General features: G+C 71.5%; 89 protein-coding genes (1 of these 89 cut by a window edge). 35 read left to right on the top strand and 54 right to left on the bottom strand.

The window, feature by feature from the left end:
• Positions 1 to 791: the end of an ABC transporter ATP-binding protein gene (locus tag QSK32_RS14875; protein ID WP_285472244.1), read on the top strand. 955 nt of this gene lie to the left of the window's left edge; 791 of the gene's 1,746 nt are visible here — the last part of the coding sequence; its start codon lies beyond the left edge, outside the window; its stop codon occupies positions 789 to 791.
• A gap of 21 nt (positions 792 to 812) precedes the next feature.
• Complete coding sequence (locus tag QSK32_RS14870) at positions 813 to 1,622, top strand: siderophore-interacting protein (RefSeq protein WP_285472243.1); 810 nt, start codon at positions 813 to 815, stop codon at positions 1,620 to 1,622.
• A gap of 488 nt (positions 1,623 to 2,110) precedes the next feature.
• Here QSK32_RS14870 and QSK32_RS14865 read toward each other — a convergent pair whose 3' ends face one another.
• The 14 genes from QSK32_RS14865 to QSK32_RS14800 all read right to left on the bottom strand — a co-directional run bounded on the left by QSK32_RS14865 (position 2,111) and on the right by QSK32_RS14800 (position 13,650).
• Positions 2,111 to 2,248 (bottom strand): hypothetical protein, encoded by a 138-nt coding sequence (locus QSK32_RS14865; protein ID WP_285472242.1) that lies wholly within the window; start codon positions 2,246 to 2,248, stop codon positions 2,111 to 2,113.
• A 101-nt stretch (positions 2,249 to 2,349) separates the two neighbouring features.
• A complete protein-coding gene (locus QSK32_RS14860; protein ID WP_285472241.1) occupies positions 2,350 to 3,663 on the bottom strand; it encodes a sensor histidine kinase in 1,314 nt (437 codons plus the stop codon).
• Between the two features lie 31 nt (positions 3,664 to 3,694).
• Complete coding sequence (locus tag QSK32_RS14855) at positions 3,695 to 4,597, bottom strand: type II secretion system F family protein (protein ID WP_285472240.1); 903 nt, start codon at positions 4,595 to 4,597, stop codon at positions 3,695 to 3,697.
• Positions 4,598 to 4,601: 4 nt separating this feature from the next.
• Positions 4,602 to 5,570, bottom strand: a complete 969-nt coding sequence (locus QSK32_RS14850) for a type II secretion system F family protein (RefSeq protein WP_285472239.1) — start codon at positions 5,568 to 5,570, stop codon at positions 4,602 to 4,604.
• Between the two features lie 6 nt (positions 5,571 to 5,576).
• Positions 5,577 to 7,001 (bottom strand): TadA family conjugal transfer-associated ATPase, encoded by a 1,425-nt coding sequence (locus QSK32_RS14845; protein WP_045739544.1) that lies wholly within the window; start codon positions 6,999 to 7,001, stop codon positions 5,577 to 5,579.
• Positions 6,998 to 8,170 carry a CpaE/TadZ family protein gene (locus QSK32_RS14840; protein ID WP_052720022.1) on the bottom strand — a complete coding sequence of 391 codons (1,173 nt, stop codon included), beginning with the start codon at positions 8,168 to 8,170 and terminating at the stop codon, positions 6,998 to 7,000. The genes QSK32_RS14845 and QSK32_RS14840 overlap by 4 nt, the downstream gene beginning before the upstream one ends.
• The gene (cpaB, locus tag QSK32_RS14835; RefSeq protein ID WP_045739545.1) at positions 8,167 to 8,937 is read right to left on the bottom strand and encodes a Flp pilus assembly protein CpaB; all 771 of its coding nucleotides are present in this window, start codon (positions 8,935 to 8,937) and stop codon (positions 8,167 to 8,169) included. Before cpaB ends, QSK32_RS14840 begins: the two co-directional genes overlap by 4 nt.
• 23 nt (positions 8,938 to 8,960) lie before the next feature.
• Positions 8,961 to 10,169 carry a pilus assembly protein TadG-related protein gene (locus QSK32_RS14830; RefSeq protein ID WP_045739546.1) on the bottom strand — a complete coding sequence of 403 codons (1,209 nt, stop codon included), beginning with the start codon at positions 10,167 to 10,169 and terminating at the stop codon, positions 8,961 to 8,963.
• Complete coding sequence (locus QSK32_RS14825) at positions 10,157 to 10,615, bottom strand: TadE/TadG family type IV pilus assembly protein (RefSeq protein ID WP_052720023.1); 459 nt, start codon at positions 10,613 to 10,615, stop codon at positions 10,157 to 10,159. The genes QSK32_RS14830 and QSK32_RS14825 overlap by 13 nt, the downstream gene beginning before the upstream one ends.
• A 1-nt stretch (position 10,616) precedes the next feature.
• Positions 10,617 to 10,799 carry a Flp family type IVb pilin gene (locus QSK32_RS14820; RefSeq protein WP_045739707.1) on the bottom strand — a complete coding sequence of 61 codons (183 nt, stop codon included), beginning with the start codon at positions 10,797 to 10,799 and terminating at the stop codon, positions 10,617 to 10,619.
• Between the two features lie 53 nt (positions 10,800 to 10,852).
• Positions 10,853 to 11,074, bottom strand: a complete 222-nt coding sequence (locus tag QSK32_RS14815; protein ID WP_045739547.1) for a Flp family type IVb pilin — start codon at positions 11,072 to 11,074, stop codon at positions 10,853 to 10,855.
• Between the two features lie 123 nt (positions 11,075 to 11,197).
• Positions 11,198 to 11,401 (bottom strand): Flp family type IVb pilin, encoded by a 204-nt coding sequence (locus tag QSK32_RS14810; protein ID WP_052720024.1) that lies wholly within the window; start codon positions 11,399 to 11,401, stop codon positions 11,198 to 11,200.
• Between the two features lie 122 nt (positions 11,402 to 11,523).
• A complete protein-coding gene (locus QSK32_RS14805) occupies positions 11,524 to 11,901 on the bottom strand; it encodes a response regulator (RefSeq protein WP_245673752.1) in 378 nt (125 codons plus the stop codon).
• A gap of 75 nt (positions 11,902 to 11,976) precedes the next feature.
• Positions 11,977 to 13,650: an ATP-binding protein gene (locus tag QSK32_RS14800; RefSeq protein WP_285472238.1), complete on the bottom strand. Its 1,674-nt coding sequence runs from the start codon at positions 13,648 to 13,650 to the stop codon at positions 11,977 to 11,979.
• A gap of 138 nt (positions 13,651 to 13,788) precedes the next feature.
• Here QSK32_RS14800 and QSK32_RS14795 point away from each other — a divergent pair, with 138 nt between their 5' ends.
• Positions 13,789 to 14,730 (top strand): NmrA/HSCARG family protein, encoded by a 942-nt coding sequence (locus QSK32_RS14795; protein WP_285472237.1) that lies wholly within the window; start codon positions 13,789 to 13,791, stop codon positions 14,728 to 14,730.
• A 104-nt stretch (positions 14,731 to 14,834) separates the two neighbouring features.
• Entirely contained in the window at positions 14,835 to 15,722 is an 888-nt protein-coding gene (locus tag QSK32_RS14790) for an ion transporter (protein ID WP_052720063.1), read from the top strand.
• A gap of 1,102 nt (positions 15,723 to 16,824) precedes the next feature.
• Here the strand turns inward: QSK32_RS14790 and QSK32_RS14785 are convergent.
• The 4 genes from QSK32_RS14785 to QSK32_RS14770 form a co-directional block, all read right to left on the bottom strand.
• Positions 16,825 to 18,135: a DUF4832 domain-containing protein gene (locus QSK32_RS14785; protein ID WP_285472236.1), complete on the bottom strand. Its 1,311-nt coding sequence runs from the start codon at positions 18,133 to 18,135 to the stop codon at positions 16,825 to 16,827.
• Between the two features lie 140 nt (positions 18,136 to 18,275).
• Positions 18,276 to 21,350 carry an efflux RND transporter permease subunit gene (locus QSK32_RS14780; protein ID WP_285472235.1) on the bottom strand — a complete coding sequence of 1,025 codons (3,075 nt, stop codon included), beginning with the start codon at positions 21,348 to 21,350 and terminating at the stop codon, positions 18,276 to 18,278.
• Between the two features lie 76 nt (positions 21,351 to 21,426).
• Positions 21,427 to 22,104, bottom strand: a complete 678-nt coding sequence (locus QSK32_RS14775) for a response regulator (RefSeq protein ID WP_045739551.1) — start codon at positions 22,102 to 22,104, stop codon at positions 21,427 to 21,429.
• Entirely contained in the window at positions 22,101 to 23,261 is a 1,161-nt protein-coding gene (locus tag QSK32_RS14770) for a sensor histidine kinase (RefSeq protein ID WP_045739552.1), read from the bottom strand. The genes QSK32_RS14775 and QSK32_RS14770 overlap by 4 nt, the downstream gene beginning before the upstream one ends.
• A gap of 176 nt (positions 23,262 to 23,437) precedes the next feature.
• Between QSK32_RS14770 and QSK32_RS14765 the strand changes: the two genes are divergently transcribed.
• The 3 genes from QSK32_RS14765 to QSK32_RS14755 are packed head-to-tail and all read left to right on the top strand — an operon-like array spanning position 23,438 to position 26,770.
• The gene (locus tag QSK32_RS14765; RefSeq protein ID WP_285472234.1) at positions 23,438 to 24,313 is read left to right on the top strand and encodes a polyphosphate polymerase domain-containing protein; all 876 of its coding nucleotides are present in this window, start codon (positions 23,438 to 23,440) and stop codon (positions 24,311 to 24,313) included.
• Positions 24,314 to 24,316: 3 nt separating this feature from the next.
• Entirely contained in the window at positions 24,317 to 24,994 is a 678-nt protein-coding gene (locus tag QSK32_RS14760; RefSeq protein ID WP_045739553.1) for a DUF4956 domain-containing protein, read from the top strand.
• Positions 24,995 to 26,770, top strand: coding sequence for a CotH kinase family protein (locus QSK32_RS14755; RefSeq protein ID WP_285472233.1), 1,776 nt, complete (start codon positions 24,995 to 24,997; stop codon positions 26,768 to 26,770).
• A 45-nt stretch (positions 26,771 to 26,815) separates the two neighbouring features.
• Here the strand turns inward: QSK32_RS14755 and QSK32_RS14750 are convergent, their stop codons facing one another.
• Positions 26,816 to 29,311 (bottom strand): HAD-IC family P-type ATPase, encoded by a 2,496-nt coding sequence (locus tag QSK32_RS14750; RefSeq protein WP_285472232.1) that lies wholly within the window; start codon positions 29,309 to 29,311, stop codon positions 26,816 to 26,818.
• Positions 29,312 to 29,595: 284 nt separating this feature from the next.
• Between QSK32_RS14750 and QSK32_RS14745 the strand changes: the two genes are divergently transcribed.
• Both QSK32_RS14745 and QSK32_RS14740 read left to right on the top strand, forming a co-directional pair.
• Positions 29,596 to 30,639 (top strand): glycosyltransferase family 2 protein, encoded by a 1,044-nt coding sequence (locus QSK32_RS14745; RefSeq protein WP_285472231.1) that lies wholly within the window; start codon positions 29,596 to 29,598, stop codon positions 30,637 to 30,639.
• Positions 30,629 to 31,750: a glycosyltransferase gene (locus QSK32_RS14740; protein WP_285472230.1), complete on the top strand. Its 1,122-nt coding sequence runs from the start codon at positions 30,629 to 30,631 to the stop codon at positions 31,748 to 31,750. Before QSK32_RS14745 ends, QSK32_RS14740 begins: the two co-directional genes overlap by 11 nt.
• 853 nt (positions 31,751 to 32,603) lie before the next feature.
• Here QSK32_RS14740 and QSK32_RS14735 read toward each other — a convergent pair.
• The 3 genes from QSK32_RS14735 to QSK32_RS14725 all read right to left on the bottom strand — a co-directional run bounded on the left by QSK32_RS14735 (position 32,604) and on the right by QSK32_RS14725 (position 35,863).
• The gene (locus tag QSK32_RS14735) at positions 32,604 to 34,124 is read right to left on the bottom strand and encodes a class I SAM-dependent methyltransferase (RefSeq protein WP_285472229.1); all 1,521 of its coding nucleotides are present in this window, start codon (positions 34,122 to 34,124) and stop codon (positions 32,604 to 32,606) included.
• A complete protein-coding gene (locus tag QSK32_RS14730; protein ID WP_285472228.1) occupies positions 34,115 to 34,924 on the bottom strand; it encodes a hypothetical protein in 810 nt (269 codons plus the stop codon). Before QSK32_RS14730 ends, QSK32_RS14735 begins: the two co-directional genes overlap by 10 nt.
• A gap of 66 nt (positions 34,925 to 34,990) precedes the next feature.
• Complete coding sequence (locus QSK32_RS14725; RefSeq protein ID WP_083448673.1) at positions 34,991 to 35,863, bottom strand: SGNH/GDSL hydrolase family protein; 873 nt, start codon at positions 35,861 to 35,863, stop codon at positions 34,991 to 34,993.
• Between the two features lie 10 nt (positions 35,864 to 35,873).
• Between QSK32_RS14725 and QSK32_RS14720 the strand changes: the two genes are divergently transcribed.
• Together QSK32_RS14720 and QSK32_RS14715 are read left to right on the top strand one after the other, a co-directional pair.
• A complete protein-coding gene (locus QSK32_RS14720) occupies positions 35,874 to 36,170 on the top strand; it encodes an Rdx family protein (RefSeq protein WP_245673754.1) in 297 nt (98 codons plus the stop codon).
• Positions 36,171 to 36,196: 26 nt separating this feature from the next.
• The gene (locus QSK32_RS14715; protein WP_157410651.1) at positions 36,197 to 37,291 is read left to right on the top strand and encodes a calcium:cation antiporter; all 1,095 of its coding nucleotides are present in this window, start codon (positions 36,197 to 36,199) and stop codon (positions 37,289 to 37,291) included.
• A 99-nt stretch (positions 37,292 to 37,390) separates the two neighbouring features.
• Here the strand turns inward: QSK32_RS14715 and QSK32_RS14710 are convergent, their stop codons facing one another.
• The 7 genes from QSK32_RS14710 to QSK32_RS14680 all read right to left on the bottom strand — a co-directional run bounded on the left by QSK32_RS14710 (position 37,391) and on the right by QSK32_RS14680 (position 44,989).
• Positions 37,391 to 38,137, bottom strand: coding sequence for a class I SAM-dependent methyltransferase (locus QSK32_RS14710; RefSeq protein WP_285472227.1), 747 nt, complete (start codon positions 38,135 to 38,137; stop codon positions 37,391 to 37,393).
• A gap of 156 nt (positions 38,138 to 38,293) precedes the next feature.
• The gene (locus QSK32_RS14705; protein WP_285472255.1) at positions 38,294 to 39,445 is read right to left on the bottom strand and encodes an aminotransferase class V-fold PLP-dependent enzyme; all 1,152 of its coding nucleotides are present in this window, start codon (positions 39,443 to 39,445) and stop codon (positions 38,294 to 38,296) included.
• 1 nt (position 39,446) lies between these two features.
• Positions 39,447 to 40,760, bottom strand: coding sequence for a pyridoxal-phosphate dependent enzyme (locus QSK32_RS14700; RefSeq protein ID WP_045739561.1), 1,314 nt, complete (start codon positions 40,758 to 40,760; stop codon positions 39,447 to 39,449).
• A complete protein-coding gene (locus tag QSK32_RS14695) occupies positions 40,757 to 42,172 on the bottom strand; it encodes a type III PLP-dependent enzyme domain-containing protein (RefSeq protein WP_285472226.1) in 1,416 nt (471 codons plus the stop codon). The genes QSK32_RS14700 and QSK32_RS14695 overlap by 4 nt, the downstream gene beginning before the upstream one ends.
• Before the next feature lie 89 nt (positions 42,173 to 42,261).
• Positions 42,262 to 43,320, bottom strand: a complete 1,059-nt coding sequence (locus tag QSK32_RS14690; protein ID WP_045739563.1) for a hypothetical protein — start codon at positions 43,318 to 43,320, stop codon at positions 42,262 to 42,264.
• On the bottom strand, positions 43,317 to 44,006 hold the full coding sequence (locus QSK32_RS14685; RefSeq protein WP_285472225.1) for a TIGR03943 family putative permease subunit: 690 nt from the start codon (positions 44,004 to 44,006) through the stop codon (positions 43,317 to 43,319). The genes QSK32_RS14690 and QSK32_RS14685 overlap by 4 nt, the downstream gene beginning before the upstream one ends.
• The gene (locus QSK32_RS14680; protein WP_245673755.1) at positions 44,003 to 44,989 is read right to left on the bottom strand and encodes a permease; all 987 of its coding nucleotides are present in this window, start codon (positions 44,987 to 44,989) and stop codon (positions 44,003 to 44,005) included. Before QSK32_RS14680 ends, QSK32_RS14685 begins: the two co-directional genes overlap by 4 nt.
• Positions 44,990 to 45,230: 241 nt before the next feature.
• Here QSK32_RS14680 and QSK32_RS14675 point away from each other — a divergent pair, with 241 nt between their 5' ends.
• From QSK32_RS14675 to QSK32_RS14660, 4 genes are read left to right on the top strand one after another with little or no spacing between them, the layout of a single operon-like run.
• On the top strand, positions 45,231 to 45,812 hold the full coding sequence (locus QSK32_RS14675; RefSeq protein ID WP_285472224.1) for a copper chaperone PCu(A)C: 582 nt from the start codon (positions 45,231 to 45,233) through the stop codon (positions 45,810 to 45,812).
• Positions 45,813 to 45,814: 2 nt separating this feature from the next.
• On the top strand, positions 45,815 to 46,993 hold the full coding sequence (locus QSK32_RS14670) for a Dyp-type peroxidase (protein ID WP_083448698.1): 1,179 nt from the start codon (positions 45,815 to 45,817) through the stop codon (positions 46,991 to 46,993).
• Positions 46,906 to 47,580 (top strand): copper resistance CopC family protein, encoded by a 675-nt coding sequence (locus QSK32_RS14665; RefSeq protein ID WP_285472223.1) that lies wholly within the window; start codon positions 46,906 to 46,908, stop codon positions 47,578 to 47,580. The genes QSK32_RS14670 and QSK32_RS14665 overlap by 88 nt, the downstream gene beginning before the upstream one ends.
• An 18-nt stretch (positions 47,581 to 47,598) precedes the next feature.
• The gene (locus tag QSK32_RS14660; protein WP_045739719.1) at positions 47,599 to 48,354 is read left to right on the top strand and encodes a YcnI family copper-binding membrane protein; all 756 of its coding nucleotides are present in this window, start codon (positions 47,599 to 47,601) and stop codon (positions 48,352 to 48,354) included.
• A gap of 163 nt (positions 48,355 to 48,517) precedes the next feature.
• Here QSK32_RS14660 and QSK32_RS14655 read toward each other — a convergent pair whose 3' ends face one another.
• Positions 48,518 to 49,060: a class I SAM-dependent methyltransferase gene (locus QSK32_RS14655; RefSeq protein ID WP_285472222.1), complete on the bottom strand. Its 543-nt coding sequence runs from the start codon at positions 49,058 to 49,060 to the stop codon at positions 48,518 to 48,520.
• A 51-nt stretch (positions 49,061 to 49,111) separates the two neighbouring features.
• Here QSK32_RS14655 and QSK32_RS14650 point away from each other — a divergent pair, with 51 nt between their 5' ends.
• On the top strand, positions 49,112 to 49,513 hold the full coding sequence (locus QSK32_RS14650; RefSeq protein WP_045739568.1) for a MerR family transcriptional regulator: 402 nt from the start codon (positions 49,112 to 49,114) through the stop codon (positions 49,511 to 49,513).
• Here QSK32_RS14650 and QSK32_RS14645 read toward each other — a convergent pair.
• Entirely contained in the window at positions 49,479 to 49,820 is a 342-nt protein-coding gene (locus QSK32_RS14645) for an MmcQ/YjbR family DNA-binding protein (protein ID WP_285472221.1), read from the bottom strand. The two genes, QSK32_RS14650 and QSK32_RS14645, sit on opposite strands and share 35 nt — an antisense overlap.
• A gap of 82 nt (positions 49,821 to 49,902) precedes the next feature.
• Here QSK32_RS14645 and QSK32_RS14640 point away from each other — a divergent pair, with 82 nt between their 5' ends.
• The 3 genes from QSK32_RS14640 (at position 49,903) to QSK32_RS14630 (ending at position 53,006) form a co-directional block, all read left to right on the top strand.
• A complete protein-coding gene (locus QSK32_RS14640; protein WP_045739570.1) occupies positions 49,903 to 50,673 on the top strand; it encodes a hypothetical protein in 771 nt (256 codons plus the stop codon).
• A gap of 207 nt (positions 50,674 to 50,880) precedes the next feature.
• The gene (locus QSK32_RS14635; RefSeq protein WP_045739571.1) at positions 50,881 to 51,843 is read left to right on the top strand and encodes a sulfite exporter TauE/SafE family protein; all 963 of its coding nucleotides are present in this window, start codon (positions 50,881 to 50,883) and stop codon (positions 51,841 to 51,843) included.
• A gap of 89 nt (positions 51,844 to 51,932) precedes the next feature.
• Positions 51,933 to 53,006 carry a hypothetical protein gene (locus QSK32_RS14630; RefSeq protein ID WP_285472220.1) on the top strand — a complete coding sequence of 358 codons (1,074 nt, stop codon included), beginning with the start codon at positions 51,933 to 51,935 and terminating at the stop codon, positions 53,004 to 53,006.
• A 74-nt stretch (positions 53,007 to 53,080) separates the two neighbouring features.
• Here the strand turns inward: QSK32_RS14630 and QSK32_RS14625 are convergent, their stop codons facing one another.
• Positions 53,081 to 53,377: a hypothetical protein gene (locus QSK32_RS14625; protein WP_285472219.1), complete on the bottom strand. Its 297-nt coding sequence runs from the start codon at positions 53,375 to 53,377 to the stop codon at positions 53,081 to 53,083.
• A gap of 374 nt (positions 53,378 to 53,751) precedes the next feature.
• Between QSK32_RS14625 and QSK32_RS14620 the strand changes: the two genes are divergently transcribed.
• On the top strand, positions 53,752 to 54,879 hold the full coding sequence (locus QSK32_RS14620) for a helix-turn-helix domain-containing protein (protein ID WP_285472218.1): 1,128 nt from the start codon (positions 53,752 to 53,754) through the stop codon (positions 54,877 to 54,879).
• On the top strand, positions 54,876 to 56,057 hold the full coding sequence (locus QSK32_RS14615; RefSeq protein WP_157410653.1) for a glycosyltransferase family 2 protein: 1,182 nt from the start codon (positions 54,876 to 54,878) through the stop codon (positions 56,055 to 56,057). The genes QSK32_RS14620 and QSK32_RS14615 overlap by 4 nt, the downstream gene beginning before the upstream one ends.
• Here QSK32_RS14615 and QSK32_RS14610 read toward each other — a convergent pair.
• From QSK32_RS14610 to QSK32_RS14590, 5 genes are all read right to left on the bottom strand, one after another.
• On the bottom strand, positions 55,978 to 57,108 hold the full coding sequence (locus QSK32_RS14610; RefSeq protein ID WP_285472217.1) for an MFS transporter: 1,131 nt from the start codon (positions 57,106 to 57,108) through the stop codon (positions 55,978 to 55,980). The genes QSK32_RS14615 and QSK32_RS14610 overlap by 80 nt on opposite strands.
• A 135-nt stretch (positions 57,109 to 57,243) precedes the next feature.
• A complete protein-coding gene (locus QSK32_RS14605) occupies positions 57,244 to 58,167 on the bottom strand; it encodes a diacylglycerol/lipid kinase family protein (protein WP_045739575.1) in 924 nt (307 codons plus the stop codon).
• Between the two features lie 25 nt (positions 58,168 to 58,192).
• Entirely contained in the window at positions 58,193 to 59,326 is a 1,134-nt protein-coding gene (locus tag QSK32_RS14600; RefSeq protein ID WP_285472216.1) for a cytochrome P450, read from the bottom strand.
• Positions 59,327 to 59,358: 32 nt separating this feature from the next.
• A complete protein-coding gene (locus QSK32_RS14595; RefSeq protein WP_285472215.1) occupies positions 59,359 to 59,577 on the bottom strand; it encodes a hypothetical protein in 219 nt (72 codons plus the stop codon).
• 1,236 nt (positions 59,578 to 60,813) lie between these two features.
• Positions 60,814 to 62,844 (bottom strand): ATP-binding response regulator, encoded by a 2,031-nt coding sequence (locus tag QSK32_RS14590; RefSeq protein WP_285472214.1) that lies wholly within the window; start codon positions 62,842 to 62,844, stop codon positions 60,814 to 60,816.
• Positions 62,845 to 62,918: 74 nt separating this feature from the next.
• On the opposite strand from QSK32_RS14590, the gene QSK32_RS14585 reads away from it, so the two are divergent.
• The gene (locus tag QSK32_RS14585; RefSeq protein WP_285472213.1) at positions 62,919 to 66,008 is read left to right on the top strand and encodes a PAS domain S-box protein; all 3,090 of its coding nucleotides are present in this window, start codon (positions 62,919 to 62,921) and stop codon (positions 66,006 to 66,008) included.
• Here the strand turns inward: QSK32_RS14585 and QSK32_RS14580 are convergent.
• The 5 genes from QSK32_RS14580 to QSK32_RS14560 form a co-directional block, all read right to left on the bottom strand.
• On the bottom strand, positions 65,950 to 66,942 hold the full coding sequence (locus QSK32_RS14580) for a TerC/Alx family metal homeostasis membrane protein (RefSeq protein WP_245673757.1): 993 nt from the start codon (positions 66,940 to 66,942) through the stop codon (positions 65,950 to 65,952). The two genes, QSK32_RS14585 and QSK32_RS14580, sit on opposite strands and share 59 nt — an antisense overlap.
• Positions 66,943 to 67,185: 243 nt before the next feature.
• Complete coding sequence (locus QSK32_RS14575) at positions 67,186 to 67,809, bottom strand: alpha/beta hydrolase (protein WP_052720034.1); 624 nt, start codon at positions 67,807 to 67,809, stop codon at positions 67,186 to 67,188.
• Positions 67,810 to 68,005: 196 nt separating this feature from the next.
• Entirely contained in the window at positions 68,006 to 70,735 is a 2,730-nt protein-coding gene (locus tag QSK32_RS14570) for a helix-turn-helix transcriptional regulator (protein ID WP_285472212.1), read from the bottom strand.
• A gap of 152 nt (positions 70,736 to 70,887) precedes the next feature.
• Positions 70,888 to 71,835, bottom strand: coding sequence for a helix-turn-helix domain-containing protein (locus QSK32_RS14565; RefSeq protein ID WP_045739580.1), 948 nt, complete (start codon positions 71,833 to 71,835; stop codon positions 70,888 to 70,890).
• Positions 71,836 to 72,070: 235 nt separating this feature from the next.
• Complete coding sequence (locus QSK32_RS14560; RefSeq protein WP_157410654.1) at positions 72,071 to 72,826, bottom strand: hypothetical protein; 756 nt, start codon at positions 72,824 to 72,826, stop codon at positions 72,071 to 72,073.
• Positions 72,827 to 73,259: 433 nt separating this feature from the next.
• On the opposite strand from QSK32_RS14560, the gene QSK32_RS14555 reads away from it, so the two are divergent.
• Positions 73,260 to 73,862, top strand: coding sequence for a TetR/AcrR family transcriptional regulator (locus tag QSK32_RS14555; protein WP_045739582.1), 603 nt, complete (start codon positions 73,260 to 73,262; stop codon positions 73,860 to 73,862).
• Here the strand turns inward: QSK32_RS14555 and QSK32_RS14550 are convergent.
• A complete protein-coding gene (locus QSK32_RS14550; RefSeq protein ID WP_285472211.1) occupies positions 73,859 to 74,851 on the bottom strand; it encodes an aldo/keto reductase in 993 nt (330 codons plus the stop codon). The two genes, QSK32_RS14555 and QSK32_RS14550, sit on opposite strands and share 4 nt — an antisense overlap.
• 35 nt (positions 74,852 to 74,886) lie before the next feature.
• Between QSK32_RS14550 and QSK32_RS14545 the strand changes: the two genes are divergently transcribed.
• The 3 genes from QSK32_RS14545 to QSK32_RS14535 all read left to right on the top strand — a co-directional run bounded on the left by QSK32_RS14545 (position 74,887) and on the right by QSK32_RS14535 (position 83,297).
• Entirely contained in the window at positions 74,887 to 75,606 is a 720-nt protein-coding gene (locus QSK32_RS14545; RefSeq protein ID WP_285472210.1) for an MBL fold metallo-hydrolase, read from the top strand.
• A 191-nt stretch (positions 75,607 to 75,797) separates the two neighbouring features.
• Positions 75,798 to 78,098 carry a putative bifunctional diguanylate cyclase/phosphodiesterase gene (locus tag QSK32_RS14540; RefSeq protein ID WP_052720036.1) on the top strand — a complete coding sequence of 767 codons (2,301 nt, stop codon included), beginning with the start codon at positions 75,798 to 75,800 and terminating at the stop codon, positions 78,096 to 78,098.
• A gap of 78 nt (positions 78,099 to 78,176) precedes the next feature.
• Complete coding sequence (locus tag QSK32_RS14535; RefSeq protein WP_285472209.1) at positions 78,177 to 83,297, top strand: diguanylate cyclase; 5,121 nt, start codon at positions 78,177 to 78,179, stop codon at positions 83,295 to 83,297.
• A gap of 181 nt (positions 83,298 to 83,478) precedes the next feature.
• On the opposite strand, the gene QSK32_RS14530 is transcribed toward QSK32_RS14535, so the two are convergent.
• Positions 83,479 to 84,300 carry a M15 family metallopeptidase gene (locus tag QSK32_RS14530; RefSeq protein ID WP_285472208.1) on the bottom strand — a complete coding sequence of 274 codons (822 nt, stop codon included), beginning with the start codon at positions 84,298 to 84,300 and terminating at the stop codon, positions 83,479 to 83,481.
• Between the two features lie 119 nt (positions 84,301 to 84,419).
• Here QSK32_RS14530 and QSK32_RS14525 point away from each other — a divergent pair, with 119 nt between their 5' ends.
• Positions 84,420 to 84,602, top strand: coding sequence for a hypothetical protein (locus tag QSK32_RS14525; protein ID WP_045739586.1), 183 nt, complete (start codon positions 84,420 to 84,422; stop codon positions 84,600 to 84,602).
• Positions 84,603 to 84,660: 58 nt separating this feature from the next.
• Here QSK32_RS14525 and QSK32_RS14520 read toward each other — a convergent pair whose 3' ends face one another.
• A complete protein-coding gene (locus tag QSK32_RS14520; protein ID WP_045739587.1) occupies positions 84,661 to 85,809 on the bottom strand; it encodes an AI-2E family transporter in 1,149 nt (382 codons plus the stop codon).
• A 90-nt stretch (positions 85,810 to 85,899) separates the two neighbouring features.
• Here QSK32_RS14520 and QSK32_RS14515 point away from each other — a divergent pair, with 90 nt between their 5' ends.
• Positions 85,900 to 86,667: an SAM-dependent methyltransferase gene (locus QSK32_RS14515; protein WP_045739588.1), complete on the top strand. Its 768-nt coding sequence runs from the start codon at positions 85,900 to 85,902 to the stop codon at positions 86,665 to 86,667.
• Between the two features lie 403 nt (positions 86,668 to 87,070).
• Here QSK32_RS14515 and QSK32_RS14510 read toward each other — a convergent pair whose 3' ends face one another.
• The 5 genes from QSK32_RS14510 to QSK32_RS14490 form a co-directional block, all read right to left on the bottom strand.
• Positions 87,071 to 87,265, bottom strand: coding sequence for a hypothetical protein (locus tag QSK32_RS14510; protein WP_045739589.1), 195 nt, complete (start codon positions 87,263 to 87,265; stop codon positions 87,071 to 87,073).
• A 113-nt stretch (positions 87,266 to 87,378) separates the two neighbouring features.
• Positions 87,379 to 88,566: a polysaccharide biosynthesis protein gene (locus QSK32_RS14505; RefSeq protein ID WP_285472207.1), complete on the bottom strand. Its 1,188-nt coding sequence runs from the start codon at positions 88,564 to 88,566 to the stop codon at positions 87,379 to 87,381.
• Positions 88,530 to 89,555 carry an NAD-dependent epimerase/dehydratase family protein gene (locus QSK32_RS14500; protein WP_285472206.1) on the bottom strand — a complete coding sequence of 342 codons (1,026 nt, stop codon included), beginning with the start codon at positions 89,553 to 89,555 and terminating at the stop codon, positions 88,530 to 88,532. The genes QSK32_RS14505 and QSK32_RS14500 overlap by 37 nt, the downstream gene beginning before the upstream one ends.
• Positions 89,552 to 90,343, bottom strand: coding sequence for a glycosyltransferase family 2 protein (locus QSK32_RS14495; protein ID WP_045739592.1), 792 nt, complete (start codon positions 90,341 to 90,343; stop codon positions 89,552 to 89,554). The genes QSK32_RS14500 and QSK32_RS14495 overlap by 4 nt, the downstream gene beginning before the upstream one ends.
• Entirely contained in the window at positions 90,340 to 91,539 is a 1,200-nt protein-coding gene (locus QSK32_RS14490; RefSeq protein ID WP_285472205.1) for a nucleotide sugar dehydrogenase, read from the bottom strand. Before QSK32_RS14490 ends, QSK32_RS14495 begins: the two co-directional genes overlap by 4 nt.
• Positions 91,540 to 91,652: 113 nt before the next feature.
• On the opposite strand from QSK32_RS14490, the gene QSK32_RS14485 reads away from it, so the two are divergent.
• Both QSK32_RS14485 and QSK32_RS14480 read left to right on the top strand, forming a co-directional pair.
• Positions 91,653 to 93,401 carry a hypothetical protein gene (locus QSK32_RS14485; RefSeq protein ID WP_285472204.1) on the top strand — a complete coding sequence of 583 codons (1,749 nt, stop codon included), beginning with the start codon at positions 91,653 to 91,655 and terminating at the stop codon, positions 93,399 to 93,401.
• Positions 93,402 to 93,403: 2 nt separating this feature from the next.
• Positions 93,404 to 95,140, top strand: a complete 1,737-nt coding sequence (locus QSK32_RS14480) for an MmpA family trehalose lipid delivery protein (protein WP_502872529.1) — start codon at positions 93,404 to 93,406, stop codon at positions 95,138 to 95,140.
• Positions 95,141 to 95,195: 55 nt separating this feature from the next.
• On the opposite strand, the gene QSK32_RS14475 is transcribed toward QSK32_RS14480, so the two are convergent.
• On the bottom strand, positions 95,196 to 96,377 hold the full coding sequence (locus QSK32_RS14475) for a glycosyltransferase family 4 protein (protein ID WP_285472203.1): 1,182 nt from the start codon (positions 96,375 to 96,377) through the stop codon (positions 95,196 to 95,198).
• A gap of 258 nt (positions 96,378 to 96,635) precedes the next feature.
• On the opposite strand from QSK32_RS14475, the gene QSK32_RS14470 reads away from it, so the two are divergent.
• The 4 genes from QSK32_RS14470 to QSK32_RS14455 all read left to right on the top strand — a co-directional run bounded on the left by QSK32_RS14470 (position 96,636) and on the right by QSK32_RS14455 (position 104,636).
• Positions 96,636 to 98,033 (top strand): substrate-binding and VWA domain-containing protein, encoded by a 1,398-nt coding sequence (locus tag QSK32_RS14470; protein WP_052720038.1) that lies wholly within the window; start codon positions 96,636 to 96,638, stop codon positions 98,031 to 98,033.
• Complete coding sequence (locus QSK32_RS14465; protein WP_285472202.1) at positions 98,030 to 102,748, top strand: alpha-(1->3)-arabinofuranosyltransferase domain-containing protein; 4,719 nt, start codon at positions 98,030 to 98,032, stop codon at positions 102,746 to 102,748. The genes QSK32_RS14470 and QSK32_RS14465 overlap by 4 nt, the downstream gene beginning before the upstream one ends.
• A 77-nt stretch (positions 102,749 to 102,825) precedes the next feature.
• Complete coding sequence (gene pgfA / locus QSK32_RS14460) at positions 102,826 to 103,848, top strand: cell envelope lipid trafficking protein PgfA (protein ID WP_285472201.1); 1,023 nt, start codon at positions 102,826 to 102,828, stop codon at positions 103,846 to 103,848.
• Between the two features lie 152 nt (positions 103,849 to 104,000).
• On the top strand, positions 104,001 to 104,636 hold the full coding sequence (locus tag QSK32_RS14455) for a hypothetical protein (protein WP_353050972.1): 636 nt from the start codon (positions 104,001 to 104,003) through the stop codon (positions 104,634 to 104,636).
• Positions 104,637 to 104,639: 3 nt separating this feature from the next.
• On the opposite strand, the gene QSK32_RS14450 is transcribed toward QSK32_RS14455, so the two are convergent.
• The 3 genes from QSK32_RS14450 to QSK32_RS14440 all read right to left on the bottom strand — a co-directional run bounded on the left by QSK32_RS14450 (position 104,640) and on the right by QSK32_RS14440 (position 113,717).
• Positions 104,640 to 106,271 (bottom strand): amidohydrolase, encoded by a 1,632-nt coding sequence (locus tag QSK32_RS14450; protein ID WP_285472200.1) that lies wholly within the window; start codon positions 106,269 to 106,271, stop codon positions 104,640 to 104,642.
• A 50-nt stretch (positions 106,272 to 106,321) separates the two neighbouring features.
• Positions 106,322 to 110,251, bottom strand: a complete 3,930-nt coding sequence (locus tag QSK32_RS14445; RefSeq protein ID WP_285472199.1) for a bifunctional nitrate reductase/sulfite reductase flavoprotein subunit alpha — start codon at positions 110,249 to 110,251, stop codon at positions 106,322 to 106,324.
• A gap of 262 nt (positions 110,252 to 110,513) precedes the next feature.
• A complete protein-coding gene (locus QSK32_RS14440; protein ID WP_285472198.1) occupies positions 110,514 to 113,717 on the bottom strand; it encodes an SCO7613 C-terminal domain-containing membrane protein in 3,204 nt (1,067 codons plus the stop codon).
• Positions 113,718 to 114,177: 460 nt separating this feature from the next.
• Here QSK32_RS14440 and QSK32_RS14435 point away from each other — a divergent pair, with 460 nt between their 5' ends.
• Positions 114,178 to 115,131, top strand: coding sequence for a lysylphosphatidylglycerol synthase transmembrane domain-containing protein (locus tag QSK32_RS14435; RefSeq protein WP_169792389.1), 954 nt, complete (start codon positions 114,178 to 114,180; stop codon positions 115,129 to 115,131).
• Positions 115,132 to 115,343 lie beyond the last annotated feature (212 nt).

Below are 115,343 nucleotides of genomic sequence, written 5' to 3'. Positions count from 1 at the left end.
GGCTGGTCGGGGTGGCGTCGCTGCCGCCGGTGCCGGAAGCCGCCGCGGACGTGCCGGAACCGGACGGGACGCTGGAGGTGCTGGTCGCCGAACACCGGTACGAGGACGGGCCGGTGGTGCTCGCCGAGGTCACACTCCGCATCGAACCGGGGGAGCGGGTCGCGCTGGTCGGGGCCTCCGGGGCGGGCAAGAGCACCCTGGCGCTCATCGCGGCGGGAGTGATCATGCCTAGCGACGGCAAAGTGGCGCTTGGCGGCGTACCCCTGAACGATCTTGGCGAGGCACGGACCCGGCGGCGCATCGCCCTGATCAGCCAAGAGGTGCATGTTTTTGCGGGTCCGCTGGCGGAGGATCTGCGGCTGGCGCGGCCCGGGGCGACCGAGCGGGAGCTGCATCTGGCGCTGGACCGGGCCGGGGCGACGGGGTGGTTGCGGGCGCTGCCGGACGGCCTGGACACGCATGTCGGCGAGGGTGGTCACCGGTTGACGGCGGCGCAGGCTCAGCAGTTGGCTCTGGCCCGGCTGATTCTGGCTGATCCGGATGTCGCTGTTCTGGACGAGGCGACGGCGGAGGCGGGCAGTGCGGGGGCCCGTGACCTGGACCGGGCTGCGACTGCGGCGTTGGAGGGGCGGACCGCGCTGATCGTCGCGCATCGGTTGAGTCAGGCGGCCGGGGCCGACCGGATTCTGGTGCTCGAGCAGGGGCGGGTCGCCGAGGAGGGCAGCCACGAGGAGTTGCTCCGATCCGGCGGTCGGTATCGGCACCTGTGGGATGTGTGGAATGTCGGATAAATCGAATATTTAGGAAATAGCGTGGCTAATTTTAAGATCCGTAAAGCGGTGGATCCGCATGTGCTGCTGCTGGACGTGGTCCGCAGTGCGCGGGTGTCACCGAACGTGATGCGGGTGACGCTCGGTGGCGAAGGGCTGTCGCGGTTCACGCCGCTCGGCTTCGACCAATGGTTCCGGCTGTTCCTGCCGCGGCCCGGCCAGGACGCGTTGAAGCTGCCGACCCGTACGTCCGGACTCTGGTACGCGCAGTACCTGGCCACGGCGAAGCCGAAACGACCGTTCGTGCGCAACTACACGGTCCGGTCCCATCGCCCGGGGGAATTGGACGTGGACTTCATCGTGCACCTGGAGGAGGACGGCAGCTGCGGGCCGGCGACGTCGTTCGCGCTGAACGCCGCCGCGGGCGACCAGGTCGGACTGCTGGACCAGGGCATCGGCTACAACCCCCGGCACGACCATGCGTGGACCTTGCTGGTCGCCGACGAGACGGGGCTGCCGGCCGTGGCGGGGATCTGCGAGTCGCTGCCGGACGACGCGCAGGGCGTGGCGGTCGTGGAGATCCCGGCCGACGAGGACCGGCAGGACTTCCGCATCCCGGCGGGCGTCCGCATCCTGTGGGTGCCGCGGGGCGACAAGGGTGGCGTACCCGGAGAATTGGCGTTGGCGGCGTTGCGGGAGCTGTCGTTCCCGGACGGTCCCGTCTACGCCTACCTGGTGGGGGAGTCTGCCCTGGTCACCGGCGGCCGGCGGCACCTGGTCACCGACCGCGCCGTCCCGAAGACGAACGTCGACTTCATCGGCTACTGGCGCCACGGCCACGCCGCCATGTGATCCCTCCAGACCGGATCTCGCCGGGCCGTCGTCGGGGGTCAGACCCCAGCCGTCGTCCATGGTTCTCCCGCGCAGCCAGTCGGCCACCAGCGACGGCTCGGGTTGCCCGGCCGTCGTCCACGGTCGTTATCGGCTCATCGAGGGACCGTGGCCGACGGCCCGAGTGGCCGAGCCGTCGGCCACGGTTCATTTTTGGCTGCTGAGGAGCCGTGGCGGACGGCTGGGCGCTCCGAGCCGTCGTCCAGGGTTGGGTTGCGGTGTCGAGGGAGCCGTGAGTGACGGCTGGGTTGCTCGGGCCGTGGTCCAGGGTTCGCATCGGCTGGTCGAGGAGCCATGTGCGACGGCTGCCAGCTCCGAGCCGTCGTTCACGGCTGCCGCACGGAAACCGAGCCGCTGACGGTCGCCACCCACCACTCTCCCCGGGCTTGCCGGTCGACCACCAACGACGGCTCGGGAGCACCAGCCGTCGTCCGTGGTCGCCTTTTCGCTCACGACGGGATCCTGTTGAGGAACGCGGTGGTTTCGATGTCGGCCGCCTCCGACCTGGCGGCGACGACGTTCACCACGGCGGTCGTCGCGAGCACCAACACCGGAACACTCAGAAGAGCGCCGACGATTTTCAGCATTCTGCGCATGATGCCCGTTCCCCGCGACGGCCCGTCCTCCGCGGCCGTTCCAGTGCATCAGGAGCGCCGTTCTGCGCCCATTCGCCGATGTCACCGGTCCGTCATGACACCTGTCCTGACGTGGGGCGGGGCAGGTGCAGGTGGAAGGCGGCGCCGCCGCCGGGGGCGTCCGTGATGCCGATGCTGCCGTGATGGCCGCGCATGATCCGCTGACACGTCGACAGGCCGATGCCGTGGCCCTTGCCCGCGGCCGGATCCACCTGGGCGAACATCGCGAACACCCGGTCGCGGTGTTCCGCCGGGATGCCGACGCCGTTGTCGGCGACCGTGACCGTCCAGCCGTCGGCGTCGAACGCGCAGGTCACCTCGACCTGTGGCATACGGTTCGGGTGGTGGTACTTCACCGCGTTGTCGATCAGGTTCTGCAGCAGCTGGCGCAGCATCGTCGGGTCGCCGGTGACCTCCGGCAGCCGGTCGCGGACCAGGATCGTCGCGCCGGCGTCGGAGATCGCCGTCCGCAGGTCGGTGGTGACGCTGGACATGATGTCGTTCAGGTCGACCGGCACCATCTCGTAGGTGGCGTGCCCGGCCCGGGCGTAGTCCAGCAGCGAGGTGACCAGTTGTTGCATGCGGTCCAGGGACCGGACCGCGCCGTCGATCCACCGGACGGCCTGCGGGTCGAGGTCGTCGCCGTACCGGTCGGTGATCATGTCGAGGTAGCCGTGGGCGCCGGACAGTGGGCGTACCAGATCGTGGCTCGCCGCGGCGGCGAAGCCTTCCAGTTCGTCGTTGCTGCGCCGTAGGTCCGCCACGACGGTGGCCAGCTGGGCCTGACGCTGGGTGAGCTCGCCGTGGATGATCTCCAGGCGGAGGCGCTGGCGTTCGGTCTCGGCGGCCAGGGCGGCGTTGAGGCGGGCCTGGCGGCGGCGTTCGAAGAGGCCGATCAGGACGACGGCGAGGTCTTCGAGGCGGTGCTGCTGGCCGGGGGTGAGGGTCCGGACCGCGGTGTCGAACAGGCAGAGGGTGCCGAGGGCGAATCCGGCCGGGGTGACCAGCGGCGCGGAGGTGTAGAAGCGGACCTGGGCGCGCCGGCCGTCGACCCACGGGCTGGTGGCGTAGTCGGGGTGCAGCCGCGCGTCCGGCACGTGCACCAGCAGGCCGTCGCGGAAGTGCAGGTCGCACATCGACTCGCTGCGGTCGATGTCGCGTCCGGGGAAGCCGACCGTGGTGAGCTGGCACTGCCGGGTGGCGTCGATGAGGTTGAGGGAGGCGGTCGGGACGCCGGCGAGTTCGGCGGCGATCCGGACCACGGCGGTGAGCTCGTCGTCGGCGGGGGTGTCCAGCAGGGCGTACTCGTGCAGGGCGGCGAGCCGTTCCTGCTCGAGGTCGGGAAGGTCGACCAGGAGGGAGGTCACGGACCCTACATCGGTAACCGGCGCCGTCGGCTTAGAGCACCTTGGCGAGCTGCAGCACCGCCGGCCCGATGATCACCACGAAGATCGCCGGGAACATGCAGGCGAGCACCGGGAAGAGCAGCTTCACCGGGATCTTCTGGGCGGTCTCCTCGGCCCGCTGGCGGCGCCGGGTGCGCTGGTCGTTGGCGTGCTCGCGCAGGATGGTGGCCACCGAGATGCCCAGCTCGCCGGCCTGGACCAGGGCGGTGACCAGGCGTTTGAGGTCGCGGACCGTGGTGCGTTCGGTGAGGTCGCGCAGCGCGTCGGCGCGGGAGACGCCGAGCCGCATCTCCTGCAGGACCCGGCGCAGTTCGTCGGACATCGGGCCTTTCATGGCCCGGGTGACCTGGTCCATCGCCGAGTCCAGGCCGAGGCCGGCCTCCACCCCGATGACCAGGGCGTCCATCGTGTCGGGCAGGGCGCGTAGCAGTGCCTCCTGCCGTTTCACCCCGGCGTTGTAGATGAGGATCTGGGGCAGGAAGTATCCGATGGCGACGCCGGCCACCAGGCCGAGAAGGATGCGGAAGCCGCCGCCCAGGTTGTTGCCGAGGACCAGGCCGAAGACGCCGAGGGCGAGGACCGCGACCGGACGGGTCCGGATCACCCGGGCGATCGGCCAGTCCGCCGGGTTGCCGGCGATGTCCAGGCCGTGGCTGAGCCGTTCCCTGTCGCCGGGCAGGGTGATCAGCTCGCCGATCCGGTCCAGCGCTCCGGCCGCGGAGGCCTCCGGCGCGGTGGTGATCACGGCGATGTCCGCGCCACCGTTGCTGCGGCTGGTGTAGAGCGCGAGGGACTTGAGCAGTTGTTCCCAGCGGGGCGGGGGCAGGGACACCGCGACCGCGGCCAGCATGATCGAGGCGAACACTCCGACGACCCCGACGGCGAGGAGTATCACGCTGTCACACCTCCACCCGGACGATGGCCCGCAGCCAGAAGGAGCCGACGATCATCATGAAGATGGCGACGGCGAGCATCACGATGCCGAGCGGCTCGGTGAACAGCGGTTTCAGATACCCCGGGTTGCTCACGTAGATCATGACGGCGGCGAAGACCGGAAGAGCGGTCAGCACGTACGCCGAGATGCGCCCCTCGCCGGAGAGCGCCCGCACCTGGCGGAACAGGTAGGCGCGTTCCTTCATGGTGTCGGCGGTGGTCTCCATGACCTCGACGACGCTGCCGCCCACCTCCTTCTGCAGGCGCAGCGCCATCACCAGCCAGGTCATCTCGGTGCTGTTCATCCGCTCGCCGATGCGTTCCAGGGCGTCCTCGAAGTCGCCGCTGATCCGGGTCTCGGCCAGCGCCCGGCGCAGTTCGACCGCGACCGGCCCGTCGTCGTCGCGGACCGCGGCCTCGACCGACTGCTGGAGGGTGAAGCCGGAGCGCAGCGAACTCATCAGCAGTTGCAGGGCGCCGGGCAGTTCGTCGTTGAAGGTACGTTCCCGGCGGGTGATCTTGGAACGCAGCGCGAGCCGGGCGCCGAGGAAACCGGCCAGGAACCCGATCAGGAAACCGGCCGGGCGCATCAGGAACGGCAGCGGGAGGAAGAACGCCAGCACGGCGCCGAGGATCGCCCCGACGATGGCCCGCACGACCAGCCATTCGCCGGGGCGCAGCACGCCGCCGAGGCGGTCCAGCATCGGGATGTCCTGCTCGGCGATCTTCAGCAGGGCCGGCTGGTCCTCCACCCAGCGCCCGGCGCGGGCCAGTTCCCGGCGTATCAGCGGGGGTTCGGCGTCGTCGCGGCGTACCGAGAACTGGCGCAGCACGGCGAGGCGCCGCTGCATCGGCGTCTTGCCGAAGAACTGCATCAGGATCACGTACGCGATCATGAAAGAGGCCGAGAATCCGGCGAGCAGGCCGATCAGCATCGGGTCTCACCTCCGCCGGGAGGAGAACATCGTCTGGGGGATGTTCACGCCGTACATCGCGAGGGCGTCGGTGAAGAACGGCCGGATCCCGGTCGGCCGCAGGCCGCCGACCCCGCCGGGCATGTCGCTGCCGGACTCGAACAGGAACAGGTCCTGCAGGGTGATCACGTCGGACTCCATGCCGACCACCTCGGTGATGTACGTGATCCGGCGGCTGCCGTCCTTCATCCGGCTCACCTGGATGACCAGGTCGACGGCGGAGGCGATCTGGTCGCGGATGGCCCGGGCCGGCAGGTCCATGCCGGCCATCAGCACCATCGTCTCCAACCGGGCCAGCGCGTCCCGCGGCGTGTTGGCGTGCAGCGTGGTCAGCGAGCCGTCGTGGCCGGTGTTCATCGCCTGCAGCATGTCCAGGGCGGCGCTGTCACGGACCTCACCGACCACGATCCGGTCCGGGCGCATCCGCAGCGAGTTCTTCACCAGGTCGCGGGTGGTGATGGTGCCGCGGCCCTCGGAGTTGGCCGGCCGGGACTCCAGGCGTACCACGTGATCCTGGGCGAGTTGCAGCTCGGCGGCGTCCTCGATGGTCACGATGCGCTCGTCCGACGGCACGAAACTGGACAGGATGTTCAGCAGGGTGGTCTTGCCGGAGCCGGTACCGCCACTGACCACCACGTTGCGGCGCCCGCGCACACAGGCGTCCAGGAACTCGGCGGCCGGGCGGGTCAACGTCCCGTACGAGATGAGGTCCCCGACGGTCAGCGGGACCGACGAGAACTTGCGGATCGTCAGGGTCGAGCCGTCCAGGGCGATCGGCGGCACGATGGCGTTGACACGGCTGCCGTCCGGGAGGCGGGCGTCCACCATCGGGCTGGCCTCGTCGACGCGCCGGCCGACCCGGGAGCAGATCCGGTCGATGATGCGCCGCAGGTGCGACTCGTCGTCGAACTCGGCGGCGACCCGTTCGATCCGGCCGAACCGCTCGATGAAGATCAGGTGGGGGCCGTTGACCATGACCTCGGTGACCGACTGGTCGCGCAGCAGCGACTCGATCGGACCGTGGCCGAGCACCTCGTCGATCACCTCACGGGTGATCCGGGCCCGGTCGGCGCCGGACAGCGGGGTCTCCTCGCGGGCCAGCAGGCTGTTGAGCACCTCGCGGACCTGTATGTCCAGGTCCTCGGCCTGGGGGCGGTCGCCGGCGTACAACGTGGGCCCGAGTTCGTCGGCGAGCCGGCGCTGGATGCGCAACCGGACCTCGTTGATGTGGTCCGGCGCCTGATGCGGCCCGCCGCGCGCACCCGGTGCGGCCCGTCTCTCACCGACGTGGGTGGCCCGGTCGACCAGCGAACCCGCCGGCTGCTGTTGCTGTTGTTGCTGCTGGGGCTGCGCGGTGTTCTGGGCGGCGGCGAGGCGTTCGAAGAGACTCATGCTTTGGTCTTCCTGCCGAAGAACCGCCGTTGCTTGACCGGGGGCGACTGGACCCCGGTGCACCGGTCGGCGAGGTCGCTCATCGCGCGACTGACCGGGTGCAACGGGTCGGTGATGGTGATCGGCTCGCCCTGGTTGACCGAGACGATCACGTCGCGGCTGGACGGGACGAGCACGGCGAACGGCATGCCGACCGCCTCCTCCACCTCGGCCGGGCTCAGGCCGACCTGGGTGTTGGCCCGGTTGAAGACGAGCAGGCGGCGGTCCTGCGGATAGTCCAGGAGGTCGAACATCTCCTTGGTGAGGCGGACCGACTTGAGGGTGGGCAGGTCGGGGGTGACGATCGGGACGAAGAAGTCGGACATGTCCAGGGCGGCCAGGACCTGGTCGGTGACCACGGCCGGGGTGTCCACCACGATGAAGTCGTAGAGCGGGCGGGCCACGTCGAGCAACTCCACCACGAACTCCCGGCGCACCTGCTCGCCCTCGGCCGGGCTGGACGGGGCGAGCAGCGTGTCCAGGCCGGGCCGGTACGGCGTGACCAGCGACCGCAGACCCTGTTCGTCGAGCCGGCCGGCCATCGCGAGGCCACCGGCGATGCTGCGTTCCGGGGACAACTTCATCATGATCGCGACGTCGCCGAACTGCAGGTCGAGGTCGATCACCAGGACACGGCGGCCGGCGCTGGCCAGGGCCACCGCCAGGTTCACCGCGATCATCGTGCGGCCGCAGCCGCCCTTGCCCGCGAAGACGGTGACCACCCGGGCATACGGGGCGGCCTCGGTCACGCTGCGCATCGTGGTGCCCAGGGCGCGGGAGAGGTCGACGGAGCGTACGGTCGCCGCCCGCAGGCCTTCGCTGTCCGCCTCCTCGACGACCTCACGGACACCCGAGCGCAGGCACTGCACCACCACGCCGGGATCGAGGGTGTAGCGGATCAGCACCACACCGATCAGCGGCCGTTGCAGCCGCTGGTACGCCGTGAACATCAGCGCCTCGTCCAGGTCCACCTGCGCGCCGAGGATCACCAGCAGCGTCTCGGGGTAGCGCGGCAGGTGCGCCTCGAGCTCCGCCATCGTGGTGAGCATCGTGCAGCCCACCTCACGGAACGCGGGTCCCAGCTCCTCGCGGCGGCGCTGATCAGGCTCGACGTACACGTACAGCGTCATTTGAAGAGGTCCTTGAGGTTGACCTGGGGGCCGGGTGTGACGGTGGCGGAGGGACCGAGGAGCGCCAGGTAGAGCAGGCAGGTGCGAGCGGCCATGATCAGCCGCGGCGCGTCCTTCTGGTCGGCGGCGAGGGTGACGACGTACCGGTCGCCGCTGGCGGCGGTGGTCGCCTCGGCCGTGGGCTGCGCCGATCCGGTAGCGGACGGGGTCGTCGGGGCGACCAGCGAGGCCTCGCCGATGGTGATCACCTGGACGCTGGGCATCAGCATCTGGGTGTACTGGTCGTCCAGGGAGGCGGCCGCGGCCGGGCAGGTGCCGTAGACGGTGACCCGGTCGCCGGGCTCGACGTTGCCGGCGACCTGCGGGGCGACGGCCAGCGAGACGGTGACCGCGAGCTGCCCGGCCGGGATGTCGATGCGGCTGGTCTTGGCGGTGGTGTCGGCGGCCGCGAAGAAGGGGCGGAGCAGGAGTTGCTTGGGCTCGACCGCCGCGATCAGGCTCATCGCGTCGAGGGCGGTGTCGAGTTCGGTGAGCGCGCCCTCCGGGACGGTCTCGGCCGGGACCAGGATCCGGTCGCTGAGGTTGCGTGACCGGATGTCCGCGCCGGTGGTGCCGTCCGGGATGCGTTCCTTGGCCACCACCACCCAGATGCCGGCCTTGCCGCTGAGAGCTCGTTTGTCCGCCGAGCGGGCGTAGGAGAGGACAGCGCCTCCGCTGATCACAGCCAGCAGGAAGGCGGCGGCCAGGATAACGATGCGCCGTCGCATGCCACTACTTTCTCAGCTCAGACTCACCCTGTACGGCCGATCACCATTGCTCCGAAATTCTGACTTGTACCGAAAGCCGTGGGCATATGTTCCGGCACCAGCGATTTCGTGAAATATCCATAAATGCACGTTTGCAAGCCGCACAGCAGCGTGGCCACCGCCGGTACCAGGTTGCCGAGTGTGGACAACGCTCCCACCAGCCCGCTGAGCAGCCCGGTGTACCCGGTGACCACGAACGGCGCGAAGCCCACCACGTGATAACGGGCGGGCAGTAGGGCCAGCGCCCCGACCACCTTGTCGAAGATCGGCACCAGGACGGGCTGTTTGCTGGCCCGCGCGACGGCCAGCGCGTTCTGGCAGTTGATCGCGGCGGCGAGATTGAAGGCGTTCAGATCCATCCAGACGCCGGCGGCGGGCGGCGCGATGGTGATCTTGCAGTTGGCGTCCACGCCGTCCAGGAAGGCGTAGCCCGCCGACGACGTCTTGTCCCAGGAGTTCTTGCAGAACGTCAGGATCGGCTGGTTGACCACGACCGCGTTGTCGATCGGCGGTTGCAGGCCCAGCAGGCTGTAGAGGCCGGTCTGCTGCAGCAGCGGATCCAGGCCCGGCAGTGCGTAGAACGTGCTGCCGTTGCCGGTGATCCGTTCCCAGTCGCACTTCGAGATGGCCAGTCCCAGCACGTTCGCGGAGGCGGGCACGCCCCAGGCGACGCGGGAGCAGGCGCCGATCTTCGAACCCTTGTAGCTGCTGTTCCCGGCCAGGCCCTTGGCGAAGACCGGCGGCATCAGCGTGGTGTTGTCCGCGTTGCGGGTCGAGGTCCGGACCTCGGCGTAGTCGTAGTTGCCCGTGGTGACCGGAGCCGGGGGACAGGCCGACGTGGTGTTCCAGGTGGGGCATGCCGTTCCGTTGATGCAGACCTGCGCATCCGCGTAGGTGTCCGCGGCGTTCTTCTGCGCGTACGCCGTGGCGTTGGCACTCTGCAGGGCGTTGCTGCACTTGGTGGTGTCCGCGACGCAGGCCTGGCCGACTTTCCACACCGCGGTGTCGGCGCCGCTCTGCAGCTGTTCCTTCTCGTTGTAGAGCAGCCCGATGTCGATGACGACCGCGCCCATGCCGAGCAGGATGCCGGTGGTCGCGAAGAGGGCCACCATGACCGAGATGGCGCCGTGTTCGCCGTCGGTGCCGGGGCGCCGCCACCGGATCAGGCGCTGGAGTCGGGTCAGCCGACGCACGACATCACCCCCGTGGCCTTGAGCGTGACCGTGCCGGGCGAGCTGGAGCCGCCGTACATCTGCATCATCTTCCACAGCGGTGTCACCGGTGCGAAGGTGCGGGTCACCACCACTGTCGAATCCTGGCCGACGATCGATGCGGCCAGGCAGACCGCGGGCTGCCCGGTGGGGTAGGTGAGGGTGACGTCGGTGCCGACGATGCCGGAGACCTTCGTCTTGACCTGCGCGGCGCTGCCGTTCAGGGCGCCGAGGCGGGCACCCTCACGGGCCGCCTCGGTGAGCTGGATCTGTTGTTGCATGAGACGTCCCATGTCGATGATCCCGAACAGGATCAGCAACAGGAGCGGCAGAACGATGGCCATCTCGACGGCGGCAGCGCCCTCGTCGCTCCGGGCCGGCTCGCGGGCCGGCCCGGGGGCGAGGACGATGCGGTGGCGCGTGTGCATGTCAGCTGATGGCCGTCACCAGGTTGTTGAACATGGTGGTGATCCGCCCGCCGAGTGCGGTGACGGCGACGACGATCACGCCGGCGATGAGTGCGGCGAGCAGTGAGTACTCCACGGCGGTGGCGCCCTCGTCGTTGTCGTGGCGCGCGCGCAGGTAGGTGGCGAGGAACGTGAAGATGTTCATGGGGTGGTCCTCCCTCTCGGCGACGGTGTTCTGCCTCAGTGGTGCCGGCAAGATCACGGTGTGCCGCCCAGCGCGGTGATCAGGGTGTTGAACAGGGTGCGGATGCGTCCGCCGAGTGCGGTGACGGCGACGACGATCACGCCGGCGATGAGTGCCGCGAGCAGTGAGTACTCGACGGCGGTGGCGCCCTCGTCGTTCTTGGCGTTCTCGTTGCAGGTGCGCAGGAACGCGATGACGAGCTTGAACGGGTCCAGCGCGCCTTTGAGCTGCTCCACGGTGATGCCTCCCTCTCGGCGATTACCTTCAGTGCTTACCTGGTTGCTATCCGTATCGGCCGAGGCGCGCAGCGCTTGAGTGCGGCGCGGGAAGCCGTCCGGAGCGGTTCGGGTGCGGACCGGTTAGACCGCTGAGCCGCCCATGGCGACGATGATGGCGTTGATCATGGTGCGGATGCGTCCGCCGAGTGCGGTGACGGCCAGGACGATGACGCCGGCGATGAGTGCGGCGAGCAGTGAGTACTCGACGGCGGTGGCGCCCTCGTCGTTCTTGACCTTCTCGTTGCAGGAGCGGATGAAGGCGATGACGAGCTGGAACTGCTCCACGGGTTGTCCTCCCCTGTTGTCGGTCGTCGCGGTCGGCGGCCGTTGCCCTACCTATCGGGCGCCCGTGGGAGGGGCCTGAGTTGCGCTCGGGTGCACTGCGGTGGCAGAAAGTGACGACCCGATTACCGACGGGAGCCGGAGTTCTGGGCCAGCACCGAGCGCAGCATCCCGGCCAGCACATCCGCCGAGTACGGCTTCGCGATGAACGACGACCCCGCCTTGATCAGGCCCCGCTTGATCGCGATGTCCTCCGGCACGCCGGACACGTACACGACCTTCATCGTGGGCCGCAGTGCGGCCGCCGAGCGGGACAGCTCACCGCCGGAGACCCCCGGCAGTGCCAGGTCGGTCAGCAGCACGTCGATCGGCCCGTCGTGCACCCGGCACGTCATCATCGCGCTCACCGGGTCGCGCGCCGAGAGGACCACGAACCCCCGCGACTCGAGCATCTGGGCGGTGAGCTCGCGCAGGTCCTCGTCGTCCTCCACGAGGAGGATCACCGGCCCTTGTCCTTGCCGGTCTGTGGCCTTCCACATCGTTCCTCTCCCGCCCCGCGGTAAACGGCAGTACCCACGCTATCCAGGCATTTCGCCGCGCGGCCCGGAATCGCCGAATCGCGGCAGGGCCACGTTGAACCGGGTGCCGCCCGCCGGCCCCGGCTCGGCCGTGATCGTCCCGCCGTGGGCCTCGACGATCGCCTTGGTGACCGCCAGCCCCAGACCGGTGCCCTTGATCTTGCGACTGGTCGCCGTGCTGGCCCGGAAGAACCGGGTGAACAACTGGGCGTACTGCTCGGCCGGGATCCCGATGCCGGTGTCCGCCACGCTGATCACCACCGCCTCGCCGGTCGCGTACGCCGACGCCGTCACCGCCCCACCCGGCGGCGTGTACTTGATCGCGTTGGACAGCAGGTTGTCCAGCACCTGACGCAACCGGGCCGCATCCCCGGGCACCATCGGCAGCGCGCCCATCTCCACGGTCAACGTGACCGGCCGCGCCTCCGCGTGCCGCCGGTGATCCTCCACCGCCTGCCGGATCAGCCGCAGCGGGCGCAGGTCGACCGCGGTCCGCCCGTTGTCGAACCGCGCCAGGTCCAGCAGGTCCTCCACCAGGTGCACCAGATGCGCGCTGGTCCGGGCGATCACGGCCAGCTCCTCGCGGCCGCCCAGCTCCGGCTCCTCCATCAGCTCCGCCGTGTACGCCTCGATGATCGCGATCGGATTGCGCAGCTCGTGGCTGACCACGGCGACCAGCTCGTCCTTCATCCGGTCCAGTTCGCGCAGGCGGCGTACCTGCTGCTGCTCTTGGGCCAGCAACTCCTCCCGCTTGTCCGCCAACTCCCGGCGCTCGGTCACGTTCGTGGTGATCCCGTCGAAGAACAGCCGGCCGTCCTCCCGCCGCGGCGCGGCCCGCGTCCACACCCAGCGCACCACCTGGTCGTACCCGAGGACCCGGCACTCGAACTGGGCCGGCTGCCCGGACCGGGCCGTCTCGTGGAAGCGCTGGAACTGTTCCCGGTCCTCCGGCAGGATCCGCTCGGCCAGCAGCGAGCCCATGTCCGTGTCGGTCGGCAGCGTCCCGCCGAAGACACCGCCGCCGCCGGGGCTCGCGTACACCGACCGCACCGACCCGTCCGGGCAGATCTCCACACTCCAGAAACAGTCGTTGACCTGCTCGATCACCCGGTCGAAGTCGCGTCGCGCGGCGGCCAGCGCCCGGGTCAGCTCCTCCACCCGGCGGCGTTCCAGGAGCCGGCCGATCTGCCCCGCCGTGTCGTGCAGCATCGCCAGCACGTCGTCGTCGCGGTCCGCCGTGCCGTCGGCGAACAGGGCCAGCACCCCGGCCACCCGGTCCTCGTCGTGCACCGGCGTCCCGACCGCGGTCCGCAGCCCCAGTGTGTGCCCGTGCCGCAGCCGTCCCGGATCGATCAGGTCCCGCAGCAGGTCCGTGCACCAGACGTCGCTGCCGCGTTGCCACACCGCACCGGGGATGCCCTGCCCGCGCCCGAAGCTCATCGGTTCGGCCCCGGTGAACGACGCCAGCGGCGTTCCGGCCCGCGTCCACGAGCTCACCCGGCTGATCCGCACCCCGTCCGGGTCCACCTCCCAGTACTCCGCGCACGCCCAGCCCAGCGCGGAGGCCAGCGCCTCCGTCGCCCGGACCGCCGCCTCCCGCGCCGACGACGCCCCCGACACCGCGTCCGTCACCGCGTGCCGGCACTGCCGTAACAGCTCCGACCCGTACGCCACAGAGATTTCATCGACTGCCCCGAGGCGTCGCTGAGCGGGGTGACCACCGTCTCATTCCATGGGGAATGACCGATGCCTCGGCGAGGTTGTGCGGGTCAGAACTTACAAATTTGAAAGAACGGCGAAAGGGTGAGTGTCATGACGAAGACCATCGCGGTTGTCGGGGCCACCGGAGCGCAGGGCGGCGGACTGGTCCGGGCGATCCTCGCCGACCCGGCCGGCGGCTACGCGGTCCGCGCGATCACCCGCGACGCCACCTCGGAACGCGCCCAGGAACTCGTCAAACTAGGCGCCGATGTCGTCGAGGCCGACAACTACGACGAGGAGAGCCTGGTCCGCGCCTTCCAGGGCGCGTACGGAGCCTTCCTGGTCACCAACTTCTGGGCGCACATGTCCGCCGACAAGGAGTTGGAGGAGGCCGCCAACCTCGCCAATGCCGCCAAGCGGGCCGGCCTGGAACACGTGGTCTGGTCCACCCTGGAGGACACCCGCGACCACATCCCGGTGACCGACGACCGGATGCCGACCCTCCAGGGCCGGTACAAGGTCCCGCACTTCGACGCCAAGGCCGAAGCGGACCGGCTGTTCACCGAGGCGGGCGTGCCCACCACGTTCCTGCGGACCACCTTCTACTGGGAGAACCTCGCCACCGGCTGGGGCGCCACCCGCGACGCCTCCTCGGGGACGCTGACCCTGTCCCTGCCGATGGGGGAGTCCAGGCTGGCCGGCATCGCGGTCGGTGACATCGGCAAGGTGGCGTACTCGCTTTTGAAAGACCGGGCTCAGATCGGCCGGACCGTCCACATCGCCGGCGACCACCTGACCGGCGAACAGATCGCCGCCGCCCTCACCCGGGCACTCGGCGAGCCCGTCGTCTACCGCCCGCTGACCCACGACGCCTACCGTGAGCTGGGCTTCCCCGGCGCCGACGAGGCGGGCAACATGCTCCAGTACTACACGGAGTTCGAGGACTACTTCACCGGTGTCCGCGACCTGAACGAGGTCCGTAAGCTCAACCCCGAGCTGCAGACCCTCGAGGCCTGGCTCGACGCCAACGGACACACCCTGCCGCGCGACTAGTCCACCGCCGGGGTCGTCATCGGTGGGATGACGACCCCGCAGGGTCGCGGTATGTCATAGGATGTGGCCATTTGCGGGGAAATGGCCAAGGAGACATGCCGCTCATGCTCGTTCGGAAGATCGCCGATCACTGCCTGGTGGTGGTGGGCGCGCCGTGGTTCAACATCACCGGCTTCCTGGTCATCGTCATCAACGCCATGGCCCTCGGCCTGGAGACCTACGACCGCGTCGAGCAGTCCGTCGGCCCCGCCCTCAAAGCCGTCGAAGCCGCCTGCGTCGCCTACTTCGTGATGGAACTCCTCATCCGCTTCGGCGCCAACCTGCACCACCCCAGCGGCTTCTTCCGCGACAAGTGGAACCTCTTCGACATCGCCGTGGTGGCCGCACCCCTGATCCCCGGCATCCGCGAGAACGTCACCCTCCTACGCCTGTTCCGCCTGGCCCGGATCGTCCGCGCGTTCCGCCTCTTCCCCAGCCTGCGCATCATCGTCGTCGGCATCAAACGCAGCCTCCCCGGCCTGGGCAGCTTCCTGCTCATCACCGGCCTGCTCATCTACGGCTACGCCATGCTCGGCTGGATGATGTTCGGCGAGGCCTACCCCGAGAAATACGGCACCGTCGGCCAGGCCATGCTGACGCTCTTCCTGCTGCTCTCACTGGACGGCATCACCGACACCCTGGAAGCCGGCCGCGACGTCACCGGCTGGGCCATCCTCTACTACATCTCCTACATGGTCGGCGCCTGCCTGCTCCTGACCAACATGCTCATCGGCGTCGTCCTCACCGCCCTCCAAGAGGCCGCCGACGCCGAACACGAGGCCAACCAGGGCAAGAAATCCGGCCCGCCCACCCCGATCGAACTCTCACCCGAGGTGCAGATCGCCCGCCTGCGCGCGGCCCTCGACGTCCTCGAGGCCTACGTGGTCCAGCCCGCCACCAAACCCGCTGCTCCTGCCGAGATCGAGGCGACCCGCGAGGCCTCACACCATTGAGGCCCGGGGGTACGCCCACACCTCCAGGCCTTCCGCTACCCGTCCCCACCGGACCCAGGCTTCCACGCGCTCACCACCTGTTCCCGCGAAGCCGCCCACCCGCCGAAAGTTGCTCCCCTTCCGACCCGTCCCACCTCCAGCCCGTGACGGCCCACATCCCGTCGCGGTCCCCGCACAGGGCCCCGCCCCGGCCACGTCGTCGCGCAGTTCCAGGTCCCGATGGAGCCCCGCCTGTCGCCCGTGCAGCCCGTCGCCCGTGGCCTGTCCAGCCCGTGGCCTGTCCGGCCCGTCGCCCGTCGCCTGTCCGGCCCGTCGCCCGTGCAGCCCGTCGCCCGTGCAGCCCGTCGCCCGTGCAGCCCGTCGCCCGTGCAGCCCGTCGCCCGTGCAGCCCGTCGTCCGTTCGGCCCCGGCCGTCGTAGGCGGTCACTTTCGGATCCTGACCAAGCCTCGTATGACGGCTGGCTGGCTCCGGCCGTTGTTGGTGGTTGGTGTCAGGGTTGGGTTGAGCCTTGTTGGACGGCTGGCGGGGTCGGGCCGTTGTTGGTGGTTCGTTTCGGGGTTGAGTTGAGCCTTGTTCGACGGCTGGCGGACCCCGGCCGTCGTTGGGGGTTCGTTTGAGGGATCAGCTCCGCTCTCACGGACGGCTGGCGAACTCGAGCCGTCGTCCAAGGCTTGCCTCGGGGGCCACGGGACGCCGATGGCTGTTCTCGACGGGCTGATCGGCCGGCCAACTGACCGACCGGCCAACTGACCGGCCGGCCAACTGACCGACCGGCCAACTGACCGACCGGCCGGCTGACCGTGGTCGGCTGGCAGCGACTGTGACCGACTGCCAGCCGACCGTCCTAGGTGCTCACTCGCTTGGCCTAGCCTCCTAGGACGACCAGTGCGCTGTGACTGGCATCCTGCGCAGAACGTCACGCCCCACGGGAGGCGGCGACCGATGCCAGTTCCCGTGTTGGATGTGGCGGAAGCTTCGGGGAGTGGGGGGTACGGACATGGTGTGGGACGTCGAGTACAAGCCGACGATCAAGGCCAGCTCGCCGAGGTCGCTCGGGCAGAAGCGGGAAAGCTGGAACCGGCGGAAGCGATCAGAAGCGGATCAGCGGGCGACAGTCAGCGTCGCTCCCAGCGTATTCCGGCCGGTGGTCGGGTTCCATACCCCGGGGTTCGCGAGCTGAACCGCATATGCCGGAGTGGACGCAAGCTTCACCGACGGGTCGGGCAGGATTAGCGACAACCCCCACGCCCCGGTCTGTGACGGCGCCTTGAACGTCACGCTCAGAGTCACCGGCTTGCCCGGCGCCCACGTGCGGACGTCACTCTTCACCGTCGTGACGATGCGACGGTTCCCGCTGGTCAGCACGAGTTGTACGGGCCGGTTGCGGGCCGGCGGAGCGTACCCCTCATTGAGGAGCGTGAGCGACGCGGTGACCGTGCCCGACGGTTTGCTCCTGGTGGGCAGGGTCGCGCGGACCAGGCGGATGCGGTACCCGAGCTTCCGTGCCGCGACGGCTCTCCCGGCGGTGCCCCAGGAGTCGAGGACGTCCTGGTTGAAGGTCGGGTTGAGGTAGGTCCAGTGGTAGGCGGCCATCTCCTTGCTCGCGGTGGCCCAGCCGGATCGGGTCGACACCTGGCACGTCTCGCCGCCTAACAGGGCTGATGCCGGCTGGGCGGCGAGCCAGGTGCGGTCGTCCGGTGCGGTGTAGGTGCCGAAGTCGTCGTCGGAGGCGAGGAAGCAGTCGTTGTGGATGCCGATGCGGGCGTCGTTCGGGAAGATCTTTCGCTTGTACGCCGGAGTCCGCACCTGGATCGGCACCGAGGCGGGTGCGGCTGCCAGGAGGGCGGCGACGACCTGTTTGCGGTCGGACCAGTCGGTGGCGGTGAAGTTCTGCGTGTAGTACCACTCGCCCCACCGTCCGATGAAGCCTGCCTGCAGGGCCGTGATCACGTCCGCGTTGGCGACCAGGATCGGCTTGAGCTGCGCGATGTGCTTGAGGACGCGGCTCAGCGGAGCGTCGGCGTCCGATGCCGAGGTGTAGGCGAAGCGCATCACGAGGGTGACGCCGGCGGTGCGGGCGGCCGCAAGATCGGCGGAGATCAGACCCAGGTCTGACGCGGTGATGGTGTCCCGCCCGGAATACTCATCCAGGTAGAAGTTCCGGAAAACGAGGCTGTGACTCTCCTTCACCCGGGCGTCGGAGAGCTCGGCCGCTGACAGTGGTTCGTGCTGGGAGAGGTATGTCTCGGTGTATGTGAAGAAGCCCCGCCCCGGGTTGGCGAAGATCGCGTCGGACGCGGCATAGACCTTCGTGACCTTGGTGGGTGCTGTGACCGCGGCTGTGGCCGTGCCCGGCATGAGCAGGGCGAGGGCGGTGGCTGCGGCGACGGCTTTGGCGGGGTACGGGACCACATGCCGATTATCGGCACGGGGACCGGCCGTCTGAGACGACCGGCCCCGTGCGTCGACAACCGAGAAACGATCATCGAAAGCTGATCACCGAGGACTGATCAACGAAGTTGGTCAGCCAAGGCGGGTCACCCAAAATTTGATCATTGAATAGTGACGAGTTCCTTCTCCGCGGGCTGCGGGGGAGCGGCCGGCGCCGGGCCGGACGAGCGGGTGAACATCGTGTAGAGGACCGGGATCAGCACGAGGGTGAGGACCGTCGAGCTGAGCAGTCCGCCGATCACGACGACCGCGAGCGGCTGGGAGATGAACCCGCCCGCTCCGGTGATGCCGAGCGCCATCGGCAGCAGGGCGAAGATGGTGGCCAGTGCGGTCATCAGGATGGGTCGGAGCCGGCGCAGGCCGCCTTCGACGACGGCTTCGGTGACGGTCATGCCGCGGTCGCGGTACTGGTTGATCAGGTCGACGAGCACGATGGCGTTGGTGACCACGATGCCGATCAGCATGAGGATGCCGATCAGGGCGGCGACGCCCATCGGGGTGCCGGTGACCAGGAGCAGGAAGACCGCTCCGACGAAGGCGAACGGGATCGACACCAGCAGGATCAGGGTCTGCCGGATGCTGCGGAACACCGCGACGAGGATCAGGAAGACCAGGGCGATCGCCACCGCGATGGCGAGGAAGAGCTGGGAGAACGCTTCGTCCTGCTGCGAGGCGACGCCGCCCATCTCCCACGAGGCGCCGGCCGGGAGGGTGACGCCGTCGAGGGCGGCCTGCACGGCGGTGCTGGCTGCTCCGGTGTCGTCGCCGACCGGGGTGGCGGTGACGGTGTTGGTGCGGTCGCCGTCGCTGCGGGTGCGCTGGACCGGGCCGTCCGTCTCGGTGACGGTGGCGACCTCGCTGAGTTCGACCGGGCCGGCGGCGGTGGTGATGGTGGTCGCCTTGAGGTCGGCGACACTGTCCGGGGCGGTGGCGCCGGTGGTGACGACGACGTCGTGCTGGGTGCCGTCGAGGGTGACGCGGGTGGCGGTGGCGCCCTGGACGGCCTGGCGGAGGGCGCCGACGATCTGCTGGTCGGTGAGGCCGTACCGGGCGGCGGCCTCGCCCTTGGTGACGATGCTGATCTGCGGGGCGCTCTCGGACAGGTCGCTGGTGACGTCGGTGACCTCGGTGACGCCGGCCAGGGCGGTGGTGATCTGGGTGGTGGCGGCGGTCAGGGCGGCGTCGTCGTCGGCGCTGACCGAGACCTCGATGCCGCTGCTGGAGAAGCCGCCGCCGCTGCCGAAGGCGAGTTCCCCGGCGCCGGTGAGCGTGTCGAGGCGGGTGCGCAGGTCGTCCTGCACGGTGGTGGCGTCGGCGTCCTCGGCCAGGTTGATCGTGTAGTTGACGGTGTTGCCGCCGCCTCCGCCGCCGAGGAAGTTGCCGGACGAGCCGATAACCACCTGGTAGGAGTCGACCCCGTCGAGGGCGGCCACCTCCTTCTCGACCTTCTGGGCGGCCGTGTCGGTGGTGGTCAGGTCGGTGCCGGCCGGCAGGGTCTGGGTGACGCTGAGGCTGGTCTGGGCGCCTTCGTCGATGAAGCTGGTCTTGAGTCCGGTGGCCATCGCGACGGTGGCGACGAGCAGCAGGGCGGCGGCGCCGAGGACGGTCTTGCGGCGGCGGACCGCGAAGGCGATCACCGGGAGGTAGAGCCGTTGCAGCAGGCCCTGGCGTTCCTCGGCTTCGACCCGTTCCCGGTAGACGTCGGCCGGGACCCCGGCGGCGTCCTGAGGGGTCTTGAGGAACCAGTAGGCGAGGACCGGGATCACGGTCAGCGAGACGAGCAGCGAGGCGAGCATCGCGGCGGTGACGGTGATCGAGAAGCTGCCGAACAGTTCGCCGACCATGCCGCTGACGAAGGCGATCGGCAGGAACACCGCGACGGTGGTCAGGGTGGAGGAGATGACCGCGGAGGACACCTCCCGGACGGCCGTGGTGATCGCGGTACGGCGCTCTTCGCCGTACCCGAGATGGCGTTTGATGTTCTCCAGGACGACGATGGAGTCGTCAACGACCCGGCCGACCGCGATGGTGAGGCCGCCCAGGGTGAGGATGTTCAGGGAGTAGTCCTGGATCCACAGGACGATCAGCGCGATGAGCAGTGACAGCGGGATCGAGACCGCGGTGACCAGGGTGGAGCGGGCGGACCGCAGGAACAGGACGATCACCGCGACGGCCATCAGCAGGCCGAGGGCGCCTTCTTCGAGCAGGCCGTTGACGGATTCCCGCACGGACGGCCCGTTGTCCGCGACGACGGTCAGGGTCGCGCCGGCGCCGAGGGCGGTCTCCAGGTCGGGGAGTTGGTCGCGGACGGCGTCGGAGATCGTCGAGGAGCTGCCGCCGTGGTCCATGGTGAGGGAGACGCCGAGGCTGGGTTTGCCGTCGGTGCGGGTGATCGAGGTGGCCGGTGCGTCGGTGAGGGTGACGTCGGCGAGGTCGCCGAGCTGGGCGGGTTTGCCGCTGCCGGTGCTGACCCACAGGTCCTTGACCTGGTCGAGGGAGGTGACCGAGGTGCCGACGGCGAGGCTGAGGTCCTTGCCGTTGTTGGTGATCGCCCCGGCGGAGGAGGTGCCGCCGAGGTTGCCGAGGGCGGCGACGATCGCCTGGGTGGTGGCCGGGGATTCCGGGGTGACGCTGACGATCTTGTCGCGGGTGCCGGAGACGGACACGTCGTTGACGCCGTCGACGCCGCGCAGCGCGGGCACGACCTTGTCGTTGAGGGCGGTGGCGAGCGCGGGAAGGGAGCCGTCGGAGGTGGCGGCCAGCACCATGGTGGGCATGTCGCCGGTGCTGCCGGTGAGCACCTGGGGTTCGGCGTCCTGCGGCAGGCGGGCGCTGAGTTTGGACACGGCCTGTTCGACCTCGCCGGCGGCGTCGTCGATGTCGGTGTCGTAGTCGAACATGAGCAGGACGGTGGCGCTGCCCTGGGCGGAGGTGGAGGTCATGCTCTCCACGCCGGACAGGTTCGCCACGGCGTCCTCGATCGGCATGGTGACCTGCTGTTCGACGACCTCGGGGCCGGCGCCGGGATAGCTGGTGACCACGGTGACGGCCGGGAACGACAGGTCGGGCAGCAGTTGCTGCTTCAGCGAGGTCGCGGCGTACCAGCCGAGCCCGGCGATCAGGACGGCGATGAGGGCCACGAGTTTGCGGTTGGCGATACTGATCCTTGACAGCACGCCAGAAGTGTCGGCCGCCCGGTGGGGGTGGCGCGTCGTCCAGCGGCGGTCCGCGGGGCTACTACGGATGGGGTAGTCAGCCGCGGTGGCTACTCCCGCCGCGGACCAGGCCGCTCTGGTAGGCGACCACGACGAGTTGGGCGCGGTCGCGGACGCCGAGTTTGCCCATCGCCCGGTTGATGTGGGTCTTGGCGGTCAGCGGGGAGAGGAACAGTTTCTCGCCGATCTCCTCGTTGGTGTACCCGTGGGCGACCAGGATCAGCACTTCGCGTTCCCGGTGGGTGAGGTCGTCGAGGGGCACGGCGGTGACGGCCGGGCCGGGTCCGGGCTGGCTGTGCAGGTGGTCGAGCAGGCCGCGGGTGGCCCGGGGTGAGAGCAGGGCGTCGCCGGCGGCCACCACTCGCACGGCGTGGATGAGTTCGTCGGCGCCGACGCCCTTGCCGAGGAAGCCGCTGGCGCCGGCGCGGACGGCGAGCATCACGTTGTCGTCGTTCTCGAACGTGGTGAGGACCAGGATGCGGACTCCGGCGAGGTCGTCGTCGGCGGCGATCCGGCGGGTGGCCTCGATGCCGTCCATGGCGGGCATCCGGATGTCCATCAGGATGACGTCGGCGCGCAGGGTGCGGGCCATCTCGACGGCTTCGCGCCCGTCGATGGCCTCGCCGACGATCTCGATGTCCGGTTCGGAGTCGAGGATGAGCCGGTATCCGGCCCGGATGAGGGCCTGGTCGTCGGCGAGCAGTACACGGATCACGGGCTGTCCTCGGCTGGTAGTTCGGCGGTCACGGTGAAGTTGTCCGCGTCGTGGCGGGTGTCGAGGCGCCCGCCGGCGGCGGCCGCTCGTTCCCGCATGCCCACGATGCCGTATCCGGATCCGGTTCTGCCGCCGGTTGCGACAGTGTTGGTCACGTCGATGCCGAGCCGGTGGGAACCCCAGGTCAGGGTGAGGGTGGCGGTGCCGGTGCCGTACTTGTGGGCGTTGGTGAGGGCTTCCTGGACGATCCGGAAGGCGGCCAGGTCGGCGAGGGCGGGCAGTGGGCGTTCCTCGCCGGTGGTGTGCAGGGTGACGTCGAGTCCGGCCATGGTCAGCAGTTCGGGCAGGCGGGCCAGTCCGGGGGTGGGTTCGGTGCTGGTGTCCGGGTCGTCGGACTGGCGCAGTACGCCGACGATCGAGCCGAGTTCCTTGAGGACCGCGTCGCCGGCCAGCCGGATGTGGTCGAGGGCCGGCCGGACGTGTTCGGGGCGGCGGTCCAGCAGGTGGCTGGCGGCGGCCGCCTGCACGTTGATCACCGCGATGTGGTGGGCGACGACGTCGTGCAGTTCGCGGGCGATGCGCAGCCGTTCCTGGATGACGCGGCGCTGGGCTTCTTCTTCGCGGGTCTGTTCGGCGCGGCGGGCGCGTTCCTCGACCGCGGCCAGGTAGGCGCGGCGGCTGCGGGTGGCGTCGCCGAATGCCGTGGCCATGCCCATCCAGAGCAGCAGCGGGAGGGATTCGGGCGCCCACAGGTGGGTGTGGATCGCCACGTTGCCGACGTAGATGGTGATGCCGCAGCCCAGGGCCAGTTGCAGGGTGGTCCGCCGGTCGGTGCCGGCGGCGACGGTGTAGGCGACGATCGCCGCCGCCATCACCAGCAGCGGATGCCCGTGGCCGGTGATGGTGTGGTACCAGACGAGGGTGGCGGTGACCCCGATCAGCAGGGCGCGGGGCCAGCGGCGGCGCCCGGCGACGGCGAGGAACGCCAGGACTCCGGCGCCGTAGTCGATCGCGGTCAGGGCCGGTGCGGCGAATCTGTTGGCGTTCTCGACGTACCCGGCGGCGGTGAGCCCGGTCAGGACGGCCGCCAGGATGGTGTCGACCACGGTGGGATATCGGGTGAGCAGCGCCCGGAAACGGCGATAAAGAATGACCATGGCGTGATCCACGGTAGTGCCGGGTGCGTGGGTGGGGAGTCGTCCGTTCGCGGTAGGGCGGACTACGACGGCAGGAGTACCGTTGACGCGTACATCTGGAGTTCATTCGGCGTTTTGATCTGATTCACAGGAAGCGCCGAGCTTGCATCGATCTGGACCCCTTCTGATGGGGACCCATGATGCGACTGCCTTTCCTGCGCCGCCGTGATGAACCGCCAGAGCCCGCCGCGACGCCTGCGGTCCCGGAGCATCTCAGTGACGACCAGGCGGGGCATGCCCTGCGGGCGCCGAGCAAGCTGCACTCCTTCAACCGGTACGAGATCAAGTATCTGCTTCCGAGTGACCAGGTCACGGTGTTGCGTGAGCACCTGGTGCGCCGCCTCGACTTCGACAGTCACGGCGCGAACGGCGGGTACGGCGTGTGGAGCACCTACTACGACACGCGTGACCTGCGGTTCTACTGGGAGAAGATCGAGGGGCTGAAGTTCCGGCGCAAGCTGCGGGTGCGTCACTACGGCGACCGGTTCAACGTCGGCGACGACACCACCGTGCACATCGAGATCAAGCAGCGGGTCAACCGGGTCACCCAGAAACGGCGGGTCGCCCTGCCGTATCACCTGGCCCGCCAGTTGTGCGACGGGCGGCAGATGGTGGAACACGACCGGTCGCAGCGGGTGTTCCTCGAGGAGGTCCTCGAGCTGATCCACACGCTTGATCTGCGGCCGGTGGCGATGACCGGCTATCAGCGGGAGGCGTTCGTCGGCCGGGCCGAGGACGTCGGGCTGCGGGTCACCATGGACCACCGCATCCGCGGCCGGGACCGGGACTTCGACTTCGCCGCGGACGCCGACAACCGGCTGATCGTGCCCGCCCGGATGTCGGTCATCGAGTTCAAGGCCAATGAGCGGGTTCCGTACTGGCTCACCGACCTGGCGGCCGAACTGAACATGTCGGTCGTCCGGGTCTCCAAGTACTGCCAGAGCGTCGAGGCGTTCGGTCGCGTCCCGCGTTCGATCTTCCACATTCCCGATCACGAAATCAGTGAGGCCTGAGGCATGCCCTTCGAAGTCCAAGACCTGTCCGGCACGTTCAGCGTCGGCGACATCGCCATCGCGTTGTCGTTGTCCTTCCTGCTCAGCGCGTTCATCGCCTGGGTGTACCGGTTCACGCACCGCAACGTGTCCTACAGTCAGTCGTACGTGCAGACGCTGGTCATCCTCGGCATGCTGATCGCCCTGATCATGTTGGTCGTCGGTTCCAACATCGCCCGGGCGTTCGCCCTGGTCGGCGCGCTGAGCGTGGTCCGCTTCCGGAACGCGATCAAGGAGACCCGTGACGTCGGGTTCATCTTCCTGGTGATGGGCGTCGGCATGGCCGCCGGTACCCGCTTCTACACCCTGGCGATCGTGGCCGCCGTGTCGATCAGCCTGATCATCCTGGTGATGTACCGGTTCAACTGGTTCGCCGCGAACGTCCAGCGTCAGGTCGTGAAGGTGCAGGTCCCGCCGGACGGCAACTACACGCAGAACATCCAGGACGTGCTGATCGCGCACACCAGCGAGTTCGAGCTGGTCAGCATCGAGAGCATCCGGGGTGGGGCGCTGACCGAGCTGATGTACACGGTCCGGTTGAAGAAGGGCACCGAACCCGGTCAGCTGATCGCCGCGCTCGGCGAGCGTACCGGCGGCCAGCGGGTGACGGTCCTGACCGGGTACGACCAGACGGACCTGTAGATGCTGCCCCGCTCGATCGCGCACCGCATCCCGGTCCGGGTGCGGCACTACTGGAAGTTGCTCGCCACCTGCGCCGCCACGCTGCTGGCGTTCGCGGTGGTGTTCAGCACGGTCCGTGTCGCCCCGCTGGTGACCAGCACCAGTGACGAGAACGGCGACGAGGTGACCGTCGACATCGCCGGCACCACCGACCTGTTCGACGCCACGCAGGCGCACACCATTCAGTTGACGTTCCGTGACGAGAACTATCAGGAGATCCTGGACGCGTTCTTCGACGACAACGAGAAGGAGTACCTGGAGGCGGATCTGACGGTCGACGGGACGACGATCCCGAGCGTGGGGATCCGGCTCAAGGGCAACTCGACGTTGCAGAGCCTGAGCCGCAACGGCGAGACCCGTCAGGGCGGCAACCGCGGTGGTGGCGGCGGCCCGGGCGGTGGCGGCTTCCCCGGCGGCGGTCAGGGCCGGCCGGGCGGGCAGCAGGCCCCGCAGGCCCAGGCCAGCGGTGCCCCGTCGACGCAGGCCAGTGGTGCCCCGTCCGCCGAGGCCAGTGGTGCCCCGTCGACACAGGCCAGTGGTGCCCCCTCGGCTCAGGCCGGCGGTGCTCCGGCACAGGGTGGTGCTGAGCAGCAGGGTGGTCAGCAGGGCGGCCGGATGGGTGGCGGCATGGGCGGTTCCAGCCTCAAGGCCGAGGAACCCGAGGACCTGCCCTGGCTGATCCGTTTCGACGAGTTCGTCGAGGGCCGCCGCTACCAGGGGCACCGGGAGATCTCGGTGCGGGTCGGCGGCAACATGGGCGGCGGCGCGAACGTCCTCAACGAGGCGGTCACGCTCAACGTCCTGGCCGCCGCCGGCCAGGTGGCCCAGCGGTACGCGTACACCAGTTTCACGGTGAACGACCGTCCCGCCGCCGCCCGCCTCATCGTCGAGCACCCCGACGAGAACTTCGCCGACACGATCGGCACGAACGGTGTGCTCTACAAGAGCATGGCGAGCAGCCAGTTCACCGATCAGGGCGACGACCAGACGGAGTACGCCGACGACTTCAAACAGATCAACAAGAAGGGCAGTCAGGATCTTCAGCCGGTCATCGAACTGATCCGGTGGGTGAACAGCGCCTCCGACGCCGAGTTCGACGCGGGCCTGGCCGATCACGTCGACGTCGAGTCGTTCGCGCGGTACGTCGCCACCCAGAACCTGCTGGTCAACTTCGACGACATGGCCGGCCCGGGCCGCAACTACTACCTCTGGTACGACCTGACCACCAAGAAGTTCTCGGTGGTCGGCTGGGACTACAACCTGACCCTGTCCGGCAGCGCCACCCAGGACCCGAAGGAATCGGTCAGCATGGGCGGCGGTATGCGGGGCGGCCAGCAGGGTCAGCAGGGTGGTGGCTTCCAGCTGCCGGAGGGCATGGAACTCCCCGAGGGCATGGAACTCCCCGAGGGTTTCGAGATGCCCGAAGGCGGCCAGATGCCCGGCGGCGGCGCGGGTCCCGGCGGCGGTGGCGGCGGCTTCGGCAGCGGCCACAAGCTGAAGGAGCGTTTCCTGGCCAGTGCGGCGTTCGCCGACGTCTACCAGAAGGCGTACCAGGAGCTGTACAGCAAGATCTACGGCAACGCGTCCGCGCTGAACATCCTGAACGCCATCACCGAGGTGGTCGCCACGGTCGACGGCGCCGACAAGGACGCCCTGGCCACCGAGGCCGAAACGCTGCGCACCTTCCTGCGTGAACGCACCCAGTTCCTCGCCACCAACGAGTTCATCACCGGCTGAGCGCAGGCAGCGGCCGGCTCCGGAGTCCGGGGCCGGCCGTCCCGCTCAGCGCGGTGGGCGCAGGCCGAGCAGGCGGTCGAACAGGCGCAGGCGGAAGACGACGGTCAGTGTCGCGTACCAGAGGACCAGCGCCGGCAGCACGATCGTGAAGACCGGCCGGGACGGGCCGACCAGGCCGAAATAGTCCCAGAGCGCCGGCACGCACACCACCGCGCAGAACGTCACCGTCAAGGCCAGGACCAGGATCGACGGCCGGCGGTCACCGGTCGGTTTCGTCCACGCGGCGAAGAAACGGGACCGCGGGGCCAAAAACAGGATCAGCATGAACGACGCGAAGCAGAAGAACGTCGACAGGCCGGTCTGGGCCAGGATCGTCGCCGACGCCGTGGTGAAGTCGGCGTCCACCCCGTACTGCAGGCCGGTGTACTGCTCGAAGTCGTCGATCACCTCCGCCGGAGTGCGCCGGCCCGACGTCAGGCCGCGGACCAGCATCTCGTACAGCGCGGTGTAGATCGCCGTGCCGAACGTGGCCGTCACCACCGCGGCGGGCACCACGAACCGCACCAGGTTGCGCAGCAGGTGCGGGTCCGGGCGGGTCGGCTGCGCCCAGAACGTCAGGAACACCGTCGGCAGCCCGACCGTGAACATGGTCAGGCCCACCTGCGTCGGCGAGTACGGGAAGTTCAGCCCGAGCATCGTCACCGCCAGGATGACCAGGCCCTGGCTCGCCACCCGGGCCAGGAAGACGTACAGCGAGATCGCGATCCCGTTGATGATCCGCCGGCCTTCGTGCTGGGCCGGGGGCAGTGCGGCGAAACTGTCGTCGACGAGCACGATGTCGGCCACGTCGCGGGTGACCGCGCTGCCCGAGCGCATCGCCACCCCGACCTGCGCCTGTTTGAGCGCGCGGGCGTCGTTCACCCCGTCGCCGATCATCGCCACGTAGTGGCCCTGCCGGCGTAGCGAGGCGACGATGCGTTCCTTGTGTTCCGGCGCGACCCGGCCGAACACCGCGGTGCGGGCGACCAGCCGGTCGAGCGCCGGATCGTCCAGGTCGTCCAGGTCGGCCCCCGGGACCGCCGTGGCCGCGTCCAGCCCGGCCCGGACGGCGATCGCGGCCACCGTCCGCGGGTCGTCGCCGGACAGGACTTTGACGCGTACCCCCTCGTCGCGCAGGCGCACGACGGTCCGGACCACCTCGTCGCGCAGCTCGTCGGCGAGCGCGACCAGGCCGACCGGTTCGAGCATCGGCAGGTCCGGCCGCCCGGACGGATCCCGCAGGCGCGCGTCGCGGCCCGGCGTGTGCGCGAGCAGCAGCACCCGCAGTCCCTGACCGGTCCGTTCGCTGATCTCCGCGGCCGGCGGGTCCCGCAGCAGGCGCGGGCCGAGCACGTCGGGTGCCCCCAGCACCCACACACCCTGCTCGGTCGCCAGCCCGGACCAGCGCAGCGACGACGAGAACGGCACCTCGTCGTGCACCTCCCACGGCTCGCCGGGCAGGGCCGCGGCCAGCGCCAGCGCGGTCAGGTTCGGCGTGGACACGTGGTGGGCGACACTGCCGAGCGCCGCCGCCACCTCGGCGTATTCATACGCGCCGAGCGGGACGATCGCGTCGACGGTCAGCCGGCCGGTGGTCAGCGTGCCGGTCTTGTCGGTGCACACCACGTCCACGTTGCTGACCGATTCGACGGCGTTGACCTGCTGCACGAGCGCGCCGTGCCGGGCGATCCGGACCGCCCCCGCGGTGTAGGCGAGCGCGATCAGGAAGAACAGCCCGTAGGGCACCAGACCGGACAGCACCGCGGTGATCTGCACGACCCGCAGCAGGGTGAACCCCTCCAGGAACGCCTGCCCGAGGATGGCACTGCTCATCAGCACCGTCAGCGCCATCACCAGCCGCACGATGAAATCGATGCTGCGCTGCAGCGGCGTGCGGTCGGTGCTGTCGCGGCGGGCCTCCGCGGTCAGCCGGCCCGCGTAGCTGCGCGCCCCGACGTCGCGGGCCAGCTGGTGTCCGTCGCCGGCCACGCACACGCTGCCCGAGCGCAGGTCGTCGCCGGGATGTTTGACCACCGGGTCGCTCTCCCCGGTCAGCAACGACTCGTCGGCCTCCAGCCGGCCGCCGTCCAGCAGCGGGCCGTCCACCACGATCTGGTCGCCGGGCCGGACCCGCAGCACGTCGCCGCGCACCACCAGCGCCGGCGCGACCTCGGCCTCCCGGCCGTCCCGGACCACCAGCACGTTCGTCTTCTCCAGCAGCTGCAGCCGGTCCAGTTTGCGTTTGGCCCGGATCTCCTGCGCCGCGCTGATCACCGCGTTGATCAGGCCCAGTCCGACACTGATCAGCGCGTCGCTGTAGCGCCCGAGGATCAGCAGCGCCGCCCCGATCGCGAACAGGATCAGGTTGAAGAACGAGAAGACGTTGGTCCGCAGGATCTCCGCGTAGCTGCGCGACCCGCCCTGCACGGCGGTGTTGGCCTCCCCGCGCCGCCGGCGGGCGTCGGCCTCAGCCCCGGTCAAACCGTCGGCCGGAGCGAGCATCAGGCATTCCGTTCCGTAGAACCCGTCAAGACCTCCATTTCACACGGCCCGGGCGTCCGGTTACGCGTTTTTCTGGTACGCGTGACCGGGAGTCCCGGGGCTACCACCGCGAGGCGCTGCCCGCGCACGGCCGCAGCGCGGGCGCCGGGGCATGCGCGCGCGGGGAGATGCCTACCGGCTGGCCGCCCACCGGTCGCCCGGCATTAACGGGGCGTCCGCCCGGTCCCTTTATCGTCGGGTCTCGATCGCGCCCGGCCCGCCTCCTCCCGCGAAGAAGAGCGACCATGTCTGCAGAACCGGACGTCAGCGTCATCATCCCGACCCGTGACCGCCCGCACCTCGCCCTGCGTGCCGTGCGCAGCGTGCTGGCGCAGACCCACGCCGCGCTGGAGTGCATCGTGGTGGTCGACGGCCCCGACGCGGCGACCGTCGCCGCCCTCGCCGCGGTCGGGGACCCGCGGCTGCGGGTGGTCGAGCTGCCGCAGCGGGGCAAGGCGCCGCACGCCCGTAACGTCGGCGCCCACGAGGCGCGGGCCCGGTGGACCGCGCTGCTCGACGACGACGACGAGTGGCTGCCCACGAAGATCGCCGCCCAGCTGGAGTTGGCGCTGGCCTCGTCGAAGCCGTCGCCGGTGGTGGCCTGCCGGCTGATCAACCGGACGCCGCGGGCCGACTCGGTGATGCCCCGCCGGCTGCCGTCGCCGGGGGAGCCGCTGAGCGAATACCTGACCGTGCGCCGCGGACTGTTCTACGGCGACGGCTTCATCCAGACGTCGGCGATCCTGGCGCCGACCGAACTGCTGCGCCGGGTGCCGTTCACCGTCGGGCTGCGCCGCCAGCAGGAACTCGACTGGACCCTGCGGGCCGTGCGGGAGGACGACGTCGAGTTGATCTACGCCCCGGAGCCTCTCGTGCTCTGGCACCAGGACGAGAACCGGCACCGGATCAGCCTGGAGATGCCGTACGAGCAGCAGCTCACCTGGCTGCGCAACAGCCGGGAACTGTTCACGCCCCGCGCGTACGCGGCCTTCACCCTCAGCGTGATCAGCTCGATGGCCGCGCCGACCCGCCGGGGCCGGCACTTCCGGGAACTGCTCGCCGAGGCCCGGACGCACGGCCGTCCGGGGCTGCTCGACTACCTGACCCACGTGCAGATCTGGGCGCTGCCCGCCGGGGTCCGCAAACGCCTGCGCGACCTGATCGTCGGCCGTCGCGCCGCGCCCGCGCCGTCCGGTCCCGTCCCGTCTCCGGGGGCCGTCCCCTCAGCCCCCGGCTCGCCGGTTCCGCGCCCGCCCACCCCCGCCGCCGTGCCACGCGATGCCGGCTGAGCGCCGCGTCGCGATCTGGCGCAGCGCGATGCTGCCCGGATCGGAGACGTTCGTCCGCGCCCAGGGCGACGCGCTGCGCCGCTGGCAGCCGGTCTACGTCGGCGCCACCCGGATCGACTCCGCCCTGTCGCGCCCGGACGACGTGATCACCTTCCCGGACGGCGGCGCCGACCTCCTGCGGCTGCGCCTGACCGGCACGTCACCGCGGCTGCGCGACACCCTCACCGGGCTGCGGCCCGGCCTGGTGCACGCCCACTTCGGCGGCGACGGCTGGCTGGTCAGCGCCGCCGCCCGGCAGGCCGGCATTCCGCTGGTCGTGACGGTCCACGGCCACGACGTGACCCGCCAGCCGTCGGCGCCCGGACTGCACGGCATCCGGTACCGCCGCAACCTGCGGACCGTCTTCCAGCGCGCGGCCCTGGTCCTCGCCGTCTCCGGCGTGATCCGCGACCGGGCCCTGGCCTGCGGCGTCGGCCCGGACACCGTCCGCGTGCACCACACCGGCGTGCCCGTCCCGGCCGTCCCGCCGGTCCTGCCGAAACGCTGGGACGTCGTCTTCGTCGGCCGTCTCGTCGCCAAGAAGGGCGTCGACGACCTGCTCACCGCCCTGGCCGGCCTGCACACCCCGCGCCCGCGCACGGTCGTGATCGGCGACGGCCCGCTGCTCGCCGAGATGCGCGCCCGCGCCGAGACCCTGCGCCTGGACGTCACGTTCGTCGGCGCCCAGCCACCCGACGTGGTCCAGCGGTACCTGGCCGAGTCGCGGATGCTGGCCGCCCCGTCGAAGACCGCCCCCGACGGCGACACCGAGGGCCTGCCGACCACGATCCTGGAGGCCGGCGCGCTGGCCCTGCCGGTGGTGGCGACCCACCACAGCGGCATCCCCGAAGCGGTCGTCGACGGCGACACCGGCCTGCTCGGACCGGAGTCCGACCCGGTGGCCCTGGCCGCGAGCATCGCCCGCCTGCTGGGCGACGCGGACCTGCGCCGCCGGATGGGCACCCGGGCGCACGCCCACGTGGCCGCCCACTTCGACCTGCACACCCAGACCGGACGTCTCGAGCAGCTCTACGACGAGCTGGCGGGGGCCTCCGCGCCCGTTCCCACCTGACCCATCCCGCCGGTTCTCGACCTGTCCCACTCCAGCCCACCTTGATTTCGTCAGCAGTGTGGGGAGGCCGCGAGTGACGGAACGGTGCTGCCGCGCGAAGAGACCGGAAGTGCCGCTCGGCAAGCGCGATGTCAGTCGGTACAAGCCCCGGTCAGACTCTTGATCAACTCGTGCCGAGTGGTATCGGGACCGGCCCAGCCGTCGTTTGCGGTTGTCCTGCAGAGATCGGCAGCCGAGCAGGTCGTAGTTGATCGATCGCCCGCCGCGTATCTGCTGTTTCCGGCGCCCGAAACCTCGGAAACACGGCGGGCGATTGATCAACACCGCGCCGTGGGCGACAAGTCAGCATGGGGGCTGCCCCGTAGAGCGGCCAGCCGTCGTTCATGGCTGGCGCGCGGAAGCCGAGCCGTGGCCGGCCGTCACCCACAGCTCTCCCTGCGACGCCGGCCGACCGTCGACGACGGCTCGGAACCCGCCGGCCGTCGCCAGCGGTCGTTTTCGGCTGGTGAACGGACCGCAGTCGACGGCAGAGCCGGTCGGGCCGTTGTCCACGGTCGTTGTCGGCTCATCGATGGACCACGGCTGACGGCTCGGTCGGCTGAGCCGTCGTCCACGGTTCGTTTCGGCTGGTGAGGAGCCGTGGAGGACGGCTGAGTGTTCCGAGCCGTTGTCCACGGCTGGGTTGCGGCCTCGAAGGGGACCACGGGCGACGGCTGGGTTGCTCGGGCCGTGGTCCACGGTTCGCGGCGGCTGGTCGAAGAACCGTGCGCGATGGCGGGGTGACTGCAGCCGTGCGCGGCGGCTGGGTGACGGCGGCTGGTGCGAGGGCTGGGCCGGCCACGACGCGGCGGGGTCAGGGCTGGCGGATCCGGCGCAGGGCGGCCCGGGCGAACGACGTGCCGGTGCGCAGGCCGCCCCGTACGGCGGTCGCGGCCCGGCCGGGCACCGTGCCCTTGAGCAGGGCGATGATCCGGTACGCGCGGGCCAGCTCGGCATCGCGGGACGCGGCCTGTCGCTCGTACCAGATGGTCTGGGTGATCGCCTCGCGCAGCTCCCGCGCCAGACGGTCCCGTTCCGCGGTGAGCTCGCGCAGGGCCGCACCGCCGGGGCGGATCCGCCGGCCGGTCATCACCCCGAAGATCTCGGCGATCTCGGCGGGCAGGCCCTCGTCGCGCACCGCGTCGGCGAACCGGCGCAGCGCCTCCGCCGGTTCGCCCGGGGCGGCCAGTGGCTGGTAGCGGCCGTCCGGGGCGACCAGCACCGCGTCGGCGGGCACCCCGGCGGCCGGGCCGTCCCGCCAGCCGGTCACCAGCGACCGCAGGGCGGGCAGGTCGTGGCCGCGCCCGGCGACCATCAGCAGGTCGTGCAGGCATTCGCCGGCCGGCAGTTCCCGCGGCACCGGCAGCAGGTCCTCGGCCAGGTCCTCGTGCACCCAGCCGCGGCCGGGCGCGGGGGAGAGGCGCCGCAGCACCGGCCCGTCGGCGATCAGCGTCTCCGGCAGGCCGGCGACGGCGACGGCGCTGGCGACGGAGCTGGCGGCGGTGCCGCCACCGGTGGTGGCGTTCGACGGCCGCGCGGGCGGGAGCGGGGAGTCGCCGGTCTTGGTGGCGACGACGACCCACCCGGGGGCCATCGCCCCGGCCAGGCCGTGGCGCAGCAGGCGGGCGGCGACCGGCCGCGGATCGGCCAGCAGCGGGCCGGGCGGCGGGGCGGTGCGGCGCAGCGCCGACGACAGGAAACCGGTCAGAGCCGGATCGGCCAGTGCGGCCGTCCCCAGCAGCACGGTCGGGTGGCGGGGGGACGGGAAGACCGCGTACTCCCGCAACGGGTCGAGACCCACCGACCGCAACCGTTCCCGCAGCGCGGCCGCCCCCACCGGCCTGGTCGGATCGTCGCCGGGCGGGCCGGACCACTGCGCGTCGCCGGGGTCCGCCGCCCCGGCCAGCAGGTCGTGGACACCGACCGGGTTGGCCAGCCCGAGCAGCAGCCGCCCGCCGGGGCGCAGCACCGCGAGCAGCTGGGCGAGCCCGTCCGCCCAGCTCGGGCCGGGACTCTCGGTGCTGCCGGTACGCTCCAGCCCGTCCAGTGCCACGACGGTGTCGTAGGCGGGGACCGCCGCCAGCTTCTCCAGGCTTCCGCAGCAGACCTCGAGCCCGGGGCGCCCGGGCAGCGCCTCACCGTCCGGGACGCCGCGCAGCAGCACCGTCACGTGCCGGGCGGTGATCGCCGCGATCAGTTCCGGGCTGTGCGGGCCGACCACCAGGGTGTCGCCGTGTGCGCCCGCGGCCAGGGCCCGCAGCACCGCGCCGCCGGCCGGTTCCGGGTCGGACCAGTGTGGCATCTCGCCGCCGAGCAGCAGGGGGGTCACGACCATCGGAACAGCTCCCGCATCTCGGCGGCCGGCATCAGCCGGTCCGCGCCCAGTTCGGCCACCGCGATCTGCCGCGCCACCCGGTTGTCGACCGACGCCCCGTGCAGTTCCGGCCATTGGCGGCGGATCCGGGACCGCCCGCCGAACAGGTCCTTCTCGTCGCGCAGCTGCATCGGGTCGCCGTAGACGGCAGGCTCGCACCCGGCGAGGATGCCGTAGAGCAGGGCGCTGCACAGCCGGTTGGACGCCACCCGGGCGTGCCGGCGCTGCTCGGCGAGCTGCCGGTCGAGGAACCCCGGGTCCAGGTCCCGCCACCGGCCGCCGCGGTACCCGTGGCAGATCACCCGGAAACCGGCCCGCTGGTAACGGCGGCGCAGCCGCACCGACCGGTACTCCTGCCAGTACAGGCAGACGGTGACCGGGCCGGGTTCGGTGGCGCGGATCTCGGCGATCAGGCGGTCGTGGTCACCGTGAACGTGCTGGCCCTCCCAGCCGTGGAAGGGATACCAGATGGTGCCTTCCCTCGGCTGATCAAGATCGGGCGCCGCCGCGACCAGATAGGCCCACGGCGCGCCGGTCACGTACACCCCACGATGCCCCATCGACCAGGCGCGGCGGCGGGTCGTCTCGCTCCACACGAACGACGGGATGCCGGGCACGTACTCGTGGTCGGGGGCGAGGCCGTCACCGATGTTCCAGCCGTGCTGCAGGTACCCGCGGATCCGCGGCGGGCCGGCGCCGTCGAATCCGGCGTACCGGGCCAGCACATGCGAGTGGCCGTAGTAGTGGTTGGCGTGGTGCACGGCCCATCGAAGCGCGCCGAGACGTCCACCACGCGAACACGAGACGTCGCTCAGACGTCGGGTGGGTCAGCCGGTGACCTTCGCGAGGGCGTCGGCGTACGCCTGGTAGCCCTTCGTGTCGGGGTGGAACGACTCGGACACGTTGTCGGCGAGCGCGTTGATCCACGGCTCGTCCGCGCACGCCTCGTGCCCCTCGAACGCCTTCCGCACGTCCACGAAGGTGAACCCGTCGTGTTTGCCGGTCTGTGTCTCGATCGCCTCGTCGAGAGTGTCCGCGGCCGCGTTGAGCACCTCCCGCCGGGTCGCCGACAGCGCGTCACACCTGGTCTCGGCGCCGACCACCAGGTGGGGGTAGCCCAGCACGTACACCTTCGCGTTCGGCGCCCTGTCCCGGATCGTGGTGAACAGGTCACCCAGTTCGTCCGGCATCGTCGCCAGCCCGGTGACCGCCTTCTTCACCGACGACGTGCAGGTCTTCTCGTCGCCGAGCAGGCACTGCTGCAGGGTGGTGGTGAACCCGGCGTCGTTGCCGCCGACGGTCACCGTCACCCAGCCGGTCTTCTTGTCCAGGGCGGACAGCTGTTTCTCGGCCACGTCCGCGATCCGGGCGCCGCTGCACGCGTTGTTGACGACCTCGCCGACCGTGTCGCCGGTGCGCCCGGCCGCCCACAACGCCGGGTACGACCCCGCCGTGCTCACCAGGCAGGAACCCGGGGCGTACCCGCCGCCGCCCAGGCCCGCCGCGTACGAGTCACCGAGCGCGACATAGTCCGTCGCGGCCGGCACCGCCGTCTTCTCGGCGGCGGCGGGGGCGTCGGCGGTCGTGGACGAGCAGGCGGCGGTGAGCAGAACCGCCGTGACGGCCAGGATCGGGTGCGGTTTCAACGAGAACAACTCCTGACGACGGGTGGCGACTGCCCCGATGGTTGCACGCGGCATACTCGTCGGCGTGACCACTGCGCGCACCCCACGTCTCGAGATCGAGTACTGCACCCAGTGCCGCTGGCTGCTGCGGGCCGGCTGGACCGCGCAGGAGCTGCTCACCACGTTCGCCACCGACCTCGGCGAGGTGGCCCTGGTGCCCGGCGTCGGCGGTGTCTTCGAGGTCCGCCTCGACGGCGAGCTGCTCTGGTCGCGCAAGGCCGAGGGCGGCTTCCCGGAGCTGCCGCACCTCAAACGCCTGGTCCGGGACCGGATCGCCCCGGACCGCGACCTGGGCCATTCGGACCGGAAGACCGGCACCTGAGCGCGCCCTTTGGCAGAGTCGGACGGGTGACGGTCAAGAGCGCCCTGTCGAACTGGACGGCGTACACCCCGGTCCTGGCGATCGTGGCGCTGCTCCTCAGCTACGGACGCGTCCTGCCACCGGCCGCGGTGGTGGTCATCTCGCTGTTCCTGGCCGCCGCGGTGCTGGCCGCCGTGCACCACGCCGAGGTGGTCGCCCACAAGGTCGGCGAACCGTACGGCTCGCTGATCCTGGCGGTGGCGGTCACCGTGATCGAGGTGGCCCTGATCGTCACCCTCATGATCAGCGGCGGGGAGAGTTCGCAGTCGCTGGCCCGGGACACCGTCTTCGCCGCCGTCATGATCACCTGCAACGGCATTCTCGGCATCTCGCTGCTGGTCGGAGCGCTGCGCCGCCGGATAGCCGTGTTCAACCCGGAGGGCACGGGCGCGGCCTTCGCCACCGTCACCGCGATCGCCACCCTCAGCCTGGTGCTGCCCGCCTTCACCACCAGCAGCCCCGGCCCGCAGTTCACCCCCGCCCAGCTGGGCTTCGCCGCGGTCGTCTCGCTCGGCCTGTACCTGCTCTTCGTCGGTGTCCAGACCCGCCGCCACCGCTACTACTTCCTGCCGATCACCACCTCCGGCGAGGTGATTGACGCCGAGGAGCACCTCGACGCGCCGTCGCGCCGGACCGCCCTGACCAGTCTCGGACTGCTGCTGGTGGCGCTGATCGCGGTGGTGGGCCTGGCCAAGGGCGTCTCCCCGGCGGTCGAGTCCGGCGTCCAGAACGCCGGCCTGCCCCAGTCGGTGGTCGGCGTGGTGATCGCCCTGCTGGTCCTGCTCCCGGAGACCATCGCCGCGGTCCGGGCCGCGTCCCGGGACCGCATGCAGACCAGCATCAACCTGGCGCTGGGTTCGGCGATGGCCAGCATCGGCCTGACCATTCCGGCGATCGCCGCCGCGATGATCTGGCTGCCCGGGCCGCTGCTGCTGGGACTGGGCGGCACCCAGATGGTGCTGCTCGGCCTCACCGTCGTGATCGGCACGCTGACCGTGGTCCCCGGTCGCGCCAACATCCTTCAGGGCGGCCTGCACCTGAGCCTGCTGGCCGTCTTCCTCTTCCTCGCCGCGAGCCCCTGACCCCCGCGTCGGTCCGGCCGGGTCCGCCACGCACTCTTTCCACACATCGGGTACGCCCGGACGGCGCCCGTCTGCGTCCTCGTCCTTATGCTCCGCGGGTCAGGTGCGGCGGCAGGCCAGGGCGGCATGGCGGCCGTCGCGCCACAGCAGGCCGGACTCGGCGAAACCGGCGGCGCGGGCGGCCTGCGCGTGCCAGGCCGGGCCGCCCGCGAACTCGGCGGTCGGACGGTCCCGGAACACCTCGGACCGGGCCGCCAGCAGCGGCGCGAACTCGGCTGCCGCGGTCAGCTCGCCCCACCACTGGGTCCAGGCCAGTTCGGCGGTGGCCTCGCCCGGGACCGGGTCCAGCGCGCGCATCACCGTCGGGGCGTGGTCGTCGGGCATCAGGTCGGCGACCACCAGCAGGCCGCCGGGGGCCAGGATGCGGCGGATCGCGCGGTACAGGGTGCGGATCGGCGCCGGATCCAGGTAGTGGACCGTCATCACCGCCGTGACCAGGTCGTACCCGCCGCCCGCCGCGGCGGTCCAGGCCGGCGCGGTCAGGTCGGCGTCGATCACGTCCACCGCGCCGGGCAGGGCGGTCCGGGCCAGGGCCAGCAGCACCGGGTCGATGTCGACGAGACCGACCCGGGCGCCCGGCCAGCGGGCGGCCATCCGTTCGGCGAGCAGGCCGGGGCCGCCGCCGAGGTCGAGCACGCGGGTGGGCGGCCCCCCGTGCAGGCCTTCGGTGACCGTGCCGATGACGCGTTCCAGGGCGGGCAGGCCGGGGACGAAACCGGTCATGACGGTGTCCCAGGCGGCGCGGCGGCCGGCCACGCCGACGGGGTCGAGAGCGGTGGACGGCATGGGCCTACCTCGGTGCGAAAAGACTAGAAACGACAATCGTTTCTAACCGGGCGCCCTAACCGGAGGACACGCGGGGTGGGTGATCGTCGCGACGGCCGCGCGCGAACCGGCCCGCGGACCCGTGCGGTGCCGGCCGGGCGAGCATGCGGGCGACGGTCACCGGTCGAGGGCGGCCAGCGCGTCCAGGAGACGGTCGATCTCCTCCCGCGTGGTGTAGACGTGCACGCTCACGCGTACCGAAGCGGTCTTCTCGCCCTGGGCGCCCTGGCAGTGACCGTCGGCACGGACCAGCAGCCCGTCCGCGGCCAGGATGAACCCCAGGTCGTTGGAGCCGATCGCCCGGTGCCGGAAGGCCACGATCCCGTGCCGCTGCTGGACCGCCGAGTCCGCTGTCAGGCTGCGCTGGCAGCCCAGGATCTCGTAGGCGGCCATCTTGCTCAGCCCCTCGGTCAGCCGTACGCCGAGCGCCTGGTTCCACTGGGCGATCCGCTCCAGGCCCGCCTCGTCGAGCCAGTCCATCGCGGCGGCGAGGCTGATGATGCCGCTGGTGTTGGGGGAGCCGTTCCAGCCGGCCGGCTGGAAGACCGGGCCGCGCCGGTTGCGGGCCCAGACGGCGCCGGTACCGGGCAGCGCCATCGCCTTGTGGCCGGAGAAGACGACGAAGTCCACGTCGAGGGCGCCGACCGAGATCGGGAGATGGCCGAAGCTCTGCGCGGCGTCGAGGCAGATCGGGATGTCGGGGCCGGCGAGGGCGCGCAGGCGGTGCACGTTCATGTCGTTGCCGTAGACGTGGTGCACGTGGGTGGCGGCGATCATCCGGGTCCGCGGGGTGATCATCTCGGCGACGCGACCGGTGGCGTAGTCGTGCGCCGCGTCGTAGGGGATCGCCCGCACGGTGGCGCCGGTCAGGGCGGCGGCCTCCTGCCAGGGCAGGATGTTCGCGCTGTGGTCGGCGAACGGGACCAGGATCTCGTCGCCGGGGTGCAGTTGCGGGGCGAGCCAGTCGCGGGCGACGGTACGCAGACCCTCGGTGGTGCCGCTGACGAAGTGCACACCGGATTCGCCGGGTGCCGGGTCGGCGAGGAAACGGCGGAGCCGGTCGCGGGCGTGTTCGATGCGGGCGGTGGTGCGGTTCGCCCACGGGTACGTGCCCCGGGCGGCGTTGGCGTTGCCACTGGTCAGGTAGGTCATGACGGCGTCCAGGACGGGTTGCGGCTTCTGCGAGGTGGCCGCGCTGTCCAGATACGCCGTCTCCGGGTTCGATGTGATCTGGGGGAACTGTCCGCGCAGGGTGGACTGCCAGGTCATCTCAGTCACGCACCAGGGGGAGATCGGCGTCCCGCCAGGCGATGACGCCACCGGCGAGCGAATGAACCGCCGGATGTCCCATCTTCTGCAACAAGGCGGCGTAGGAGGCCGATTTCTCTCCCACCGGGCATACCAGGAGGACCGGCTGTCGGCGGCTGAACGGTAACCCCGCCGCCAGCATCTCCCCGAACGCCTCATCCACGATGTTGATCGACCCGTCGATGTGCAGCGCCTGGTAGGCGTAGGGACTCCGCAAGTCGATCACCAGCGCGTCCCGGGCATAGGCCTCGGCGGCCTCGACCGCCACCACCGGGGCCGCGGCGACCTCCGCCGGCGACAGCGACCCCACCGAGTGCGGCCGCGCCGGCTGCCCGAACAGGGCCGGGCGGCGTTCCCGCAGGTAACTCAGGTACGACTCGACGCGGTCGCAGATGATGAAGACCGCGGACCGTCGCTCGGTCAAGGACGCGTCCACCGTACGCAGAAACCGCACCGCCCCCTGATAGGCGCCCCCGCCGGTGGGCCCGGCCAGCATCCCGCACCGCCGGACCAGGGTGAGCAGCCCGTCGATGGCCTCGTCCGCACTGACCGGCTCCACGGTGTCGTAGACGCCCGGGTCGAACAGGCCCACCTCGTGCACCTCGTCGATGGTCCGGATCCCCGGGATGAAGTCGTTCTTCGCCGAGACCAGCCCGATCACCCGGGTGTCCGGGTCGTGCTGCCGCAGCGCCCGGGCCACCCCGGTCGACGACCCCGCCGTGCCCACACACGCGATGAAGTAGTCCGGGGCGTTGCCGTCCAGATCCTTGACGATCTCCGGCCCGGTGCCGTTGAGGTGCGCCTCCACGTTGAGCTCGTTGAAGTACTGGTCGGTGTGCACGAAACCACCGCCGGACTCGGTGAGCCGCCGGTACATCCGGGTCAGCGGGTCGTCGGTGTCCGTCGGGTCGAGGCACTCGGACTGGCCGGGCAACTCGTCGATCTCCGCGCCGAGCAGCAGCAGCAGGTCCTTGATCTCGGGGACCTTCATCCGGTTGGTGACGCTGCGGAACGGCAGGCCGTGCATCCCGGCGATCAGCGCGAGAGCCTTGGCGGTGTTGCCGCTGGACAGCTCGACCACCGTGTCACCGCGTTCCGCCGCGCCCGCCAGCATCGGGCGGACCATGCTCCAGGCGGCCCGGTCCTTCACCGACCCGAACGGGTTGAGCAACTCCATCTTGGCGTACAGGTCGATGTTGCGCAGGCCGTGCACGGCCGGGTCGATGCGCACCAGGGGCGTGTTGCCGATCGCCTCGGTGATGTCGTCGAATCTCATGGAGCCCCCTCGGGCCAGTAGTTCTCGTCGAGGCACCAGCGCCATCGACCGTCCCGCCGGTACAGCGCGACCATGGGCGTGACCGGCCGGCGCACCGCGGTGGTGGCGACGAAGTCCATGAAGTAACCGGCCGTGTTGACGAACACCAGCAGGTCGCCGGTCCGGGGCGTGCGGGGCAGCCGGACCTGCCGGCGGGTGATCAGGTCCGACTCGAGGCAGAGGTTGCCGAGCAGGTACGCCCCTCTTTCCTCGCCTTCGCCGTCGTTGTCGCCTTCGCCTTCGTCTTTGCCGAGGAGCACCGGATCCATCAGCACGCCGTGCTCCTCGGTGCTCACGTCCCGGGCGTTGGCGTCGACGCGCACCAGCAGGTCGCCGTCCTGCCGGCGGACCTCGACGACCCGGGTCAGGACCAGGCCGCACTGGTCGAGCAGGGCGCGGCCGGGTTCGACGTCCAGGTCGTACATGTGGTCCAGCAGCAGGTCGCCGAGGGGCCGCCGCTGTCCGGGCGCGGGCGTGTCCAGCAACTGGTCGAGGTAGTCGGCGCCGGCCGCCCCGCGGTGCGCCGGATAGACGGTGAGGCTGCCGCGCAGGGTGCCGTTCTCGGCGCGCAGGCCGTACCCGTGACCGTTCCAGGTCATCGGCGGCCGGTTGCCGAGGACCGCCTGCGCGAGGGCCGAGGTGTAGCGCTCCCACTGCGCGCCGTCGGCCAGGTAGTTGACGCCGTAGCCGCCGCCGATGTCGAGCGTCCACGGGCGCAGTCCCCGGGCCCGGCACTTGTCCAGGGCGGCCAGGGCGCCTTCGAACGCCACCGCCTTCTCGGCGACCGCGACGGTGTCCAGGTGGTAGGCGAGGCCGACGAGTTCGGCGCGGCCGTCGATCAGGTCGAGGGCGGTGTCGAGGTCACCGACCGGGATGCCGAACCGGCTGCGCCGGCTGACCATCTGCACGCCGTGCGACACGAATCCGGAGAGCCGGATCATGATCTTGGCGTTCCGGCCGGGGATGTCGGAGATCTCGGCCAGGGAGTCCACGGCCACCGTCACCCCGGTCTGGGCGGCCAGCCAGAGGAACGCCCGGTCCTTGGGGCCGGTGGCGAGGATCCGGTCCGGCGGGAAGCCCGACGACAGTGCGTGCTGCAACTCCTCCAGCGACGACACGTCCACCCCGGCGTCGGTCGTGCTCAGCTGCCGCAGCAGCGCACTGGACCGGTTGGCCTTGTGGGCGAAGTGGATCCGCCCGCGCAGCCGCCGCCGGCGGTAGACGTCGAGGAACCGGGCCACGTTGGCCCCGGCGCTCTGTGGCAGGACCACGTTGACCGGTGATCCGAACCCCTCTACCAGCTGTTCGAGGAGTTCCCCCTCATCCAGGACGGATCGAGTGATCGGCGCGATGCGAGGTGTCAAGGGCAGCATGGTGTCGACTCCCGGCGGGTCTCCGGCGCGCCCCCAACGTAACCGACCCCACCACCCTCCGCAAAGGAGTGATTACCGTGAGGAGTGACTCAAGCGGTCCGCAGATCCAGCGTGTGCCAGATCGCCGTCTCCTGATCCCCGGTCGACCACCAGAGCATCCCGTCCCTGGTCGCCGCCAGATCCGCCGCCGCCGACAACGCCACCGTCCGGCCGGTGTCGAGATCGTGCACGATCAACCCGGCCACCCCGGTCAGGTCCGCGTTCGGCCCCGGCTCGGAGAGGATCTCGAACCGGTCCAGCACCGCCACGTCGGTCACCGCGGCCTGCGCCTGCGGACCGGCCACCCGCCGCCGGTCCGAGCCGTCCGGGCGCATCGCGTCGATCCGGACCGGCCCGGACGAGTCCATCACCATCACCCGGCACCACGACGGGCTGCACATGCTCCACTCGGACGCGGCCACCGGCACGGCGACCCGGGAACCGGTCTCCAGGTTGCGCATCGTGATCGCCCCGGTCTGCCCACCGGCCGCGTCGTCGGTCAGCCACGGCCAGGCGGTCAGCGCCCACTGGCCGGCCTCGGTCCGCACCTGCACCGCACCGCCGGTCAGCGCCACCGACCGGATCTGGGTGCTGCCACTGCCTTCGCCGGCCGTCCAGTGCACCCGGCCGTCCGCGACGACCAGGTCGTACTGCGTGCCGTAGAACAGCACGTTGCCGGTGTCCGCGGTGATCATCCGGGGCGACTCGTCGGCGTGCGCCCGCGCGGTCCAGATCTCGGTCGGCCGGTCACCGGTCGACTCCGTCCACAACAGATCCTCGCCGGACGCGGTCACCGTGTCGAACCGGGCGTCGCCGCCGGCCGGCAGACGCCGCAACTCGCGCTGCCGCCCGTCCGCCACGATCACCAGCCGCAGCGCATCCCGGTCGCTGACCGTGCCGACCGCGGTGGTCGCGTCCAGGAACAGCAGCGGCTCGATCCCCAGATCCGGCAGGTCGGCCCGGGACGCCGACGGCCACGCCTGCGCGGCGGTGAGCCGCTCATCACCGGCCGCGACCGGTGCCGGCTCCCGGTCCGGGACCGTCCCGGCGAGCAGCGCCCCGGCCGCCAGCAGCGCGGTGGCCAGGCTGATCCGGTTGCGGAGGGTCATTCGTACTGCTGCTTCGGTGGGGTGACCGGCTGCCACTGCTCGACCTTCAGATACGCGATATCGGCCTGATTGACCGGGTCCTTGCCCGATGTCGTGCTGTACACGCCGGTGATCTGCACCCAGGCGCCGGCCGGTGCGTCGATCACCGGACCGCCCTCCAGCCCCACCTTGATCGGCCGGCCGTCGGCGGCGCAACAGCTCACCACGATCCGGGCGATCATCGGGGCGCCGTTCTCGGCGGTGGTGACGAAACCGGTCAGCTTGAGCCGGCGCCCGGCCAGGCTGCGGCCCTCGTCGTAGACCACCCGCGACGCGTAGTCGAGCAGCCCCACCGCGACCGGGTCGCCCTCGGGCAGCGGCGGGTAATCCGACCCGGCGTCGCTGATCGGCAGCGTGCCGGACCGGTCCGCGGTGTACGACCCCAGCGCCGGTGGGGCGACCAGCAACAATCCGAGCACCGGCAGGATGAGCAGCCAGCCCACCCGGGGTTCGTGGTGATGGTCGTCGGAGTTCCGCCAGGAGTACCACAGGGTCATCACGGCGGCGGCCACCAGCACCGCACCCGCCACGATCAGCAACGGGCGCAGGCCCTCCTTGACGTACCGCAGATAGAGATCGGTCAGCGACACCTTGAGGATCGCCCCACCGAAGAGAAGCAGCACCACCGCCTGCGCCTGCCGGTTCACAGCAGCACCACCCCGAAGATCGTGCCGACCAGGACCGCCAGCAGGAACGTGGCCGGGGCGAACCGGACCGCGAACCGGCGACCGAACACCCCCGCCTGCATGGAGATCAGTTTCAGGTCGACCATCGGCCCGACCACCAGGAACACCAGCCGCGAGGTCAGCGAGAACTGGGACAGCGACGCGGCCACGAACGCGTCCGCCTCACTGCAGATCGACAGCAGCACCGCCAGCACCGCCAGCGCCAGCACGGAGAGCACCGGCTGGGCCGCCACACTCTGCAGCCAGGCCTCCGGCACCAGCACGTTGATCGTCGCGGCGGCCGCGGCACCCAGCACCAGGAAACCACCGGCGTGCGCCACGTCGTGCCGGACCGCCGACCAGAACGCCTGGCCGCGCGGCATGCCGTCGAGGTCGGGCCGGTGCGGCAGCCGGATCCAGTCGGCCTTGCCGAGACGCAGCCACAGCCAGCCCATCACCACCGCGACGATCAGGCCGGCCAGGAACCGGGCCAGCACCATCTCCGGATCTCCCGGGAACGCCACCGCGGTCGCGGTCAGCACGATCGGGTTGATCGCCGGCGCGGCCAGCAGGAAGGCCAGCGCGGCGGCCGGTGTCACCCCGCGGCGGATCAGCGAACCGGCGATCGGCACGCTGCCGCACTCGCAGCCGGGCAGCACCACCCCGGCCAGCCCGGCGGCCGGCACCGCCAGCGCCGGACGTCTCGGCAGCGCCCGTGCCCAGAAGTCACGCGGCACGAACACCGCGATCACCGCCGACAGCAGCACCCCGAACACCAGGAACGGCACCGCCTGCACCAGCACCGACACGAAGACCGTCGTCCAGGTCTGCATCCGCGCCCCGGACACCAGCCCGGACAGCGGCCCCCGGAAGATCACCAGCAGGACGAGCAGCCCGGCCAGAACCTCGACCGATCCGATGCCTCCGACACCGCGGCGGTCCAGCGCGCGAGCCTCCGTCGTCACCCCTTCACTCCCCAAGCCGTCCGTAGTCCCGTCGTCGCAGGCTAGGAATCTACCGGCTGACCCCCGCCGGACAAGCTCTCCGGATGCGCCCGTCCGGGTGACAGATTTTTCGGCGTACGCGGGAAAAGGTCCCCAGTGGAGCGACGACCGTCACGACTTCTCCGGAATTCCGGGGAACTCCCGAGCGCCCCGTGGCGACTAACGGGCGTTCCCCGAAGACGAGGAACCGAAGCAAAGGAAGATGATGCAGACAGTCGCGTTCGCCCGCCGTACCCGTCTCGTGGCAGTCCCGGCCCTCTGTGCCGCGCTCGCCCTCACCGGCTGCGGCGGTACCGAGGCCGCGTCCCCGACCGCCGGTGAGCCCGCCGCGAGCGCGAGCGCCGTGACCGCCACCGCCCTGACCGTGCGCGACCCCTGGGTGAAGGCCGCCGACAGCGGCATGACCGCGGCGTTCGCCACCCTGGTCAACAACACCGGCGCGGACGTCACCATCGAGTCGGCCACCTCCCCGGCCTCGCCGCTGGAACTGCACACCATGGTCATGAAGGACGGCGCGATGGTGATGCAGCCCAAGGAGGGCGGCTTCGTGATCAAGGCCGGTGGCACGCACGAGCTGTCCCCGGGCGGCGACCACCTGATGCTGATGCAGCCCACCGCGGCGATCAAGGCGGGTGACGAGGTCACGTTCACCCTCAACCTGGCCGGTGGCGGCACGGTCGACTTCACCGCCGTCGCGAAGCCGTTCGTGGGCGCGCAGGAGAGCTACGACCCGGGCATGGAGATGGGCGGCATGCCGTCGGCGTCGTCGGGCGCACACTCGTGACGATCGGTCGCCGGGCACTGCTCACCGGCGGCGCGGCGGCCGGCCTCGGTGCCGCCGCCGCGGCCGGTGCCGCCCTGTCCCGACGCTCGGACGGCCCGGTCGTCCCGGTGGCCGCGACCACCACCGGCACCGGAACCGACACCGGCACCCGCACCATCGCGTTCCACGGCCCGCGCCAGGCCGGCGTCACCGACGAGCCGCAGGCACACGGCGCGTTCGTCGCGTTCACCCTGGCCAAGGACGTCGACCGGGCCGCCCTGGGCCGGATGCTGCGGCTGCTCACCGACGACGCGTCCCGGCTGACCCGGGGCGAGCCGGCGCTCGCCGACACCGAGGCCGACCTGGCCGTGCTGCCGGCCGGCCTGACCGTGACGTTCGGGTTCGGTCCCGGCCTCTACCGGGCGGCCGGCCTGCCCTCGCCGGTCACCGACCTGCCGAGCTTCACCATCGACCGGCTCCAGGACCGCTGGTCCGGCGGCGACCTGCTGCTGCAGATCTGCGCCGACGACGCACTGACCGTCACGCACGCCCAGCGCATGATGATCAAGGATGCCCGGCCGTTCGGATCGGTGCGCTGGGTGCAGCGCGGATTCCGGCGCAGCCCCGGCGTGCAGGCCGCCGAGTTCACCCAGCGCAACGTGCTGGGCCAACTGGACGGCACGGCCAACCCGAAGGACGCCGCCCGGGACACCGCGGTCTGGAACGCCGACCACAGCACCCAGCTGGTGGTCCGCCGGATCCGGGCCGAGATCGAGACCTGGGACCTGCTCAGCGTCGGCGACAAGGAGAACTCGGTGGGCCGCCGGATGACCTCCGGCGCGCCGTTCACCGGCGTCGCGGAACACGACGAGCCGGACTTCACCGCGGTCGACGAGGGCGGACTGCCCGTGATGCCGGACTTCGCGCACGTCACACGGGCACATGTCACCGACCCGCAACTGAAGATCCTGCGCCGGCCGTACAACTACGACGAGGCGCCGGACTCGTCCGGCCGACCCGACAGCGGGCTGGTTTTCGCCTCGTACCAAGCTGATACCGCCCGTCAGTTCCTGCCCATCCAGCGGCGTCTCGCCGAGAAGGACCTGTTGAACGAATGGACGACACCGATCGGATCCGCCGTGTTCGCCGTTCCACCCGGTTGCTCGGAGGGCGGCTGGATCGGGGAGCACCTGCTCTCCTGACCCGCCTGCTGCTCGGCCTGACCGCCCTGGCCGCGGTGCTGCTGCCCGGTGCGCCGGCCTGGGCGCACAACGCGCTCGCCGAGGCCAGCCCGGCCAAGGAAGCGACCCTGAAGAAGGCGCCCACCGAGGTGAAGCTGCGGTTCCTGCAGAAACTGGACCCGGACTACACGATCATCTCGGTCAGCGACGCCGACAAGCAGAAGGTCGCCACCGACGGCCCGGAGGTGGACGGCGCGACCGGCGTGGTCACCTTCTCCGAGCCGCTCACCAACGGCGTCTACACCGTGGCCTACCAGGTGGTCTCCACCGACGGGCACACCGTGAAGGGCTCCTACAGGTTCACCCTGAACGACCCGTCCGCCACCGAGGCGCCCGCTGCCGCTGAGCCCAGCGCGGCGCCGGCCACCTCCGCCGCCGCGGTGCCCACCTCGTCGATCGCCGAGGCCACCGCCGGCCCGGACTTGACCGCCGCATCCGACAGCGAGGAGAGCGGCGACACCGGCATGATCGTCGGAGTCGCCGTCGCCGCCGTCGTGATCCTGGCCGGGCTGGCCGGCCTCCTGTTCGCCCGCAAACGCAACTCCTGATCCCCCATGAAGGAAGCCATGAAGCTGATGAAGCGTGCGGCCGCCGTCTCCGCCGTCGCGGCCGCGTTCGTCCTCGGAGTGGCCGGCCCGGCCGCCGCGCACGTCACGGTCAACCCGGACAGCGCGACCCAGGGCGGGTACGCCAAGGTGACGTTCCGCGTGCCGAACGAGAGTGACAGCGCCTCCACCACCAAGCTGGAGATCAACCTGCCGACCGACTCGCCGGTCGGTTCGGTGTCGCTCAAGCCGCTGCAGGGCTGGACCGCGGTCGCCGAGAAGACCAAGCTGGCCACCCCGGTCGAGGTGCACGGCAGCCCGATCACCGAGGCGGTCACGAAGATCACCTGGACGGCGGCGGCCGGTTCCGAGGTCAAGCCCGGTTTCTTCCAGGAGTTCGACGTCTCACTGGGCCCGCTGCCCACCGCCGACCAGATGGTCTTCAAGGCGCTGCAGACCTACTCGGACGGCACGATCGTGCGCTGGATCGACGAGCCGAACGCCGACGGCACCGAGCCGGAGAGCCCGGCCCCGGTCCTGAAGCTGACCGCGGCCGGCGCCGAGCCCGCCGGTGACACGGCCGAGGGCGCCACCGCTGAGGCCGTGGCCGAGGAGCCCGCCGAGTCGTCCGGCAGCAACACCTGGGGTATCGCGGGTCTCGCCGCCGGCCTGGTCGGCCTGGTCGCCGGACTGCTGGCCTACCGTAAGGCCGCCACGGCCACCCCGCTCACGGTGGCCCCCGCCGCCGCAAAGCCCGCGGCCACCGACGACAAGTAGGAGCCATGGTGACCCCGGCCGTCGCTCACGGCGGTCGTGGTCCCGGCACATCGCCGGCGTGGTGACCCCGGCCGTCGTTCACGGCGGTCGCGGGCACGCACGTCGACAGCAGCGTGGTGACACCGGCCGTTCAGCGCGGCCGGAGTCACCACGCTGCTTCGTGTCAGACCGGGCGGCGGGCGGTCACACGCGTGAACGGGGAGAGTGGGTGCGGTGCTTTTCGGCGTACCCCACAAAGAGCCGCAAGCGCACCGACCAGCGCGCCCACCCGCGCGAAGCGGAAGTCCCACACCAGGAGCAGGCCACCCGGGCGCAGCACCCGGACCAGCTCCGCGGCCGCCCGGCGCTGATCCGGCCACTCGTGCGCGCTCAGCGTCGAGGTGACCACGTCGAACGTGCCGTCCGGCCAGGGCAGATCACCCACGTCGGCGACCCGCAGATCGGCGGGCCGCAGTGCGGTGGACGGCCAGGCCCGGCGGGCGAGGGCCACCATGTCCGGGGACAGGTCGGCGCCGCTGAGCCGCAGGTCGGGCCGGAGCGTCGCGACCGCGTGCAGCAGGCGGCCCGGACCGGTGCCGATGTCCAGCACCGCACCGTCGCGGGGCGCGGCGGCCGCGATCCCGGACGCCGCCCGCCGGTGGAAACCGCCGAGCAGCCGGCCGGCCCGCCGGTCGTAGGCGACACTCCGCGCTTGATCGAAGACCATCGGTTCCTCCCGTGGTTGACAACTCCGTCGACCGTGCCTCTTCATGTCGACATGAGGTCAAGCCCCGGGATGTCCATCGGTGACCTGGCGGCGAGCTTCGGGCTCGCCCCGCACGTGCTGCGCCACTGGGAGGACCGCGGTCTGCTCCAACCGGAGCGGACCGCCGCCGGCCGGCGGGTCTACACCGAGCAGGACCGGGTCCGGATCGGGTTGATCCTGCTCGGCAAGGAGGCCGGGCTCAGCCTGGAGCAGACCCGGATGCTGTTCACCGGTGGCATGGACCGCCGCCGGCTCTACCGCGAGCACGGCGCCGAACTACGCCGCCGGATCGCCGTGGCGCAGGCGGCACTGGCGATCGTCGAGCACGCCGCCGAGTGCCGGGAGGATCACGTGCTGGTCTGCCCCGAGCTGCTGCGGATCACTGGTCCGCTCGCATCCGGTACGCGTCGGTGAGCAGCTCGGTGAGGCGGCCGACGTTCACCGCGGGCAGGCGCAGCATGACCAGCGGCAGACCGTCGTAGCCCGGTGTGGTGAAGAACAGGTCCGGTTCGCCGAGCAGCAGTGCCTGCTTCTCCGCCTCGTCGCCGACGAACAGCACCGCCACGTCGGTGCGGATCACCCGCGGCCTGCCGGGCACGCGTTCCGGATAGGACCAGACGAAGCCCTTGTTCGCGACCCGGAAGTCGAAGCCGTCGCTGTCGATCTCCACCACGTCGGGCAGGCCCAGTGCCAGCCGTCTGACGTCGTCCGCGTCAGCCATCGAGATCCCCCGTTCGAGTGCCGTCGTTCATACCGATGACAGGCTACGGTTCCCGGGTATCGACCGGCGCTAGGATCCGGCGGTGGGCGCGGACGCGGAGATCATCGTCTTCGACTACGACCGGTACCGATCTCAGGTCGTGCCGGCTCTGGTCGAGATGATCCGTGGCCGGGGCGTCGAGCCGTGGCTGGCCGAGGTGTTCCGCAGCGCCGGTGGTTACGAGGCCGGCTGGCGGCGTCTCGCCGAGGAGCTTCGGACCCGGTCCACCGATCTGGCGCGATATTGCACCTGGCTCGCCGACGACCTGCGCTACATCGGCGCCGACCCGGTCGACCGGGAGGCCGGCAAACAGGTCTTCTGTCACGCGCTCAGCTGCCCGGAGCGTCTGCGCTGCCGGTTCCATGCGGACAACGACCGGTTCGCACTGGAAGAACTGAATGCGCTCCACGAGGCGTTGGTGGCGACGCTGTGCCTGGGGCAGTCCCGGTTTTTGGGCCGCAGTGTCACGCCCGGTCTCTATCTGCCGGTCTTCCGCCGGTGCGGTGTCCCGGAGGGCGACCCGCTGTGGGATCTGCTCGGCGCGCTGGCCACCCGCGGTGCGGCGTTCGGCTACCAGTACACGATGGGGACCGACGGCATCCACGGATGGCTGACCCCGGCCGAGGCCGGCGAGATGGCGCGCAGGCTGGGCGAACTGCCGTTGACCGGTGCGGACTGGCCGGAGGAGAGCCTGTCGCGGATCCGGGTGATGGCGGCGAAGGCGTCGGCCGCCGGGTTCGGTGTGCTCTGGGGCAACGACGTGATGCCCGACATGTGGGCGCAGACGTTCGGCATGGTGCCGCCGGTTCAGTGAGCCGCTCCCGGTGTGAGCTGGGCTTATCACCGGCGCAAAGAGTTCGCAACAAGAGGTTGATCACTGGCCGTGAATGGGTTCTTGCCCTGCGGTGCTCCAGGCACTAATCTCCGATCCAATAAATAGGAAATACAGGCTTGGCATAGCAGGTCGGCTTAGCTCCCGCCGGCACGAAAACCACCCCATTCACCCCTGGCGGTATGACGCATGCGAAAACTCATCCTCCTCGCCCTCGTGGGGCTCGGTGCTCAGCTCGTCGACGGCAGCCTGGGCATGGCCTACGGTGTCACCTCCACCACCCTCCTCCTGGCGATCGGCACCAACCCGGCTGCCGCCTCCGCCACCGTGCACCTCGCCGAGATCGGCACCACGCTGGTCTCCGGCTTCTCGCACTGGAAGTTCGGCAACGTCGACTGGAAGGTCGTCGCCAAGATCGGTGTGCCCGGCGCGATCGGCGCCTTCCTCGGCGCGACGGTGCTGAGCAACCTGTCCACCGAGACCGCGGCGCCGCTGATGGCGATCATCCTGCTGCTGCTCGGCCTGTACGTCTTCGTCCGCTTCACCTTCCAGGGCCTGCCCAAGGGCAACCTCGGCAAGCCGCTGCGCAAGCGGTTCCTCGGACCGCTCGGCCTGGTCGCCGGGTTCGTCGACGCCACCGGCGGCGGTGGCTGGGGCCCGGTCGGCACCCCCGCGATCCTGGCCAGCGGCCGCCTCGAGCCGCGCAAGACGATCGGCTCCATCGACACCAGCGAGTTCCTGGTGTCGGTCGCCGCCAGCCTCGGTTTCATCATCGGCCTGGCCGGCGGCACCGAGTCCGTCGACTTCGGCTGGGTCGCCGCGCTGCTCATCGGTGGTGTGATCGCCGCGCCGATCGCCGCCTGGCTGGTCCGGCACATCCCGCCGCGGGTGCTGGGCGCCGCCGTCGGTGGTCTGATCATCCTGACCAACACCCGGTCCCTGCTGCGCAGCGACTGGATCGACGCCTCCGACCCGGTCCGCTACACCTTCTACGCGGTCATCTACGCCGCCTGGGCCGCGGCGCTGGTCTACTCGATCAAGCAGTACCGCGCCAACCGTGCCGAGGACGCCGCGATCATCGCCGAGGCGGAGACGGCTGCCGTGTCCGGCGACCTGCCCGAGGACAAGGACAAGGCCAGCACGTCCGTCTGACCGCGACGAACCAGGAGAAGCCGGCCCGATCCGCTCGGGCCGGCTTCCGCCGTTTCCGGCGTACCCCGGATGATCTTTATGATCTGGCGATGCGATTCCCGGATCTGTGTACGGACCTGAGCAACGGCGTCATCGAACTGGATGCGGAGGAGTCGACGACCGCGCTGCGGGCCATCATCGGCGCGATCGGCGAGGTGAGCCCGGACGAGCTGACCGAGGGCGCCCGGCGGCTGCTCCCGGCGGTCCGGCAGGTGTCGCTGGGCAACGGCGGCCAGCTGGCCCAGGTGACCGCCGGCCTGGTGGAGGCCGGCGCCGACCCGTTCGTCCTGTTTGATGCGCTCGTCGACCGGGTCACCGCGGGACTCGAGCAGGCCGCCCGGTTCCCGGCCCTGGCCGAGAAGTCCGGCGCGCTGTCCGAGCCGGAGAGCCAGGAGGAGGTCGACGACCTGCTCCGGCAGGTGGCCCGGGTCGCCGTCGAGGCGGGCCTGTCCGCGGACGAGGCCGGTGGCGTGGTGCAGGCCTGGTTCACCGTCGAGGACTGGATCCCGGCGCTGCTCCTGCCGTTGCAGCAGAAACGGGTCCGGCAGTCCTTCGCCGACGACCCGGCCCGCCGCGACCGGCTCGTGGTGGCGGCGCTGGCCATGTCCGAGTACGCCGAATCCGCCCCGTGGCTGCTCGGCCTGCTCCAGGTGATCGACGACGTGCCGGTCCTGGTCGTGCACCGCGACTCCGGCCGCGCCTACCGCCTGACCGTCAGCGGGGTCGCCGAGAACTTCCAGCTGAACACCCTGCTGGCCGCCACCCTGATCGGCGACCCGGCGGACGGCCTGATCCCGGGGGAGCGTCCCGAACAGGAGTGGGTCGACGCCGCCACCGACGGCGAGGAACTGCAGCCGGAGGGCGGCATCGTCGCCCGGTTCGACCTGGTCTCCGCCGACGGCGCCCCGACCTGGCCGGAGGGGCAGCTGGCCGACATCCCGGTCGTCGACGGGTACCGGGTGCTGGTGCTCGACACGCCGCGTTTCGAGCGCAGCTGGAACACCGGGCGGGTGTACCCGCTGATGCGCCCGGAGGTGGTGCTGGAGCGGATCCTCCCGGAGTCCGAGGCCGCCGCGTGGATGCAGCGGATCAAGCCGGCCAAGCGTGACCTGTTGGGCGGCTGAACCCCGGCTGAACCCGGCTGAACCCCGGGACGGCCCTGCGGCGACGGATCACCGCAGGGCCGTCGTCGCTCTCGTCAGCCGGTGAGGCCGACGATGCCGATGAGCGACTTCAGGGCGGCGTAGACCAGTCCGGCGAACGCCAGGACGGCCAGCGCCTGCAGGATCATCCAGCGGAGCTTGACGATGATCCGGACAGCGAGATAGAGCGTGAGGGCACTGCCCAACGAGTACGCCATGAGTTCGTAGCGGGAGCTCTCGTCGGTGACCGCGGCGCCGGCGCCGGTGAGCACGACCACCGTCCCGGCCGCGATCACCCCGCAGCGCCGCAGAGACTGGTTTACGGAGATCTTCAGGGGCGGTACTTTCTGCATTACGGACTCCGAGAGTTCGTAGGAGCGGGTGCCCCTCGAGTCGCGCTGGGAATCGGGATCTCGGGGGTGCCTGTCAGCAGAGGTGAGGCACGCGAGCTCGGATCCGTGCGGTGACGCGGCGGGGCACGTGGTGGCCGGGCGGCACCGCGCCAGACTCGTTCCACCGCCATCTCCGCCTCCCTGTAACTTCAGGGAACTTCAATGAAATTCAGGCTAGGTGGGCCGAAGAGACGAAGGCAAGCTGACATTTCGTGAACGCCGTCTTCAGTCACGTTCACTCACGCTCTTGAGGACGGCCTCAGGCGATACTGCTCGTACGGAAGCGACAGACCGGCAGATTGAAGTTGTCTGAAGTTCGGTGAAGGATTCATCTCATGCAGTCGGGAGAGTCCAGCGGCGTGCGCCTGGCCCGCCGTCTGCGGGAACTGCGCGCCGCGCACTGGCCGGGGCTGAAGGTCACCCAGCGCCAGGTCGCCGAGGCGCTCGGCGGCGAGAGTCCCCTGAGCATGTCGTTGATCTCCGCGTGGGAGTCGGTCCGCGACCCGCAGCTGCCACCGGCGCACCGGCTGGCGGCCTACGCGACCTTCTTCGCCAGCCGCCGGTCGGTGGGCGCCGAACCGGCCCGGCTGCTCGGCGAGAACGAGCTGACCGAGGACGAGCGGCGGATGCGCGACGAGTTGCACACCGAGCTGCTCAGCCTGCGGTTGTTCGGGGCCGAGCATCGTGAGGCCGGCGAGCCGGCGTCCTTCGAGCCGCTGCCGCTGCCGCTGGTCGGGCCGACCACCGACACGATCGGCGGCGGGACCTGGTTCTTCCCGGACCAGCGGCCGATCATCATCGTCAGCGGCAGTCTGCCGCGGCGGTTCCGGGAGCGGATGCCGTACACCGATGCCAAGGATCCCGACTACGTCCGGGCGTACAGCCTGGCCGACCTGGACGCGGTGCTCGAGGTGCACGGGCACATCCGGGCGGTGAACCCGGCGGCCGAGGTGCGGATCCGGCGGTCGGAGGAGATGGTCGAGGACGACTTCACCTCGCACCTGGTGCTGATCGGCGGTGTCGACTGGAACCCGGTGAACCGGGACATCACCCGGCGGCTCGCTCTGCCGATCAGCCAGCAGATGCGGTCCAGCGACGACGACTTCGGCTGTTTCTCGCACCGGGACGGTGAAACGTTCCAGCCGGTGGTCGACGAGGGCAACGGGTCACTTCTGGAGGACGTGGCCCACTTCTTTCGGGGGAAAAGCCCGTACAACGCCCGGCGAACGGTGACACTGTGTAACGGAATGTTCGGTCGCGGAACGTACGGCGCTGTTCGGGCGTTGACCGACGCGAAGTTCCGCGATCGCAACGAAACCTACATCCGGCAACGCTTCCAAGATCCGTCGACGTTCAGCATATTGATGCGCGTCCGGATCAATCCGAACGGAGCCGTGGTGACACCCGACTGGACCCAGGACGAAGCCCGGCTGCACGAGTGGCCGGCAGTGAGTGAGGCATGAGCAGCGCCAGCCACCATCGCTCGCACCGTGGCCTCATCCAGCGCTCGGCCTCCGGCCCGGAGCGGGCGACTGTGGACGCGGTCATCGTCCCCAGTGTGCGGTCCCCGCTGATCCTCGACGAGGCCGGCCGGATCGCCGGCGAACTGGGCTGCGCGCTGCTGGTGCTGTGCAGCATGGGCTCGTACGCCGCACGGGTGGTCGAACACCTCGCCGGGCGACCGTCGCTGCGGGTGGTGGCGGTCGACTTCCCGCCGGACGGGGTGTCCCGGCTGCCGGTCCTGGAGACGTCGACGGTGCTCGGCCGGTCGCGCCTGCAACGCCGCGCCGACACCAGCGCCAAGCGCAATCTGGGGCTGGCACTGGCCCGGACGGCCGGCTGGCGCAACGTGGTCTTCCTGGACGACGACATCATCATCCCGGACGCCGCCGACCTGGAACGGGCCGCCGCGATGCTGACCACCCACGACGTCGTCGGGCTGCGGGTCGGCGGGTTCCCGGACAACTCGGTGGTCTGCCACGCCAACCGGGAGACCGGCGCCGAGCAGGACACCTTCATCGGTGGCGGCGCCCTGGTGGTGCCGGCACACCGGACCGAGTCGTTCTTCCCGGAGATCTACAACGAGGACTGGTTCTTCCTGCTCGGCGACACCGCGCTGCGGCGGGTCGGTCAGGTGGGCGTCGCCGTGCAGAAACCGTACGACCCGTTCGCCGACCCGGACCGGGCCCGCGGTGAGGAGTTCGGCGACGTGCTCGCCGAGGGGGTGTTCGCCCGGCTGGACGACGGTCTGCCGATCGGCGCCGACGACGCGTACTGGGCGGAGTTCCTGGCCGACCGGCTGCATCTGATCCGGACGATCGAGGCGCGAATCCCGGCACCGCCAGTCACGGAGCGTGACAGTCAGATGGTGGAGGCGCTGAGCGCGGCCAAGGGCCGGCTGCAGTACATCCAGCCGAAGGACTGCGTCCGCTACATCGAGGCCTGGCAGCGGGACCGGGCCACCTGGCGGTCCTTCGTGACCCGGATCCGCCGGATCCACCGGCCGGACGCGGGCCTGGCCAACGTGATCACCGCGATCGGCCGGTTCGGGCTGACCGCCGTCACCGGCCCGCCTCCCGGTCCGCACTGGCCAGGGCCGGAGCGAGAAGTGCGACAGCCAGAGCCAGCGGCAGCAGGCTGACGATCGCGGTGTGCAGCCCGGCGGCGTGGGCCAGCCGCCCGATGGCCAGCGGGCCGACGATGCTGGCGCTGTAGCCGACCGCGGTCATCAGCGCCACCGCCGACGGTGCCGCCAGCGCGCCGGTCGCGCTGAGCGCGGCCGGGAACACCCAGCAGATCCCGGCACCCCAGCCGAGCGCAGCCAGATAGAGCCAGATCCCGGTCGGCCCGGCGACCACCAGCACGATGCTGGCCCCGGTCACCAGCGAACCGGCCCGGACCAGGCCGACCGCGCCGACCGTCCGGTGCGGGCGTTCCGCGGCCAGGCGCCCGGCGGCCATCGACGAGACGAACAGGGCGTACCAGAAAGCCGCCCCGGCGTGGGTGAGCAGCCGGTCCTGGTTGAGGTAGACGGCCAGCCAGTCGCCGGCGGCACCCTCCACGATCGCGCCGCAGAACAGCAGCGTGCCGATCGCCGCGAGCCGCCGCAGCGGTGACCGGGCGGGACCGGCGGCGTCGGAGCGTCCCGGCTTGTCCTCGCCGAACACGGTCAGGCCGACCGCACAGAGCACCGCGATGATCAGGACGACGGCGATCAGGTGGGGGAGCAGGCCGACCGAGAGCGCGGTGGCGGCCAGCCCCAGGCCGGCGCCGGTCATGCTGCCGATACTCCACCAGCCGTGGAAGCCGCTCATCAGGTGCGTGTCGTACCGGCTCTCCAGGGCCGATGCCTGCATGTTCATGCCGGCGTCCCAGACGCCGCCGCCGACGCCCATGCCGAGCAGAGCCAGGGCGAGACCGGTGGGTGACTGCGCCAGCGGGATGGCGAGCAACGACACCAGCGTGCCGGTGAACCCGGCGCCGGCGACCCGGCGGCTGCCGAACCGGGCGGTGACCGGGCCGGTCAGGGTCATCGCGGCGAGGGTGCCGAGGCCCAGCATCGTCAGTGCGGCGCTGAGGCCGGCGACGCCCGTGCCGGTCTGCTCGAGAACGGCCGGCAGCCGGGACATCCAGGACGCCTGCGTGGCGCCGCTGCCGGCGAAGACGAGACTGACCGTCCGAGTCGCCCGCACGAAGTCACCCCCGTCGATGACTGTAACGGCGGGGAGCGCCGGACGCGATCCACGAAAAGGACCTCGTGGACAGGGCTCGTATCGAAGTGCAAGACGGCTGGACCCGCCTCGCTCCGCCCCACCTCGATACAGGTCCTAGTGGTCGGGGCTGTCGGCGGCGGCCATGATGCGCAGGGCGTTGGGGTCGACCGCGACCCGCAGCGGCGTCTCGCCACACGGCTCACCGTCGACCTCGGTCCGGGTCGGACGGTCGGTCTGCAGGAACAACTCGCCGACCGCCAGGAACGGCTGCTCGCGTAGCGTCCGCCGGTGTCCGGTCAGCACGTTGCGGGCCGTCTCGCGCAGCAGCTCCCAGCGGGTGCCGCCACCCACCGGATAGGCCACCAACAGCCGGTCGTCGGCACCCGCATCCGCGGTGATCGGGCGACCCGCGTGAAAACCGCCGTTGGCCACGTACACCTGATGGGTCCGGTAGACGATCTCGCGACCGTCGGCCCGGACCGTCACGGTCAGCGGTCGGTGCCGGGTCAGCAGCCCCAGCGCGGTGATCGGGTAGGCGATCCGCCCGACGACACGCTTCAGCCTGCGCGGGGCGGAGATCATGATCTCGGCGGAGAGACCGACACCGACGTGATTGGTGAACGGCATGTCCCCGGCGACCCCCAGGTCCACGTCGATGACCTTGCCGTCGGTCAGGGTGGCGATCGCGGCGTCCAGATCCGGCGGGATCCCGACGGTCCGCGCGAAGTTGTTCGTCGTGCCCAGCGGCAGCAGCCCCAGAGCCACGTCCCGGTGGGCCAGCATCCGCCCGGCAGTGCTGATCGTCCCGTCGCCGCCACCGGCGACCAGCAGGTCGGGGCCGAGAGCCAGCGCCTCGGCCAGCGACTCCTCAAGGTCACGGTCCACCGCGTACGACCCGAGCACCGTGAACCCGGCCGCCAGGAGACGGGCGTGGGCGTCCTCGTAGAGCTTGCGTCCCCGCCGGGACCGGGCGTTGACCACGAGGACCGCGCGCCGGTCCCGCCGGATGTCGTCGGTCAGCTGCTGCTTCGTCCGCACCCGACGACCCTATCGTCAGTGGTGATCATGAAGTGGTCAGTGGGACGGCCGACCAGCCCCGGAGCACGAACGACGGGTGCCGCACCGGCGGGCCGGCGAACTCCAGGGCGGGCAGGTCGAGCAGCGCCTCCAGCGCGGACTGCAACTCGATACGGGCCAGCGGCGCACCCAGACAGAAGTGCAGACCGGCGCCGAAACTGAGATGCGGGTTCGGGACCCGGCCCACATCGAAACGATCCGGCGCGGCGAACACCGCCGGATCCCGGTTGGCCGCGCCGAGCAGGGCGGCCACCTCGGCCCCGGCCGGGACGGTCACCCCACCGACCGTCACGTCCGCGGCGGCGGTCCGCACGAACAGTTGCGACGGCGAGTCGTACCGCAGCATCTCCTCGACGGCGGTCACGACCAGCGACCGGTCGGCGCGCAGCCGGGCCAGCTGGGCGGGATGCTCCAGCAGCGCGACCACCCCGTTGCCCAGGCCGTTGACCGACGCCTCGTGACCCGCGTTGAGCAGCAGGATCACCGACGCGATCAACTCGTCGCCGGTCAGCCCCACCCCGGTCAGGTGGGTGATCAGGTCGTCGCGGGGATCGGCACGGCGGGCCGCCGCCAGGTGAGCCAGGTAGTCGGCGAACTCCCGGGACGCCTCGATCGCGGCGGCCTCGACGGCCGGGGTGCGCGACACCTCGTACATCCGGACGATCGCCGCGGACCAGGGACGCAGCCGGGGCCGGTCGGCGGCCGGCACACCGAGCAGTTCCGCGATCACGGTGACGGCCAGGGGTTCCGCCACGTCGGAGATCAGGTCGAACTCGGTACCCATGGAAGGGGGTTTGATCCCGGCCCGCAGACGCTCGACGTGACCGCGCCCGAACGCCTGCGCCACCAGCGACCGCAGCCGGGTGTGGACCGGCGGCTCGTTCTCCATCATCTGATGCCGGTGCAGCAGGTTGAACGGCTCGTAGACCGCGGCCGGCTCGAGATCGGTCCAGAACCGGCCCAGCCGCCGGTCCCGCAGGACCGCGTTCGCCGTGGCGTGACTCGAGGCCAGGAACCGCGAGGTGGGCGCGTGCCAGCTGAGCGGGGCGCTCGCGCGCAGTGTCGCCATCATGGGGTACGGATCGAGCACGAACCCCGGGTCGTCGAAGGCGATCTCCACGTCGCCAGGGTATCCACGGCCCGGCCCCGAGGTCAGTCGTCGGCGGCGGATCCGCAGATCGTGCGGGGCTCCGCGGCGTACGTCCGGGAGAACCTCTCCCGTTTGACGACCTTGCCGCCGGAGTGGAACAGCCGCCACGCGTCCTGGGCGAACCCGTCGATGCCGCTGGTCGCGATGCCGGCCGGCCCGGCCGTCGAGGTGATCGTCCGCGGCGAGGTGACGTTGCGCTCGGTACTCCGCTCGGTGGTCACCTCGTCTCACACCCGGGTGCTCCACATCGACTGCGCCGTGGAGACGGGCCCGGGAGCCCTTTGATCGAAACCGGTAAACCCTTGATCGAAATGTTCAGTGGCACTGCGCTCGGCCGAGCCGTCGTTCGCGGTTGTTCAGGGGGCGGATTCCAACCGTCTGGGACGGCTGGGTTGGTCGAGCCGTCGTCGGTGGCTGTTCAGAGGGCGGATCTCAACCGTCGGCGACGGCGCGGTCGGTTGCGCCGTCGTTGGTGGCTGTTCGCGAGGCGGAACTCAACCACCAGCGACGGCGCAGCAGATCGAGCCGTCGTCCACGGCTACCCAGCGCTGCCGGTGACCTCCAGCAACGGCTCGGGGTCTGCCCGATATCACCTGGTTCGTGTTCGTCGGGCTTCTTGTCGCCGAGCCTCTTATCGTCGGCGCTCGCCGGCCCCGCGCGGTCCCGCCCTGCCCCGCCCCGCCCCGCCCCGTCGCCGTCGCCGTCGCCGTCGCCGTCGCCGTCGCAGTCGCCGTCGCAGTCGGCCAAGCCTCCCGTTGCTGGTGGCTAGACATGTTTCGTCATCAGGGTCCGCGTGGTGACTTCAGGCGTCCAGCGCGCCCGTATTCACCACACGACCGCGGGTGTGGTGATTTCGGGCGTCCAGCGCGCCCGTATTCACCACACGACCGCGGGTGTGGTGACTTCGGGCGTCCAGGGCGCCCGTATTCACCACACGACCGCGGGTGTGGTGACTTCGGGCGTCCAGCGCGCCCGAAGTCAACACGCGGATGGGCATCGCACCCTGACCACGAAACGTGTCTAGGTCTTGCCTTCTGAACGGCCGTGGATGACGGCTTGGTCGACCGGGCCGTTGCTCGTGGTCGAGGTGGATCTCTGGGGCAGCCATGGACGACGGCTGGGCGGGTTGGGCCGTTGTCCACGGTTGTTCTGGAGGCGGAATTCGGCCACCGGCGACGGCTGGGTCGACGTGGTGAGCCGTCAGCGACGGCTGGGTCGACTTGGTGAGCCGTCAGCGACGGCTGGGTTGACTTGGCCGTCGTCAGCGGTTGTCGGCCTGCTTGCCGGTGGGCTTCACCCTCGTTTTTGGGCTTCACCCATGTTTGTGGGGTTCACCCTCGTTGGCGGGTTCGCCCTTGGTGCGGGTTTGTTGAGGGCGGGGCCACGAACGTCTGGGTAGGGCCCGGGACGGGGATGGTGCGGTTGAGGGAGTAGTGGCACGTACAAAAGCGGGATTTTTAGGCTTTTGCGGTTTCTAGGGCGGCGCGCACGGTGGCTACCAGCTTTTCGCGCGTGTACGGCTTTGCCAGGATTGTCGAGCCCGGCTCCAGGTTGTTGCCGTGCTCGTCGATCAGGGCCTCGGCGAAACCGGACACGAAGACGATGGTCAGGTGCGGCTTGCGGGCGCTGGCGATCTTGGCCAGTTCGCGGCCGTTGATGCCGGGCATGACCACGTCGGTGACCAGGGCGGCGATGTGCCCGGGATGTTGCTCGAGGATCTTCAGGGCTTCGGCGCCGTCCGGGGCGGTCAGCACGGTGTAGCCGGCACTGGTCAGTACCCGGGCCGTGACCTGCAACAACGCGGCCTCGTCGTCGACCAGCAGCAGGGTTTCGCCGGCCGGGCGGTGGTGTGCGGGCTTGACCTCGGGCGGCGGGGGCGGCGGCGCGGCGATGGCCGGCAGCGCGAACGTGACGGTGGTGCCGCGGCCCGGGTCGGAGCGCAGGGTGAGCTGCCCGCCGGCCTGGCTGATCACGCCGTGTGCGGTGGAGAGGCCCAGCCCGGCGGTGCCGCTCGCCGGTTTGGTGCTGAAGAACGGTTCGAAGGCGCGGTCGAGTACGTCCTGCGGCATGCCGGTGCCGGTGTCGCGGATCCGCACCACCACCTGATCGTCTTCGGTCGCCGTGGTGATGGTGACCGTGCCGCCGTCCGGCATCGCCTCGCCGCTGTTGCGGACCAGGTTCTGCAGGGCCTGGGTGATCTGCGCCGGGTCGGCCTGCACGTCGGGCAGTTGCGGGTCGAGGTCGAGGATCAGTTCGGCGTCGCCGGCCGCGCCACGTAGCGCCTCGGCCGAGTTGCGCAGCAGCGTGTTCATGTTGAACGGGGCCGGGCGGATGATCTCCCGGCGGCCGAAGGCGAGCAGTTGCTGGGTGAGGCCCTTGGCGCGTTCGCCACCTTTGACGACGTGGCTCAGGTCGGAGAGGAGCGCGTCGACGGCGTGTGCGGGGATCGTCCCGTCGTCGCGGCCGTCGGTGACGGTCTCGATGGCGAGGGCCGCGTATCCGAGGATCGCGCCGAGGATGTTGTTGAAGTCGTGGGCGGTGCCGCCGGCCATCCGGCGCAGGCTGTCCAGGCGTTCCGCGTCGCGGTTGCGGGCCTCGTCCTGTCGCCGGTGCGACTCCTGTTCGCGGCGGTGTGTCTCCTCGCGCAGGCGTTCCTCGGCGGAGACCAGGTCGGTGACGTCATCGACGATCAGCACCCCACCGGTCAGCACGCCGTCGTCGTCGGTGATCTGCCGCAGGTGTACGCGCAACCGCCGCACCGTCCCGTCGGACCAGGTCAGCCGGTGGTCGAAGCGTAGTTCGGCGGTGCCGCCGGCCCCGCCGAGGAGGCGCATCGCGGTGTCCTGGGTGGGCGGGTCGACGCACGCGGTCCAGCCTCGTCCGAGCAGTCGCGCCTCGGGCATCTGCAGGATCTCGGCCAGTCGCGAGTTCACGTAGTCGGCGTTGCCCCGGCAGTCGAGGATGCCGATGCCGACCGGTGAGGCGAAGGCCATCGCCTCGAACCGGCGTTCGGTGTCGTGCAACTCGCGTACCTTCTCGATCAGTGTGGTGTTGACGGCCTGCATGTGGGCGTGGACGAATTCCTCGGTGGCGGTCACGTCGACCAGGACCGGTCCGCCGGCCAGGGCGGTGTCGATCGCGTCGAGCAGCGTGTCGGGGTCCTGGGACCGCAGTACCACCTGGCTGACGCCGCACGCTTCGGCGATCGGCCGGGTCTCCGGTTCCAGGTAGTTCGCGGTATAGAAGATCACCGGCGCTTGGGCGGCCAGCGGGTCCGGGTCGGTACGCAGGCGGTGCACCAGTTCCAGGCCGTCGATCCCGGGCATCAGCACGTCGGAGACCACGATGTCGGGATGGTGCACGTGGGCCAGGCGGAGAGCGTCGGCCCCGTCGTGGGCCTCGATCACGTCGTGGCCGCGGAACCCGAGGAGCATCCGCACGATGTCCCGGTTGGCGGCCACGTCGTCGACGACCATCACTGTCGCCACCACGGCTCCTCTGCGCTGAGCGGTATGTCCTGAATAAGGCTAAAGCAGAAAAAGATCACAGGTACCGTGATGCCGTGGGAACGCCGGACCGGAGGGCGTACCGGCTGGTCAGCAGCGTGTTCGCGGCGGCCGGGGCGGTGCTCGGGACAGAGGCCCTGCGGCGGCACGCCCGCCGCCGGCTGGACCAGTACTTCTACCTCGCCGCGATCATGGAGGAGACCGGGACCCCGGCTTTCGTGAAGCACCTGAGCGGACGGTATCGCCTGGTCAGCGGCGCGTACGAGAAGTTGCACGGACTCACTCCGGGGACCACCGCCGGCCGGTACGACCGGGACGTCCACCCGGCCGACTGGCTCGCCGAGATCCGCCGCCGGGACCTGGCGGTGCTGGGGTCCGGGACGCCGATCGCGTACGAGGACGACTTCGAGCACGACGGTGAACTGCGGCGCTTCGTCACCACCATGTACGTGCTGCGCAACCGGCGCGACCGGCCGTACGCGATCTTCGGGGTGAGCAGCGACGTCACCCACCTGCGCCGCGCCGAGTACCACTCGGCGCATCTGAACGCCCGCCTGGCCGCGATCGTCGAGGCCTCCCAGGACGCGATCGTCAGCAAGGAGTTCGACGGCACGATCAAGACCTGGAATCAGGGGGCCGAGCAGCTCTACGGGTACACCGCCCAGGAGATGATCGGCCGGGACGTGACCAGCCTGCTTCCCGACGACCGTCTCGGCGAGGAGCGGGAGCTGCTCGGCCGGGTGCTGGCGGGGGAGCATCTGACCCGGTACGAGACCCGCCGGAGGCGCAAGGACGGCACCAAGATCGAGGTGTCGCTGAGCATGGCGCCGGTCCGCGGCTCCGACGACATGGTGGTGGGGCTCTCCACGGTCGCCCACGACATCACCGCCCGGGTGCAGGCCGACCAGCGCAGCCGGGTGGAACGTGACCAGCTCGAAATGATCATGCACGCGGCCAGCGACCCGTTCTTCACGATGGACGGGCGCGGCCTGATCCTGGAGTGGAACCGGCAGGCCGAGCACGTCTTCGGCTGGCGCCGGGAGCAGATCCTGGGCCGTGGCGTGGACGGCACGATCCTGCCGGTGCGGTACCGGACGGCGCTGACCCGGCTGCTCGTCGGGCGGCTCGAGTGGCTGCTGGACCGGCCCTCCGAGATGACCGCGACCCACCAGGACGGCCACGAGATCCCGGTCGAGTTGACCATGTGGCGGCTCCGGGCCGACGGGGAGATCCACTTCCACGGTTTCGTCCGGGACATCACCGCCCGGCGGCAGACCGAGCAGGCCCTCGCCGAGGCCCGCGACCAGGCGCTCGAGACGGCCCGGCTGAAGTCGCAGTTCCTGGCGTCGATGAGCCACGAGATCCGGACCCCGATGAACGGCGTGATCGGCCTGACCGGGCTGCTGCTCAACTCGCGGCTCGACGCCCGGCAGCGCCGGTACGCCGAGGGCATCAGCACCGCCGGCACGGCTCTGCTCGCGGTGATCAACGACATTCTGGACTTCTCGAAACTCGAGGCCGGCAAGGTCCTCATCGAGGACGCCAACTTCCGGATCCGCCGGCTGGTCGACGAGGTGGTCGCCCTGGTCGCCCCGCCGGAACCGGACACACGGCTCACCGTCACCGGGCACTGCGACCCGCGGCTGCCCGGCGCGGTCAGCGGCGACCCGGCGAAACTGCGGCAGGTGCTGCTCAACCTGGCCGGCAACGCGGTCAAGTTCACCGCCGAGGGCCGGGTCACCGTCACCGTCACCGTCGACGGCGAGCGCCCGGCCGGACCGGACGCGATGCCGGTCCGTTTCGAGGTCCACGACACCGGCATCGGCATCGAGCCCGGCCGGCAGGAGGAGTTGTTCGAGGCGTTCACCCAGGCCGACGCGACCACCACCCGGCGCTTCGGCGGCACCGGACTGGGCCTGGCGATCAGCCGTAACCTGGTCGAGCTGATGGGCGGCCGGATCGGCGTGCGCAGCGTCCCCGGACAGGGCAGCGTCTTCTGGTTCACGGTCGTCCTGCGGGCCGCCCGCGACGAGCTGGGACAGTTCGAACGGCACTGCCTGGACGGCCTGCGGGTGCTGGTGGTGGAGCCCGGCGACGACGACCGCGGCGCCCTGATCGAACAGCTCCTCGCCTGGTCGATGGACGTGGCCGGGGTGCCCGACGCGGCCGGCGCCCGGGCGGCCCTGGGTGAGGCGGCCGCGGCCGGACGGCCGGTCGACGTGGTCCTGCTGGACACCGGCAGCACCACCGGCGAAGAGATGATCCCGCCCGGCTGCCCACGGCCGAAGACCATCCTGCTGACCGGCGCAGACGGGGCGCTGCGCCAGTCCCAGCTCTACGACGCCCTGATCGGGGCGCTCGCCGGCCCGGCCGAGGAACCGGAGTGCACCGGCGGCCCGGTCTCCGGGCGTGGCCACCTGCTGGTCGTCGAGGACAACGACATCAACCGGATCGTCGCGCTGGGCATCCTCGCCAACCTCGGCTACAGCGCGGACGTGGCGGTCAACGGGCGGGAGGCCGTCGACCTGGCCACCCGCCACGAGTACCAGGCGATCCTGATGGACTGCCTGATGCCGGAGATGGACGGGTACGCCGCGACCGCCGAGATCCGCCGCCGGGAACCACCCGGCCGGCACGTCCCGATCATCGCGCTGACCGCCGGCGCGCTCGCCGAGGACCGGGCCCGTTGCCTGGCGGCCGGGATGGACGAGCACGTCGCCAAACCGCTCGTCCCGGCCGACGTCGCCCAGGTGCTCGAGCAGCGGATCACCGGCCCCGAACTGCCGGTCGCCGACATCGAACGCCGCCTCGACCAGCTTCGCGGACCGGATCCGGTGGCCACCGAGAACGCCCTCGGCCGGCTCCTCGCCCACCTCTCCGGCAAGATCCCTGAACACCTGGAGCGGATCTCCCACGCGCTCGCCCTGGAGGACGCGCACGCCCTGCGAATGGAGGCCCACCAGCTCAAAGGGGTGCTGGCGAACCTCGGTGCGATCGCGGCCACCGACGCCTGCGGACGGCTGGAGGACGACGCCCGCCGCGACGACCTGCACACCGCGGTCGCGTCCTACGCCGCCGCGCGACCGGTCATCGAGCTCGCCCACCGGGCGGTGGAGCGGATTCGGCAAGCTCATCCCGTCGGTTAGCGAGCAGGCTCGTGGTGGTGACCACCGCCAGCACGCCGAGGATGACGACCAGGGACGCCATCGTGGGGATGTCCGGCAGCCAGGTCCAGACGCTGTGCGCCCAGTGCAGCACCAGCTTGACCCCGATGAACGCCAGGATCACCGCCAGGCCGTAGTTCAGGTGACGCAGCCGGTCCAGCAGACTGCGCAGCACGAAGTACAGCGCGCGCAGGCCGAGCAGGGCGAACGCGTTCGTGGCGAAGACCAGATAGGGGTCCTCGGTCACGCCGTACACCGCGGGCACCGAGTCGAACGCGAAGACCAGGTCGGTGGTGAAGACCGCGACCACCACCAGCGCCAGCGGCGTCAGCGTCCGCCGGCCGTTCAGCATGACGCTCATCTTGGAACCGTGGTACTCGCCGGTCACCGGCATGAACCGGCGCAGGAACCGCACACTGCGCAGACCGTCGATGTCGATCTGATGCTCCTGGCCGCGGACCGCGTCCCGCAGCACCTTCGCCGCGGTGGCCAGCAGGATCGCGCCGAACAGCAGGAACGCCCACACCCCGGACTGCAGGACGGCCGCGCCGAGAGCGATGAACACCGCCCGCAGCACCAGCGCGCCGGCGATGCCGTAGAGCAGCACCCGCTGCGCCATCACGGCCGGCACCGCGAACGAGGTGAGCAGCAGCATGAACACGAACAGGTTGTCGACCGACAGCGACTTCTCGACGATGTAGCCGGTGTAGAACTCGACGGCCGGCGTCCGCCCGTACACCTGCCAGACGAAGACCCCGAACGCGGCCGGCAGCGCCAGGTAGAAGATCGACCATCCGACCGCCTCGCGGATGTGCACCTCGTGTGGTCGGTGCGTGATCGCGAAGTCGAGAGCCAGCAGTGCCAGCAGCACGGCGATGGTGATCGCCCAGAGCGTGGGCGAGGCGATGGAATGCAAGAAGGGTCCTCCCTCGGACATGGTTCAGCGTCCGAGGTCTCCCTCACCCCGCCGGCCAAGCCGTCTAGGGCGAACGCACGGGGACACACACAGGTGTCCGTGATGACCGCACGTTCTCTCGGAGGTACTCCCCTCGCCGGGCAGCTTACGTCACCCGGCCCGGTTCCGACACCGTCTCCGCGGATCCCTGAGCAGCCACCCCTTGGTCACGGGATGGCTGCTCGGCGACGTCAGCGGCCGGAATCAGACAAGATCACGGACCGAGCGGGCGAACCGGGCCGGGGACCGCAGATGCGGAAAACCGGTGGGGGAGACCGGGCGGCTCGACGCGCGGCGGGTGCGGGGCTTCGAGAACCAGCTCCGGTACGCGTGAAGCAGACTCGCGTCCCGGCGGGCCACCGCGAACTGCCGGTACGGCTCCGGAATGGTCCCCAGATCGGCGGTCGCCAGATGCGACTCCACGGTCGCGGCGGGTGCCGCCGTCGCCGGCACGTCCACGCTGATCACCGTCTTGGTGGCGTAGGAGTCGGCGAACGCCTCGGCCAGCACCACCGACTCGGCGTGTGCCACCAGTACGGGCGCCCGGTGCAGGTCCAGCCCGTTGATGATCATCGCGAGGTCCTGCGCCAGGCTCTCCACCGCGTAGTCGCCACGCGGTGCGGACTGCCCGTGCCCCGGCAGGTCGACCGCGAGCACACTGCACGATCCGCCCATGTCCGCGGCGACCGGCCACCACATGGTCCGGTCGTAGAGCAGTCCGTGCAGCAGCACGACCGGCCGGCCGAACCGTCCCCAACGGTCGTAGACGAGCAGGTTGGCGGGGGTGCCGTAGGCATGGGTCGTCCGGCGTGGAGCTTGAGGATGCACGGGGATGTTCTTCCTTCGTCCAGGGGGAGTACAGGTTCGGGGGAAGATCAACGATGCCGTGACATCACCCGAACCGGCAAATCTCGTGGGCGTATCGGCTGAGTCTTGCTTCGCCCGTCCTTTTTGTTAACGCCCCTGGCCGCTGATGTCGACGTCGCGTATCTGCCACTTCCGCCCTGTTCGCGCCCGCCCTGGTTCAGTCGTGCAGGTGGGCGGGGAGCTGCCGGCGGGAGGAGACGTCCAGCTTGCGGTACACCTTCCGCAGGTGGTGGTCGACCGTGTTCGCGCTCAGGTAGAGCTGGGCGGCGATCTCGCTGTTCGTCGCACCGGCCGCCGCCAGCTGGGCGATCGTCTGCTCCTGCGGTGTGAGCCCTTCCCGCGAGGAGGACGCCGAGGCGGCGGCCAGCTCCTGGCGGGCACGCGTGGCGAACGCGGTGGCGCCCATCTCCTCGAACATCGCCACCGCCGTGGCCAGAGGGATCCGGGCGTCGCTGCGGCGTCTGCGGCGGCGCAGCCACTCGCCGTGGAGCAGGTGTGCCCGGGCCAGGTCGGCGCGGGCCGGTGTCCCGGTGAGCAGGGCGATCGCCCGTTCGTGCAGCGGCTCGGCCCCGGCGGACAGCAGGGCCTGCGCGCGGGCCAGCACCCCCAGCGACCAGGGGGTGCCGGCGGCGGTGGCCCGGACGGTGAGAGTGGCCAGGGCGCGATCGGCGAGGACCCGGTCGCCGCTGCGGACGGCGGCCTCGACGAGGTCGGGGAGGACCCGCGAATGCAGACCGAGGGCGTCCGCCTCGAACACGTCGCGGGCCACGTCCCGGGCCCGCGCGTAGTCGCCCCGCCCGAGCGCCAGCACCACCGTGCTCAGCCGGGTCAGCGACTGCAGCGACCCGGATCCGATCCAGCCGGCCGCCTCCATCGTGGCCGCGAGTTCGGCCTCGGGGGACTCGTGGGACGTGCTCGTGGCGCGCCACGCGGGCAGTCCGGGATGGCGGTGGATCGCCTCCAGCTGGGCGGTCCGGCCGATGGCCGCGCGGACCTGTGCACTTTCGGTCAGGAGCTGTTCGGCGGCGGTGATGTCGCCGAGCTGGACCTCCACGGTGGCGGCGCAGTACAGGGCGGTCACCAGTTGCCACAGGGCGCCGGTCTCCCGGGCCGCCGTGATCACCCGCTGCCAGAGGGCGCGATGCGGTTCGGGGTCCCACCGCACGATGTCCAGGACACTTCCGGTCAGGTGGTGACGCAGCACCTCCGCGGCGGGCACGGCCGGGTCGCGCAGCACCGCGCCGGCCCGGCGGAGCACCGGGACGGCGTGTTCGCAGCCGTCGACGGCGGCCGTGGCGAACGCCGCCAGCAGCAGCCCGGGGAGGTCGTCACCGGGGATCCGCCGGGCCAGCGCGGCGATGTCGGCGGGGGTGGCGTCGCGGATCAGGTGGCCGGCCTGCACGGCGTGTTCGGCGGCCTCCAGAAGGGCCTCGCGGGCCAGGCGCGGGTCGGTGCCGGCCAGGGCGCGTGCGGCGTGCAGACAGGTCACGGACCCTTTGGCGTACGCGTCCGCGCCACCGGCCATGACCAGTGCCTTGGCGCGTAACGGATAGGTGTGCGGGATCTGCTCGGCACCGGGCGGGACGGTCTCGAGCAGCCGCAACGTCTGGGTGGGCGCACCCGCGGCGAGGGCGGCCCCGGCGGCGGCGAGCACCCGCGGAACCCGGGACGGCCCGTCCGGGGTGAGCTCGGCCGCCCGGGTCAGAAACGCGGCCCGGGCGATCGCCCCGCCCCGCGCCGCCGCATGATCAGAAGCGGTCACCAATCCTGCCGCCACGGTCTCGTCGGTGCCCGGACAGGCGGCGGCGAGATGCCACGCGCGCAGGTCGGCGTCGCCGGGCCGGGTGGTCGCGGCGGCCAGCGCGGAATGCACCGCCCGGCGGCGCGATCCGGCCGCGCCACTGTAGATCGCGGACCGGGCGAGCGGCTCCCGGAACGCAAGCAGACCCGCGGCCCGGGAGCGGACTTCGGGCGACAGACCCAGCGCGGTCGCGGCCGCCGCGATCCGGGCGGCGTCATCGTTCGGTTCGGCGGCGGCCACCAGCAGCCAGGTCCGGATGTCGTCGGGCAGGTCGCGGATCTGCTGCCGGTAGTGCTGTTCGAGCCGGCTGCCGACCGGAAGCGGATCCGGCAGCGACTGGGCGCCGATCAACTGGTCCGGGGTCAGCTCCCGGCTCAGATCGATCAGGGCCAGAGGATTGCCGCCGGTGGCCGTGACGAGACGGGCCGCCACCCGCTGGTCGAGGGGTCCGGTGACGGTGGCACGCAACAGGTCCCGGGCATCGTCCTCGGCGAGACCGCGCAGCTCCACGACCACCGTCGGCGGAGGACCGGCGCCGGTCAGCGGATCGCGGGTGGCCACCAGCAGACCGGGAACGGCGGCACGCAGGACCGCGAGTGACTCCGGATCGGCCCACTGGGCGTCGTCGACACAGCACAGGACCGGTTGCTCGCCGTCCGGCCCGTCGAACCCGTCCGGCCCGCTCGGCCCGTCGAACACGTCCGGCCCGCTCGGCCCGTCGAACACGCCCGGCCCGTCGAACAGGGCCGCCGTGGCCCGGACGATCGCCGCGAAATCGGGACGGGGCCCCTCGGCGAGACCGACCGCCCGCCGCAGCGCCACCCGGTGCACCGGCGCGAGGGTGTCCACCACGGTCAGATGGGGGATCAACAGGCGGTGCAGGACGGCGTACCCGAAATCGGCCTCCGCCTCCACCCCCGCGACCCGCAGCAGGCGCACCCCCGACACCGTCCCGGCGAACTCGTCGAGCAGCGCCGTCTTGCCGGTGCCCGGATCACCCCGCAGCACCAGCACGCCTCTCCGGCCCGCACGCAGACTCTCGGCGAACCGCCGGAGTGCGCGGCTCTCGTCGATCCGCCCCCGCACGAGGCCGAACCTAACGACGGACGGCCCGCCCCGGACCGGCCCTGCCCGCACACCATCCGGCCCACCGTGCACCGGCCCGGATCCGACGCCCGGCCCACCGTGCAGCGGCCTGGACTTTCAGTGCCCGGCTGACCGTTCGCCGGCCCGGATCCTCAGTGCCCGGCCTGCCGGAACCGGGCCGGGGTGGTGCCGTAACGGGCCCGGAACCGTCGCGTGAAATGGGTCGGATCGCGGAAGCCCCAGGCGAGCGCGACGGCCGCGACCGGCCGCCGCTGCTGGTCCGGGCGCAGCAGGTCGCCGCGGGCGCCGCGCAGCCGCTCGTTGATGATCCACTGTTCGAGGCTGAGACCGGCCTCCGCGCAGACCTTGTAGAGCTGCCGCACCGACACGTTGTGGGCCGCCGCGATCCGGGCCGCGTCCAGTTCCGGATCGTTCAGGTGCCGTCGGGCGTACGCGCGGACCCGGCTCAGCAGGGTCTCCTCCCGGACCCGCCGGGACTCCGGTCCGCCGGCCGCCGAGGCGAGCAGCGCCCTGACCAGGTCCACGCTCGCCGTCGCGACGGTCGGGGCGGTGGTGCCGCCGGTGATCCGGGCCGGATCGCGCGCCAGGTGGGTGATGTGACCGGCGACCAGCGGGTACAGCGGACTGGCCGGCAGCCGGCCGAGAGCCCGGCGGATCACGTCGGCGGGCAGGTCGAGCCGGTCGATCGGGAACTGCAGACAGCCGGCCGCGCCGTCGCCCGACCAGGAGTAGTCGTAGGCACCGGCCAGATCCACCGCGAGGAGCTCGCCGGCCGGGGTGATGCGCTGCTCGGCGTACTGTTCCAGGCGGCCCACGCCGTGGCGCTGCACGGACAGCGCGATCACCGGCATGACGTCCTGCCGGGCCTGCCGGGCGGTACGCAACAGGCGCAGACCGGCCGACCGGGCGGTGAAGACGGTCCCGTCGCCGAGGTCCCACACCTCCAGCCTGGTCCGGATCGGGCCGGCCGGATCCTCGTGGATCACGTGACAGGGCGCGGACGCGTACAGCATGGCGGTGTGCACCGCCTCGGCCCGGTCGCCTTCCGGAAGCCCCGCGGTGTCAAGTACGAACCCCATGGCCGTTCCCCGTCGCCCTCAACCGTGTGTCCCCTGTGCACGGTAGCCGCCGAGTGTTTCCCCAGGGGAACCGAGCGCGTTGGACACGTCTCGTGGCCAGGCCGCGAACCCGTCCGCGTGGTGACTTCAGGCGCGCTGGCCGCCCGAAGTCACCACGCTGGTGGTGGGGTGTGGTGATTTGAGGCGCGCTGGGCGCCTGAAGTCACCACGCGGACGCTGACCACGAAACGTGTGCCTAGAAGGTTCTGTCGCGGGGCAGCTCGGGGCGGGCCGGGGCGAGCCCGTCCGGCGGCACCCGGTCGTGGTCGCGCAGCCAGCGTTCGACCGAGGGCCAGTGCCAGAGCGAGGTCTCCGGAACCGGCGACGGGAAGTCCTCGCTGGACCGCCAGCGGTCGGCCGCCGCGATGCCGGCCCGGGCCCGGACGGCCACCTCGTGCAGGGTCACCAGCGACGCGTCGTCGCCGGCCCGCCGGTCCACGGTGGCCCAGACGGCGACCTGCGGCTCCTCCCAGCCGCGGGCGGCGAGCACGGTCAGTTCCCGGCAGGCCTGCCGCATCGCGTCGCGCAGCCGGTCCCGGTTCATCTCGATGGTGTCCCACACCGCGGCCCGGGCGGCCTGGATGCTGCCGAAGTCGCCGAGGTGGCCCAGCCCGTACGGCCGGGTGCCGACCTCGGCCGACCAGGTCCCGCGGTGTCCGGGCCGGACGGTTCCGGTGGTCAGCGAGGTGAACTCGGGCACCCGCACCGGAGAGCCGCACTCGCCGGCCAGGCGGCAGGCGGTGAGCACCTCGGCGACCGGGGTGGGCCGGGTGGACCGGGCTGTCGCCGCCACGTGCGCGGTCAGCCGGCCGGCGGGGGTGAGCCGCGACCACCACAGCTCCCGCATCCGGTCCAGCGCCTCGTCCACCGCGGACACCGGGGCGACCTCGGCGGCCAGGCCGGTGATCTCCCGGAGCAGGGCTCCGGCGGTCGGGTCGTCGGGTCGCGGCACGGACACCACCTCACGGTCGGTTCGGTCGGGGCCTTTCAGCATGACCGTCCGGACCATCGGCGGATGTCCCTTCCGGTGACGGGATCTGTCCGGTGTCCGACGGTGCGGTGGATCGAAGAAGACGACCGTGGCGTGACGATCACGTGACCCGATCCGGGGGTAGTCTCCTGCTGGCACGTCGATACTCATCAGTGATCATTAGTTGGCTATGGATAGGCATCGTGAATGGAAAGAGTGGGCGGCGGCAACCGGGATCTAGTACGCGACGGCACGTCGGCGCCATGAGTCCGGGACGCTGCCCGTTCCCCGCCTACCGGATCGGTCGCCCGATCACGGTCGGAGAGCCGGTCGCCGTCGTGACCGATGACACCCCACCGGAAGGCGGGGCTGCCGACCGTGTGCTCATCAGAGCGTACTGAAAGGTAACGGACACGTGCCGAAGATCGTCGATCACGATCAGCGCCGGAACGAGATCGTCGAGGCCTTTCTCGCGGTGGTCGCCCGGGACGGGCTGCCCGCCGCCACCAGCCGGGCGATAGCAGCCGAGCTCGGCATGGGTGCCGGCGCCCTCTGGCACTACTTCGACGGGTTCGACGCGGTGGCAGCCGGGGCGTTCCACCGGATCACCGATCGGACCAACGACCGGATCGCCGCCGCGACGGCGTCCCGGCGGGGGCTGGCGGCGCTCGACGCGGCTCTCCGCGAGATCCTGCCGCTGGAGAAGGAGACCCGCGACGAGGCGCACGTCGTCGTCGGTTTCTGGGGGCGGATGGCCGCCAACGACACGATGCCCGTCATCAACGACGTCGTCGAGGACCAGTGGCGCGGCATGCTGCGCGACCGGCTGGCCGAGGCGGTGGAGGACGGCGACATCGACCCGGCCGTGCCGTACGACGAGGTCATCGACGTGCTGCTCTCCATCGCGCTCGCCCAGCAGGTGCACGCGGTGATGGGCTCACCGCTGTCCGAGCCGGCCCGGCAGCTGGCGATGATCGACCACTGTCTGCGGCCCTGGCGGCGTGCGGCCCGGTCTTAACGTCCGGTCAGCCGCTCCTGGGCCGCCGGATAGCGGTCGCCGACCACCTCGACCTGCGTGGCGGCCCGTTCGATCGCGGCCAGGTCGGTCTCGGAGAGGGCCAGGTCGGCGGCGCCCAGATTCTCCTCCAGGCGTTCGAGTTTGCGGGTGCCCGGGATCGGCACGATCCACGGCCGCTGCGCGAGCAACCAGGCGAGCGCGACCTGCGCCCGGGTCGCCCCGAGGCCCTCGGCGACGGTGCCGATCAGGTCGACAAGCTCCTGGTTGGCCGCCCGCGCCTCGGCACCGAACCGGGGCAGGCCGTTGCGCATGTCGCCCTCGGCGAAGGCGGTGTCCGTGGTGATCGCGCCGGTCAGGAAGCCGCGGCCGAGCGGGCTGAACGGGACCAGGCCGATGCCCAGTTCGGCGAGTGTGCCGAGGAGTTCCCGCTCGGGCTGACGCCACCACAGCGAGTACTCGTTCTGCACGGCGGTGACCGGCTGGACGGCGTGCGCCCGGCGGACCGTGGCGGCGGCCGCCTCGGACATCCCGAAGTGGCGCACCTTGCCCGCCGTGATCAGCTCCCGGACCGTCCCGGCGACGTCCTCGATCGGCACGTCCGGGTCGACCCGGTGCTGGTAGAACAGGTCGATCGTGTCGGTGCGCAGCCGCCGCAGCGAGGCCTCGGCCACCGCCCGGATGTTCTCCGGCCGGCTGTTCACCGCGCCGGGCACCTGGCCGCCGTCGGCGTCGAAGGCGAACCCGAACTTGGTGGCGATCACGACCTGGTCGCGGACCGGGGCCAGGGCCTCGCCGACCAGTTCCTCGTTGACGAACGGCCCGTACACCTCGGCGGTGTCGACGAGCGTGACGCCGCGGTCCACGGCGGCCCGGAGCAGGGCGATGTTCTCGGCGCGGCTCGGGCCGGGCCCGTAGCCGTGGCTCATGCCCATGGCGCCGAAGCCGATCGCGGAGACTTCGAGGCCGTTGCCCAGTGTGCGTATCTGCATGCCCGCTACGCTACGTCCCGCGCTATCCATGAAGGATGAACCGAAGACTGCTTCTCACGGCCGGTTCCGGAGTTCTCGGGGTGGCCGTCCTGAACACCGTCACCGGGTGCGGGTCGTCCCCGTCGTCGACGTCGCCGGCCGCGCCGGAGACGTCGGTCCCGGCCGAGGCCGGGCTGGGTGACTGGCACCGGGCCGACCTGTCGTTCGTCTCCGCCTGGATCCTGGTCCGCGGCGGTGAGGCGGCCGTCGTCGACACCGGCACCCCCGGTTCCGGGCCGGCGATCGAGGCCGCCCTCAAGGCCGCCGGCAGCGGCTGGGACCGGGTACGCCACCTGATCCTCACCCACCAGCACCAGGATCACGCCGGTGGGCTCGCCGAGATCGTGCCCTCGCTCTCCGCGAAGCTGTACGCCGGCGGCGAGGACGTCGCCTCGATCGTCTCGGACGTGGCGCTGACGCCGGTCGCGGACGGCGACGACATCTTCGGCCTGCGGGTCGTCGGCACCCCGGGGCACACCCTCGGGCACATCTCCCTCTTCGAGCCGGCCACCGGCGTGCTGGTGGCCGGGGACGCGCTGCGCAACCAGAACGGGCTGGAGGGTTCCGCACCGGAGTACACCGCGGACGCCACCCAGGCCGTCGCGTCGGTGAGGAAACTGGCCGGCCTGCCGGTGCGGGTGATCCTTCCCGGGCACGGGGATCCGCTGACCTCGGGCGCCGCGGACACCCTGCAGAAACTGGCCGCCACCCTGTGACCTCCGGACCCGGGCCGGAACCTCGCGGATGGGGGCGGTGAGACGGGCGGGGCGGGTGGGGACGTGCTTCACCGCGTACCCCGGAAAAAGCGGAAGGGAAAGTCCTGGCATGTGCCCCCGCGGGGTCTCGGCTGTGGGACGTTCGGCTATCGGGACATCGTCGAGGCGTCGGGAGAGCGGGAGGCGGGCCGGTGCCGATTTCGCTGCGCGGCGGCGACCCGGAGCGGGCCGGGGCGCAGCCGGACCGGCGTGATCGGCTGTGGCACGCCGTTCTGCTGACGGCCGGGCTGGTCGCCATCGGCGTGCCGCTGCTGGCGCCGGAGATGCGGATGGTGGCCTACCTGCCGGTGGTGGCGGTCGCGCTCGGTGCGGTGGTCACCGGGACGCGGCGTCCACGGATCGGCCCGCGCTGGCCGTGGTGGGTGATGGGCGCCGCGATGGTCTGCTCGGCGGTGGCCGGCGGATTCCCGGACTACACCGACGGCGTCGACGTGCTGCACGTGGTGATGTGCCTGCTGTTCACGATGGGGTTGCTGGGCCTGCCGGGCGGCCGTGAGTGGTCCGGCCTGACCGAGGCCGGGATCGTGCTGTGCACCGGCGCGGCCCTGGAGTGGGTGTTCCTCTACGACCCGCTGGTGCACGACCGGACCGCGACGCCGGCCGCCGAGAACACCATCGTCTATCCGATGCTGGATCTGCTGGTGCTCGGCGCGGTGGTCCGGCTGATCGTGGTCCGCGGCGGCCTGAACCGTGCGGAGATGGAGTTGGCCACCGCGGCGACCGTGCTCACCGCGGCCGACGTGATCTTCTTCGTGTCGGCGGTGACCGGCGAGTCGGGCGGGCCGGCCTGGAGCACGGTGGGCTGGCTGTTCGGGTTCCTGCTGGTCGGGACGGCGGCGCTGCGGCCGGAGGACACCGAGCAGCCGGGCGCGGATCAGGGCCGCCCGCACGGCTGGCGGACCGTGCTGGCCAACATCGTGCTGGTGCTGATCGGCCCGGTGGTGACGGTGTACCTGCTGATCACCGAGAACGACGGCGAGGACTTCGACAAGATGGACGTCCTGTTGCCGATGGGGTCGACCGGGCTCACCGCGGTGCTGCTGGTGATCCGGCTCAGCCACACGACGGCGCTGGCCTACCAGCAGACCGCCCGGCTGCGGCAGGCGGTCCGGGAACAGGCCGGCCTGCAGGAGACGCTGAGCCATCAGGCCTCGCACGACGCGCTGACCGGCCTGCCGAACCGGCAGACGATGAAGGGCCTGATCGCCGACGTCGCGACCGGCCGGACCGGAGGCGCGTTCCTGCTGCTCGGCCTGGACGGTTTCAAGGACGTCAACGAACGGCTCGGCCATCCGATCGGCGACGCGCTGCTGATCGAGGTGGCCGCCCGGCTGAGTGCCGCCACCCGCGACGGTGAGACGGCGGCCCGGCTGGGCGGTGACGAGTTCGCGCTGCTGCTGCCGGGCAGCACCGCGGAGAACGCGGCGCTGCGGGCCGAGGCGCTGCTCGGTGAGCTGCGCCGTCCGGTGCTGGCCGGCAGTCAGTCGCTGCGGCCGAGCGCGAGCATCGGGGTCCGCGGCTTCGCGCCGGCCTCCGACTCGGTGCACATCCTCAGCGACGCCGACCTGGCCCTGTACGCGGCCAAGTCGGCGGGCAAGGACCAGGTCGCGGTCTTCGACCCGGCGATGCGCGAGGAGCAGGCCGAACGGATCCGCCTGCTGGACCGGCTGGGCGCGGCGCTGGACGCGGACGAGTTCGCCGTGCACTACCAGCCGATCGTCGCGCTGGAGGGCGGCACGGTCGTCGGCGTGGAGGCACTGGTGCGCTGGTTCCCGCCCGGGCAGAAGCCGGTCGGGCCGGACCGGTTCATCCCGGCCGCGGAGGACAGCGGCCTGATCATCGCGCTGGGTGAGTGGGTGCTGCGCCAGGCCTGCCGGGACGCCGTGGCCTGGCACCGCCGGTGGGGGACCGGGGTGTCGGTGAACGTGTCGCCGCGCCAGCTCGCCGACCCGGCGTTCACCGTGAAGGCGCTGGGCGCTCTGCGCGACAGCGGCCTGCCGGCCACCGCGCTCACCGTGGAGATCACCGAGGGGGTGCTGGTGCGGTCGGGTGCGCACGCCCAGCAGGCGATCGCCCATCTTCAGGCGCTGCGCGCCGAGGGGGTACGCGTAGCGATCGACGACTTCGGCACCGGCTACTCGTCGCTGGCGTACCTGCGGGACCTGCCGATCGATGTGCTGAAGGTGGACCGCGCGTTCATGCCGGAGGACGGCGCCGACACGTCCCAGCTGGCCCTGGTCCGCACGATCGTCGACCTGGCCCGCAGCATGGGCCTGGTGACGGTGGCCGAGGGGGTCGAGACCCCGGTGCAGGCCGACCTGCTGCGGGTGCTCGGCTGCACCCGCGGTCAGGGCTACTACTTCGCCCGGCCGGTCTCCGGCCCCGACCTGGAGGCGATGCTGACCGCGGCCGAATTGGCCCATGCGGGGTAGAACGAGCCCTGGAACGTTCAGTTCGCGCCGGACCCGGCCGAACAGGAGGGTGACGCCGGAATCGGAATGAGTGTGCGGGTGACGGAGACGGGCCGGGCGCGGGCACCGGAGCTGACCGACCTGGAGGTCGTCGACGAGCTGGGCCGGGGCGCCTTCACGACGGTGCACCGGGCGGTCCACGACGGTTGCTGGTACGCGGTCAAGCGCCCTCTCGCCGACCCCGACGAGTACCCGGCGATCCTGGCCTCCTTCCACCGCGAGGCCGCCCTGCTGGCCTGCGCCGCCGACCCGGGGGTCGTCGAGGCGCACGCGTCCGGCCTGCTCGACGGAGTGCCCGCGCTGGTCCTGGAACACCTGCCCGGCGGTTCGCTCGCCGACCAGCTGGGCGCCGGGGCACCGACCGAGGAGCGGGTGGTGGCGCTGGCCGCCCAGCTGGCCCGTGCCCTGGCCGCCGCGCACCGGGCCGGCCTGGTGCACCGCGACGTCAAACCCGGCAACATCATGATCGCCGCCGACGGCGCCGCAAAACTGATCGACTTCGGTCTGGCCCAGCTCGGCCGGCCCGCCGACCCGGCCGGCGACCGGGCGGTCGGCACCTTCCTGTACGCCTCCCCGGAACAGTCCGGCATGCTCAAACGCCCGGTCGACGGGCGATCCGACCTGTACTCGCTCGGCGTGGTCCTCTACGAATGCCTGACCGGGCGTCTGCCGTTCGAGTCGTCCGACGTGGGGGAGCTGCTGCGCCTGCACCTGACCGCGCCGGTACCGGACCCGGCCGTGCTGCGTCCCGGCCTCGCGCCCGCGCTGGCCGAGGTGGTGCTGCGCCTGCTGCAGAAGGACCCGGACGACCGCTACCCGGACGCCGCCGCCCTCCTCGACGGCCTGCGCGCCTGCCCCGGCGGTTCGGCCGAGGACCGTCCGGCCGCCGCCACCTGGCCGCTGATCGGCCGGTCCGCGGAACGGGACCGGCTGGCCCGGCGCTGGGAACGGGCCCGGGCCGGGCACGGCGGGATGGCGGTGCTGCGCGGCCGTCCCGGCGCCGGCCGGACCCGGCTCGCCGAACAGGTCGCCGCGGACGCCGGTGACGTGCCGGTGCTCTGGGCGACGTGCCGGCCGGACGAGACCCAGCCGCTGGCCGCGGTCCGTGAGGCGGTCCAGGCCTGGGAGTCCCGGGTACGCCGCCTGCCCGCCGCCCGTCGCGCCGAGGCCGAGTCACGGCTGGCCGCGGCGGAGGCCACCGGCGGTCCGGCCCTGACCGGCGGGCTGCACGGCGGACGCGACGAGAACGTCATCGCGGCGTACGTCGCGTACCTCGCTGACCTGGCCCGCGGCTCCGGCGGCCTGCTGCTGGTCCTCGACGACGCGCACCTGCTCGACCCCAGCAGCCGCGGCCTGCTCAGCGAACTCGCCCCCGAACTGGCCGGGCTGCCGCTGCTGGTGCTGCTCACCGAGAACGGGGACTCGCCGGTCGCCGCCGAGGTCGCCACCGCCGGCCTGCTCGAGGTGGCCTGCCCGCCGCTGGCCCCGGTGGACGTCGCCGACCTGGTCGCCTCCCGGCTGCCCGGCGCCCGGGTCCCCGCCGAACTGGCCCGGCACGTGCTGGCCCGCTCGGACGGCCTGCCGCTGACCGCCGTCGGATATCTGGAACGGCTGCTCGACGCCGGCCTGCTCACCCCGCTCTGGGGTGAGTGGCTGCTGGACACCGCCGGCGCCGACGCACTGCCCAGCGGATCCGGGCTGCGTGACCTGATCGCCGTCCGGCTGACCGGGCTGCCCGAGGCGATCCTGGACTGCCTCACCGCGGCCGCGGTCGCCGGCACCCGGTTCCGTCCGGAGATACTCACCGCGGTGTCCGGACGCGGCGCCGACGAGGTACTGGCCGCCCTGGTCGTCGGCGTGGACCGGCACATGCTGGAACCGCGGCCCGGCGGGCGGTACGGGTTCGTCCACCCCCGTCTGCGGGCGGTCCTGCTCGACCGTCTCGGCCCGGACGAGCTGTGCCGGATGCACGCGGCGCTGGCCGTCGCGCTGTCCGCCCTGCCCGAGGGGGAACGGGACGCGGGGCACGCGTACGCGGTGGCCCGCCACTACCGGCAGGCCGGCGACGCGGTCCCGGACGAGGACCGCCGGCGCAGTGCCGCCACGGCCGGGTTGCGGGCGCTCGCCGACCAGGCCGCCACCGAGGCGATCGGGTACCTGTGCGAGGCCGTCGACGGCGATCCGGCGCCGGGCACCGAGCTGCTGCACGCGCTGGCGCGGGCCTACCTGCGGGCCGGCCGGGTCACCGAGGCCGCCGAGGTGCTGGACCGGGCCCTGGGCGGCGAGACCGACCGGCTGCGGCGGGCCCGGCTGCTGACCACCCGGATCGAGTTGCTGCACACCGTCTGGGACGACGAACAGGCTCTGGACGCGGTACGCGACGCGCTGCGTGAACTGGGCCGCCCGATGCCGGGGCGCAGCCTGCTGCTCCTGCTCACCACCGTGATCATCTCGGTCGCGGGTGGGCTGGTCCGGCGTACCCGGCTGCTGTACGGCTCGGTCCGCGGCCGGCAGCGGGCCCACCTGGAGGCGATGACCGCCGTGCTGGACGCCGGCGGGTACGCCGCCGCGGTCGGTGGACGCCTGCGCGAAGCGGGCATCCTCGCCCTGCGCGCCCTGTACGCGGTGAACCGTCTCGGCCCCAGCCCCCAATACGTCCGTGTCTACGCCCTCGTCGGGTACGTGGCGATGGTCGCCGGGCTGCGCCGCAGCGGCGAACGGCGGGTGGCCCGCGCCGCCACGGTCGCCGCCGCGCTCGGCGATCCGGCCCTCGGCGCCTACGTGGAGTGGATGCGCGGCTGCGGCATGCTCTTCGGCGGCCACGACGACGGCGCCGCCTGGGACCGCACCATCACCCGCAACGCCCGCTGGTACTCCCCGGCCCAGCTGATCCCCGGCCACTCGGCGCTCGGCCTGCGGTTCCTGCTGCGCGGGTACCACACCGAGGCGATCCGGGAACACGAGCGCGGCATGCGGGCGCTGAGCGACCCGAGCCTGGCACTCGGCACCGGGCTGGGCATCCTCAGCGTGATGATCCCGGCGTACCAGGGACGTTTCGGGGCGGCGGCGGAAGCCCTCGAACGGATGCGGACCTCGTTCCCGGACGGCACCGGCACCCGGGTGCAGCGGGCCAACATCCTCACCGCGGCCGCCTGCCTGCTCCTCGAACAGGGCGAACTCGGCCCACCGTTCGAGGACGTGATCGCCGGCTTCGACGCCATCGCCCGGCAGGGCGATCTGATGCCGCAACACAAGTGGACGTACGCGTTCAAGACGCACGCCCGCCTCGTGCAACTGCGCTACGCCCCGGACGAGGAACGCCCGCAGCGGCTGGCCGCGGTCCGCGACGCCGTCCGGGAGCTCGGCCGGGCCGGCGGGTCACCGCTGCTCCAGGCCACCCACCTGGCCGCGAAAGCGTCGCTCTTCCAGGCCCTCGGTGACCCGCGGCGCACGATCCGGACCGCCGACGAGGCCGACCGGATGACCCGGGAACTGGACGCGCCCCTGCTCCAGTACGAACTGATGAAGATCCGGGCCCGGGCGATGCGGACCATCGGCCTGACCGCCGAATCCGACCGGCAGGCCCGCGCCGCCCTCACCCTGGCCGGGTTCTACGGCTGGGAGCAGCGCCGCCGCCAGGTCCGCACCGAGTTCGGCGTCGACGACGGCGGCGCGCACCGCCGCACCGTCGTCGGCGGCCGCACGGTCGACGCCGGGCGTAACCGCCGGCTGGAGGCGTTGCAGGAGGTCGGTGCGGCCGCCGCGACCATCCTCGAACCGCAGCAGCTGGCCCGGGTCGCCCTCGACGAGATGCTGCGCATCCTCGGCGCCGAACGTGCGCTCTACTTCCTGCTCGACGACGACGGCGAACCGGTCCGCTTCGCCGGGCGCGACGCCACCGGGGACCTGCCCGAGACGGTCGGGCACGCGTACTCGCTGGTCCGCCGGGTCGTCGAGATCGGCGAACCGATCGTGGTCAGCGGCACCGACCAGGGCGAGGTGGTCGGCTCCCGCAGCGCCGTCGAACACGGTCTGCGCAGCATCCTGGTCGCCCCGGTGCAGTTCAAGGGCCGCCTCGCCGGGGTCGTCTACCTGGACAGCCGCCTCGCCAAAGGGGTGTTCACCGACGACGACGTGGAGGTGCTCACCTCGATGAGCAGCCACGTCGCCGTCTCCCTGGAGACCGCCCGCGCCGCCCAGCTGCACCTGGTCGTGCAGGCCGCCCAGCAGCAGCAGGCCCTCGCCGAGATGCTGCAGGCGAGCCTCGCCGAACTGACCGCGATCCTGGAACCCGACCAGGTGCTGCGCCACCTCTGCGGGACGCTGCGTACCCAGCTCAACGCGGACACCGGCTTCATGATCGGCACGGACGGCACGGTCTTCGAGATCTTCGGGGACGCGATGGACGAGTTCGTCGGCATCCAGATCGAGGTGCCGGAGACCAGCGGCGACACCCCGGTCCTGCTGGACGCCTCCGGGCCGTGGGCGCCGGTCCTGCTGGGTGCGCCCACGGTGCTGGCCGTGCCGCTGCGCGGCCGGGGCGTCGACGTCGGGCTCGTCCTGTTCGGCGGGGTCGGGCTCGACGACACCTCCCGCCAGGTGGCCGCGGCACTGGCGGGCCAGGGCATGATCGCGTACGAGAACGCGCGGTTGTTCAGCCGTGTCCAGGAACTGGCGACCACCGACGAGTTGACCGGCCAGCACAACCGGCGGCACTTCTATGCGATCGGCGGCGCGATGGTGCTGACGGCGATCCGCAACAACCGGCGGGTGGCCGCGGCGATGCTGGACATCGACAAGTTCAAGGCGATCAACGACACGTACGGGCACGGCGTCGGCGACGAGGTGATCCGCGAGGTGGCCGGCCGGGTCAGCGGCCGGCTGCGCCACTCCGACGTGTTCGGCCGCTACGGTGGCGAGGAGTTCGCGGTCGTCCTGCCCGACCACGACGGGCAGGCCGAGGAGGTCGCCGAACGGATGCGCTCGGCCATCTCCAACGAGCCGATCCCGACGCAGGCTGGCCCGCTGCCGGTGACGATCAGCGTCGGGCTGACCGGTCTGCAGCCCGGCGACCAGTCCCTCGACGAACTGCTGGCCCGGGCCGACCACGCGCTCTACCAGGCCAAAGAGGCCGGCCGCAACCGGGTCGTCTCCAGCTGACCGCATCGGCTCAGTGGCGGCTTCCGTCCTCGGGCGCGGTCCAGCCGGAGGACCGGATCCACGTGGGCAGGTCCCAGACGGCCGGCTCGATCGCCGTCACCGCCGCGAAGTCCGACGGGTAGGCGGCCGCCGCGACGGACCTCGCTCGGATTCCGCCGCTCGCGGCGCGGAGGTGCCGTTCTCAGAGGTCGTTCGGGCTGAAGTGCATGTAGTCCTTCAGCGTCTTCCAGCGGCCACCCCAGTAGAAGCCGTTGTCGGTGAAGGCGGCCACCGCGCCGTCCCCGTGGAGCATGCCGGGCAGGTACTGGTCGCGGGGGATCCACGGCTCGCTGCGGGGCGGGTCCAGGTAGTCGCCGCGGATCATCGGGTTCTGGCGCGGGTTCACGTCGATCGCCCGTCCGTAGGAGTGCTGCGACCAGCGGGTCGTTCCGGCGACGTAGCGGCACTCGTACCCGCTGGTCAGAATGCTCTTGTCGGTGAGGCCGGGCATGTTGACCGAGGCGGGCTGCATGACCAGGATCGGGAACCGAAGCCGGTAGAGGGCGGCGAACGACTTGCGGGTCGCGGTCACCAGGTCGCGGTGCATGATGATCGTGCCGTCGTGGGGGACTCCGGTGAAGTCGAGGTAGCGGACCCAGATGCGCCGCAGGTCGCCTGCAGGGACGGGGCACTTCCTGGTGGGGTTGCCGTTGGCCTCCTCCGCGGTGACGGTCTCGACGCGGGAGCGCCAGGGTGGCAGCGTGCCGGCGGGTGGGGTGAGCCGCAGCAGGCCGTCGACGCTGATCAGGTCGGCGTCCGCGAGAGTGTTCCATTTTCGCAGGTCAGCGGTGCCGATGCCGTAGCGGTAGGCGATGGCGGACAGCGTGTCGCCGGGCCGGATCACGTGCGTCACGGGGGCCGCGTCGGCGCCGGCGGACCGGGTCACGGGCAGGGACGGGGCGACCGCGAGCGCTACCAGCGCCAGGGGTGGCACGACTCGGAGCAGGGATTTCCACACGATCATCGAGGGTTCCGGGCTCACGGCAGCGCGTACCCCTAAATCTTGATTTTTCATACTTGAATGGGCATCACCTCTACGCTGAAAAGTACGAGGACCGAAGCAAAACGTAGAGGAAGACAGACATGAAGAGGATCGTCTGCGTCGCGTTCGCCGCGGCCGCCGTGCTGGCTGTTCCCACCGCCGCCCAGGCCGAGGTCTCGCACGCCCGCACCAGCGGGGTCGTCCACCTCAACTGCCACGGCGACGTGGCCCCCGCGAGCTCGGACACCACCGGCGCGGCGGTGCACGCCGCCCGCGCCCTCTGACCGGAGCCGCAGAACAGGACGGACGCCAGCCGTATCGGCTGGCGTCCGTGTTCCACCGTCAGGACTTCGGGTCGTCATCCACGACAGCGGGCGTCAACTCCGGCGTGGTGTCCTCGATCGTCGGCGCCTCGGGCGGCGGAGGCGGCGAGTCGCTCAGCTGCTCGCGCAGGTAGTTCCAGAACACCGCGATCATCGCCGCCACCGGAACCGCCAGCAGACCGCCCACGATCCCGTAGAGGCTGCTGCCCAGCGTCACCGCCAGCAGCACCACAGCGGCGTGCAGGCCCAGCCCCCGGCTCTGGATCATCGGCTGGAAGACGTTCCCCTCCAGTTGCTGCACCGCGATGATGATCGCCAGCACGATCAGCGCCTTGGTCCAGCCCACGAACACCAGCGCGATCAGCACCGCGACCAGCCCGGCGAACAGCGCACCGATGATCGGGATGAACGCCGTCACGAACGTCAGCACGGCCAGCGGCAGCACCAGCGGCACGCCCACGATCCACAGGCCGATGCCGATGAACACCGCGTCGAGCAGTCCCACGAACGCCTGCGAGCGGACGAACGCCCCCAGCGTGTCCCAGCTGCGCGACGCCACCTCGGGCACGTCGGTCGACAGCCGGCCGGGCAGCTGACGGCTCAGCCAGGGCAGGAACCGCGGGCCGTCCTTGAGGAAGAAGAACATCAGGAACAGCGCGAGCAGCGTGGTGACCAGCCCGTTCACCACCGTGCTCACCCCGGTCAGGGCGGCGGTGGCGATGCTGCCGACGCGGGCCTGAATCTGCTCGGTGGCGGTGTCCAGATAGGCGCTGAGCTGGTCGTTGGTGATGTTCAACGGTGGTCCGGAAGCCCAGGACCGGACCGTGGAGATGCCCTCGATGACGCCGTTGGTGAGGTCCTTCGACTCGGCGGCGACCGGCGTGACGATGCCGACGATCGTGCCGGCCGCGAGGAGCAGGAAGAGCACCATGACCAGTGAGGCCGCCAGCGCCGGTGGCCAGCCGTGCCGCCTCAGGAACCGCACCGGCGGCCAGGTCAGCGTGGTCAGCAGCAGGGCGATGACCAGCGGCCAGATGATCGACCAGGCGCGTCCGAGTAGATCCAGCGTCACCCAGGTCATCAGCAGGACCAGCAACACCTGCAGGGAGATGCCGGCCGACGTGCGCAGCGCACGCCGGGACTTCCGAACGCTCACAGTGGTACCCATGCGATCACCCTAAGGAGCAACGGCCACTACCGCTTGACGGAACGCGCCGACACCTTGCGTAACGAAGCGCGCTGCAATAGAACCTTCTCCATGGCTCCCGATGAGGAACAGGCTGCGGCGCTGCAGTCCGACGTGCCACACGCGGCCCGCATGTGGAACTACTGGATGGGCGGCAAGGACAACTTCGCCGCGGACCGGGCCGCCGGTGACGCGGTCGCCCAGGTCTACCCGGAGATCGCGGTGATGGCGCGCCAGTCCCGCCGGTTCCTGATACGCGTGGTCCGGCACCTGGCCACCGAGGCCGGGATCAGCCAGTTCCTGGACATCGGCACCGGCCTGCCCACCATGCAGAACACCCACGAGGTCGCCCCGGACGCGACGGTCGTCTACGTCGACAACGATCCGCTGGTCCTGGCCTACGCCCGGGCGCTGATGGCCGGCGCGACCTATGTGCACGCGGACTACCACGATCCCGACGTGATCCTGGCCGGCGCGGCGAAGTCCCTCGACTTCAGCAAACCGATCGCGGTGATGTTCATGGGAGTGATGGGCTACGAACCCGACCTGGACCTGGTCCGTTCCCTGGTCGCGCGGATCGTCGAGAAGACCGCCCCCGGCTCCTACCTGGTCTTCTGGGACGGCACGAACACCACCCCCGAGGTCGTCGAGGGCGCCGAGAGGCTGGCCCAGTCCGGCGGCGTCCCCTACATTCTGCGCAGCCCCGAGGAGATCGCCTCGGTCTTCGAGGGCCTCGACCTGATCGAGCCCGGCGTCGTCCCGATCACCCAGTGGCGCACCGGCGACGACGACGCCACGTTCATCGACGCTTTCGGCGCGGTGGCGATCAAAACCTCGTGAGGGGGTACGCGTAACGGCCCGTTCCCGACCGCACTCGCATCGTCCTGCCTGGCCGCGGGGCGGCGGCCGCCGTCGGGGCCGGGCCGCGTCGCGCCCTCTCGCTCCCCGCCGCCGGTCACCCCAGGCGCGCCGGTCCTGCCTCGCCCCGCACCCGGCTGATCCGCGTTCGTGGTTCCGCCCGTGCGTGGCCGATCCACGGCGGCGGTCATCCGCCACCGCACCCCCGGAAGCTCGCTGGCACCCGCACCCGAAGAGCGCTGGCACCCGCACCCGAAGAGCGCTGGCACCCGCACCCGAAGAGCGGCGGTGAGCGCACCCGATCAAGGGTTCGGGTGCGACTGCCACCCCTTAACGGCCGGTGACCGTCCCCGATCACGGTTTCGGGTGCCGTCGCCGCCCCCGATCACGGTTTCGGGTGCCGTCGCCGCCCTCGATCACGGTTTCGGCGAGAACTCCCGGCGTCCCGATCGAACTCGACGATCGAGACACCTCGTTCGACTCCGAACGTCGCGTCGTCCAGGCCCTGGTCGACCAGCCGGTCCAGCTCTTCGTCGGCCGGACGGCGATTCAGCACGATGGTGAAGGTGTGTGTCGGCACCGGCCCACCTCCCGTCAGGTGACCACGCTGACACCTCGCCCCTCGCCGCCCTGGTGCAAAAGGACACCGCGGCGGTGCAAAAGTGCCCACTGAAGATGCCCGATGAGGTGCGCCTACGCGGAGCGGAACGTGGTTGCGGCGGTCAGGGCCAGCGCTGTCGCGGCCGTGACCGCCGCAGCACCCATGACGGCCGGCAGGGTGTGCGGGAGCAGCCACTCCGCGACCGCCACGAACGCGACGCCGGTCGCCCACAGCGGCGCCGACGGCCACCGCACGCCCGCCGCCACCTGGGCGTTGACCAGGACGAACACCAGCGCGTAGAGCGCACCGGTCGCCGCGAACACCGGTGCGTACCGGCCCAGCCCGGCGTAGGACGGCCCGCCCGCCAGGCTGAAGGCCAGCGGGCCGAACAGCGCCGTCGCCACGACCAGGATCGTGCCGGAGGCGGTGACCAGGGTTGCCGCGACCGCCAGGGCCCGGCGGCTGCCCTGGGCCAGGCGGGGCAGGGCCAGCACCGTCACGACCTGCGGGGCCCACAGCGCGCCTTTGGTCAGGACCGTGCCGACCGCGTACCCGCCGGAGTCGGCGGCCGGCAGCAGGTGCCGGGCCAGGAGCAGGTCGGCGTAGGAGACGAACAGCATGGCCAGCGTCGCCGATCCGGCGGTCAGGACCTGGCGCGCGGTGACGCCGGGCCGGCCGGGAGCGCCGGGGGAGCGGGTCAGCAGGGCCAGGACGGGCGGGACCAGCAGGGCGGTTGCCGCGCCGAGCAGCATCGCGCCGGTCAGGCCGAGGTTCAGCAGCAGGCCCGCGGTCAGGCCCAGGTAGCGTCCGGCGGCCAGGATCGCCATCCCGGCGGCCAGGCGGACGAACCGGGCGTCACCCTGCAACTCGCCGAGGGGACGACCGGCCAGGACTATCGCGAAGGTCTGCGCGGCGAGCAGCAGCGTCACCGGGAGCGGCAGGTCGAGCAGGGGCGACGCGACGGGGGAGAGCGCCACGACCACACCCGCGCAGAGTGTCGCGGTGAGCCATGCGATCCGGCCGGCTGCGGCGCCGGGGCTGCGGGCGCGGTGCACGGCGACGGCGATCTGCAGGCCGGTTCCGGGCACGCTCACGATCGCGGCCATCGCGAGCACGGTGGCCAGAGCGCCGAGATCAGCGGCTTCCAGCCGTCGTGCTCCTATCAGGGGTACGAGATAACCCAGAGCACTGGTGCCGAAAGAGGCGATCGCGACCGACGCCCCCGATAGCCCGGCGCGGGTGGCTAGAGCCGTCCGTCCGCGACCGCCCTGCCGATCCACGGGATCACCTCGTCGAGCATGGTGTCCAGGCTGGTGTCCGCGGTGAAGCCGAGCACCTCGCGGGCCTTGGTCACGTCCGGGACCCGCTTCGCCACGTCGTGGGCGAACGGTTCGTCGCTGGTGTGGCGGAACGGCACGTCCGGTCCTTTGACCTTGTGCCAGATCAGCTCGGCGAGTTCGAGGACGGTGGTGGACCGGGCCGTGGACAGGTTGAAGTCCTCGTTGCGGGCGGCCGGGTGTTCCATCGCGGTCACGATGCCACGGGCGAGGTCTCCGCCGTACGTGTAGTGCCGCACCTGCCCGCCGGTGCCGAGGATGTGCAGCGGGTCCTGCCCCTTGAGCACTTTCTGCACCAGGTCGGGGACGACGTGCGACATGGCGAGTTTGACGTTGCCGGAGAGGATTTCGGCCTCGCCGAGTGCCCGTCCCTCGCCGACGCCGACGCAGTTGAACGGCCGCACGATGGTGTACGGCAGTCGGTACTGGTCCCAGGCGGCCTGCGCGTAGTACTCCACGGCGAGTTTCTGGAACCCGTAGGAGGAGCGGGGCGGCGGGACGAGCCGCTGGTCACCTTCGACGCTGGGCCAGTGGTCGGTGGATTCGTACACCATCGACGACGACAGGTAGGTGACCTTCGTCAGTGTGCCGGACCGGTGTGCGGCGATCGCGGCGTCACAGGACGACGCCATGATCCGCTCGTTGGTGGCGAGCAGGTCGTACGCGTACGTGTGGAAGTAGGAGATCCCCCCGATCATGGCCGCGCCGGCGATGAAGTGGTCGCAGCCGTCGAGCAGCGCGCCGACCAGTTCCGTGTCGCGCGCGTCGCCCTCGACGAACCGGAACCGCGGGTGGGCGTCGTAGCTGTGCGCGACCGGCCCGTACTTGGAGAGGTTGTCGAGCCCGACCACCTCGTGGCCGCGGCCGAGCAGTTCCTGCACGAGGTAGCCGCCGATGAACCCGGCCGAGCCGGTGACCAGCACTCTTGTCATGCCGGGGTGTCCTCCTTGGAGCGGGCGGCGGGGGTGGCGGACAGTGCCGGCCGCCGGGCTGCCCAGCGGGTGGCGAGCCGGTCCGCGGACAGCCGGGGGCCGAACGCGAAGAAGTACCAGCGCAGGTAGCTGGGCAGGAACCGGCCGACGTCGAAGTGGGATTCGCCGAGTTGCCGGTCCAGCCAGATGGTGGGGATCTCGGCGACGGGCCGGCGCAGGCGGGTGGCTTTGGCGGTCAGTTCGATGCCGATCTCGAAGCCGGTGTTCGACTCGATGCCGACCTCGCGGACGAACGCCGTGTCGTACGCCTTGAAACTGTTCGTGGCGTCGCGGGTGCCGGCCCGGGCGAAGGTCCGCAGCGTCTTGCCGGCCCACCGGGAGGCGAGCCGTTTGAAGCGGGGCCCGCCGACCTGCTGCCCACCGGGCATGTACCGGGAGGCGGCGGCGACCACCACGCCCCGGTCGACGAGCCGGGCGAGGTCGTCGATCTGCCGCGGGTCGTCGCAGCCGTCGGCCATGGTCACCACCGCGACCGGCGCCCGGGCCGCGTCGATGCCGAACCGGATCGCGTTGGCGGGTCCTCGCCCGTACGTGTTGAGCACCGTCCGGACCCGCGGATCCTTGTCGGCCAGGGCCTGCACGTGCGGGACCGTGGTGTCCTCGGGCATGTCGTGCACGATCAGGATCTCGGCCGGCAGCAGCACCTCGCGCAGGATCCGTTCGAGGTGGCGGACGACTTCCGCGCCCTCGTTGTAGACCGGCACGACCACCGAGACCCGGGGTGTCATACCAGGACGCCCTGTCCGGTCAGGCCCCACATGTCGATCAGTGGCTTGCCGGTGGTCAGCGTCGCGTACTCCGGGTGGGGCGCCGCGATGACCAGCAGGTCGGCGCGGTCGAGCACCTCGTCGAGGGGCAGGAACCGGTCGTCGGTGACATAGGGGTCGGTGCACAGCGTCTCCCGCGCCTTGAGCGTCAGGATCTTGCGGAGTTTGTAGGCGAGGCTGTCCCGGGAGTCGTCGCTGCCGCCCTTGAACGCCATGCCCAGGATGCCGACGGTCAACCCGGCCAGGTCGAACCGGTCCTCCAGGCGGGACACCAGGTAGAGCGGCAGACCCTCGTTGATCAGCATCGCGGAGTGGCCGAGCACGAAGTTGTTCCGGTTGAACGCGGCCAGCTGCATGGTGTCCTTGAGCAGGCACGGTCCGGCGGCGAAGCCGGGCATCGGCAGGTCGGCGGCGCGCGGGTAGTCGTGGGTGACCGCGTGCCGGATCCGTTCGAAGTCGAGGCCGAAGTCGTTGGCCATCATCCAGAACTGGTTGGCGGCGGCGAACTTCAGGTAGCGCCAGGTGTTGGTGTACAGCTTGGCCAGTTCGGCCTCTTCCGGCTGGAGCCGGACGATGCCGTCGGTCAGGGTGCGGAAGAGTTTCTCGGCCCGGTCCAGAGCCTGCGGGGTACGCGCCGCGACGATCTGCGGCAGCGTGAACAGTTCCTCCATCGCCCGTCCCTCGGCGATCCGTTCCGGGCAGAACGCCACGTCGACGGTGAGTCCCCGGCTGGTCAGCAGCTTTTCGGTGAGTGCCGTGACTCCGGGGTAGACGGTGCTGCGCAGCACGACGAGCTGCCCGTCGCGCAGGTGTTCGGCGCAGCGTTCGATGGCCCGGGGGACCGCGCCCAGGTCCGGGTTGAGGTGTTCGTCGACGGGGGTGCCGACGACCACGATCAGCGCCTCGGCCTGTCCGACGCTGCTCGCCTCGGTGGTGGCCCGCAGTCGTCCGGTGGTCAGCGCCTCGGCGAGCGGGGCGGCCGCGCCGTTCTCGGCGAACGGCATCACGCCGGCGTTGACGGTCGCCACCGCGGCCGCGTCGATGTCGTAGAGCACGACGGACAGTCCGCGCGACGCCAGGGCGATGCCCAGCGGCAGGCCGACCCGGCCGCAGCCGCCGACGACGCAGATGTCGACTGTGTTGCCCGGTTGTGTCATGTCACCTCACCATCGCGCTCAGTACCGATGCCCGTGCAGGTTACTGGTGAGGAAACTTCAGGTCCATACCTCGACGGATGTCGTTGTACCGATGGGTATGGCACCCTGCTGTCGTGCCGAACCCTCTGGCGGCCGTGGCCGCTGTGATGATCGCCGTCAGTGTGGCGGCCCGTGCCCTGATCGCCCATCGCGGTTATCTGGCGTACGACGACTTCCCGATCCTGTCGATGGCGGACCGGAACGATCCGACGCCGGACTACCTGTTCCGCCTCTTCAACAACCACTTCATGCCGGGTGGTCACCTGCTCAGCTGGCTGGCGCTGCGGTTCGGCGGTTTCGGGTACGGCCCGTTCCTGGCGCTGCTGGTGGCCGGTCAGGCGGCGGTGAGCGTCGCGTTCTACCGGCTGCTGCGCCTGATGCTGCCGGCCACGTGGACGCTGCTGGTGCCGCTCACGGTCTTCCTGTTCACGCCGCTGACCCTGGAGGCCGGCACCTGGTGGGCGGTCGGCGTCAACGTGCTGCCGATGCAGCTGGCCATGGTCCTGGCGGTCGGCGCGCAGGTGAAGTACGTCCGCACCCGGCGGCCGCTGCACCTGATCACCCTGGGCCTGTCGATCCTGCTCGGACTGCTGTTCTTCGAGAAGGCGATCCTGGCGGTCGCCCTGGTCTTCCTGGTCACCGCCTGCCTGTACGGCGACGGCCTGTGGTCGACGGTCCGCCGCTGGTGGCCGAGCTGGCTGGTGCTGACCGGTGTCTCGCTGGCCTTCCTCGGGCTGTACTCGGCGCTGGCCACCTCGTCGGTGCGGCGGCCGTCGTCGGTCGCCGAGGTGCTCACCTTCATCGGGCAGGCGATCAGTCACACCCTGCTCCCGGGGCTGATCGGCGGCCCGTGGGCGTGGTTCCCGGCCGGGGACGGCGCGCCGATCGCCTCGCCGCCGCCCGCCGCGCGGTGGACGGCGATCGTGATCACGGCGGCGTTCGTGGCGTACACGATCTGGCGTCGCCGGACCACGGCGAGCCGGGCGTGGCTGCTGCTGGTGTTCTACCTGGCGCTGGTCCTGGGTCTGCTCGGCGCGACCCGGATGGGCTCGGTCTACAGCGCGGTCGCCGGTTCGGTGCCGCGCTACATCGCCGACGTCGCGGTGGTCGCCGCCCTGGCGATCGGGGTCGCGCTCTGCGGAATCCAAGAACGAGAAGAGAAAGCCGCAAAAATCCGGATGAGTCCGATCCTGCTCACCGGTCTTGCCGCGCTCCTGCTCAGCTCGGCGTTCACCGGCATCAGGTACGGCGACGAATGGGCGAAGAAGGCCGGCCGCGACTACCTCGCCAACGCCCGCGCCGACCTCGCCACCCTCCCGGCCGGCACGGTCTTCATGGACCAGCCGGTTCCCGAGGGGGTCGTCGGCCCGCTGTCCGCGCCGTACAACCGGCAGTCCGAGTTCTTCGCGCCGCTCCCCGAGGGCCCGGTCTTCGTCACCCAGGGCCGCGACATCCGGGTCTTCGACCAGGCCGGCCACGTGGTCAAGGGCTGGATCGACGGCCCGGCGAACCGTCCCGGACCCCGGCAGGGCTGCGGTTACCGGATCACCGGCGGACCGGTGCGCATCCCGCTGACCGCGAGCACCGCCGAGTACTGGCACGTCATCCGGATCGCCTACCTCAGCGACCGGGACGCCTCGGCCACCGTGCGCCTCGGCGACGGCGAGCCGCGCGGCTTCGACGTGCACCGGGGACTCAACGCGATGTTCGTGGTCGTCTACGGCGGCGGCGCCGAGGTGGTCCTCGAGTCCGGTGACCCGGCGGCCGGCATCTGTACCGACGAGGTCGCGGTCGGCGACCTGGTCCCGGCCCCCGCGAACTGATCGTGCGCCGAGTCGCGGCCCTGGTCACCGCGGTCGTCCTCGCGCCGCTGGCACTGCCCGGTTACGTGCTGCGCTACGACATGGTGTTCGTGCCGCGGCAGCCGCTGTCCGCGGAGATGATCGCCCCGTCCGGCGCGCTGCCGCGGGCGGTGCCGCTGGACGCGGTGGTGTCGCTGGCGAACCTGGCCGTGCCGGGCTGGCTGCTGCAACGGCTCGCGCTGGTCGCGGTGGTCTATCTGGCGGCGCTGGGCGCGGCCCGGCTGGTGCCGTCCGGTCGCCGTGGGACCCGGGTCGCCGCCTCTCTGGGGTACGCGTGGACGCCGTTCCTGGCCGAGCGGTTGCTGATCGGTCAGTGGGCGCTGCTTCTCGCGTACGCGATGCTGCCCTGGCTGATCATCGCGGTGCGCGACCTGACCGTGAGGCGTCCCGGTGCCCTGCCCCGCCTGCTGATCGTGGCCGCGCCCGCCGCACTGACCCCGACCGGCGGCCTGTTCGCGCTCGCCGCCGTCGGGATCCTGGCGCCGCTGCGGTCCCGGGCCACCGTCCTGGCCCTGGCCGGGGTGTCCACGCTGAACCTGCCGTGGCTGGTCGCGGCCCTGACCGGCACCGCCGGTGGCACGTCCGATCCGGACGGCGTCGCCCAGTTCGCGGCCCGCGCGGAGAACTGGGGCGGCACGCTGATCGCACTGGCCGGCACCGGCGGCATCTGGAACGCGCAGACCGTCCCGGGCAGCCGCACGTCGGTGCTGGTCCCGGTCGTCACGCTGGTGCTGCTCGCGATCGCCGCGGTGGGCCTGCCGGAGCTGCGGCGGCGCTGGCCGGGCGGCGCGCACCGGCTGTTCGTGCTGGCAGGCGGCGGTTTCCTGCTGGCGGCGGCCGGTGCAACCCCGGCGGCCGGGATGCTGGAGTGGCTGGTCGGGCACGTGCCCGGCGCAGGCCTGGTGCGGGACGGGCAGAAGTTCCTCATCCCGTACGCGATGCTGCTGGCCCTGTGTCTGGCCCTGGGGGCGGAACGTCTCGCCGCGGCGCCGGCCCGCCGGTTCGAGCCCGCCGCCGGGCGGGTGCTGCTGGCGAGCATCGCGCTGCTGCCGGTGGTGCTGCTGCCCGATCTGGCGTTCGGGGTGGCCGGGGCGCTGCGCCCGGTCTCCTATCCGGCCGACTGGGACCGGGTCGCCGCCCTGGTGGAAAGCGATCCGGGTGAGGTGCTGTCGCTGCCGTTCGAGGGCTACCGGCGGTCGTCGTGGACCGGGGGTGTGGTGGTGCGCGATCCGGCTCCGCGCTACCTGGACGCTCCGGTGTTGATGAACGATGCGCTGCGGGTCGGCACGGTCACCGTCGACGGGGAGAGTCCGCGTGCCGCCGAGGCCGCCGCGCTGCTGGCCGCCGGCCGTCCGGCGGCGGAGCTCGGCGTCCGCTGGGTGCTGGTGGACAGGAGCGGGCCGGCATCGCCGCCGGGCGTGTTCGCCGGGCTGACCCTGGTCCATGACGGACAGGACCTGCGATTGTGGGCGAATCCCGCCGCGGTGGCGATGCCCCGGGGTCCCGTCCACCTTGTCCTGGCAGCGCATCTGCTCGCCGGGACATTGGTTCTCATCGCTTGTTGCGGGTATGCGTGGTACGGTCCGCGCACCCACGAGTCCGGGGAGGAAGAATGGCCAAGTTGGCCACGTTCGTCGTCGCGGCCATCGCCGGGGGAATCCTCGGCGTCGTCGGCATCGTCGCCACCTATGGCGCGGTGAGCCCGTCCGCCGACCATGTCGCCGGTGAGACCCAGCTCGATCCCGCGTCGCAGGTCTACGGCACGCGCTGACCGATCCGCGCCGGCTGTCCGGTGGGAAGCTGTCCGGCGACCACCCGGGCGAAGGCCTCACCCGCCTTCTCCCAGGTGAATCGCCGGGCATGCGCCGCCGCGGCCGATCCCATCGCGGTCCGGCGCGCCGCGTCCAGCAGCAGCGACCGGGTCGCCCGGAAGAACTCGTACTCGTCCTCGACCAGCACCCCGGTCTCCCCGTCGGTCATCGCGTCGGCGACGCCGCCCGCCGAGCGGAAAGCGACCGACGGCGTGCCGCGGGCCCCGGCCTCCACGATGGTCAGCCCCCAGCCCTCCTTGAGCGAGGGCATCAGCAGCAGCCACGACCCGCAGAGCAACTCGTGCTTGCGGTCCTCGGCGACGAAACCGGTGAACCGCACCCGATCGGTGATCTCCAGGTCCTCGGCGAGCCGGCTGAGCGGCTCGTCCCACCAGCCCTCGCCGGTCACCACCAGCTCCACCGCCGGCATCTCGGTGGCCAGCAGCGCGGTGGCCCGCAGGGCGAACTCGACCCGCTTGTGCGGTACCAGCCGGCCCAGCACGATCAGGCTCGGATGCGGGGTACGCGGCAACGCCGGCCCGTTCACCTCCGGGGTCCCGTTGTGCACGACGGCGATCCGGTGCGGATCGACGCCCAGTCCGGCCAGTTCGCCGCGGGTCGACTCGGAGACCGTCACGTACTGGCAACGCCGGTAGACCCGGACCGCGAGCCGCGACTCGATCCACCAGCCGATCCGGGCCACCCGCGGGCCGAACACCACCGGCCACTGCTCGCGGTGCACGTGGTGGACGAGGGCGATCACCGGGATCCGGGCGTACACCTTGCTGAGGAACGGCATGCCGTTGCCGACGTCCACGATCACGCCGGGCCGGCCGAGGCGGCGCCGCGACAACGCGCCGATGCCGATCGCGCCGAGCAGGTAGAGCAGCGCCGCCCGCAGGTAGACCGTGTGCCGGCCGCCGCGCCGGACGATGTTCAGCCCGTCGGCGGTGGTCTCCTGCGCGGGTGCCCGGCCGTGGGCCTGACAGACCAGAGTGGCCCGGTACCCCTGCTTGATCAGGGACGCGGCGATCCGTTCGAGGTAGACCTCGGAGCCGCCGCCCTCCGGGTGCAGGGTGTCCCGCCAGTTCAGGAACAGGACGTGACCGCGGCAGGTATCCGTCATGGTCTACTCCGCCACCCCTACTAGCGAGTACGATTCGCGGTCGCGTCACACTAGGGCAGCTCCGCGACGATCCGCAATGGCGACGTAACACGGAAAGGGTCCACGTTGGTCGATGGTGGCCTGCGCTCACGACCGGAGTTCTGGCCGGTCACGCTGCTGAGCGTCGCACTGGTGGCGGTTCTCGCGGGGTGGGCGGGAGTGACGTACGCCGATCGCACCCGCAGTGCTCCACAGTGCTCCGACATGACAGTGTTACGTGTGAATGTCGCACCGAGCGTCACCGACCCGGTGCGAGAGGTGGCCGAACGTCTCGCCGGACGGACCCCCTGTCTGGAGATCGACGTGGTCGCCCGGGAGTCGTCCGACGTGCTGCGCACCCTCGGCGGCGCGGCCCCGGACGTCTGGGTGCCCGAGTCGACCCTGTGGCTGCGGCGCGCCCGGGCCGCCGGCGCGTTCCAGGTACCCGCCGAGGGCGTACCGGTGGCGACCACCCCGGTGGTGCTCGCCGTGGACCGGCGCGCGGCCGGCCGGGTGCCGAGATCCGGCTGGGCCGGACTGGTCGGCGCCGCGAAACCGCCGCTGCGCGTCGCGCTGCCCGACCCGGCGACCAGCCCGCTCGGGTTCGCCACCCTGGTCGGCGTCCGGCGGCTGGCCGGTTCGGACGCGGCCACGACGGCGGCCATGATGCGCCGGCTCGCCCCGGACACCATCCCGGTCACCGGCGAGACGGTGCCCGCCCCCGACGCGACGACCGCGGTGGTCAGCACCGAACAGCAGGTCAAGCAGGCCACCGGGCAGACCGCGGTCTACCCGTCCGCGGCGCTCCCCGGCCCCGACTACCCGTACGCGGTCCTGACCTCGGACGCCCCGGCCCGGGCGAAGGCCACCGCACTGCTGCGGGCACTGCTCGCCGACGAGGGCGCCGCCGCCGTCACCGCCCACGGCCTGCGCGCCCCGGACGGCGACACCCCGGTCGGACTGCCGGCCGAACAGGACAGCGAGGACCTGCTCAACGCCTGGGGCGGGGTGCACATCAGCGCCCGGATGCTGGCCGTCTTCGACATCTCCGGCTCGATGGAGTCGGCCGTGCCGGGCTCCGCCGACACCCGGCTGTCGGCGACCGTCAAAGCCGCCCAGGGCGGGGCGAAACTGCTGCTCGGCACCACCGAACTGGGCGTCTGGGAGTTCTCCACCGACCTGGACGGCGGCCGCGACTACCGGGAGATCGTCCCGGTCGGCCCGGTCGGCCCGCGCCGGTCCGCGATCGTCGCCGAGCTCGGACGGATGCGGGTCGAACCCGCCGGGCGGACCGGTCTCTACGACACCACGCTGGCGGCGTACAAGAACGCGACCCGCAACTGGACGGCCGGCCGGATCAACATGGTGCTGATCCTGACCGACGGCACCGACGACAACGCCAGCGGCATCAGCCGGGCCGCCCTGCTGCGGCAGCTCGGCGAACTGGCCGACCGGAGACGCCCGGTGCCGATCCTGTTCATCGGCGTCGGACCGGAGATCGACGCCGGCGAGCTGCGGCAGATCGCCGGCGCCACCGGTGGGCGGGTCGCGCTGACCGCGAAACCGTCCGGCATCCGCGACATCTTCTACACCGCCCTGGCCGAATTCAGCTGCCTGCCACCGGAGTGCCGCCGATGACCCGTCGTCTGCTCGTGCACGGCGGCGCACTGCTGCTCGTGGTGATCGCGTTCCTGCAACGGCCCGGACGGGTCACCTTCGACACCAAACTGGACCTGGCGGAGAACCCGATCGGGTTCATGGCCCGGGCGCTGCACCTGTGGAACCCGTCGGCCACCTCCGGCGAACTGCAGCAGCAGGCGTACGGCTACCTGTTCCCGATGGGCCCGTTCTTCGCCGCCGGGGACCTGCTCGGCGTCCCGCCGTGGATCACCCAGCGCCTGTGGTGCGCGGTACTGCTGTGCGCCGCCTACTACGGCACGGTCCTGCTGGCCCGGGCGATGCGGATCGGCACCGGCGGATCCCGGGTGGCCGGCGGTCTCGCGTACGCGACGGCGCCCCGCATGCTCACCGAGATCGGCCCGCTCTCCTCGGAGATGCTGCCGGTCGTCATGCTGCCCTGGGTGCTGCTGCCGCTGGTCACGGTGAAGTCGCCGCGCCGGGCCGCGGCGCTGTCCGCCCTGGCGGTGCTCCTGATGGGCGGCATCAACGCGGCCGCCGTCGTGATGGCCCTGGTCCTGCCCGGGATCTACCTGCTGACCCGCCGCTGGGACCGGCGTCTCGCCGCGCTGATGGGCTGGTGGTTCGTCTGCGTCACCGCGGCCACCCTGTGGTGGATCGTCCCGCTGCTGCTGTTCGGCCGGTACAGCCTGCCGTTCCTGGACTACATCGAGTCCTCGGCCACCACCACCGCGGTCACCTCGCTGTTCCAGGCGCTGCGCGGCACCAACCAGTGGGTCGGCTACATCGTGCAGGGCGAACCGTGGTGGTCGGCCGGCTGGATCCTGGTCGACAACCCGGCACTGATGGCGGTCACCGCCGTGGTCGCGATCCTCGGACTCGCCGGGCTGGCGCTTCGTGACCTGCCGGAACAACGGTTCCTGGTGCTCGGGGCGCTGACCGGCCTGACCCTGCTGACCATCGGGTACGTCGGCACCCTGGACAGCCCGGCCGCCCCGCTGATCCGGGAACTGCTGGACGGGCCGCTCGCGCCGCTGCGCAACGTCCACAAGTGGGAGCCCGTCCTCCGGCTGCCGGTGGCGCTCGGTCTCGCGTACCTCGCCGGTCGCCGTCTCCTGGCCCGGCCCGCCGTCGCGGCGCTGGTGCTCGCGGCGGCCGCGCCCGCCTGGATGATGGTCCTGCGCCCCGGCCCCGGCTGGCCGGAGATTCCGTCGCACTGGACCGAGGCGACCGCCTGGCTCGCCGACCACGGCGCCCGGGACCGCACCCTCGTCGTGCCGGGTTCCGGGTTCGCCCAGTCGACCTGGGGACGGACCGTCGACGAGCCGATGCAGGCGCTCGCCACCACGCCGTGGGCCACCCGCAACCAGATCCCGCTCGGCTCCGAGGGCAACATCCGGGTGCTGGACGCGGTCGAGGCGGTGCTGGCCGAGGGCCGGGGGTCCGCCGCGCTCTCCGGTTTCCTGGCCCGCGCCGGTTACCGCTACCTGCTGGTCCGCCACGACCTGGACCGGTCCGCGACCGGGGCGCCACCGATCGCCGTGGTCCGCGCCGCGGTCACCGGTTCACCCGGGCTGAGCCGGGCCGCCACGTTCGGCGCGGCCGTCACCGCCGGTGGTGCACAGGTCAGCCCGGCCGACGCCGGCCTGACCGTGCCGGCCGTCGAGATCTTCGAGGTGGACCGGCCGGTACCGCTGGTCACGGCGACCACCCTGGACAGTGTGCCGGTGGTCAGCGGCGGCCCGGAGTCGCTGCTCGGCGTCCTCGACCAGGGCCTGATCGACCCGGCGCAGCCCGCGGTGCTCGACGGTGACCAGGCGGTGCCGCAGGCCGGCGGCGGGCGGATCGTCACCGACGGCCTGCGCCGCCGGGAACTCAACATCGGCCGGATCCGCGACAACGTCAGCCAGACCCTCACCCTGGACGAACAGACACGGCAGGGCCGGGTACGCGACGACGTCCTCCCGTTCCCCGCCGAAGGCCACCAGACCGTCGCCGTCTACCAGGGCATCCGTGCCGTCGACGCGTCGAGCGGCGCCGCCTTCGCCGACTCGCTGGCCGCCAGCGACCCGTCCGCGCTGCCGTTCGCGGCGCTGGACGGCGACGACGGCACGGCGTGGCGGTCCGATCCCAACCAGGCGGGCCCCGGCCAATGGCTGTCGGTGGAACTGGAGACGGCGAAACGGGTCACCGAGGTGACCGTGGACTTCGCCGACGACCTGCGGATCGCCGCCCCGGTGGCGATGGTCCGCCTGACCACCGACCAGGGTTCGGTGGACCGCCCGGTGCCGGCGACCACCGGACCGCACCGGCTGTCCACACTGCCCGGTCTGACCACCTCGGTACGCGTCACCGTCCTCGCCCTGCGCGAGGGCTACCAGGGTGCGGTCGCCCTGCGCGAGCTGGGCATCCCCGGTCTGGACGCGACCCGGGCGCTGCGCGTCCCGGCTACCGGTGGGTCCTACGTCTTCGAACGTGCCCGCCAGCAGCGGGGCGCCTGTTTCCCGGCCTGCGACCAGTTCCTGCGCCGGGTGGGTGAGGAACCGCTGGGCGTGGACCGCCTGTTCACCACGTCCGCCGCGGCCACGTACGACCTGGGCCTGACCGCCCTGCCCCGCCCCGGCGGGACGCTCCCGTTGAAGGCGCAGGCCGCGGTGTCGGCGTCGTCGGTGCTCACCGGGGACGTGACGGTCGGCGCGCACGCCGCGATCGACGGCGACCCGGCCACGTCGTGGCTCGCCGAACCCGGCGACGACCGTCCCACCCTGGCCCTGTCCTGGACCGCGGCCCGCAAGGTGGACCGGTTCCGCCTGGTCACCGCGGACAGTCCGGTCACCGCCCGGCCCACCCAGGTCCTGGTCACCACCACCGGCGATCCGGTCGCCGCCGCGGTCGGCGAGGACGGCTGGGTGCGGCTTCCGGTCACCACCACGAAACGCCTGGTGATCACGGTGACCGCCACGACGCCGGTGATCGCCGACCCGCGCGGCAACGGCTGGCCCGCCCCGGCCGGGATCGCCGAGGTGACCGTCCCCGGCCTGAGCCTCACGGCGACCGCTCTGGCGGGCGAGTGCGGGACGGGACCGGCGGTGGAGATCGACGGCCGGAGCTATCCGACGTCGGTGTCCGGAACCCTCGGCGACGTCCGGGCCGGGCGCCCCCTGCCGGTGACCGTCTGCGACGACTTCGTCGGGGCGACCGTGACGCTCCCGGCCGGGGAACACCGGATCCGGACGCTGCCGTCGGCCGCCTACGTCGGACAGTCGATCATCCTCGGTGCCGGTGGCACCCGGCCCGCGGTCACCCACCGGGCCACCACCGTCGAGGAGTGGGGTGCCGCGTCCCGGACGGTCACCGTCGCGGCCGGTGCGGCGGCGCTGCTGGTCGTCCCGGAGAACCACAACGCCGGCTGGGCGGCCACCCTGGACGGCGTCTCCCTGCCGGCGGTCCGGGTCGACGGGTGGCAGCAGGCGTTCCTGATCCCGGCGGGGGACGGCGGGACGGTCACGCTGACGTTCACGCCGGACGTGCCGTACCGGGTGGGCCTGGCGGCCGGCGCGGTGTTCGTGCTGCTTGTCGTGTTGCTGGCGCTGATCCCTGTTCGCAGGGTCTCGCCGGTCACGGCCGCGGGACGTCCCGGTTGGTCGATACTCGTTCCGCTCCTCGCGCTGGCGGTGCTGCTCGGCGGATTCGCGGCGGTGTCGTTCCTGCTGGCCATGCTGATCGTTCGGCAGTTGTGGCCGCGGGCCCTGCCGTGGGTCACGGCCGGGTTCGCGGGGCTGGGCGCGCTGATCGCGGTGGCCGGACGGCTGCTCGATCATCAGCAGGAGTGGGCGTACGGCGCACCGGTCCAGCTGGCGATCATGGCGGCGGTGTTCGCGATGGCGGCCACGATCGCTCCGTCCGCGCCGCAGCCGTCCGGGGCGACTCTCGCACGATCGATCACGTTGTTCCGGACGTTCCTGGTCGAGCAGAGTGATCCGGATCGGTTCTATTCGCTGCTGGCCCGGGACTCCGTAGCCCAGATACAAACTTATACGGATTTGTCGGGACAGACAGTCGTGGACGTCGGCGGCGGGCCGGGCTACTTCGCCGCCGAGTTCCGTGCGGCCGGAGCCGTCTACCACGGGCTCGACCCCGCGGTCGGCGACTTCGCGGCATCCGGCGCCGCAGTCGCCGGCATGATCCGGGGCAGCGGCACCGCCCTCCCGATCCGCACCGGCGCGGTCGACGTCACCTACTCGTCCAACGTGCTCGAACACGTTCCCGACCCGGAAGCGCTGCTCGACGAGCTGCTCCGGGTGACGCGGCCGGGCGGGACGGTCTTCGTCTCGTACACACCATGGTTGTCACCGCACGGCGGCCACGAGACCGGCCCCTGGCATCTGCTGCTCGGCGGCCGGGGCGCCCGGCGGCGGTACATCGAACGACACGGTCATGAGCCGAAGAACCGGTTCGGCGAGACACTGTTCCCGATCAGCGCCGCACGGACGATGCGCTGGGTCCGGTCGGCCCGCCGCGCGGGGCTGGTGACCGTCGTCGATGTCCTGCCCCGCTACCACCCGAAGTGGGCGTGCTGGGTGGCACGCGTACCCGTCCTGCGTGAGCTGCTCACATGGAACTTCACCGTGGTCCTGCGCCGCACCCCGGCGTCCGATTCCGCGGACATTCAGGAAGATCGTGCTGAGGTCTCGCTTCTGGATGTGACTCGGTAGTAACCTTCCGCAAGCTTGGAAATCTACATTCCTCGAATCCTTTCTTAATCTCGCGTTCACTGACTCGTGGAGGCACCATGAGGTCCCGCGTCCTCGGTTCCGTGCTCTTCGGCCTCGGCATCCTGGCGCTGGTGTTCGCCGGCGGCCTGGCCTTCGTGGTCGCCCCGGCCGCCGCCCGCCTGCCGTACGACATGGAGCGCACCCAATCGGTCGCCGAGGCGCCGAACGCGCAGTTCCTGCAGATCACCAATGGCGTCGCCAAGGTCGACACCGGCACCCTGCGCTCCACCGTCACCGTCCAGCCGGACGCGAAGACCACCGCCGACCTCGAGGGCGACCTGGACGGCAGCGCCCTGGTGTGGCTGGTCGGCCAGGAGGTGGTGCGCACCGACACGAACGAGGTGGTCAGCGCATACAGCACCTCGTACGCCGTGGACCGGCAGACCGCCGCCGCCCGCGACTGGAACGGCCAGTGGCTGGACACCGGCAGCAACCGGCAGAGCGTGAAGTACACCGGCCACATGTACAAGTTCCCGTTCGGCACCGAGAAGAAGAGCTACGACATCTTCGACCGGGACATCCTGAAAGCCCAGCCGGCCCGATTCGTCAAGACCGAGGAGGTCGGCGGGCTCGAGACCTACCAGTTCGTCCAGGAGATCACGAACGGCCGCCAGGACCTCCCCAAGGACCGCCTCGATGCCATCCTCGGCCAGCTCATGCCCGGCGCCACCAGCGGTTCGGTCGCCTACGCCAACACCCGCACCGTCTGGGTGGAGCCGACCACCGGCCAGTACATCCGGGTCCAGGAGAAGCAGAGCAAGACCCTGGTGGGCAACACCGGCCAGTCGGTGACCCTGCTCGACGCCCTCTTCACGTACACCGACGACACCGTGGCGAAGTCCGCCGACGCGGCGTCGGCGAACCGCCAGAAGCTGCTCCTGGTCGGTGTCTGGGGCCCGCTCGCCCTGGCGCTGCTGGCGCTGCTCCTCATCATCGCCGGGGCGATCCTGGTGACCCGCCGTGCCGCCCCCACCACGGCACCGCGACACGCCCACCCGCGGCACGCCGCCGACGAGGACGAGACCGCGCCGATCCGCTGACCTGCTGTTCCCCGGCCGCACCCGGGCTTTTCCGGCCGCGCCCGCTGTCTGTTTCCGGCCGTGCCCGCTGTCTGTTTCCGGCCGTGCCCCGCACAGCAGGTGCACAGGGCGCGGCTGGGGCAGGCCCAGATCAGCGGACCACCATCGAACACATGATGATTCTGGTTCTCCTTCTCCTGATGGGTGCCGGTGTCTCGCTCCTCCTGGCCAGAGGCCGCAACGGCGTCACGGCCCGGGACGACGAGGCCTTGGCGGATGCGCGCGCCGATGCCCAGCGCTGGTACGAACGTCTCGGCGGCCAACTCGTGAATCTCCGTGACGACGGCTCGTCGGCGCGGCAGGCCCTGGTCGACGCGACCGAACGCCACCAGGCAGCCGGCGCCCAACTGGCCCGGGCCACCACGGTCACCCAGTTCCGGCTGGCTCGCGAGAGCGCCCTCGAGGGCCTGGCCTACGTCCGGGCCGCCCGCACCGCTCTCGGCCTCGACCCCGGTCCCGAACTGCCGCCGCTCGCCGCGGCTCAGGGCGCCGGCCGGGTCGCCGAGGAACAGGACCTCAACGGGTACCGGGTGGCGCCGCAGGCCGGACCGTCCACCCCGTACTACTACCCGGGCGGCTACCGGAACGGTCGCCCGATGCCGGCCGGCTGGTACTCCACCCCGTGGTGGAAGACCGCGCTGGCGGCCGGTGCCGGCACCCTCGGCGGCATGATGCTCTTCGACACGCTGCTCGGCCACCACCACCATGGCGGCCCCGGTGGTCCGGGTGGTCCCGGCGGGTTCTTCTGAAGATCAGTTCCCCCGGTACGCGATCCGGCCGTCGACCACGGTCAGACGCACCGGGGCCTCGGCGAACTCGTCCGGGTCGCACCGCAGCGGATCCATCCCGAACACGGTGAGATCCGCCCGGCGGCCCGGCACCAGCCGTCCCGCCACCGCCCCGAGCCCGGCCGCCTCCGCCGCCGCGACGGTGTATCCCTCCAAGGCCATCCGGGCGGTCAGTGCCTGCTCGGGCAGCACCGGTTCCACCCCGGCATCACCGGCCGGGCGCCGCAGCCGGGCCGCCGCGACGATCCCCCGCGGGTCGAACGGCGCGATCGGCCAGTCCGACCCGAGCGCCAGCCGGGCACCGGCATCCCGCAGGTCACGCGCCCGGAACGCGCGCCCGGCCCGGTCGGGTCCGAGCCGGCTGGACCAGTTGTCGCTCTGGTCGGCGCGCGTCCAGTGTGTGCAGTGGGTGGGCTGCATGCTCGCCGTCACGTCCAGCGCGGCCAGCCGGGCGACCAGTTCCGACGGCATCGTCTCCAGGTGTTCCACCCGGTTCGGGACGGCCGATGTGCGCGGCAGCTCCGCGTAGGTGTCCAGCACGAACCGGATCCCCGCGTCGCCGATCGCATGCGTGACGATCGGGATCCCGTGGGCGGCTAGTTTTCCCACCGCCACCGCGTAGTCCGCCGGGTCCGGCCAGAAACACGCCGTCGACTCGCCGTGGCTGTCCGGCTCCTCCAGCCATGCGGTGCCGCCGTCCACCGTCCCGTCGATCATGAACTTGGCGCCCTCGACCCGCCAGCGCCGCCCGGCCAGACGCTGCTGCGCGATCACCGCGTCCAGCCCGTCGGCGCCCGCACCCGGCATCACGAACGGCGCGCACCGCCAGCGCAGCGGCAGATCACCCTCGTCCTCGAGCGCCCGGAACAGCTCCAGCGAGTCGCCCTCGAAGTCCATCGCGTTCGCCGCGGTCAGCCCGCTCGCCGCCATCCGCCGCATCAGGTCCCGCAGCCGCTCCCGCCGGTCCGCCGGGTCGTCGTCCGGCAACAGCTCCCGGACCAGGTCCAGCGCGTCGATCTCCAGCAGATGGCCGGTGGGCATACCGTCCGGGCCGCAGGCCACACTCGCGCCCGACGCGAACCGGCGCGGCCCGCTGATCCCGGCCAGTTCCAGTGCGCGCGGGCTGACCAGCGCCGAATGCGCGTCGAAGAGCAGCAGGAACACCGGCACGTCCGGCCCGAGCGCCTCGACGAGTGGTGCGTGCGTGATCGGCGCCCCGGCGAACACGTTGGGGTCGAGACCCCACCCTTCGACCCAGCCGCCGTTGCGTGCGGCGGCTTTCATCGTGCCTTTCAACCCTTCGAGGGTACGCACGGACGACAGGTCCACACCCCGCGTGAGCCCGATGCCCATCACCGGATGCGCGTGCCCGTCCACCAGCCCCGGCGTGATCGTCGCGTCGCCCAGGTCGATCACCTCGGTGTCCCGGCCCCGCCACCGGCGGGCGTCGGACCGGTCGCCCAGCGCGCTGATCGTCCCGCCGGTGACGGCGAGCGCGGTCGGTGTCCACGGTCCGTTCTCCGCGAGTGTGTGAATACGGTCGGCCATCAGGATCAGGTCGGCGGTGGTCACGGTCGCCTCCTCCGGGGCTGTCACGTCAACGGTGACTACCCGCGTCAACCGCTCCCGGTTCAGACCGATCTCTGTCAGTAGACGTCCCGGACGTAGCGCTTGTCGGCTGCCAGCTGTTTCAGCCATGTGGACGCGGCGCCCTCGGAGAGACGGCCGTGCTGGACGGCGATCTCGCGCAGGGTCCGGTCGACGTCGCGGGCCATCCGGTGGGCGTCGCCGCAGACGTAGAAGTGGGCACCGTCCTGCAGCCACGCCCACACGGCCGCCCCCTGTTCCCGCATCCGGTCCTGGACGTACACCTTGGACCGCTGGTCTCGGGAGAACGCCAGGTCCAGCCGGGTCAGGGTGCCGTCATCGGTCAGCGCGGCCAGCTCCTCCCGATAGTAGAAGTCGGTCGCCTCCTGCTGCTCCCCGAAGAACAGCCAGTTCCGTCCGTCCGCGCCCGCGGCCCGGCGCTCCTCGAGGAAGCCGAGGAACGGTGCGACCCCGGTCCCCGGCCCCACCATGATCATCGGCGTGGACGGGTCGGCGGGTGGGCGGAAGTGCGGGGCGCGCTGCACGAACACCCGCATCGGGGCGTGCGGCGGGGCGTCCGCGAGGTGCGCCGAGCAGACGCCTTTACGGGCGCCGAACCGCACCACCGACACGGTCACGCTCACCTGATCCGGATCGGTCAGCGGGGTGGAACTGATCGAGTACAGCCGGGGCTGCAGGCGTTTGAGCACGTCGACCCACTCCTGGGCGGACGCCCGCACCGGATGTTCGGCGATCACGTCCACCGCCTGCCGCCCCCACGACCACTTCGCCAGTTCGCCCTTGTTGTCGGCGCGCAGCAGGGTCTTCAGGTGGCCGGCGCCGGACCGTTCGGCGGTGAACCGCAGCAGGTCCGGGGTGATCCGGGTGATGTCGAGGTGGGAGGCGAGCGCGGTGCCCAGGTCCACCGGCCCGTCCAGGTCGACCGTCTCGTCGGCGGACAACCCGGCGGTGGTCAGCCACTCGGAAACCAGGTGCGGGCAGTTGACCGGCCACACCCCGAGCGCGTCGCCGGCCCGGTAGTCCAGGCCGCCGCCGGTGTCGAGGGTGAACCGGCGTACCTCCTTCGCCGAGCCGGGCAGGCTGAGCAGGCGGTTCCCGGTCAGTGTGGCGGTCAGCGGCGCGGCCTTCGTGGGGGCGGGCACCGGTGCGGCGGTCAGGGCGGTGACGACGCTGGTCAGCCAGCCGGCGGCGGTGTCGGCGTAGTCGGGTTCGCAGTCGGCCCGCGGGGCGAGCCGGGTCGCGCCGAGTTCGGCGAGACGTTCGTCGAGACGGCGGCCGTGTCCGCAGAAGTCGTCGTAGCTGGAGTCGCCGAAGGCCAGCACCGCGTACCGGCGTCCGTCCAGCCGGGGCGCGTCCTCGCCGCGGAGCGACTGCCAGAACGCGTCGCCGTTGTCCGGCGCGTCGCCGTCACCGAACGTGCTGGTCACCACGAGCAGGTCGGCGCCGCTGTCGAGCACGTCGCCGACGCCCGAGTCCATGCCGAGCACGGTCACCGGGCGCCCGATTCCGGTCAGCCGTCCGGCCAGGTCACGCGCGAACTCCTCGGCGGTGCCGGTCTGCGACGCCCACAGGATCTGTACCGGGCCCGCCGCCGGCTCGGTGGGTGGTTGCGCTGCCTTCTCGGGTACGCCCAGAGCACTCCCGAGCCAGCCGTTGATCCACATGGCGGTGGCCGGGGAGAACGGCGCGTTGGTGGGGAGGACGGGCGGCTCGGTCCGTTCAGCGGGCACTCCGGCGAGGAATCCGGCCAGGTAGTGCCGTTGATCGTCGCTCAGAGTCGGTGGCGCCGGGTCCAGTCCGAAAATGGTGGGAGCAGCGGTGACCGGGACGGGCAACGCCGGGGCGGGGGTCGGGATGCGGGTGAGGGCGACCGCGCACACCTTGAGTTCCGGCTGGAACGAGATCGGGTCGACGGCGTCGCTGGTCACCGCGTTGACGCTGAGATATTCGCCGAACAGGTCGTTCCAGTGCATCGGGGCGAAGCAGCCGCCCGGCCGGACCCGGTCGGTGACCGTGGCGGGCAGGACCGCCCGGCCGCGCCGGGAGGCGATCTCCACCTGGTCGCCGTCGGCGATGCCGAGGGCTGCCGCGTCGTCCGGGTGGATCTCCACGAATGGCGCCGGATTGAGCCTGTTCAGCTTGGCGATCTTCCCGGTCTTGGTCATGGTGTGCCACTGGTGCTGCAGACGGCCGGTGTTCAGCGTGAACGGGTAGTCGTCGTCCGGCATCTCGGCCGGTTCCAGGTGCGGGCGGGCGTGGAACACCGCACGACCGCTCGGGGTGGCGAACCGGAGTCCCCGGTCCGGGTCGCGGTACCGGATGGGGTTGCGGTCCGGCCCACCGGGTGCGGCCGGCCACTGCACCGGCCCGCCCGCGAGCCGCTCGTACGTGACGCCGCTCAGGTCGTACCCCGTCTGGGGGTTGGCAAAGGTCTTGATCTCTTCGAGGATCTCGGCGGCGCCGGTGTAGGTGAAGGCGTCGCGGTAACCCATCGCGACGGCGACCCGCGCGATCAGCTGCCAGTCGGGCAGGGCCTCGCCGGGCGGGTCGACCACCGGGTGGACCAGGGACAGGCTCCGCTCCGAGTTGATCATGATGCCGTCGGTCTCCGACCACATCGCCGCGGGCAGGGCGATGTCCGCGTACGCGTTCGTCTCGGTCTCGGCGAACGCGTCCTGGGTGATCACGAGTTCGGCGGCCTCCAGCCCGGCGATCACCGTGCGGCGGTTGCCGACCGACGCGACCGGGTTCGTGCAGACGATCCAGCAGGCCTTGATCCGCCCGGCCGCCATCTGCTCGAACATGTCGACGGTGCCCTTGCCGACGTCGGTGCGCAGCGTCCCGGCGGGCAGGTCCCAGACCCGTTCGGTGAACTCCCGGTCGCCCGCGACCAGCACCGACCGCTGGCCGGGCAGTCCCGGGCCCATGTAGCCCATCTCCCGGCCGCCCATCGCGTTCGGCTGGCCGGTGAGCGAGAACGGACCGCTACCGGTCCGGCAGATCGCGCCCGTGGCCAGATGCAGGTTGACCAGGGCGTTCGTGTTCCAGGTGCCGTGCGTGCTCTGGTTCAGGCCCATCGTCCACAGGCTGACCCAGTTCCCGGCCCCGTCGATCCACGCCGCCGCGGTCCGGATGTCCTCCTCGGCCAGCCCGGTCAGCGCGGCCACCCGGTCCGGCGGATAGTCGGCCAGGAACTCCGGCATCACGTCCCAGCCCTCGGTGTACGCCTCGACGAACTCCCGGTCCGGTGTGATCAGGTGCAGCAGGCCGTTGAGCAGCGCCAGGTCCGCCCCGGGACGGATCGGCAGGTACAGGTCCGCCTTGGCCGCGGTCGCGGTGCGCCGCGGGTCGACGACGATCAGCTTCGCCCCGGCCTTGACCCGCTCCATCATCCGCAGGAACAGGATCGGGTGGCAGTCCGCCATGTTCGAGCCGATCACCAGGAAGACGTCCGCATGGTCCAGATCGTCGTACGACCCGGGCGGCCCGTCCGCACCGAGCGACGTCTTGTAACCGGTGCCCGCGCTGGCCATGCACAGCCGCGAGTTCGACTCGATGTTGTTCGTCCCGAGATAGCCCTTCACCAGCTTGTTCGCCAGATACTGGGCCTCCAGGGTCATCTGGCCGGACACGTACATCGCGACGGCGTCCGGCCCGTGCTCGTCGACGATCGCCCGCAACCGACGGGCGGTCTCGTCGATCGCGGCGTCCACCCCGCTGCGGCGCGGCGCGGCCCCCCGCTCGTCCCGGATCAGCGCGGAGTCCAGCCGGCCGCCGGCGCTGAGCAGGTCCGCGCTGGTCGCGCCCTTCGTGCACAGCCGTCCCGCGTTGGCCGGATGCTGCCTGTCACCGGTGGCCTTGACCACCCGGGCCCGCCCGTCCGGCCCGGCCGCGACGTCGAGGACCATGCCGCAGCCGACCCCGCAGTACCCGCACACGGTTCGCACCTGGGTGACATCGGCAGCCACATGAACCCCTTAACCCCGGATCGTCGTCCCCTCGACGCTAGGGAGCGGGGGTTTCGTCGCCATCACTCGAGTGTGCGACCGCCGTTACCCCGGCCTCACCACGGCCCGTCCGTCGATGTGAGGGCCGGTGTGCTCCCGTCACCAGGGCCGGTCGGCCCTGCCTCAGAACAGGGACGACCGGGCACGATGGTGACACCTGGTTGGGAACGGGGCCGCCGTCACAGGCCGGCTGAGGCGGCGGCCCCGGTTAAATCCGCCATCTTCATTGCATCCGGCCGACGGCGATGCGCAGCCGCTGCACGTCGCGGCGGCGCTGCTCCATGGTGGTGGCGATGCCGACCAACAGCAGGCCGCCCAGCGCCAGCGGCACCCAGCGCGGCACCAGATCCCAGTACCGGGCCATCTCCAGCAGCGCGACCAGGGTCAGCACCGCGCCACCGACGACGACCGGCGCCTGCAGACGGGCGCGGGCGCCGGTGACCAGCACGGCCAGGGCACCCAGCCCGAGGAGCAGGCGGCGCAGGTACTGCGGGTCGGCCGCACCCAGGGTCACCGCCATCGTCGGGACGAACGCCGCGGCCAGCGCCGGACCGTACGCGACCCACGACGGCACCGGCGTTCCGCGGCGTGCGGCCCAGCCCGCCACCAGGGCCAGGATCGCGGCCGGCAGCGTGTACGCCTCGACCAGCCGGACGTCGGAGGAGAGCAGGAACAGCCACCAGCCGAGCAGCACCGTGAGCCCGCTCGCGAGAGACCAGCCGAACCGGGACGTCTCGTTACGGCGCAGCGCCCGGACGGCGAGGACCGCCGCCCACACGGTGGCGATCACCGCGGCCTGTCCGGCGGTGCCGGAGACGAGCAGGGCGACGACGGCCGCCGCGTGGGCGGCCGCCCCGACGGCCCGGGCCTCCCGGGGGTGCCCGCTGCGGGTGGCGAGCAGCCACTCGACGCCGGCGATCACGAGGGCCGCGGCGAGTTCGGCCCGGCCCGCCCCACCGGACTCCAGCCCCGCCATGTCGGACGCCGTGTACGCGACGACCAGCAGCGCCGCCGCCCCGGCCAGCCAGCCGGCGATCCGGGACGCCGGCAGCCACCCGGCCACACCGGTGATCGCGGCGGCGGTGACCAGCAGGGCGAACGCCGCCAGCGTGACCCCGTGGACCGCGGCCGACCCGGCGAGCGCCGCCGCCGTCAGCACTGCGAAGAGCACGGCGAGGCCGGCGTCCCACCCGGTCCGCGACGGTGTCAGGGCGAGCGCGACGAGGCCGGACAACCCGATGATCAGGGCGGTCAACGGCACCGCCGGCCAGGGCGCACCGGCCGCCGCCATCGCGAGCGGTCCGGCCAGGGCCAGCAGCGGGGTCGCTGCCCGGGCGGCGGCACGCACCCCGGACGGCGCCAGGAGGAGCGCGGCGGCGAGGGCGGCGATCAACAGCGCCGCGACCGAGGACCAGGCCACCGGAGACTGGGCCGGGGCGTGCCCGGACCAGAGCACGTCAAGCGTCGTGTAGGGCTCGAACAGCACCACGGCCAGGTCGGTGAAGGTCAGCAGACCGACGGCGAGCACCGGCAGCAACGCCGCGATGATCCCGGTGGCGATCGCCGGACGCAGGATCACGATCAGTGGCAGGGCGGCCGCCGCGTACAGGACGACGGGGTCGGTTCCGGACGCCGACCACAGCGGGACGGACGACACCACGATCAGGGCCACGGCACGGGCGGCTTGCGCGTACCCGCCGAGAAGCCGTACCACGACCGGAGCCGCCGCCGTCAGGGCCGCACCCAGCGCGAACGTCGCCCGGACCCGGACCGGAGCCGGGGTGCCGGCCGCCATCAGGGCCAGCCACAGCGTCGGCGGCAGCGCGCCCAGGCCGGCCGTCACCGCGGTCACCCCGACCGGACTGCGGCGCGGGCCGGCGTACGCGATCAGCGCCGTGCCCAGCCCGGCGACCACGATCACCGCGCCGACCCCGGCCGCCACCGCGGCCTGACCCGCCCCGACGACCAGCGCGAACAGGATGCCGGCACCACTGACCGCCAGCCGGAACGGCACCGAACCGCGGACCGCGAGCAGCAGCGCGGCGACCGCCACCGTGCTCCCGGCGACCGCGGCCGTCCACCAGGGCAGGCCGAACGACGCCGGGACCAGCAGGACGGCGACCGCCGTACCGGCCAGTGTCAGGTCGAGGCGCACCCCGCGGTAGGGGAGGAGCAGCACCGCGGTGCCGGCGACCACCAGCGCGGCCGGCGGAAGATCCCAGGACAGGCCGTCGATCCGGGCGAGCCGGTACGCGGCGTCCGTGCTGCGGAGCGTCGCGACCAGGGTCCAGACCAGCACGGCCACGGCCGGCACCGCGCCGGTGACCAGCGCGCCCACCCACAGCCCGAGACGCAGCGCCGCCGAACCGGCCGCGATCCGGCGGGCCGGCACGACCGCGCCGGCTATCACCAGCGCGACCAGGGCCGCCCGCAGCATCGCCCCGGAACCCTCGAAAGCCAGCGTCCACCACGCGGCGCTGATCCCGGCCGTGACGACGAGCAGGCCACCGGCCATGCCCTGCGCCACCCGGTTGCCGGACAGCACCGCCCAGGCGGTGAGGACCACGGCGACCAGCGTCGACGCGGCCCCGGCGAGCGCGGCTGCCGGCGGCGCATCCTGGAGGATCACGTCGGCCAGTCCGAGGAGCAGCGCCAGGCCGGCCGCCCCGAGACCGCCCAGATGAGCGACCCATCGGACCTCAGGAGTCGTCCACCGGCGCGACACCACCAGATCAAGAACGGTCACCCCGGTCAGCGCGAGGACCCAGCCGGTCAGTTCGGCGCCGACCGACCCGGCGATCAGCGGCAGGACCGGCTGGGCGATGGCCAGCGCCGCCGCCCGCGGTCCGGTCAGGCCGGTCGCCCGGGCGTACCCGACAGCGAGACCGGCGGTGACGACGCAGACCCCCGCCGCGTAGAGCGCGCCGTCGAGCGCCTGCACCCCGGCGAGATCAACGGCCCAGGCCGCGAACCCGTCCAGCAGAATCATCGACAGACCCACCGCGGCCAGCGTCTCCGCCGCTGCTCGCAGCCCCTTGCGGACCGCCAGCGGCGGCACCGCCAGCACCGCGGCCGTCGCCCCGGCCAGCAGCAACGCGCGCCCGGCCACCCCGACCTGCACCCAGGCCACCGCGGTGAACACGACCGCCGCCACCAGCAGCAGCAGCCCACCCATCGCGAACAGGACGTTCTGCACGGTCAGCGCGGAAAGTCTCGGTTCTGCCGGGGCCGGCGGCGGCATCACCGGGACGGGACCCGGCATCATGACCCGGGCCGCGTGGGCATGCCGGATCGCCCGCGCCTCGGCGATCTGCCGCTCCATCTGCGCGGCCTCGTCCCGGAGCTGCCGCAGCCGCACCTCCACCCCGGCCGCGGCATCCCGGACCTGCCCCAGTCGCCGCTCGATCCCGGCAATCAGATGATCCATCCGCACGACCTCGGCGGCGTTCACGTCCGGCCCACGCCCGCACCCCGGACAGCCGGTCTGCAGTGACGCAGTGTTTCCACACCAGGGACACGGATAGAGCGGGGGTGGTGCGGCGGTCACGATGATCTCCGAGGTAGCGGGCCTGACAGGGTGCCAAGCTTCCCCCACCGCCGCAAGTAGGTCACTCTCGGTGACTCGCTTGCGCCTTCCTTTACGGTACGAACTACCCGTTCCATCACGGGCTCCCGGAGCGCGGCCCTGCTGCCACTCCAGGCCCGTCCCGCGCCCCGGCCCCGTGCGCGGGCCGGGCATGGAGCGGGCACCCAGCCGGCATCAACGTCACATCGATCTCACACGGCTACCGTCCGTGCGTGCTCACCTCGACTACCGCATCTGCGGTACACCGCATGCCCGCGCTGGGACGACGACGGAACGTCCCCGGCCGACGACGCTGAAGATCGTGACGACGATTGCGGAGCCGGTCTCTCCACGGCGATCCCGGAGCCCTCGCCTGCGGGCCCGGCGGCTGATCCGTGCCGTGCTGGTGGTGGCGGTGACCGTGCTGGCCGCGATCACCCTGCGCGAGCAGCTGCCCGACCCGGACACGCTGCTGGCGGCGCTGACCGCGGTGGACGCCCGCTGGGTGGCGCTGGCCCTGGCGGCGGGACTGCTCTCCCAGGTGGCGTTCGCGGATCAGCAGCGCCGCCTGCTCCACGGGTTCGGCGTCCGGATGCCCCCGGCGATTGCGGTGGCCCTGACCCTGAGCCGCTCCGCGATCAGCATGGCCCTACCGGCCGGCTCCGCGGTCTCCGCCGCCTACGCCTTCCAGATCTTCCGCCGCCACGGCGCGTCAAAATCGGTCGCGGTGGCGGTGACCCTGCTGTCCGGGTTGGTCTCCTTCGTGGCGCTGGCCCTGCTCTACGGCTTCGGCTGGTCGGTGCTCCTGACTTCCGGGCTGGTGCTCCTGCTGGCGGCCGCCGTCGCCCTGTCCCGCCGTCGCGCGTCCGGGTGGTCCGGCCCGCCGGTCCGGTGGCTGGCCGACCGTCTGTCCCCGATCCGCACCGCCGCCCAGGGGGTCCCCGCGACCACGTGGGCCGGAGCTCTCCTGGCCGGCGTGGCGAACTGGCTGCTCGACATGCTCTGCCTCCTGGCCGCAGCCCAGGCGAGCCACGCCGACGTGGACATCACCCGGCTGGCCGTGATCTACCTGGGCGTGCAGTTGGTGCGTCAGATCCCCATCACCCCCGGCGGCATCGGCCTGATCGAGACCACGATGCTGGCCGCCCTGATCGCGGCGGGCGCCCCCGAGGCTCCGGCGGCCGCGGTGGTGCTCGTCTACCGCCTGGTCTCTTTCTGGATCCTGCTGCCGTTGGGCGCGGCCGGCCACCTGCTCCTCCGTTCCCGCCGCCCCTAACTCTCGCCGCCCGCAACTCCCCACCCCTCCCGCCCACCCTCACCGCTCACAGGCGGCGGCGAGGGCCTCCGCCGGCGGAGGCCCAGGCGGCGACCGCACCCGATCAAGCCATCGCGTGCGCTCACCATCCCAAAACGGTGGGTGACCGCGCCCGATCACGTGATCGGGCGCGCCCACCGCCCGGGTCGGCGTGATCGGGTGCGCTCGCCGTT

The sequence above is a fragment of the Actinoplanes sp. NBRC 101535 genome (genome assembly GCF_030269225.1).
Classification (GTDB): domain Bacteria; phylum Actinomycetota; class Actinomycetes; order Mycobacteriales; family Micromonosporaceae; genus Actinoplanes; species Actinoplanes rectilineatus.
Note: the sequence above shows the minus strand (reverse complement) of the source record. Positions and strands in the feature narration are given on the sequence as shown.

Coding starts and splice junctions, on each gene's coding strand:
- QSK32_RS14770 (WP_045739552.1), bottom strand. CDS start 23,261: ATGGTCATTCTTTATCGCCGTTTCCGGGCGCTGCTCACCCGATATCCC.
- QSK32_RS14765 (WP_285472234.1), top strand. CDS start 23,438: ATGATGCGACTGCCTTTCCTGCGCCGCCGTGATGAACCGCCAGAGCCC.
- QSK32_RS14845 (WP_045739544.1), bottom strand. CDS start 7,001: ATGAGTCTCTTCGAACGCCTCGCCGCCGCCCAGAACACCGCGCAGCCC.
- QSK32_RS14690 (WP_045739563.1), bottom strand. CDS start 43,320: ATGACCCTCCGCAACCGGATCAGCCTGGCCACCGCGCTGCTGGCGGCC.
- QSK32_RS14465 (WP_285472202.1), top strand. CDS start 98,030: ATGACCCGTCGTCTGCTCGTGCACGGCGGCGCACTGCTGCTCGTGGTG.
- QSK32_RS14545 (WP_285472210.1), top strand. CDS start 74,887: ATGAACCGAAGACTGCTTCTCACGGCCGGTTCCGGAGTTCTCGGGGTG.
- QSK32_RS14630 (WP_285472220.1), top strand. CDS start 51,933: ATGCGATTCCCGGATCTGTGTACGGACCTGAGCAACGGCGTCATCGAA.
- QSK32_RS14550 (WP_285472211.1), bottom strand. CDS start 74,851: ATGCAGATACGCACACTGGGCAACGGCCTCGAAGTCTCCGCGATCGGC.
- QSK32_RS14665 (WP_285472223.1), top strand. CDS start 46,906: ATGGACGACACCGATCGGATCCGCCGTGTTCGCCGTTCCACCCGGTTG.
- QSK32_RS14495 (WP_045739592.1), bottom strand. CDS start 90,343: ATGACACCCCGGGTCTCGGTGGTCGTGCCGGTCTACAACGAGGGCGCG.
- QSK32_RS14655 (WP_285472222.1), bottom strand. CDS start 49,060: ATGGTCTTCGATCAAGCGCGGAGTGTCGCCTACGACCGGCGGGCCGGC.
- QSK32_RS14865 (WP_285472242.1), bottom strand. CDS start 2,248: ATGCTGAAAATCGTCGGCGCTCTTCTGAGTGTTCCGGTGTTGGTGCTC.
- cpaB (WP_045739545.1), bottom strand. CDS start 8,937: ATGCGACGGCGCATCGTTATCCTGGCCGCCGCCTTCCTGCTGGCTGTG.
- QSK32_RS14760 (WP_045739553.1), top strand. CDS start 24,317: ATGCCCTTCGAAGTCCAAGACCTGTCCGGCACGTTCAGCGTCGGCGAC.
- QSK32_RS14635 (WP_045739571.1), top strand. CDS start 50,881: ATGCGAAAACTCATCCTCCTCGCCCTCGTGGGGCTCGGTGCTCAGCTC.
- QSK32_RS14795 (WP_285472237.1), top strand. CDS start 13,789: ATGACGAAGACCATCGCGGTTGTCGGGGCCACCGGAGCGCAGGGCGGC.
- QSK32_RS14500 (WP_285472206.1), bottom strand. CDS start 89,555: ATGACAAGAGTGCTGGTCACCGGCTCGGCCGGGTTCATCGGCGGCTAC.
- QSK32_RS14490 (WP_285472205.1), bottom strand. CDS start 91,539: ATGACACAACCGGGCAACACAGTCGACATCTGCGTCGTCGGCGGCTGC.
- QSK32_RS14455 (WP_353050972.1), top strand. CDS start 104,001: ATGATGATTCTGGTTCTCCTTCTCCTGATGGGTGCCGGTGTCTCGCTC.
- QSK32_RS14750 (WP_285472232.1), bottom strand. CDS start 29,311: ATGCTCGCTCCGGCCGACGGTTTGACCGGGGCTGAGGCCGACGCCCGC.
- QSK32_RS14700 (WP_045739561.1), bottom strand. CDS start 40,760: ATGAGATTCGACGACATCACCGAGGCGATCGGCAACACGCCCCTGGTG.
- QSK32_RS14695 (WP_285472226.1), bottom strand. CDS start 42,172: ATGCTGCCCTTGACACCTCGCATCGCGCCGATCACTCGATCCGTCCTG.
- QSK32_RS14650 (WP_045739568.1), top strand. CDS start 49,112: ATGAGGTCAAGCCCCGGGATGTCCATCGGTGACCTGGCGGCGAGCTTC.
- QSK32_RS14755 (WP_285472233.1), top strand. CDS start 24,995: ATGCTGCCCCGCTCGATCGCGCACCGCATCCCGGTCCGGGTGCGGCAC.
- QSK32_RS14620 (WP_285472218.1), top strand. CDS start 53,752: ATGCAGTCGGGAGAGTCCAGCGGCGTGCGCCTGGCCCGCCGTCTGCGG.
- QSK32_RS14840 (WP_052720022.1), bottom strand. CDS start 8,170: ATGACGCTGTACGTGTACGTCGAGCCTGATCAGCGCCGCCGCGAGGAG.
- QSK32_RS14850 (WP_285472239.1), bottom strand. CDS start 5,570: ATGCTGATCGGCCTGCTCGCCGGATTCTCGGCCTCTTTCATGATCGCG.
- QSK32_RS14645 (WP_285472221.1), bottom strand. CDS start 49,820: ATGGCTGACGCGGACGACGTCAGACGGCTGGCACTGGGCCTGCCCGAC.
- QSK32_RS14745 (WP_285472231.1), top strand. CDS start 29,596: ATGTCTGCAGAACCGGACGTCAGCGTCATCATCCCGACCCGTGACCGC.
- QSK32_RS14735 (WP_285472229.1), bottom strand. CDS start 34,124: ATGGTCGTGACCCCCCTGCTGCTCGGCGGCGAGATGCCACACTGGTCC.
- QSK32_RS14740 (WP_285472230.1), top strand. CDS start 30,629: ATGCCGGCTGAGCGCCGCGTCGCGATCTGGCGCAGCGCGATGCTGCCC.
- QSK32_RS14565 (WP_045739580.1), bottom strand. CDS start 71,835: ATGGGGTTCGTACTTGACACCGCGGGGCTTCCGGAAGGCGACCGGGCC.
- QSK32_RS14820 (WP_045739707.1), bottom strand. CDS start 10,799: ATGAACATCTTCACGTTCCTCGCCACCTACCTGCGCGCGCGCCACGAC.
- QSK32_RS14725 (WP_083448673.1), bottom strand. CDS start 35,863: ATGCCGCGTGCAACCATCGGGGCAGTCGCCACCCGTCGTCAGGAGTTG.
- QSK32_RS14660 (WP_045739719.1), top strand. CDS start 47,599: ATGAAGCTGATGAAGCGTGCGGCCGCCGTCTCCGCCGTCGCGGCCGCG.
- QSK32_RS14525 (WP_045739586.1), top strand. CDS start 84,420: ATGAAGAGGATCGTCTGCGTCGCGTTCGCCGCGGCCGCCGTGCTGGCT.
- QSK32_RS14475 (WP_285472203.1), bottom strand. CDS start 96,377: ATGACGGATACCTGCCGCGGTCACGTCCTGTTCCTGAACTGGCGGGAC.
- QSK32_RS14615 (WP_157410653.1), top strand. CDS start 54,876: ATGAGCAGCGCCAGCCACCATCGCTCGCACCGTGGCCTCATCCAGCGC.
- QSK32_RS14825 (WP_052720023.1), bottom strand. CDS start 10,615: ATGCACACGCGCCACCGCATCGTCCTCGCCCCCGGGCCGGCCCGCGAG.
- QSK32_RS14675 (WP_285472224.1), top strand. CDS start 45,231: ATGATGCAGACAGTCGCGTTCGCCCGCCGTACCCGTCTCGTGGCAGTC.
- QSK32_RS14440 (WP_285472198.1), bottom strand. CDS start 113,717: ATGGATCATCTGATTGCCGGGATCGAGCGGCGACTGGGGCAGGTCCGG.
- pgfA (WP_285472201.1), top strand. CDS start 102,826: ATGAGGTCCCGCGTCCTCGGTTCCGTGCTCTTCGGCCTCGGCATCCTG.
- QSK32_RS14520 (WP_045739587.1), bottom strand. CDS start 85,809: ATGGGTACCACTGTGAGCGTTCGGAAGTCCCGGCGTGCGCTGCGCACG.
- QSK32_RS14515 (WP_045739588.1), top strand. CDS start 85,900: ATGGCTCCCGATGAGGAACAGGCTGCGGCGCTGCAGTCCGACGTGCCA.
- QSK32_RS14790 (WP_052720063.1), top strand. CDS start 14,835: ATGCTCGTTCGGAAGATCGCCGATCACTGCCTGGTGGTGGTGGGCGCG.
- QSK32_RS14530 (WP_285472208.1), bottom strand. CDS start 84,300: ATGATCGTGTGGAAATCCCTGCTCCGAGTCGTGCCACCCCTGGCGCTG.
- QSK32_RS14705 (WP_285472255.1), bottom strand. CDS start 39,445: ATGACCTGGCAGTCCACCCTGCGCGGACAGTTCCCCCAGATCACATCG.
- QSK32_RS14625 (WP_285472219.1), bottom strand. CDS start 53,377: ATGCAGAAAGTACCGCCCCTGAAGATCTCCGTAAACCAGTCTCTGCGG.
- QSK32_RS14710 (WP_285472227.1), bottom strand. CDS start 38,137: ATGCCGTCCACCGCTCTCGACCCCGTCGGCGTGGCCGGCCGCCGCGCC.